The 115,343-nt window shown below is 54.7% G+C and carries 102 protein-coding genes and 2 pseudogenes (2 of these 104 only partly in view); 70 read left to right on the forward strand and 34 right to left on the reverse strand.

The genetic code is table 11. The annotated features are described in order from the left end of the window. Positions 1-9 carry the start of an OsmC family protein gene (locus tag M2418_RS17655; protein ID WP_259148175.1) on the reverse strand. The gene continues 423 nt to the left of window position 1, outside the view, so only the first 9 of its 432 coding nucleotides appear in the window; it begins with the start codon at positions 7-9; the stop codon falls past the left edge of the window. Positions 10-97: 88 nt separating this feature from the next. Next, positions 98-499: a DUF2177 family protein gene (locus tag M2418_RS17660; RefSeq protein WP_259148177.1), complete on the reverse strand. Its 402-nt coding sequence runs from the start codon at positions 497-499 to the stop codon at positions 98-100. Positions 500-554: 55 nt separating this feature from the next. On the opposite strand from M2418_RS17660, the gene M2418_RS17665 reads away from it, so the two are divergent. The 3 genes and pseudogenes from M2418_RS17665 to M2418_RS17670 all read left to right on the forward strand — a co-directional run bounded on the left by M2418_RS17665 (position 555) and on the right by M2418_RS17670 (position 1,294). Next, positions 555-749 carry a DUF3140 domain-containing protein gene (locus M2418_RS17665; protein ID WP_250983809.1) on the forward strand — a complete coding sequence of 65 codons (195 nt, stop codon included), beginning with the start codon at positions 555-557 and terminating at the stop codon, positions 747-749. Further along, positions 734-907, forward strand: a pseudogene (locus M2418_RS25815) (cupin domain-containing protein); the annotation flags it as partial. The gene M2418_RS17665 and the pseudogene M2418_RS25815, both read left to right, overlap by 16 nt. Next, positions 884-1,294, forward strand: a complete 411-nt coding sequence (locus tag M2418_RS17670; protein ID WP_405049450.1) for a helix-turn-helix transcriptional regulator — start codon at positions 884-886, stop codon at positions 1,292-1,294. The pseudogene M2418_RS25815 and the gene M2418_RS17670, both read left to right, overlap by 24 nt. Before the next feature lie 3 nt (positions 1,295-1,297). Here the strand turns inward: M2418_RS17670 and M2418_RS17675 are convergent, their stop codons facing one another. After that, the gene (locus M2418_RS17675; protein WP_250983811.1) at positions 1,298-2,197 is read right to left on the reverse strand and encodes a LysR family transcriptional regulator; all 900 of its coding nucleotides are present in this window, start codon (positions 2,195-2,197) and stop codon (positions 1,298-1,300) included. A gap of 131 nt (positions 2,198-2,328) precedes the next feature. Between M2418_RS17675 and M2418_RS17680 the strand changes: the two genes are divergently transcribed. The 4 genes from M2418_RS17680 to M2418_RS17695 all read left to right on the forward strand — a co-directional run bounded on the left by M2418_RS17680 (position 2,329) and on the right by M2418_RS17695 (position 5,173). Next, positions 2,329-2,808 (forward strand): carboxymuconolactone decarboxylase family protein, encoded by a 480-nt coding sequence (locus M2418_RS17680; RefSeq protein WP_250983812.1) that lies wholly within the window; start codon positions 2,329-2,331, stop codon positions 2,806-2,808. 65 nt (positions 2,809-2,873) lie between these two features. After that, positions 2,874-3,626, forward strand: a complete 753-nt coding sequence (locus M2418_RS17685) for an SDR family oxidoreductase (protein WP_259148182.1) — start codon at positions 2,874-2,876, stop codon at positions 3,624-3,626. Between the two features lie 33 nt (positions 3,627-3,659). Next, positions 3,660-4,082, forward strand: coding sequence for a cupin domain-containing protein (locus M2418_RS17690; protein ID WP_250983814.1), 423 nt, complete (start codon positions 3,660-3,662; stop codon positions 4,080-4,082). A gap of 74 nt (positions 4,083-4,156) precedes the next feature. Beyond that, complete coding sequence (locus M2418_RS17695) at positions 4,157-5,173, forward strand: mechanosensitive ion channel family protein (protein ID WP_259148185.1); 1,017 nt, start codon at positions 4,157-4,159, stop codon at positions 5,171-5,173. Here the strand turns inward: M2418_RS17695 and M2418_RS17700 are convergent. Then, on the reverse strand, positions 5,156-5,644 hold the full coding sequence (locus tag M2418_RS17700; RefSeq protein ID WP_250983816.1) for an Rrf2 family transcriptional regulator: 489 nt from the start codon (positions 5,642-5,644) through the stop codon (positions 5,156-5,158). The two genes, M2418_RS17695 and M2418_RS17700, sit on opposite strands and share 18 nt — an antisense overlap. A gap of 340 nt (positions 5,645-5,984) precedes the next feature. Between M2418_RS17700 and M2418_RS17705 the strand changes: the two are divergent. The 8 genes and pseudogenes from M2418_RS17705 (at position 5,985) to M2418_RS17740 (ending at position 15,079) form a co-directional block, all read left to right on the forward strand. Further along, a pseudogene (locus tag M2418_RS17705) lies at positions 5,985-6,250 on the forward strand (BrnA antitoxin family protein). Between the two features lie 171 nt (positions 6,251-6,421). Further along, entirely contained in the window at positions 6,422-6,940 is a 519-nt protein-coding gene (locus M2418_RS17710; RefSeq protein WP_259148188.1) for an RNA polymerase sigma factor, read from the forward strand. A gap of 100 nt (positions 6,941-7,040) precedes the next feature. Continuing rightward, positions 7,041-7,979 carry a FecR domain-containing protein gene (locus M2418_RS17715; protein ID WP_259148189.1) on the forward strand — a complete coding sequence of 313 codons (939 nt, stop codon included), beginning with the start codon at positions 7,041-7,043 and terminating at the stop codon, positions 7,977-7,979. 94 nt (positions 7,980-8,073) lie between these two features. After that, entirely contained in the window at positions 8,074-10,554 is a 2,481-nt protein-coding gene (locus M2418_RS17720) for a TonB-dependent siderophore receptor (protein ID WP_259148644.1), read from the forward strand. 41 nt (positions 10,555-10,595) lie between these two features. After that, complete coding sequence (locus tag M2418_RS17725; RefSeq protein ID WP_259148190.1) at positions 10,596-11,456, forward strand: ABC transporter substrate-binding protein; 861 nt, start codon at positions 10,596-10,598, stop codon at positions 11,454-11,456. After that, on the forward strand, positions 11,449-13,434 hold the full coding sequence (gene fhuB / locus M2418_RS17730; protein ID WP_259148192.1) for a Fe(3+)-hydroxamate ABC transporter permease FhuB: 1,986 nt from the start codon (positions 11,449-11,451) through the stop codon (positions 13,432-13,434). Before M2418_RS17725 ends, fhuB begins: the two co-directional genes overlap by 8 nt. Next, positions 13,431-14,150: a siderophore-iron reductase FhuF gene (fhuF, locus tag M2418_RS17735; protein ID WP_259148193.1), complete on the forward strand. Its 720-nt coding sequence runs from the start codon at positions 13,431-13,433 to the stop codon at positions 14,148-14,150. Before fhuB ends, fhuF begins: the two co-directional genes overlap by 4 nt. Before the next feature lie 74 nt (positions 14,151-14,224). Continuing rightward, the gene (locus M2418_RS17740; protein WP_259148195.1) at positions 14,225-15,079 is read left to right on the forward strand and encodes an ABC transporter ATP-binding protein; all 855 of its coding nucleotides are present in this window, start codon (positions 14,225-14,227) and stop codon (positions 15,077-15,079) included. 372 nt (positions 15,080-15,451) lie between these two features. Here M2418_RS17740 and M2418_RS17745 read toward each other — a convergent pair whose 3' ends face one another. Beyond that, positions 15,452-15,805 carry a transposase gene (locus tag M2418_RS17745; protein ID WP_259148197.1) on the reverse strand — a complete coding sequence of 118 codons (354 nt, stop codon included), beginning with the start codon at positions 15,803-15,805 and terminating at the stop codon, positions 15,452-15,454. A gap of 166 nt (positions 15,806-15,971) precedes the next feature. On the opposite strand from M2418_RS17745, the gene M2418_RS17750 reads away from it, so the two are divergent. The 10 genes from M2418_RS17750 (at position 15,972) to M2418_RS17795 (ending at position 25,511) form a co-directional block, all read left to right on the forward strand. Further along, a complete protein-coding gene (locus M2418_RS17750; RefSeq protein ID WP_259148199.1) occupies positions 15,972-16,847 on the forward strand; it encodes a sulfurtransferase in 876 nt (291 codons plus the stop codon). Positions 16,848-17,204: 357 nt separating this feature from the next. Then, positions 17,205-18,026, forward strand: a complete 822-nt coding sequence (locus M2418_RS17755; protein ID WP_259148201.1) for an ABC transporter ATP-binding protein — start codon at positions 17,205-17,207, stop codon at positions 18,024-18,026. Continuing rightward, the gene (locus tag M2418_RS17760; RefSeq protein ID WP_259148203.1) at positions 18,023-18,910 is read left to right on the forward strand and encodes an ABC transporter permease; all 888 of its coding nucleotides are present in this window, start codon (positions 18,023-18,025) and stop codon (positions 18,908-18,910) included. Before M2418_RS17755 ends, M2418_RS17760 begins: the two co-directional genes overlap by 4 nt. Before the next feature lie 13 nt (positions 18,911-18,923). Continuing rightward, positions 18,924-19,982, forward strand: coding sequence for an LLM class flavin-dependent oxidoreductase (locus M2418_RS17765; RefSeq protein ID WP_259148205.1), 1,059 nt, complete (start codon positions 18,924-18,926; stop codon positions 19,980-19,982). 32 nt (positions 19,983-20,014) lie between these two features. Beyond that, positions 20,015-21,022: an ABC transporter substrate-binding protein gene (locus M2418_RS17770; protein ID WP_259148206.1), complete on the forward strand. Its 1,008-nt coding sequence runs from the start codon at positions 20,015-20,017 to the stop codon at positions 21,020-21,022. A gap of 87 nt (positions 21,023-21,109) precedes the next feature. Next, positions 21,110-22,498: an NtaA/DmoA family FMN-dependent monooxygenase gene (locus M2418_RS17775; RefSeq protein ID WP_259148208.1), complete on the forward strand. Its 1,389-nt coding sequence runs from the start codon at positions 21,110-21,112 to the stop codon at positions 22,496-22,498. A 5-nt stretch (positions 22,499-22,503) separates the two neighbouring features. Then, a complete protein-coding gene (locus tag M2418_RS17780; protein WP_259148210.1) occupies positions 22,504-23,358 on the forward strand; it encodes a sulfurtransferase in 855 nt (284 codons plus the stop codon). Positions 23,359-23,380: 22 nt separating this feature from the next. Beyond that, on the forward strand, positions 23,381-23,998 hold the full coding sequence (locus tag M2418_RS17785; protein ID WP_259148212.1) for a permease: 618 nt from the start codon (positions 23,381-23,383) through the stop codon (positions 23,996-23,998). Positions 23,999-24,000: 2 nt separating this feature from the next. Further along, positions 24,001-24,501 (forward strand): hypothetical protein, encoded by a 501-nt coding sequence (locus M2418_RS17790; protein ID WP_259148214.1) that lies wholly within the window; start codon positions 24,001-24,003, stop codon positions 24,499-24,501. 20 nt (positions 24,502-24,521) lie between these two features. After that, positions 24,522-25,511, forward strand: coding sequence for an alpha/beta hydrolase (locus M2418_RS17795; protein WP_259148215.1), 990 nt, complete (start codon positions 24,522-24,524; stop codon positions 25,509-25,511). Positions 25,512-25,946: 435 nt separating this feature from the next. Here the strand turns inward: M2418_RS17795 and M2418_RS17800 are convergent, their stop codons facing one another. Further along, positions 25,947-26,924: an AraC family transcriptional regulator gene (locus tag M2418_RS17800; protein WP_259148217.1), complete on the reverse strand. Its 978-nt coding sequence runs from the start codon at positions 26,922-26,924 to the stop codon at positions 25,947-25,949. Between the two features lie 68 nt (positions 26,925-26,992). On the opposite strand from M2418_RS17800, the gene M2418_RS17805 reads away from it, so the two are divergent. Next, entirely contained in the window at positions 26,993-28,189 is a 1,197-nt protein-coding gene (locus M2418_RS17805) for an MFS transporter (protein WP_259148223.1), read from the forward strand. Positions 28,190-30,121: 1,932 nt separating this feature from the next. Here the strand turns inward: M2418_RS17805 and M2418_RS17810 are convergent. The 8 genes from M2418_RS17810 to M2418_RS17845 form a co-directional block, all read right to left on the reverse strand. Then, positions 30,122-30,805 carry a hypothetical protein gene (locus M2418_RS17810; RefSeq protein WP_259148225.1) on the reverse strand — a complete coding sequence of 228 codons (684 nt, stop codon included), beginning with the start codon at positions 30,803-30,805 and terminating at the stop codon, positions 30,122-30,124. Between the two features lie 615 nt (positions 30,806-31,420). Beyond that, positions 31,421-32,239: a bifunctional allantoicase/(S)-ureidoglycine aminohydrolase gene (locus M2418_RS17815; protein WP_259148227.1), complete on the reverse strand. Its 819-nt coding sequence runs from the start codon at positions 32,237-32,239 to the stop codon at positions 31,421-31,423. Then, complete coding sequence (locus M2418_RS17820) at positions 32,236-32,898, reverse strand: flavin reductase family protein (protein ID WP_173998444.1); 663 nt, start codon at positions 32,896-32,898, stop codon at positions 32,236-32,238. The genes M2418_RS17815 and M2418_RS17820 overlap by 4 nt, the downstream gene beginning before the upstream one ends. A 1-nt stretch (position 32,899) precedes the next feature. Beyond that, positions 32,900-34,324 (reverse strand): Xaa-Pro peptidase family protein, encoded by a 1,425-nt coding sequence (locus M2418_RS17825; protein WP_259148229.1) that lies wholly within the window; start codon positions 34,322-34,324, stop codon positions 32,900-32,902. Positions 34,325-34,355: 31 nt separating this feature from the next. After that, entirely contained in the window at positions 34,356-35,177 is an 822-nt protein-coding gene (locus tag M2418_RS17830) for an ABC transporter permease (RefSeq protein ID WP_259148231.1), read from the reverse strand. Continuing rightward, positions 35,170-35,997, reverse strand: a complete 828-nt coding sequence (locus M2418_RS17835; protein WP_259148233.1) for an ABC transporter permease — start codon at positions 35,995-35,997, stop codon at positions 35,170-35,172. The genes M2418_RS17830 and M2418_RS17835 overlap by 8 nt, the downstream gene beginning before the upstream one ends. Before the next feature lie 9 nt (positions 35,998-36,006). After that, entirely contained in the window at positions 36,007-37,047 is a 1,041-nt protein-coding gene (locus tag M2418_RS17840) for an extracellular solute-binding protein (RefSeq protein ID WP_132280820.1), read from the reverse strand. A 19-nt stretch (positions 37,048-37,066) separates the two neighbouring features. Beyond that, positions 37,067-38,284, reverse strand: coding sequence for an ABC transporter ATP-binding protein (locus tag M2418_RS17845; RefSeq protein WP_259148234.1), 1,218 nt, complete (start codon positions 38,282-38,284; stop codon positions 37,067-37,069). Between the two features lie 531 nt (positions 38,285-38,815). On the opposite strand from M2418_RS17845, the gene M2418_RS17850 reads away from it, so the two are divergent. The 4 genes from M2418_RS17850 (at position 38,816) to M2418_RS17865 (ending at position 42,748) form a co-directional block, all read left to right on the forward strand. Beyond that, complete coding sequence (locus M2418_RS17850; protein ID WP_173998436.1) at positions 38,816-39,751, forward strand: ABC transporter substrate-binding protein; 936 nt, start codon at positions 38,816-38,818, stop codon at positions 39,749-39,751. Between the two features lie 3 nt (positions 39,752-39,754). After that, positions 39,755-40,609: an amino acid ABC transporter permease gene (locus tag M2418_RS17855; protein WP_206828743.1), complete on the forward strand. Its 855-nt coding sequence runs from the start codon at positions 39,755-39,757 to the stop codon at positions 40,607-40,609. 101 nt (positions 40,610-40,710) lie between these two features. After that, complete coding sequence (locus tag M2418_RS17860) at positions 40,711-41,841, forward strand: sugar phosphate isomerase/epimerase family protein (protein ID WP_259148238.1); 1,131 nt, start codon at positions 40,711-40,713, stop codon at positions 41,839-41,841. 157 nt (positions 41,842-41,998) lie between these two features. Next, the gene (locus M2418_RS17865) at positions 41,999-42,748 is read left to right on the forward strand and encodes a GntR family transcriptional regulator (RefSeq protein ID WP_259148240.1); all 750 of its coding nucleotides are present in this window, start codon (positions 41,999-42,001) and stop codon (positions 42,746-42,748) included. A gap of 140 nt (positions 42,749-42,888) precedes the next feature. Here M2418_RS17865 and M2418_RS17870 read toward each other — a convergent pair whose 3' ends face one another. Together M2418_RS17870 and M2418_RS17875 are read right to left on the reverse strand one after the other, a co-directional pair. Further along, complete coding sequence (locus M2418_RS17870) at positions 42,889-43,203, reverse strand: hypothetical protein (RefSeq protein WP_259148242.1); 315 nt, start codon at positions 43,201-43,203, stop codon at positions 42,889-42,891. Positions 43,204-43,297: 94 nt separating this feature from the next. Beyond that, complete coding sequence (locus tag M2418_RS17875; protein ID WP_259148243.1) at positions 43,298-46,597, reverse strand: DEAD/DEAH box helicase; 3,300 nt, start codon at positions 46,595-46,597, stop codon at positions 43,298-43,300. Between the two features lie 274 nt (positions 46,598-46,871). Between M2418_RS17875 and M2418_RS17880 the strand changes: the two genes are divergently transcribed. The 3 genes from M2418_RS17880 to M2418_RS17890 all read left to right on the forward strand — a co-directional run bounded on the left by M2418_RS17880 (position 46,872) and on the right by M2418_RS17890 (position 50,057). Beyond that, entirely contained in the window at positions 46,872-48,503 is a 1,632-nt protein-coding gene (locus M2418_RS17880) for an AAA family ATPase (RefSeq protein ID WP_259148245.1), read from the forward strand. Beyond that, the gene (locus M2418_RS17885; protein ID WP_259148246.1) at positions 48,503-49,381 is read left to right on the forward strand and encodes a hypothetical protein; all 879 of its coding nucleotides are present in this window, start codon (positions 48,503-48,505) and stop codon (positions 49,379-49,381) included. The genes M2418_RS17880 and M2418_RS17885 overlap by 1 nt, the downstream gene beginning before the upstream one ends. Before the next feature lie 67 nt (positions 49,382-49,448). Continuing rightward, complete coding sequence (locus tag M2418_RS17890) at positions 49,449-50,057, forward strand: DUF2026 domain-containing protein (RefSeq protein WP_259148248.1); 609 nt, start codon at positions 49,449-49,451, stop codon at positions 50,055-50,057. A gap of 269 nt (positions 50,058-50,326) precedes the next feature. Here the strand turns inward: M2418_RS17890 and M2418_RS17895 are convergent, their stop codons facing one another. Continuing rightward, positions 50,327-51,508, reverse strand: coding sequence for a reverse transcriptase family protein (locus tag M2418_RS17895; RefSeq protein WP_259148249.1), 1,182 nt, complete (start codon positions 51,506-51,508; stop codon positions 50,327-50,329). 174 nt (positions 51,509-51,682) lie between these two features. Then, complete coding sequence (locus M2418_RS17900; RefSeq protein ID WP_259148251.1) at positions 51,683-53,098, reverse strand: hypothetical protein; 1,416 nt, start codon at positions 53,096-53,098, stop codon at positions 51,683-51,685. Positions 53,099-53,253: 155 nt separating this feature from the next. Between M2418_RS17900 and M2418_RS17905 the strand changes: the two genes are divergently transcribed. From M2418_RS17905 to M2418_RS17935, 7 genes are all read left to right on the forward strand, one after another. Beyond that, the gene (locus M2418_RS17905) at positions 53,254-55,248 is read left to right on the forward strand and encodes an ATP-dependent endonuclease (protein ID WP_259148253.1); all 1,995 of its coding nucleotides are present in this window, start codon (positions 53,254-53,256) and stop codon (positions 55,246-55,248) included. Beyond that, positions 55,249-57,201 (forward strand): UvrD-helicase domain-containing protein, encoded by a 1,953-nt coding sequence (locus M2418_RS17910; protein WP_259148255.1) that lies wholly within the window; start codon positions 55,249-55,251, stop codon positions 57,199-57,201. A gap of 75 nt (positions 57,202-57,276) precedes the next feature. Next, positions 57,277-58,338 carry a hypothetical protein gene (locus tag M2418_RS17915; protein WP_259148257.1) on the forward strand — a complete coding sequence of 354 codons (1,062 nt, stop codon included), beginning with the start codon at positions 57,277-57,279 and terminating at the stop codon, positions 58,336-58,338. Positions 58,339-58,588: 250 nt separating this feature from the next. Continuing rightward, positions 58,589-59,692 (forward strand): ABC-three component system protein, encoded by a 1,104-nt coding sequence (locus tag M2418_RS17920; RefSeq protein WP_259148259.1) that lies wholly within the window; start codon positions 58,589-58,591, stop codon positions 59,690-59,692. After that, positions 59,680-60,207, forward strand: coding sequence for an ABC-three component system middle component 2 (locus tag M2418_RS17925; protein ID WP_259148261.1), 528 nt, complete (start codon positions 59,680-59,682; stop codon positions 60,205-60,207). Before M2418_RS17920 ends, M2418_RS17925 begins: the two co-directional genes overlap by 13 nt. Then, positions 60,207-62,117, forward strand: a complete 1,911-nt coding sequence (locus M2418_RS17930) for a hypothetical protein (RefSeq protein WP_259148263.1) — start codon at positions 60,207-60,209, stop codon at positions 62,115-62,117. The genes M2418_RS17925 and M2418_RS17930 overlap by 1 nt, the downstream gene beginning before the upstream one ends. After that, a complete protein-coding gene (locus M2418_RS17935) occupies positions 62,114-63,184 on the forward strand; it encodes a DUF4238 domain-containing protein (RefSeq protein WP_259148265.1) in 1,071 nt (356 codons plus the stop codon). Before M2418_RS17930 ends, M2418_RS17935 begins: the two co-directional genes overlap by 4 nt. 281 nt (positions 63,185-63,465) lie before the next feature. On the opposite strand, the gene M2418_RS17940 is transcribed toward M2418_RS17935, so the two are convergent. Further along, on the reverse strand, positions 63,466-64,605 hold the full coding sequence (locus M2418_RS17940; protein ID WP_259148267.1) for an RHE_PE00001 family protein: 1,140 nt from the start codon (positions 64,603-64,605) through the stop codon (positions 63,466-63,468). Positions 64,606-65,958: 1,353 nt separating this feature from the next. Between M2418_RS17940 and M2418_RS17945 the strand changes: the two genes are divergently transcribed. Together M2418_RS17945 and M2418_RS17950 are read left to right on the forward strand one after the other, a co-directional pair. Then, the gene (locus M2418_RS17945) at positions 65,959-66,831 is read left to right on the forward strand and encodes a D-alanyl-D-alanine carboxypeptidase family protein (protein WP_259148268.1); all 873 of its coding nucleotides are present in this window, start codon (positions 65,959-65,961) and stop codon (positions 66,829-66,831) included. 452 nt (positions 66,832-67,283) lie between these two features. Beyond that, on the forward strand, positions 67,284-68,426 hold the full coding sequence (locus M2418_RS17950; RefSeq protein WP_259148270.1) for a site-specific integrase: 1,143 nt from the start codon (positions 67,284-67,286) through the stop codon (positions 68,424-68,426). A gap of 19 nt (positions 68,427-68,445) precedes the next feature. Here the strand turns inward: M2418_RS17950 and M2418_RS17955 are convergent, their stop codons facing one another. Next, entirely contained in the window at positions 68,446-68,865 is a 420-nt protein-coding gene (locus M2418_RS17955) for a hypothetical protein (RefSeq protein WP_259148278.1), read from the reverse strand. Between the two features lie 75 nt (positions 68,866-68,940). On the opposite strand from M2418_RS17955, the gene M2418_RS17960 reads away from it, so the two are divergent. Next, positions 68,941-69,492 carry an NADPH-dependent FMN reductase gene (locus tag M2418_RS17960; protein WP_259148280.1) on the forward strand — a complete coding sequence of 184 codons (552 nt, stop codon included), beginning with the start codon at positions 68,941-68,943 and terminating at the stop codon, positions 69,490-69,492. Positions 69,493-69,637: 145 nt separating this feature from the next. Here M2418_RS17960 and M2418_RS17965 read toward each other — a convergent pair whose 3' ends face one another. From M2418_RS17965 to repA, 4 genes are all read right to left on the reverse strand, one after another. After that, a complete protein-coding gene (locus tag M2418_RS17965) occupies positions 69,638-72,490 on the reverse strand; it encodes a M16 family metallopeptidase (RefSeq protein ID WP_405049447.1) in 2,853 nt (950 codons plus the stop codon). A gap of 1,136 nt (positions 72,491-73,626) precedes the next feature. Then, positions 73,627-74,895, reverse strand: coding sequence for a plasmid replication protein RepC (gene repC, locus M2418_RS17970; protein ID WP_259148282.1), 1,269 nt, complete (start codon positions 74,893-74,895; stop codon positions 73,627-73,629). Between the two features lie 232 nt (positions 74,896-75,127). After that, on the reverse strand, positions 75,128-76,174 hold the full coding sequence (gene repB / locus M2418_RS17975) for a plasmid partitioning protein RepB (RefSeq protein ID WP_250983854.1): 1,047 nt from the start codon (positions 76,172-76,174) through the stop codon (positions 75,128-75,130). Then, entirely contained in the window at positions 76,174-77,385 is a 1,212-nt protein-coding gene (gene repA, locus M2418_RS17980; RefSeq protein ID WP_192490684.1) for a plasmid partitioning protein RepA, read from the reverse strand. The genes repB and repA overlap by 1 nt, the downstream gene beginning before the upstream one ends. Before the next feature lie 502 nt (positions 77,386-77,887). On the opposite strand from repA, the gene M2418_RS17985 reads away from it, so the two are divergent. Next, on the forward strand, positions 77,888-78,139 hold the full coding sequence (locus tag M2418_RS17985; protein WP_259148646.1) for a WGR domain-containing protein: 252 nt from the start codon (positions 77,888-77,890) through the stop codon (positions 78,137-78,139). Between the two features lie 148 nt (positions 78,140-78,287). Here M2418_RS17985 and M2418_RS17990 read toward each other — a convergent pair whose 3' ends face one another. Next, entirely contained in the window at positions 78,288-79,310 is a 1,023-nt protein-coding gene (locus tag M2418_RS17990) for an LLM class flavin-dependent oxidoreductase (RefSeq protein ID WP_259148285.1), read from the reverse strand. A gap of 285 nt (positions 79,311-79,595) precedes the next feature. Between M2418_RS17990 and M2418_RS17995 the strand changes: the two genes are divergently transcribed. Continuing rightward, a complete protein-coding gene (locus M2418_RS17995; RefSeq protein ID WP_259148286.1) occupies positions 79,596-80,801 on the forward strand; it encodes a DUF3422 domain-containing protein in 1,206 nt (401 codons plus the stop codon). Positions 80,802-80,859: 58 nt separating this feature from the next. Here the strand turns inward: M2418_RS17995 and M2418_RS18000 are convergent, their stop codons facing one another. Then, entirely contained in the window at positions 80,860-81,225 is a 366-nt protein-coding gene (locus tag M2418_RS18000; RefSeq protein ID WP_192490687.1) for a hypothetical protein, read from the reverse strand. Positions 81,226-81,591: 366 nt separating this feature from the next. Between M2418_RS18000 and yghX the strand changes: the two genes are divergently transcribed. After that, a complete protein-coding gene (gene yghX / locus M2418_RS18005) occupies positions 81,592-82,491 on the forward strand; it encodes a YghX family hydrolase (RefSeq protein WP_259148287.1) in 900 nt (299 codons plus the stop codon). Positions 82,492-82,573: 82 nt separating this feature from the next. Here yghX and M2418_RS18010 read toward each other — a convergent pair whose 3' ends face one another. Further along, positions 82,574-83,257 (reverse strand): helix-turn-helix transcriptional regulator, encoded by a 684-nt coding sequence (locus M2418_RS18010; protein ID WP_259148288.1) that lies wholly within the window; start codon positions 83,255-83,257, stop codon positions 82,574-82,576. Positions 83,258-83,837: 580 nt separating this feature from the next. On the opposite strand from M2418_RS18010, the gene M2418_RS18015 reads away from it, so the two are divergent. From M2418_RS18015 to M2418_RS18040, 6 genes are all read left to right on the forward strand, one after another. Continuing rightward, entirely contained in the window at positions 83,838-84,227 is a 390-nt protein-coding gene (locus M2418_RS18015; protein WP_259148289.1) for a hypothetical protein, read from the forward strand. 44 nt (positions 84,228-84,271) lie between these two features. After that, complete coding sequence (locus M2418_RS18020; RefSeq protein ID WP_259148291.1) at positions 84,272-86,182, forward strand: hypothetical protein; 1,911 nt, start codon at positions 84,272-84,274, stop codon at positions 86,180-86,182. 79 nt (positions 86,183-86,261) lie between these two features. Continuing rightward, on the forward strand, positions 86,262-87,200 hold the full coding sequence (locus M2418_RS18025; protein ID WP_259148293.1) for a hypothetical protein: 939 nt from the start codon (positions 86,262-86,264) through the stop codon (positions 87,198-87,200). Positions 87,201-87,399: 199 nt separating this feature from the next. Beyond that, a complete protein-coding gene (locus tag M2418_RS18030; RefSeq protein WP_259148294.1) occupies positions 87,400-88,233 on the forward strand; it encodes a DUF4886 domain-containing protein in 834 nt (277 codons plus the stop codon). 120 nt (positions 88,234-88,353) lie between these two features. Beyond that, on the forward strand, positions 88,354-89,511 hold the full coding sequence (locus M2418_RS18035; RefSeq protein ID WP_259148296.1) for an acyltransferase family protein: 1,158 nt from the start codon (positions 88,354-88,356) through the stop codon (positions 89,509-89,511). A gap of 138 nt (positions 89,512-89,649) precedes the next feature. Beyond that, a complete protein-coding gene (locus tag M2418_RS18040; RefSeq protein WP_259148647.1) occupies positions 89,650-89,862 on the forward strand; it encodes a DUF2945 domain-containing protein in 213 nt (70 codons plus the stop codon). A gap of 51 nt (positions 89,863-89,913) precedes the next feature. Here the strand turns inward: M2418_RS18040 and M2418_RS18045 are convergent, their stop codons facing one another. After that, positions 89,914-90,411 (reverse strand): pyridoxamine 5'-phosphate oxidase family protein, encoded by a 498-nt coding sequence (locus M2418_RS18045; RefSeq protein ID WP_259148297.1) that lies wholly within the window; start codon positions 90,409-90,411, stop codon positions 89,914-89,916. A gap of 176 nt (positions 90,412-90,587) precedes the next feature. Between M2418_RS18045 and M2418_RS18050 the strand changes: the two genes are divergently transcribed. Together M2418_RS18050 and M2418_RS18055 are read left to right on the forward strand one after the other, a co-directional pair. Beyond that, positions 90,588-91,061, forward strand: a complete 474-nt coding sequence (locus tag M2418_RS18050) for a ribonuclease H (RefSeq protein WP_259148299.1) — start codon at positions 90,588-90,590, stop codon at positions 91,059-91,061. Between the two features lie 52 nt (positions 91,062-91,113). Then, the gene (locus M2418_RS18055; protein WP_259148300.1) at positions 91,114-91,374 is read left to right on the forward strand and encodes a hypothetical protein; all 261 of its coding nucleotides are present in this window, start codon (positions 91,114-91,116) and stop codon (positions 91,372-91,374) included. A 16-nt stretch (positions 91,375-91,390) separates the two neighbouring features. On the opposite strand, the gene M2418_RS18060 is transcribed toward M2418_RS18055, so the two are convergent. After that, positions 91,391-92,008: a ParB-like protein gene (locus tag M2418_RS18060; RefSeq protein WP_259148302.1), complete on the reverse strand. Its 618-nt coding sequence runs from the start codon at positions 92,006-92,008 to the stop codon at positions 91,391-91,393. Continuing rightward, positions 92,005-93,618 carry a SulP family inorganic anion transporter gene (locus M2418_RS18065; RefSeq protein WP_259148304.1) on the reverse strand — a complete coding sequence of 538 codons (1,614 nt, stop codon included), beginning with the start codon at positions 93,616-93,618 and terminating at the stop codon, positions 92,005-92,007. Before M2418_RS18065 ends, M2418_RS18060 begins: the two co-directional genes overlap by 4 nt. 362 nt (positions 93,619-93,980) lie before the next feature. Here M2418_RS18065 and M2418_RS18070 point away from each other — a divergent pair, with 362 nt between their 5' ends. The 6 genes from M2418_RS18070 (at position 93,981) to M2418_RS18095 (ending at position 101,144) form a co-directional block, all read left to right on the forward strand. Next, complete coding sequence (locus M2418_RS18070) at positions 93,981-95,411, forward strand: diguanylate cyclase domain-containing protein (RefSeq protein WP_259148312.1); 1,431 nt, start codon at positions 93,981-93,983, stop codon at positions 95,409-95,411. Positions 95,412-95,548: 137 nt separating this feature from the next. Then, positions 95,549-96,406 carry a MurR/RpiR family transcriptional regulator gene (locus M2418_RS18075; protein ID WP_259148313.1) on the forward strand — a complete coding sequence of 286 codons (858 nt, stop codon included), beginning with the start codon at positions 95,549-95,551 and terminating at the stop codon, positions 96,404-96,406. An 80-nt stretch (positions 96,407-96,486) separates the two neighbouring features. Further along, positions 96,487-97,599, forward strand: coding sequence for an ABC transporter substrate-binding protein (locus tag M2418_RS18080; protein ID WP_259148314.1), 1,113 nt, complete (start codon positions 96,487-96,489; stop codon positions 97,597-97,599). 171 nt (positions 97,600-97,770) lie between these two features. Then, entirely contained in the window at positions 97,771-99,498 is a 1,728-nt protein-coding gene (locus M2418_RS18085; RefSeq protein ID WP_259148316.1) for an iron ABC transporter permease, read from the forward strand. 9 nt (positions 99,499-99,507) lie between these two features. Beyond that, positions 99,508-100,548, forward strand: coding sequence for an ABC transporter ATP-binding protein (locus M2418_RS18090; protein WP_259148317.1), 1,041 nt, complete (start codon positions 99,508-99,510; stop codon positions 100,546-100,548). Next, positions 100,545-101,144, forward strand: a complete 600-nt coding sequence (locus tag M2418_RS18095; protein WP_259148318.1) for a histidine phosphatase family protein — start codon at positions 100,545-100,547, stop codon at positions 101,142-101,144. The genes M2418_RS18090 and M2418_RS18095 overlap by 4 nt, the downstream gene beginning before the upstream one ends. Before the next feature lie 2 nt (positions 101,145-101,146). Here M2418_RS18095 and M2418_RS18100 read toward each other — a convergent pair whose 3' ends face one another. After that, a complete protein-coding gene (locus tag M2418_RS18100; RefSeq protein WP_259148319.1) occupies positions 101,147-101,428 on the reverse strand; it encodes a PepSY domain-containing protein in 282 nt (93 codons plus the stop codon). A gap of 133 nt (positions 101,429-101,561) precedes the next feature. On the opposite strand from M2418_RS18100, the gene M2418_RS18105 reads away from it, so the two are divergent. Genes M2418_RS18105 through M2418_RS18115 form a run of 3 tightly spaced genes read left to right on the forward strand, consistent with a single transcriptional unit; the run spans position 101,562 to position 103,905 of the window. Continuing rightward, positions 101,562-101,873, forward strand: coding sequence for a PepSY domain-containing protein (locus M2418_RS18105; RefSeq protein WP_259148320.1), 312 nt, complete (start codon positions 101,562-101,564; stop codon positions 101,871-101,873). Positions 101,874-101,878: 5 nt separating this feature from the next. Further along, positions 101,879-102,538 (forward strand): response regulator transcription factor, encoded by a 660-nt coding sequence (locus tag M2418_RS18110; protein WP_259148321.1) that lies wholly within the window; start codon positions 101,879-101,881, stop codon positions 102,536-102,538. Continuing rightward, on the forward strand, positions 102,535-103,905 hold the full coding sequence (locus M2418_RS18115; protein ID WP_259148322.1) for a HAMP domain-containing sensor histidine kinase: 1,371 nt from the start codon (positions 102,535-102,537) through the stop codon (positions 103,903-103,905). Before M2418_RS18110 ends, M2418_RS18115 begins: the two co-directional genes overlap by 4 nt. 244 nt (positions 103,906-104,149) lie before the next feature. Here M2418_RS18115 and ftsZ read toward each other — a convergent pair whose 3' ends face one another. Continuing rightward, a complete protein-coding gene (gene ftsZ / locus M2418_RS18120; RefSeq protein WP_192490707.1) occupies positions 104,150-105,103 on the reverse strand; it encodes a cell division protein FtsZ in 954 nt (317 codons plus the stop codon). 637 nt (positions 105,104-105,740) lie between these two features. Between ftsZ and M2418_RS18125 the strand changes: the two genes are divergently transcribed. Further along, positions 105,741-106,343, forward strand: a complete 603-nt coding sequence (locus tag M2418_RS18125; protein WP_192490708.1) for a TetR/AcrR family transcriptional regulator — start codon at positions 105,741-105,743, stop codon at positions 106,341-106,343. Positions 106,344-106,447: 104 nt separating this feature from the next. On the opposite strand, the gene M2418_RS18130 is transcribed toward M2418_RS18125, so the two are convergent. After that, positions 106,448-107,002, reverse strand: coding sequence for a TetR/AcrR family transcriptional regulator (locus tag M2418_RS18130; RefSeq protein ID WP_259148323.1), 555 nt, complete (start codon positions 107,000-107,002; stop codon positions 106,448-106,450). A gap of 920 nt (positions 107,003-107,922) precedes the next feature. On the opposite strand from M2418_RS18130, the gene M2418_RS18135 reads away from it, so the two are divergent. Continuing rightward, complete coding sequence (locus M2418_RS18135; protein ID WP_259148325.1) at positions 107,923-108,957, forward strand: porin; 1,035 nt, start codon at positions 107,923-107,925, stop codon at positions 108,955-108,957. A 208-nt stretch (positions 108,958-109,165) separates the two neighbouring features. Here the strand turns inward: M2418_RS18135 and M2418_RS18140 are convergent, their stop codons facing one another. Beyond that, entirely contained in the window at positions 109,166-109,894 is a 729-nt protein-coding gene (locus M2418_RS18140) for a DeoR/GlpR family DNA-binding transcription regulator (RefSeq protein WP_250983881.1), read from the reverse strand. Between the two features lie 341 nt (positions 109,895-110,235). Between M2418_RS18140 and M2418_RS18145 the strand changes: the two genes are divergently transcribed. The 5 genes from M2418_RS18145 to M2418_RS18165 all read left to right on the forward strand — a co-directional run. Continuing rightward, complete coding sequence (locus M2418_RS18145; RefSeq protein WP_259148327.1) at positions 110,236-111,282, forward strand: autoinducer 2 ABC transporter substrate-binding protein; 1,047 nt, start codon at positions 110,236-110,238, stop codon at positions 111,280-111,282. Between the two features lie 73 nt (positions 111,283-111,355). Further along, positions 111,356-112,855 (forward strand): sugar ABC transporter ATP-binding protein, encoded by a 1,500-nt coding sequence (locus M2418_RS18150; RefSeq protein ID WP_259148329.1) that lies wholly within the window; start codon positions 111,356-111,358, stop codon positions 112,853-112,855. A gap of 13 nt (positions 112,856-112,868) precedes the next feature. Continuing rightward, the gene (locus M2418_RS18155; protein ID WP_192490714.1) at positions 112,869-113,846 is read left to right on the forward strand and encodes an ABC transporter permease; all 978 of its coding nucleotides are present in this window, start codon (positions 112,869-112,871) and stop codon (positions 113,844-113,846) included. A gap of 14 nt (positions 113,847-113,860) precedes the next feature. Beyond that, positions 113,861-114,859, forward strand: a complete 999-nt coding sequence (locus M2418_RS18160; protein ID WP_259148331.1) for an ABC transporter permease — start codon at positions 113,861-113,863, stop codon at positions 114,857-114,859. A gap of 4 nt (positions 114,860-114,863) precedes the next feature. Further along, positions 114,864-115,343: the start of an aldose 1-epimerase family protein gene (locus tag M2418_RS18165; protein WP_259148333.1), read on the forward strand. Its footprint extends 603 nt past the window's final position; the window shows 480 of its 1,083 coding nt (coding positions 1-480); it begins with the start codon at positions 114,864-114,866; its stop codon lies beyond the right edge, outside the window.

The following is a 115,343-nucleotide window of genomic DNA, read 5'->3' on the forward strand; positions in this document are numbered from 1 at the left end:
TATTGCCATAATAATGTTCTCCTCAGGCTTGATGAATTAGCTTACGCCGAGTGGCGGGCCGGTAGGTTTGTAATGCAGAAATTAAGACACGTCTCAGCTATCCAAAATGACGTGCAGCTAGGTAACCGCACGCACTGGCTACGCCAGTCAGCATTGTCCCCCAAATGAGGTCGACGACACTCATCAACACTGGCCAACCGCGGATGGTGGAGAGGTTCGTCATATCGTAAGTGCCATAGGCGGCCAATCCAAGCACCGCTCCGTAACAAATGGCGACCCAAAGTGAGCCAGCTTCAAGTCCGGGAAGAACTGCGAGAATGACGATTGCCACCGCGAAAAACGCGTAGAAAATAGCCGCAACTGCAAAGTTCAATTTGGAAAGCATCAAGTGGCCAAGTTGGTCCCGATAAAAGTTCTTCGCTACAAAACCTAGCCAAATGGCATCTATCAAAAGAAAGGAAATCAGAGTTCCAGCGTAAGCAAGGCCGATTAGCTTCATTCGTCGACATCCTGACAGGTTGTTTCAGCTACAAGAGAACACAGCAGCGTCGGACTTGTTCCGGCTTCGTGGCGTCAACTCGATCAGAGCGTTCGATCAGAGCAAAGAGAGCGGCTGGACTGAGAAGGACGGAAAGGAAACGATCGGACATCATTCCGATCGCCGCATTGTTGAGATCAAACGCAAAAACAAAGGTGAACTCACTGAAGTCGACTACGAAGTCTCGACACGGTCGACGGCTCCCTGTTGACCGATGCCCTTCCACCGGTCGTCGTAATCGAGCGCGAGGAGACTGGTCCCATCACTTTCCTGCTCGAACAGCTTGATCTCGAATGGAACGGTGCAGCGCTTGGCTCGCGCATAGCCTGCAACGATCTGCTGCGGTTGGTATTCATCCACGTTCTGCGCGCCTACCTGGCACGCCAGACCTCGCAGCATCCGGGTTGGCTTGCTGGACTTGCCGACGCACGCCTTGCGCCATCCATGCGGGCGATCCATTCGCAACCGGCGCGCAGATGGACAGTAGATGCACTGGCCGAACTTGCAGGACTGTCACGCTCGGCCTTCGCCGAGAGATTTCGCGCTACTGTTGGATCCTCACCGATAGATTATCTTACCAACTGGCGGATGCGGCTTGCGGCAGCAAGGCTGCGTCGTGGCAATGAGCCATTGTCACGGATCGCTCAATCCTTCGGTTACAACTCAGACAGTGCCTTTGCCGCCACATTCCGGCGCGTTGTTGGGCAGTCTCCTGCGCGCTACCGCAGCCTGCACCGAGACCAGGCGGACGCTTAGCCGTCACGGTCCCATCAGCGCATCGGAGCGCACCGCTTCAATGATAAAATCAAGCACTGTCCGTACACGAAGGGGAAGGTGCCTGCGCGACGCGTAGACGACATTAATCGGCAGGCGCGCCGGCGGAAAATCAGGCATGAGATTGACCAGCCTTCCGGCAGCGATATCTGGGCTGGAGAGAATATGTGAAAGCACAGCTAGTCCGCCACCAGAAAGTGTGGCGCGATGCGCCGCGGTCGCATTGTCGAAAATCATCCGCGGAGCCACTTTGACTTGCACCAAGTCAGCACCATTCAAAAATGTCCAAAGCCGTCCCTCTCCTCCGCGACTGTAACAGATGATGTTGTGCCCAAGGATTTCGTCGGGCGTCACGGGCGCAGCGTGTGCGGAAAGATATTCGGGCGTCGCAACCAGATAGGCAGTCGTCCAGCCGATCCTCCTACAGATCAAACGATTATCGGTAATTTCACCGAGCCGGACTTCTAGGTCGATCCCTTCTCCGATCAAATCGGACGCCTCTTCTCGGAAGGTCATTTCGATCGTCAAAGCCGGATATGCATCAAGGAAGGCTGGAAGTTGCTTACTGAGATAGAGGCCGAGTGGCGCCGGGAGACAGACCTTCACCTTGCCAGAAGGAAGGATTCCCTCGGGAGGCCCTGTTTCGCCAAGCGCTTCAACCGCCTCGATTGCCCTCAGCGCCATCGGCAACATCTGCTCCCCTTCGACTGTAAGCGATAGCGCATTGGTACTCCGATGTAACAAACGCATGCTGAAATGCGCTTCGAGCGCTGACACCTGACGCGAGACGGCTGGCTGCGTCAGCCCGAGGTCCAAAGCCGCGGCGGAAAAAGAACCTGTTTCCACGACCCGCACAAACGTTTTCAAAGCACAAATCACGTCCATCGCCCGTCCCCTCATACTTCTAAGCATAAGCGTTATGCGTTCAGCTTAAGCAGCTTTTGATTGCACGTCCAGTAATTACGGATATTTTATATCCATAAGGATATTATGAGTCCTTAATAACGGAGATAACTATGTCACAGCGCCTGAACTACGCCGCCCAGTCCCCGGAATTTTTCAAGAAGATCTCTGAGCTCAGCATGTCGTTGAAGGACAGTGCGATCGAGCAGCCAATCCGCAATCTCGTCAATATTCGTGCCTCGCAACTCAATGGCTGCGCTTTCTGCGTCGACATGCATATCAAAGAGGCCAAGATCAGTGGCGAGCGTGAACTGCGGTTACATCACGTCTCAATCTGGCGCGAATCCACCCTATTCGCTCCACGCGAGCGCGCAGCACTTGCCTGGACAGAAGCGCTTACAGAATTGCCCGCGGGCGGCATCCCGGATGAACTCTACGAGCGGGTTCGTGGTCAGCTTTCGGAGAAAGAAGTATCCGACCTGACCTTCTCGATCATGACGATCAATGCGTGGAACCGCATCAGCATTGCTTTCAAGTCGGTGCCAGGTTCTGCCGACAAGCTCTATGGTCTCGAGAAGTCCGGCCTGAACTGAGCGGCTGGCGAACGGCTACCCCAACAACGAACAAAACGTCAGCGCGTCTGACAAAGGAAAATATCATGAAAATCGTTATCATCGGCGGGACCGGACTGATTGGTTCGAAAACCACCGAACGCCTGAGAGCGAAGGGTCACGAGGTCATTGCCGCGTCCCCTAACACCGGTATCAATACGATCACTGGCGAAGGTTTGGCAGAGGCACTGATCGGCGCCGAAGTCGTGTTGGACCTCGCCAACTCACCATCGTTTGAAGACGGGGCCGTCCTTGAGTTCTTCGAAACGTCTGGCCGCAATCTGCTCGCAGCGGAAAGAACAGCGGGTGTCAAACATCATGTTGCCCTGTCGGTTGTCGGAACCGAACGCCTCCAGGAAAGCGGCTATTTCCGCGCCAAATTGGTTCAGGAAAAGCTGATCAAAGACGCTGGTATTCCCTATACGATTGTCCATTCAACCCAGTTCATGGAGTTTCTGGCGGGCATCGCACAATCAAGCATGGTGGGTGGAAAAGTTCATCTTTCACCCGCTTTCGTCCAGCCGATCGCTTCGGACGATGTCGCCGATGCCATGGCCGACGTCGCCTTGGCCGCTCCGGTCAATGGTGTGGTCGAAATCGCTGGGCCAGAGCGTTTTCATCTTCACGAGCTTGTCGCGCGCTATCTGCAAGCGACGGCTGATGGCCGCGAAGTCGTCTCAGACCCTGAGGCGCGGTATTTCGGCGCACGGTTGGACGACGGATCGCTGGTCAGCGACGCCAACCCACGCCTCGGTGCAATTGATTTCGACACGTGGTTCGCCACGGCACCACGCAAGTAACCACCGAGCGAATTCCTAGAAAGGATAAATCCAATGGTAAGACACGGCATCGCGGTTTTCGCCAGTGTGATCTTCTCGACCTGCACCGCTTCCGCCCACGACACCAAGACCGGGCCGGCATCGAATGTCACGGTGGTGTATGAGCACCAACTGCCCAACGTTCCCGGCAAGAGCATCAAGGGTGTGCTGGTCGAGTACGGCCCAGGCGGCTTTTCGGAGGCCCATACCCATCCGCAGTCGGCATTTATTTATGCCACCGTACTCGAGGGCTCGATCCTCAGCCAGGTTAACGATGGCCCGGTCAAGGAATACAAAGCTGGCGAAAACTTTTCGGAATTACCGGGTGACCGTCACGGGGTCAGCAAGAATGGCAGTGACTCCAAACCTGCAAAGCTGCTAGCGGTGTTTGTGGTCGATAGCGACCAAGAGGATCTGGTCTTCCCGATTAACAAATAAGTTCTCAAGGGCGAGATGTCGCTACATCTGGCCTTTTCTTCTGTTTTTTCTCCAGTTGATCGGAGCGTCACGCCATGTCCAGTCACTTTGGATTTTTCGCATTCGCGGTGGTGAATGCACTCGGCGTGATCGGCATCATTATCTGGCTCCTCCAAGGTCGGAGGAGACCTACTGCTCGGTTGATTGTCCAGATCCTTTTTTTTCTGTCGATGACCACCGTACTTGTTTGCGCCGGCATACTCCCATACCGGGTCACCCCAAGCGAACTCCCGGGTGCGCAAGCTTATCTCGCGACATCGGCACGGGTTTTCTGGTGGGTACATTTTGCTTGGGCAGCGATCGGCATTGTCCGGCTCTACATCGTCCTCGACCGTCGGCCACAAGAAGCGCGGCTGATTCAGGATCTGATTATCGCTGGCGTGTATGTCGGGGTAACCTTATCAGTTATCGGCTTCGTTTTCGGAGCACCGATCGGCACACTCGTTGCAACGTCCGGAGTAGTGGCGATCATAGTTGGGCTTGCATTGCAAAACACGCTAAGTGACGTATTTTCCGGTATCGCGCTGACACTGGGCAAGCCGTTTTCGATCGGAGACTGGATTAATCTTGCCGATGGCACGGAAGGACGCGTGGTCCAGAACGATTGGCGCTCCACGCAGATCCTGACACCTGCTCACAATATCGTCGTTTTGCCAAACAGCACACTTGCCAAAATCGGGCTTACCAATCTCACTCGCCCCGACCAAACACACCTGATTGTGTTGCCGATGAGGGTTTCTGCCGACCGCAAGCCTTCAGAAATCGAGGATGCTCTTATATCCGTTTTGCAGACATGCCTTTGCATCGTTCAGGATCCAAAGCCGGTCGTAGCGCTGAAGGGCATTGATGCCATGGCACTCGATATTGAGCTTCAGTTCCGTGTTACGAGCCCGGCCCAGCGAACACCGGCGCGCAATGAAGTCATCAATGCTGTTCACCAGCAACTAGCACGTTCAGGATTGTCATTTGCAATGCCTTCGCACAGTTTCCTCGTGTCTGCCGCGACGATATCGGGAAATACCGTCGCGCGATCTTCAGCCCGCGCGCTTTAGCACCCATTCAAACGTTCCTGCCCATATTGCCGGATCAACTTCCTTCTCCAGCGTTCTGCCGAGATCCGCAAACGTCGCCCTACGCAGCGCGGCACGCCAGGCTTCGTCCGCCTCCCACATGATACGGGCGATTGCGCACGGGCCACTCTCGCAGAAGTCCTTCGGACGGCAGGGATTGTTGGCGCGAATGTTTTGGCAGACAAAGGTGCGGCCACTGCCCTCCACTGCTTCGACAACGTCGAGAAACGTCAGTTCTGCGGCAGGCTTGGCAAGCCGATATCCACCTGATGGCCCCAGCGTCGTATGGACGAGACCTGCTTGAGACAGACTTTGCAGTGCTTTAGAGAGATACTCCTTTGGCAACCCATGGAGTTCAGCAAGCGCCTTTGTTGAGAGATATCTCCCCTCTGGCAAACCCGACAGGATGGCGCAGCAGTGTAGCGCCCACTCAACTTGGCTTTTGAGGATCATGAAAGCATTCCGGTAACGCCAAAGGGAGGCAATTAAGGACATATAATATCCCTATTGTGGCAAACTGTAAATGCCGTCCAACGCCATTTTAGCTTTAGCAGACGTCCGGCTCGGCGTTGATCCCGGCCCGCGTCCGAAAGGTCGAATTGATGAGTAGTCAATAATCTCGAAGTCCAGGTAATAATTATCGCGGCATTTCACATCCCAAGAGGGTTTACGGGTCGCAGGTGCTTTTCCAGTTCACGATTAGTGCGTGCAAATGTTGAGAAGGCATCGGGGGCAGATTGCTTGCTGCCAATCGGCTGAAGTGGAACGTGCAGAAACACAAAAGGAAATGACAATGGCGGCAACACCGCGACGACCTTCCAACCGGATAGATGCACCCGAGGCGCTGTTCAAGCCGGCTAAGAAGACTGTGATGCCCGTGTCTGAACGACCTGCTATTCCCAACACCATGGAGTTGGTGTCGCTACAGATCGATAGCGATATTCGGTACGTTTCCAGGCAGATGGCCCAGGCTGGCAGGAGCGTATCAATGACACCCTTCGAGCTGCGATAAATGAAGCCATTAATGCTCTCGAGAGGGATAGAACAGGCGCAAGATAGTCTCATTTTTGACGATGACCGGCCTTCCATCATCGGAAGAAATTCGTTTTTGCATAAGATGATAATGGCACTCCACTATTGCATCCTATCCTGCTCACGGCTATGCATGCCACCAACGAATTACGGGCGCTGATCGCCTTTTATTTTAGATCAAATCGGCCGGGGCGGCGAATGGCAAGCCACGAAGACAAAATGGCGGCAATCTTCATGCGCGAACGCGCAGGAATATCACGCTATCTGTCTGGTCGCACGGGTTCACCTGAAGATGGCGAGGATCTCGCGCAGGAAGCGTGGATACGCTTTTCCCGTAGTAAAGCCATTATGCTTGCCGCTCCCGTTCCTTACCTCCGTCGTCTTGTGAAAAACCTCGCCATCGACCACAGCCGCTCGGCGTCGCAACGGCGGCTCCATTCGCGCGAGGTCAACGAGCTTTTGAATGTTGCTGATAGCCAACCTGGTCCTGAAGACATTGCAATATCTCGAGATAGATTGTCGAACTTGGCCAAGATCATGGAGGAATTGCCTGCAAGGCGTCGCGCCATTCTCTATGCCGCGCGCATTGAGGGCCAGCCACATCAGCAAATAGCCTTGACCCATGGCGTGTCGAAACGAACGATCGAACTGGAAATTCGCGCCGCGATCGAATATTGTTCAGCACGCCTGCACGAAACCGACGATACTGAAGAATAATCTGCTGGAAGGTTTCGGTACGGTTGCTCTCAATCGTTCTATAACAATGACATGTCTCCAGTCAGTTGACAGACATCCTGATCGATTTTGACCTATGCCCTTGGACGAAGAATTTAAGCGCGGCTCACGCCTCACACAGGAGGCATCTGAATGGATTGCAATCCTGACGTCCGGCGATGCCACGACGGATGATGCAGCGCGTCTTCAAGCCTGGCGTCGCTTAAGTCCCAGCCATGAGCGAGCATTCATTGAAGCGGCCCGGCTCTGGAAAACGATGGGGCCGGCCCTTACTGGTAAACGTCGACAGAACGTGGGCCTTTCCCGCCGACTTTTTATAGGCGGGAGTGCTATCGCTGCGTCCGCTATCGGCGCGGCTTCTCTGGGGTCTTTTCTAGGGATAACTCCTTCCTATTCTGCCCTTGCTGCCGATTTTGCAACAGCGCGTGGAGAACAAAAAACCGTCGTACTCGCCGATGGCTCGACGGTTGAAATGGACGGCAGTTCAATGCTCTCGCAGAACTTCACCTCACACGCTCGAGCTGTGACCCTTAGCGATGGTGCCGCCGTATTTAACGTTGCGGCCGATCTCGATCGCCCGTTTCTCGTAACTGCTGAAACCGGCATCACGACCACCCATGCCGCCAGCTTTGCTGTCGGACACGGCGCTGATGAAGTGTCGGTCGATTGTCTTCAAGGACAGATCGAGGTCGAATGTCGCGGGAATATACGGCTGACGTCTGGTCAGACGGTCCGATATTTTGCCTCTGGTCTGAGCGCAATGGAACATGACGAGCCGGAGAACATGGCAACTTGGAGGCGCGGGTTGCTGGTGTTTCGGGACAAACAGCTGGCCAGTGTCGTGATGGACATCAATCGACACCGCCGCGGCAATGTGGTGATCGCGGGAAGCACGTTGGGACTGCGACGCGTCTCAGGTGTCTTTCACCTCTCCCGGCCCGACGAGGTTATTGATCAATTGCAGGCGACATTGGGTCTTTCGGTAACGCGGCTGCCCGCCGGCATTGTCATTCTGCGATAGCGCGAACAGCAAATTCCCGCCGGTCGTCAAATATTTCTCAGAAAATCTTCGAAAACGGTTTCGGTTTCGGCGCTGGGATTCGTTCTTGTCTGAAGTGGTGCAGGCAAACCTCACCATGGGTGGCATACTTCTGGGGACTATGATGAGCAAAAACACGGGCGCGGCGGCGAGAAATCAGCGGTTCCACATTCTAATGGCAACCACGGCTGCAGCATTGGTAGTCGCGGCGTCGCTGATGACCGCCAACCCAAGCTGGTCGCAGCAGCAAGCACAACAGATATCCGTTTCCGCAGGGCCACTCGACACGGCACTGTCGCGGTTCGGTGTCGCGAGCGGCGTTCAGGTTCTCTATGATGCCGACCTGACGCGGGGTCGCACATCTCCCGGAACCAGCGGCGCCCTCTCAACAGATGCGGCATTGGGGCAAATCCTGCGTGGAACCGGCCTCTCATATCGTTTCACAGGTCCGGCCTCCGTCACCATTGCCAGTGCCACTGTTACAACGCCCCCCTCTGTTTCGGCGGACGGCACGACTGTTTTGCAGCAGATTAACGTCCAAGGACAAAATGCGTTTGCCCCGGTCGACGGCTATCTTGCCCCAAGCAATTCATCGGCCAACAAAACAGACACGCCGCTCATCGAAACACCACAGTCCGTAACTGTGGTTACGGCAGACCAAATCAGCACTCAGAAGGCCACCTCGGTCGCCGAAACACTAAGCTATACACCCGGAGTTACCACTCAATCCGGCGCTTTCACTCGTATGGTCGATGATTTCATCATCCGAGGCTTCAATGTGGCAAACGGCAATACTGGTACCCTTCGCGATGGGATGAAGTTCCAGTCCAATGTCTATGACGGCGGACAGGAGCCTTACGGCCTCGAAAGGGTGGAGGTGTTGAGAGGTGCCTCATCAGTTCTTTATGGCCAGCTTGCACCAGGCGGCATCGTCAACGGGGTATCGAAACGTCCAACGGCCACCGAATTACGTGAACTCAACGTCGAATATGGCAGCAACAACCGCAAGCAGATTTCGGGCGACTTTGGTGGGCCTATAACCGATGACGGTGTGGTGACTTACCGTGTTACCGGTCTTTTGCGCGATGCCGACAACTGGGTCGCCGATACACCTGACAACAAGGCTTACATCGCGCCTGCCCTGACCTGGAAGCCCGATGAAGCGACATCACTGACAGTATTGTCCAGCTACCAGCATGTCCATACCCGGTTTGCCACGCCGCTCTTGTACTCGGATGTCAGTACGGGAAATATTCCAAGGGACGCGTTTCTCGGCATAGACAGTTTCGACAAATATAACATCGATATGTACTCGATCGGAACAATCTTCGAACACGAGTTCGACAATGGGCTGAAGTTTTCGAACAGTAACCGCTATTTCCGTTCCGACCTCGAATGGAATTACATGATGGGTAACATCAGGCAGTTGTCGGCCACCGGTGGCCTGCTGGCTCGTCTAGGTAGCGAACGTAATGAGTCATCCTACGGCGTCACCTCAGACAGTTCACTCGAATATTCCTTCGATGCGCTTGGTGCCGAACACACCATTCTTGGCGGATTTGATTACTATCGCCGGTCATACGATTCCCATCGTTTTCGTGGCACGGCTAATAGCCTGCTGAACCTTGATACTGGGAGCTACACCGGATCACCAGCCATCAACTACCGTGTGGATCGAGGTGCAGACGCAGTTGGTGACCAATACGGTATCTATCTGCAGGACCAGATCAAATTTGACGACCACTGGGTCTTGCTTCTGGGCGGTCGGCACGATTGGTCAGACAGCACCTCGAAAAGCTATCAAACAGGCATCGTGACGGAACAGAGGGATTCCGCGTTTACCGGGCGCGCAGGTCTTGTCTATTTGTTCGATAATGGATTTGCGCCTTATCTGAGCGCAAGCCAGTCTTTCCTGCCGCAAGCTGGCATTGATAATGTCACAAAAGCAGCACTGAAACCAAATGAGGGTATGCAGTTTGAGGCGGGTGTCCGCTACCAGCCACTTGGTAGCAACATGCTGTTCAGCGCCGCCATATATGATCTGACCCAAACCAACGTTGTCACCTATGATTCTGCCGGCCTGTCCTACCAGCAGGGCAAGGTGAAATCGCGTGGTCTCGAACTTGAAGCAAGGGGCGAAATAGGCAATCTCGGCCTTGTCGCAGCCTATGCCTATACGGACGCCAAAATCACTGAAAGCGCCAAGCCTTTTGAAATCGGTGAACAGGTTGCGCTAGTCCCTCGACACAATGTTTCTTTGTGGGCCGACTACTCTTTGGACGATGTCGGATTGGAAGGTGTCAAGTTAGGCGGTGGCGTCCGCTATATTGGGGAGACCAATCTTACAGATAGCACCAGCAATATTCCAGGCTACGTGCTGGTAGATGCGATGGCGAGTTTTGACTTGGGCAAACTTAACAAGGAACTCGAAGGCGCAACACTTAAACTCAACGCCCGCAACTTGTTCGACAAGCAATTCTACAGCTGCGTATCGTCGGATGGCTGCCGTTACGGCGAGCCGCGGACAGTCTCGGCAACGCTCTCCTATAAATGGTAGGATTGCCCTTCCTTGACCGGCGCAAATTCATTGGGGCGGCGTTGGCCGCCCCTGCCATATTTGCGTTGCCTGACATTGCAAATGCGGTGCCGGTGCCCTCGAAACGTATCGTCAGCATGGATCTGTTGCTGACAGAATTGTTGTTGACGCTAGGGATCCAACCGGTTGCCATTGCTAACGTTCCGCTCTACCGGCGGCTGGTGGCAGACCCTGTCTTGTCGGACAAGGTCGCCGATCTCGGACCTTTGAACGAACCGAGCCTCGAATATCTGCAAATCCTCGCGCCGGATCTATTGCTGATGGCGGACTGGCAAACTGCCGGCCTCGACAATTTAAGCCGGATTACCAAAATATTGCCGCTTGCGGTTTTTCCCAAAAACATTCCGGCCGTCACCTTTGTCCAATCCATGCTGCGCCAGCTTGCATCATTGCTGGACAGACAGAGAGAGGCCGAAGGAGCGATTGCCTCGTGTGAACACGCAATTGCCCATGCGCGTGGAACCTTAATTGGCTTGAAACGTCCCGTTTATGTGTGCCGGTTCACCCGCGACGGTCGCGGCGCCGCTGTGTTCGGGGGCAACGGCATGATCGGCGATACTCTGGTACGCCTGGGTGCGCGCAATGCTTTTACAGGTCGTGTCAACGGATCGGGAGTTACTTCCATATCCCTGAAACGTCTGGCAGATCTGCCCGATGCTATCATAATCCATTTCGATCGCGGAGCAGAGACCGACCGCGCCGTGGAACGGCTTGCGGATAGCCCACTGTGGAACGCCCTCCCCGCCGTGCGGGAAGGTCGAGTGGTGAAGATGCCGGTTATCTACCCCAATGGCGGCGTACGCTCGGTCGAGCGTCTGGCAATGCAGTTGGCCAGCGGTCTTGCCAAGGTGAAGCATGTCTAACTCCAGAAAACGTGACGCGACCAAGAACTGGAGCTTGCTGCTCGCAGTCTTGCTGATCACAGCGGGATTCGCGCTATTTATGTTCAATCTGCGATCCGCAAAACTGTCTGCGTCGCCATGGGAAATCTTATTCAATCCGGATCTAACAGATATCGATCAGGTTGCTGTACATTTCAGCCTGCTGCCACGGTTCGTTGTCGCGATAATCAGTGGGATGATGCTTGGCCTGAGTAGTACTATCCTTCAGCAGGTGATGCGCAATCCCCTGGCGGAACCCAGCACGCTTGGCATTTTCTCGGGTGCCCGTCTCGGCGTGGCAGTTGCAATGCTTTGGTTCCCTGCCTTGTTCTTATTCGGCTTCACGTTACCAGCCTTGTTGGGAGCTTCACTGACCACTGGACTGGTTTTGGCACTATCGGCACGCGGTCGCTTTTCTCCGTTAAATCTTGTCCTCAACGGTCTTGTACTATCTCTGTGCCTGGATGCGCTGACCACAATGCTGATCCTGGCTCACTTCGAGGACCTGGGCGAGCTAATCATCTGGCAGGCAGGATCTCTGACGCAGGACAATTGGCACATAGCCATCCTACTACTGACATGTCTGGCTGCCGCGTGGATATTGGCATTTTGGTTGTGTCGGCCTTTAACGATGCTTGGACTGGAGGAAGTCTCCGCTCGTGCACTGGGGATTTCTCCGGCCCGATTGAGAGCGCTCGCGCTACTCGTAGCGATCGTCCCGGCAGTGTTCGTTATTTCCCAGTTGGGCGTGATCGGCTTCATCGGTCTGGCTGGTGCAGGGCTTTCGCAAGTAGGTGGCGCGCGGCGGTTTAAGGATCGCCTGCTGGCAGCACCATTTGTTTCGGCAGGTCTGCTGCTGGTCACCGACCAGGCGCTTCAGGGGTTCGGCGCCGTTATTGAAATCCCGGCTGGTGCTGTGACCGCAGTACTCGGCGCACCCATGCTGATCTGGCTGCTCGGCCGACAGAAAAATGCACCTGTCGCATACCGGCAGTCCGACCTTCGAATGTACAGCCACAATCCTCGAACAAGTTTTCTGGTCGTGGCATTCGCGCTTTTGCTCGCCTCACTGGCCGCGGTCACCGTTGGAAAGTTTCCAGATGGCTGGCAACTGGCAACGGGAGCCCATTGGAATGATCTGTGGCAATGGCGACTTCCGCGTACGATTGCAGCCGCCAGCGCAGGCGCGATGCTCGCGATGGGGGGGTGTCTCATGCAAAGAATGACTGGTAATGCACTCGCCAGTCCAGAGCTTTTGGGCATCTCATCAGGGGCAGCATTGTTGATGATCCCTGTTGTTTTTATTCTACCGCCACTTGACCGAACCCAAACCATGTTTCTCGCGACGCTGGGCTGCCTGTTGTTCCTTGCCTTCACGATGCGGGTAGCGCGGCGCTCGGCCTTCATGCCGGAAAAAATCCTGCTGAATGGTGTGGCCATCACCGCGTTGGCGGGCTCCGTGATATCGGTGTCGGTTCTGTTTGGCGACGTCCGGGTCACCCGGATGCTGGGCTGGATGTCGGGATCCACCTATTCCGTACGAGCCGGAGATGCCACTGTTGCCCTTTTTGTGCTGCTGGTATTTCTAGCACTCCTGCCGTTTGTTCGTCGCTGGCTCGTCATTGTCCCGCTTGGAGCATCGGCTGCGACCTCGGTCGGCCTGCCTCTTGCAAAGGCACGTTGGACGATGTTGCTGATGACCGCAGGTCTGACGGGCACGGCAACAATGATCGTTGGCCCCTTGAGTTTTGCCGGGTTGATTGCACCGCAGCTCGCCCGCCTGATCGGCGTGCGAAAACCAGTTGCGCAACTGGTTGGAGCAGCCTTGTTAGGCGCAACACTTCTGATCCTTTCTGATTGGATCGGACGCACCATTGCATTTCCTTGGGAGGTGCCAGCAGGCTTGGTATCAATGATCATAGGAGCAGTCTTCTACGGACTGCTACTGGTGCGGCGATGATCGCAGAGCTTGCAGGACTGTTTCGCGGGGACCTCGCCCCAATGGGCGCCGCGCTCGTCGTCAACGACCATGCTTGCGGTTTCGAACTGGTCGCCGATCTGACGCAACATGATCGCCTCTCTGCGATCCTCCAAAGATTCTCTACTATTTATCAGCGCCCGGAACCTCGAGCGGTTGCGTCGCAATGGTCTAAAATCTACTTTTCAAAACTCATTGTGCCGACTGTCGCAGCCTCGCTTATTCTCAACTGGCGGCTGCCGCTTGATGTCTATGAGACAGGCATCGTATTAGACGAGCTTGGACGCCCGGAGACCTTTTACCTCACAGGGTCGGGGTCAGCGACTACCCCGCAGACCGCAGAAGAACGCCTCTCCTTCGTGACCCACACCCATATTGCTTCTGTCATCAATGCCATTTCCCACGTTTCGGGCCTGTCGCATAAAGTTCTTTGGAGCAATGCTGGAAATGTGGTTGAGAACGTTATTGCCTATTGTGAGAGGTTTGCCCCCACACTTAGTAGCGTTGAGCAAGCGCGGGTTTACCTCTCCACACGGCGGCTGGCTAACGGCGAGGCGAACCCGCTGTTTGAGCCTGTTCGTTATTTCAGGTCGAATGGAGCAAGGATCAGAAAACGGCGGGTTTGCTGCATTCGCTATCTGATGCCATGCCTAGAATACTGCAAGACGTGTCCGATCTTGAAGCGCGATGTTCGCTAGGCCAGCGCTGGCCGTTTCAATCGAAAATAAACAATTGTTATCCTTCAACCAGTTAGTGCAAACGAGTGAATTTTATGATCGACAGCAGATCGCAAGAACAAAGAAGTGATGTGGCGCTCGGTCAGCAGACGCACAAATCCCAACAAATCACGGAAGCTTTTTCGGTCAAACACGTCGGGCTCGCAATCGATAGCCGCGTGATCCTGTCAGATGTCACACTCGACTTCCCCGCTGGAGAAGTTGTGGCTCTTGTCGGCCACAATGGTTCCGGCAAATCCAGCCTTTTAAAAATTCTGGCGCGACAAACCCTACCAACGACGGGCTCAGTCTTCTACGACAATCAGGACGTGCAAAAGTTTGAAGACCGGGCCTTTGCCCGTTCGGTCGCATATCTGCCGCAGGACGTAAGCTCAGGATCGGACATGACAATCCGTGAGCTTGTAGCCTGTGGTCGTTATCCATGGCATGGTGCGTTGGGTAGATTTTCGAGAATAGACGAAGAGAAGGTAGAGAACGCTCTTCTGGCGACACAGATCGAAAGCTTCGCCGACCGCATTGTTGGAACCCTGTCAGGTGGGGAGCGGCAACGCGCCTGGATCGCCATGATGATCGCTCAGGACGCAAATTGTTTGCTTCTGGACGAACCTACAGCTGCACTCGATGTTGCTCATCAGATCGAAGTGCTCTCACTTGTTAGACGCCTAGCTCACGAAAACGGTCGGAGCGTGGTTATCGTACTGCACGATATCAATATGGCAGCGCGGTTCTGCGACCGTATCCACGCCCTCAAATCCGGGAGGGTCGTTGCCAGCGGACCTCCAACGGAAATTCTCGTACCTAAGGTGCTGCATGAAATCTATGGCATCAACATGGATGTTGTTTCCGCCGTCAATCTTGCCCACCCCCTTGCATATGTTTGCCCGGACTAAAGGCCGCGTGAACGTCATGTTTCGCGTTGTACCGCAAGGGTCGTATGTTGACTAGTTTATAACGTCGAGATGTCTCGCCTGCAATTAGCAACATCCCAGCATCGCTTTTGTCTGAACACAAACCTTTGCGATGTTGATCAAGAGTAAAGGACGATTGTGATGCAAGGGGAGCTGGTCTGTAACAACGCCATGTTTAGCCAACGCCCTGCAGGTCGCGTCACCTAATTCCAACCTATTCTTCGATAAGCAAAAGTCTCAATTGAAGGCTCCCTTCTTCACCATTAAGAATTTGGCATTACCTACACTTCGGCTCAGCGAAGATTTCACGCTGTGATGAGTTCGCGAGGCAAATTGTCCGAATATGCGGCTTGTCTACTTTTCCCATTCTGAAGAAAAAACGACGAAAGCTTTCTTCAGGACATCATTTTCAGCCTGGAGTTTCTCAATTTTCTTGCGAAGCGCTTTCACCTCGGCCTCTAACTGAGCCGGCGTTTTCGGTGTGTTGTCCGCAATCGGATCGCCCTCAGCGAATCGAGTTTCTGCAGCACTACGGCCATCGACATCGTGCTTCTTTACCCAAAGACGTAGGGATTGTTCGCCGATCCCATATTCGGCCGCCACTTCGCGGAAAATAGTACGATCACCAGGATTGCGCAGGCGGCGTTGCTCCACAGCAGCAACGGCTTCAGATCGAATATCAGTCGGATACCGACGCGCCGAAAACAAACTCAAGTCCTTCAATCTAACAAAATAGCTACGCCAGTTGCGACCTTTGTTTACTCGCAAGAATTTGCTGACTTGTCATGCGTCGCAAACCAATTAGAATTATTATTATAATTTTTCGGGCTAGTGTAAAGACTGCTCCCCATTTCATTTAAGGAGATGCTGCCCAATGACGGCGACGTTCCCAATAGTTTCCTCCAGTTGGCTTGTTACAAATGGCGCTAATCCTGCGGTGGTCATTCTCGAGTCCAGCGTCTTTATGGAGCGAGGGACTGCATCATCACCGGAACCGCGTTTTCGCAGTGGTGCGGAAGAATTTGAAAGTGAGGGACGCGTTCCTGGTGCCCGGTTTGCCGATTTGTTTGAGGATTTTTCGGATCCTGATGCGGCGTTACCATTCACCCGTCCGACCGTAACGCAGTTCAACACCGCTGCTGGGAGACTGGGAATTACGCCAGAGACGCACGTCGTAATATACGACAGATTGGCAGGTCAGTGGGCCTCCCGTCTTTGGTGGGTATTTAGAAGTTTTGGGCATGAAAATGTCAGTGTTCTCGACGGTGGTTTCAAGAAATATAGCCGAGAAGGATTGCCCATCGAAACGGGGTTTCCACTGCCGATCGAATCCAAGAAATATCAATCCAAAGACATCAATGAGTTTGTCGCTTTTCGTAGTGATGTTAGAGAGATAGTCGAAGGAAGGGTCCCAGCTTCACTGGTTTGCCTTCTGAAACCGGACGACTACTCCGGAAATGTCCCAGTTCGCAGCCGAGCTGGCCACATACCGGGAAGTGTCAACCTCCCCTTCACCGAATTACTTAATAGTGACGACAACACTTTGCGTGGCGGAGACGAACTGCGCGAGGCGTTTGCATCGGTCGTTCCATTGGACGGTCGTACGATTATAACCTACTGCGGTGGTGGCATCGCCTCGACGCTCGGTGCGCTAGCCCTGGCGGTGATCGGTTACGCAAACACAATGGAATATGACGGCTCTCTCGTCGACTGGATCAGTGATCCACAATCGCCTCTAGAAATCGGGTGATTTCACACAACAGAAATAGGCTACAGGATTTTATCGCCAGCGTAAGGTCGTGGGACTATTACCTGAAGCGGAGCTACGCCAGAGAACAGTGCTGCGGCTTGCGGCTTTAACATTTTGCGCTTTGGAAAAATTTGCTCCCCTTCGTTTGATAAACAGAAAAATCGCACTTTTATAATTATAATTATAATCTATAAAAAACGTAGATTTAGCATGTTTAGCGCGGGTGATTGTGGTGACGTATTTCCCTAATGGCTCTGGAAAGAACCTCGACGAAACCAGGGTCGATGCCACCATCCTTCGCGGTGAATATGGATTTATTTCGAACGGAGTAGATCAAGAAGGCATGGGTGGGGTGTGATGTTCGCTTCATCCCGTTCGAGCTTTCATCCTTCTAATGACGTGCCAGCCATCCGTATTGAACGGCTGGCAAAGGACTACGCCTCAAGCTCGGGTAAAGAGGTGCGTGCCCTCGAGCCTATCGATCTCGATATCAAGCATGGTTCTTTTGTCGCAATTGTCGGACGATCCGGTTGCGGCAAGTCGACTTTACTCAGAATGATTGCCGGATTGGAGCAGCCAAGTTCCGGCGCGCTTCATTGGGAACGCGACGCGGGCGTGGAAAGTGTGCGGTATGTTTTCCAAAGTTACGGTGAATCGCTGTTGCCTTGGCTTAGTGTGGGCGAGAACGTCGAATTCGGTCTGCGCCACGCTTTTCGTAGATCTCCACGACAATCTTCAAATAGGAGTTTGAGTGAAATCGAGTCTTACCTGTCTGAAGTAGGGTTGCCTGGCACGCAGGTACTTTATCCCTCTGAACTCTCAGGCGGCATGCAGCAACGATTGGCAATTGCGAGAGCATTGGCTTCGGGGCCCGAAATTCTCCTCCTCGACGAGCCATTCAGCGCCATTGATGCGTTGAGCCGCTCAAATATGCAGGACCTGTTGCTGCGTATCTGGCAAGAGCGAGCGATCACCATCCTGTTTGTAACGCACGATATTGATGAAGCTCTGTATCTGGCCGACCGGATCATCGTGATGGAGGAAGGCGGCAAGGGCATCGCTCGCGACATTGATGTATCGCTACCACGCCCGAGAGAACAGGTTTCGACACGCGAACTGCCGGACTTCTTGAGGCTGAGACGTGAAACCCTGCAACTGGTTTTGGCGGGGTCTCAATGACATTCATCCATGCACAAGAGGATCACAACGTTGGACGACTTGAACCTGCGTCCAATCGTGACGGTGGTGTCCAAACAAACGTTCAGGTCTCTCTCAAGAAAAAGGGTAAGAAGCGCCGCGCGTCATTCCTTACAAGTCGCGCTTTCGGCTGGACTGTGATCGGTGTTCTGCTGTTGCTTTGGCAGTGGTCGTCCTGGGTTCACTACAACCCAACAGTCTCGTCTCCCCTACTCATTGGCGAAACGCTAGTCGTTGAGCTTTGGGGCGGTGACCTACTGACTGCGCTACTCGATACACTTTATCTTTTGGCTATCGGCTTTGCTATCGCCACCCCAATTGGCATTGGCATTGGCTTTCTAATGGGTCGGGTACGTATCATCTGGGCTCTGTTGGAGCCGGTCGTGGAAATAGCGCGAGCCAAGCCCACAACGGCCATCATCCCCGTGCTGATACTGTTTTTCGGCGTAGGCGACCTAATGAAAATTCTGGTCTTCCTTTTGTCAGCGGTCTTTCCATTGTTGATGACATCCTATGCTGGGGCTCGAAGCTTGTCACGCACACTGCGTGAAACGGCTCAAACTTTCCGCCTTAGCTGGTGGGCTACCCAGTGGGAGGTCGCCTTGCCCGCCGCATTGCCCTTCATCCTGGTTGGTATGAGGCAGGCCCTTGGCACATCGCTGATGATGTCTGTCGTGGTCGGCATGGTCGCCGGTAATGACGGCATTGGCTACTACATTCTCGAAGCCCAACAAGCGTTCAACATTCGCAAACTTCTGGCAGCAACCGTTCTGGTCGCCGCTGTAGGCTACATCATCAACGCCATTTTCCTTGTTCTGGAACACCGCATCACGCGTCGTCGCGGTTCGGGTCCAGACACCAACTAGAGTAATCATTATCATGTTCGAAATCGGCATTTTCAGCTTCGGTGACACCTACCCCCATCCGGTAACTGGTATCCGTCAGTCGGTACATGACAGTCTGCGCGATCTGTTGGAGCGCATCGAACTAGCTGACAAACTGGGACTGGATTTCTACGGCGTAGGCGAACATCACCGCCCCGATTTTTCGGTCAGTGCGTGTTCGACCATACTTGCTGCTGCGGCCAGTCGCACAAAACAGATCAGGCTCGGTACGGCGACGATCGTCTTGACAACAGACGATCCGGTGCGACTGTATGAACAGTTTGCGACCATTGACCAGATTTCAGCGGGACGCGCAGAGATTGGATTGGGAAGTGGAGTTTTCCTGGAATCCTATGATTTGTTTGGCTTCGATTATGAAGATCGCAAATGGATCTATGACGACAAGATAGAACTGATCGCAGCAATTGATGCTGCAGGTGAAAAGGTTTCATTCAAAAGCAAAAGCCGCCCTGAATTAAACGATCTGTATGTTTGGCCGCGCGCTTACGGCGATCATCTAAGCATCTGGCAGACCACAGGTTTGAATGCAGAAAGCTTCGAGCGGGCAGCGAGATTAGGGCTTTCGGTTCAAACCGGAGCACCTACATCGGAGTTCGGTCGTCTGGCGGATTTGGTCTCGGCCTATCGGCAATCTGGTATCAATCACGGCTGGAGCAAAGATCGCCTGAAGGTCACATTGAGTGCTCATGCCTACATCGGCGAAAACCATCGCCAGGCTCTTGAGACGTTTTTCCCCCACTATCAGGCCTACGTTTCCAACATGCGCCTCCACCGCGGTAAACCTGCACCAACCCGCGACCAGTTCGAAGAAATCGCATCTGACCTCGACTCGAACATCATCGTCGGCGATGCCGAGCAAGTCGTGGCAAAGTTGAAACATCAACGCGCACGTGTCGGCCACGACCGCCACATCTTTCAGATCGACTGGCGGGCGGTACCTCAAGCCGATCAGGTTCGAGCAATCCATATCCTCGCGAACGATATTGCCCCTGCCCTTCGATCGGATTCGTCGATCGCAAATGCAGCGGCTTAACCCCAAATTTCCAAGTTTTGAAGAGAACGCTCATGCTGAAAACGACCAAACGTGGCATGCTTATGCTTGCCTCCACATCTATTCTTTCAGTCCTTGCCCTGACGTCCGCTTATGCTGAGAGCCTGAAAACAGTTCGGATTGCCTTGACACCGCAAACCTTCAACATCCCAATTGCTGAGCGCGAAGGTTTCCTAGCCAAGCATGGTCTCAAGGCAGAAATCATTCCACTGGCGACTGGGACAGAGACCATTGCCGCAGTGAAAGGTGGCAGCGCCGACTTCGCTTACGCAGACACATTTGCTGGTGTGAACGCAATTTACAATGGATTTGACATTGCGCTTGTTGCCGGTGCCAATCACACCAGCCCTGCGATCAGCTACCTAGTTCGCAACGATAGCGACATTAAGACACCAGAAGATTTGAAGGGACGCACAATAGGTATTGGCGGCGTGCCGTTTTTCCGCGTGTTTGCCTATAAATTTCTCGATGGAAATGGCTTGAAACCTAACGATGTGAAATTCAGCATCATCAAGCAGTTCAGCGCATTGCCAGAAGCACTTCAAAACGGCGCTGTCGATGCCATTCAGTCAACTGGTTTCCAGACATTCTATCGCAACGACGGCATTGGAGAAGGCTACAATTTCAGACTCGTTGGCAATCCCGACACCTCGAACTACCAAAACCCGAACGCCGTACAGGCAGCCTGGTGGACGACCACCAGTTGGGCCAAGGAAAACGAGGAAACCGCAAAGCGTTTCGCAGACGCATATCGGGAATTCGCCGTCTGGTACAATGGACTCGATGAAAAACGTCGAGTGGAATTGTCGAAGCAGTTTGACAAGCTGGATTTCGAAGACTTGGCTGCCGGTGACCCACAAAAGCTCAAAAATCTCGCCTTCCTGACAACAGCTAAATATGTCGATGGCCCGGTTAATGTAGCTGCCACGCAGGAATGGATCGATTCAGGCGTTGCTGCTGCTCCCGATCAGGTCGCAGCCGGTGTCTCAATCAGCGACCATCTATTGTCGACTGCGAAATAACGTCTCGAGAACAGCATACACAATGAGTTACGCGGCTGAAACTCTTCGGCCGCGCGACCTTCGACGACCCTACGAAAGATTTATCAAATGAGCAGTGACAAACGGCAACTGAAGATCGGCTATTCAATATGGCCTACAGGACATCACCGGACAGCCTGGCGCTTGCCGGAAGCCAGCAATACGGGAACCGTTGATCCGGCCTTTATGGCCGACACCATTCGGACCGCTGAACGTGGCCTGTTCGATTATTACTTCATCGGTAATGCCGTCAAAAGCGATCCGGAGGCAGCACGTGCCAACGGAAACGAAGTCTTCAAGATCGAAGGTTACGCGCTTGGTGGCTACGCGGCGGCTCTGACCAAGAAAATCGGTATCGTTGTCACCATCAACATCACCTATTCCGATCCATATAACACGGCGCGCGCGATCGTGTCGCTCGACCATCTCAGCGGCGGCCGGACAGGCCTCAATGTCGTGACAGGCGTGGCCGGAACAGATGCTTCCAAAAACTTCTCGCGCGCTGAGCATCCTCAGGCTGCAGAGAAATATGCCCACGCCGATGAATTCCTCCACGTCGTAAACTCTCTGACCAATAGTTGGGAGCCGGACTGGCTGGTTGATGATCGTGACCGAGGGATTTTCCTTGATCCAGCCAGAGGGCACCGCATCGACCACGAGGGCAACTACTTCTCTGTCCGGGGTCCCCTGAACATACCACCTCCGCCACAAGGGCGTATCCCGATCATTCACGCCGGAACCAGCGAACAGTCATTTGAACTCGGTGCCAAATACGCCGATATCAGGTTCAGCCCTTATCGTGGGCGCGACTGGAACAAGGCCTACTACAACAACATAAAAGGCCGTCTGCCGAAGTATGGTCGCTCCGAAAGTGACCAGCTTATCCTGCCCGGCTTTACATTTTTCGTTGAGGAAACAACGCGCGGTGCACGGGACAAATATCGTGAAGTGCAGAACTTCACGCTCAACGAATATGCGCCGAAGGCTGTCGCAGGTTTTCTCGGAGTTGATATCCCAACCCCCGCAGCCACTGAAAAAGTTCTCGATGTCATAGACTACGAGAAGCTCAAGAAGGACGTGGCTGAACAACCGCCACATCTTCATGGCCAGCCTGGTCAAGCGTCTGAGAAACTGTGGGCGCTTGAACTTGCCCTTGATGCCTACGGCGACTGGGAGCACGTAACATTCCGCGACCTTCACAATTACATTGCAAACTTCCCCGGAAATCAGGCTCCAGTGGTGGGCAGTGGTCGCGACGTTGCGGAATGGATTCACGAACGCTTTGAAAACCGTGAGTTTGATGGTGTGAAAGTTTTTCCTCCCTACTCACCACAACCTCTCGCAGCCTTCGTCGACCTTGTGATCCCCGAGCTTCAACGCAGGCGTATTTTCCGTACCGAGTACATCAGTTCGACCCTACTCGGACACCTTGGTCTCGATAAAAACCAGCAAGGCTGATAAAAATGACAGAACTCAGCTCCACCTTTTCGAACAACATTATCTCGGTAGAAGAGGCCCTGAACCGCGTTGCGTCAGGAAACCACGTCGTTTTTCTCGATGTCCGGTTCAGTCCGAAACAACAGGATCTCAGAAGCGACTATGATGCTGAGCACATAGAAGGCGCACATTACGTCGATCTGAAAACCCAACTGCAGGGCAAAGGTGGTGGATTGGCTGGCTCGCGCCCATTGCCGGAGCCATCGGAATTACAGAAAAACCTTGAACTCTGGGGTATTAGCCCAGACACAACTGTCGTGGTTTACACCAAAAGCACACCAGCAGCAGCCGCTCGAGCATGGTTCGTTCTGCGTTGGGCTGGCGTTTCCAATGTGCGCTTTCTGAATGGCGGCCTGTCTGCCTGGAAGGCAGCGGGTGGCAGGACTGGAACTGGTTCGCCTGCCACTGGCGGTGGCACATTAGTGATTGACGCTGTCGATCACCTTCCAACACTCAGTGCCGATGAGATCGCCGTCTACATATTGGCTGGTCGCAAAGTATTCGATGCGCGCGGCGCTGACGGATTTGCAGGCGATGGCTCCGCTCGCAGCGGGCACATTCCTGGTGCTCGCAACCTGCCAGCGACCAGGTTCATCGGCTCTGACGGGCTGCTTTTGAATGAGGTGGAGATCCATAAAACGTTGGCAGCATTCGGTGGCGATAGCTCCGAGGCCATCGGTGTCTACTGCGGTGGCGGAGTTGGGGGCGCGCTGGAAACTCTGGCACTACGCTCGGCCGGTATCGACGCTAAGCTTTTCGTCGGCTCTTTCTCCGCGTGGTCTGCTGATCCGTCCCGCAAGGTAGCGCAAGGCAACGAATAGTCCGGGAGATTTTCGAGTAACCGTGCGGGGCGACGACAGCCCCGTACATTTTCTTTTTCCGGAGTTTCAAATGTCCCTCAACGACAGCCCTGCCGTGCGCCCAAAAAAGGCAGTAGGCAAGGCGCAAAAGAACCTGCGCACGTTCATCATCTTTTTCACGATCACGACCATTGCCGCTATCACAGTTTACGGACTGCATGGAGAAGTGGCTGTAAAGGCCAGCGCCACAGATGCCTGGGAGCAACTGGTCGACCTCTTGATCGAACTGGTTCTAGGCCTTGTGATTGCATCGGCGGTTGGCGTGTTAGTTCCCAAGGACAAGGTAGCACGGTGGCTGGGAGCAGAATCCGGGTTCAGCGGGCTGCTTATTGCCAGCTCACTTGGTATGATCACCCCTGGTGGACCTTATGCATCATTTCCACTTGTTCTCAGTCTTTCAAAGGCTGGCGCTGATATCGGGGCTTTGATCGCGTTTCTGACTGCGTGGGCGGCGAGCAGCGTCAGCCGGCTCGTTATCTGGGAAATCCCGATGCTTGGCTTCGATTTTGCCATGCTCCGCTTTGTCGTCAGCGTGCCGTTACCGTTGTTGGCGGGATTTGCCGCGCGGGCAATTTCCAAGCGCTTTTCTTTGGGGATTTAATTGTGATTGTGGATACAAGTACTCTACTTCTTACCGGAGTTGCGGCCTCACTCGCTGGTGTCATTGCCATCCGTTACCCGCAAAAATTTCCATCTTTCATAGAAAGCATTCGCAGCCAGGCAGGCAATGTCTTCATCACCCTTCCATTTGGTCTGCTCATTGCAGCTTTTGTCAGCCGCCTTTTGCCTGCGAAACTGATCTCTGCAGCAATTGGTGCCGAAAGTGGTGTGAGCGGCATTGTTCTCGCCAGCCTTCTCGGTGGTTTCATTCCGGGTGGACCGATGGTCGCCTATCCGATCAGTTTTGCAATGTTTCAGATGGGAGCCGGTCAACCTCAAATGATTGCTCTTCTGACAAGTTGGTCGGTCTTTGCAGTACATCGGATACTCACCTACGAACTCCCACTCATGGGCCGTCGTTTCGTCGGCGTGCGGTTGGCGGCCGTTGCACCTTTGCCGTTGCTGGCAGCAGCTCTCTCATACATTTCCCTTTGGTCTGTTTGATTTTTAAACGGAGTTCGTAAATGTCATCTTTGCAATCAACTCTTCGTATTCTTTCCTTGTCGGCTGTTATAATTGGACAACTGCCAATCAGTTCGAACCCTGCTCAGGCACAAGACGCCGCAAACGCTAATTTCTTCCAAAGCCATCCAGTACAGTTTCCAAACGGAGTAGAAGCCCACACGGGCGTGACTTACTCGACGCAAATCGGCTATCGGCCCCTTCGGCTCGATATTTACGGAAATCCGAATTTTGAGACCCCACGCCCATTGATCCTGTTTGTGCATGGCGGCGCATGGGAAAGCGGCAATCGGCAGGCCTCTGGTGAATTCAAGAATTTTCCGTCAATCCTGTCCGGCATTGCGGCGCGTGGTTTTGTTGTTGCATCAGCCGAATATCGCCTTAACGGAGAGGCACCATTTCCCGCGCCGTATCACGATATACAAGCTGCGCTCCGTTTTCTTCGCACTAACGCCTCGACCTACGGTATCAATCCGGAAAAAATTGGCATTTGGGGGAGCTCTTCTGGTGGCCAACTTGCTGCTTTAGCAGCAGTCGCCTGCAGAACTGACGTGTTGGAGAAAGTTGCTGATACCGCCGACACCACTTCAACTTGTGTCAATGCTGCCGCGATCTGGAACGGCGTGTTTGATTTCAAGGCGATGGAACCATCGCCAAAATTGTCACAGGCAGCGCATCCACGCTCCCGTCTGTTAAGCTGCACACCCGGCTCCTGCACCAATGCTGCGCTCCAGACGGCAAGTCCCATAACTTATGTCGATCAAAAATCCCCGCCGTTTTTCCTCGCTCACAGCCGGGCGGACAATGTCGTGCCATTTGCACAGTCCGAAGAGTTTGAAAAGAAACTGCGAGACAACGGTGTGGAGGTAACAACCCACTATGTGGACGGCTTGAAGCACGGTTTCCGATCGGATGACCCAGAGGTCACAGCAAAGGCGGGTGACGAGCTTCTACAGCTGACCTTCAACTATTTTGAGGCCGAACTGAATTAGTTTTCCCTATCCGCGCGGAGGTTCAGCGGTCGACGCGAAACCTTAGATTGCCACTGCAGAAGTCACGCTGTGAGCGTTCGTAGCTAAACCGAAGTGGCGACAGCCCATCGCAAATGCTTACCTTTTTACTTTTGAAATCGTCTGGTTCAAGGAGGCAATATTTCATTTGCCGAGACAGAACTGTTTGCATGATGAGTAGTCAATAATTTGCAGCTATCATTCGCTGCAGTAAACAAACCTCCTTAGACTGAAGCACGCGGACCGCGTCTCAATGATGTAGTTTCGAAGCGATGTCCGTTTGCAGCCTTAGCGGTCCAGGTCGGGGATATCACCACCACATTGAGACCCTTGATCGCGGCTCCCTGCCTTTGCAAAAGTCGGGCATGAAATCGAAACTCAAATCGGGAATTATGCGACAGAGATCATCCGTGGGAGCTATCTGTTCGTGGTTGATAACCGCCTGCTGGCACCGGGAGGCTGGCCTGTTACGCGCTTGAATGCTCGGCTGAATGACGCTTGAGACGTATATCCTAGTCGCTCGGCAACTGTGTCAATGGCCAAGCGCTCCTGATTCAGCCATTGCCGTGCCAGATTCATCTTTACTTCGGCTGCATAGCGAAGCGGCGTCATCTTAATGGTGGTGTGAAACCGCTCGGCAAAGGCAGAGCGCGAGACGTTGCACTCCGCTGCCAACTCCGCGACAGACCAGTTCCGACCCGGATATCGGTGCAGGGCGAGAATAGCATTTGAAATACGGGGTTCACGGAGCGCTGAGATTAAACCAGAGGATTCATCACATCCACGCTCGACCCAACCCCGGATCATCATCGCTGCCGCGACATCGGCAAGCCGCGCAAGGATGCCCGCAAAGCCCACCCGACCTGCACAGATCTCAGCCTTCATGGCCTGAAGGATCAACGCGAGGTCGGGCGACCGCTCTCCAGCAACGTTGAAAAACATCGCATCAGGAAGAAGTGAATCCAGGCCATGCATTCCGCCCAGGTCCATCGTCATGCGCCCGTGGAACAGCACCGTGCCAGGCAGTGGATCGCTGGTGGGGCAGGTATCTACGTTTCGCACACCATCGCCCAGATTTGCGGTATCCAAACTTTCCATGTCGAGCACTAGCACATCAGGGGCAGACAACAGCGCGTGATCTGTTCCACGCGGAAGGAACACTGCGTCGCCTGCATTTAGACGGTGCATTGTCCCGTCGCCCATCCGTAAAGTGACGCCCCCGACTGCAACGAAATGGAAGAATACCTCCCTCGCCTTGGTGCGGAAGCCAAAACCGAAGATGGGACCCGTCTGTATGCGGTGATACTGCACACCGTTCAAGCGAAGCGAGGTCAAGAGTTCGCTGATCAGGTCTGTGGACATTTTGGACGATCTGCTAAAGGAAATGGATGCCATGTCATAGATCGTCCAGTCCTCTGAGTCTAGAGAGGTGCCGATGACACTTGCAATGGGACGCTTCTATCATGTCACTTCCACACAATGAGCCTCAATCACCCGCGTGGTTGGCAGTCTTTTCTTTGGCAATGGGCGTATTCGGGCTATTAACCGCCGAATACCTCCCTGCAAGCCTACTGACTCCGATGGCGTTAGACCTTGGGGTATCTGAAGCGCTTGCCGGTCAGGCTGTCACGGTGACTGCAGTCGTCGCGCTTTTCTCGGGTCTGCTCGTGCCCATTATGACACAAGGGTTAAACCGGCGAACGGTGCTTCTAACCTTCACCGCGCTCATGATCGCGTCGAACCTGCTGGTGGCGTTGTCCAGCAACCTCATTGTTCTGCTGATCATGCGCGTATTTTTGGGAATCGCGCTAGGTGGGTTTTGGAGCATGGCTGCAGCGGTTGCAATGCGGCTGGTCCCGACAAGCCTGCTTCCGCGCGCGCTGTCGATTATCTTCAGCGGCATCGCTGTGGGTACCGTTGTTGCGGTCCCACTTGGTAGCTATATGGGCGGCATTTTTGGCTGGCGGAGCGCTTTCTACACGGCAGCGGCCATCGGGACGGTCACGTTGCTGGTGCAGATCGCAACACTACCATCCATGGCACCAGGGCGTCCCGCGAGATTACGCACGGTTCTGGATGTGACGCTGCGCCCGGGTATTGCTATCGGAATGCTGGGCTGCATCCTGGCTCATACCGGCCATTTCGCGCTCTTCACCTATATTCGTCCCTTCATTGAAACGACTACAGGGATCGGTTCTGATGGACTTGCCCTCCTGCTGCTGGGATTCGGCGCAGCAAACTTTGCCGGAACGCTATTCGCGGGTCGGTTGATGGAGCGGAGCATGCGAATAACGCTCGCACTCCTGCCTGCTGTCGTGGGCGTCACAGCACTTGCACTGGTGTTTTTTCCCGCGTCAATCTTCGGTCATTCATTACTGGTGATGATGTGGGGGCTTGCTTTCGGCGGCGTGCCGGTCGCTTGGTCAGCATGGGTCGCCAACTCGGTTCCGGATCAGGCCGAAAGCGCGGGCGGGATGGTCGTCGCTTCGGTGCAAGGTTCCATCGCCTTGGGAGCCGCTGCTGGGGGCGTTGTATTCAGCTCGGTTGGGATAACGGGGGTCTTTGCAGCGGGCGGCATCGTCATGCTGGCCGCAGCCGCCCTAATCATGCTTAGGGTGCGGATGCCGAAGCAGATCGGTAGTGCTGCTGTCCATATTTAAGTAGCGTCTGCACAGTAGCACCTAAGCCATTGACCGCATAACGTTGTCGCAGAAATTCTAAGTTTCGAGAAAGCGGTCAAAGGCTTGGCCAAGTTGAGAGAGCCGTTGGTCGGTTCAGTAGTAAGTGGATGTTCGTGCAGCAATAGCAGGTAAAGGCCTCGCACTGGTGCGGGATGTCTATGCCGTAGACGAAATCACCTCCGGGCGTCTAGCGCCAGCCCTCGATCGGCCGTGACCATCCCATTTCGCGTACTATGCCGTGACGCGGCAGAGTGGGTCAAAACGGCAGCCAGTTCAGGCATTTATTGACTGGCTAAAAGAAGAAGCTGGCGCTGGACCATGAACTTCAACCATGCAAGCACGACAGGATTGTCAAAGGATCGCAAAAAAATCGACGACATTCGCTGTTGATTTCAGCGTTGTTTCGATTTGAACGCGCTTTACGAGAACCGCGTTTCCCAGCGTCCTTCACTCAATGGGTTGAGTATTTTGCCTTAAAGGGATCTGATCCTGCGCTCGCAAAGAACATTTGATTGCGAGATGCAACCAGCACTCCGTACGCTCAAGGTTGATCGCGTTCTGGAGTTGTAGTCAATAATGGCGAGACAGCGCGCGAAATCGTCCGCTGGGTCGATGGCGGCAATTCCGTTGTTGACCTGTCCTTACGAAAATCGGTTGTGAGCTACGCACGGCATCGGTGGAGCCTCACCGCAAGAGATATTTGAAGATATCTAATATGTCGATCGTGTTTTGCTGCGTGAATGCACAAGTCGAAGCGATGCAAAAACCACCATTTGGGGCTAGCATAACGCTGAGGCTTGGGACAGTGATCGATAATATGTTTTGGATCATAGCAGATTCATACTAGTAACGCTGGGTCTGTAACTCAACGCTTGGTAGGCGCTAGATATACTTGCAAGAAAGCTAATTGAAATAGCTTCAACTTTATTTATTTACTGGCCATTTCCAACTCCTCCACTAAGCAAGCTTTTCATTGCCGTATTTAAATTTGAGAATTCGTCAATCAGGTCGTAATCAATTCTGTGGTATTGCGTGTTTCCGGAGTACTTGAACTTATAGTACAAACATGGATTAGGACTCGAAACTGCAAAAACAGTAATACTATCATTCAGCTTTTTTGCACACTCTACTTTCTTCCCGAAGAGCATCACTCGATCAATTACGGTCATTTTGTGGTTTTCCATCATTATATCCATCAACATTGCTCACACGGGAGATGTAAAAACAATTTTACCGAACTGCATTTCTTCTATTTTTTGCAAGAAGAGTTTATAATGTCGCATAGCTCTGACATCTGCGACTTGGCGAAACCAACACCATTTCGTGAAATGGTCAAAGAGAAAAGATAATTCCCACCAACAAGGATACCCCCGCTTGCCTTTATTGACCTGTCAGATTGAATTAAGGCGGAAACCGGTAGTTACGTCCAATAACGTATCCCTCGCACAACATTTTTCGACCACTGTCGAATTGAAATCAACGACAGGAATGCTTTCACTCGCCTACCAGCAGGTAAATCCAGATCAACGGCGATAAGGCTGACACTGACTATCGGCGGACCATCCGTGAGCATGTATCCACTCGCCGCTGCCCAAGCTAATCCGATGACCTCTTCTTCGTATTCCACAACATGCCTATCATTCCGGCAGGCCGAGAAAGTATCAGTTGAAAATGCTGATCGAGCTTTCGTTCCGACAGTTGCTCACCACGAAACAGCGTCATGTTGTGATACTGCTTTATGAGTAAAGTGGCAGTAGGAATGTCCTCGGCCACGAAACGTCTGACGTTCAAACGCCCTTAAAAAAAAGTTGCGTCTTTTGAGGGGCCTCTGCTCCTGCAGGTTCGTCTCGCCTCAATGGGACTGGACTTCCACCATTCATGACTTCAACCTTTTCACCATACGGTTTGTCATCAGCGTTCTCTCGCTGCCAGTGAAGCTTTAAGGCGAGTGGATGCCCCCAGCAAACCGCCGAATAAGATGAGGAGCGCGATGTTTCTGCTATTGACGACATAGACCAAAATCCACTCACCAGCCTCCAGAGGCCTCGTGGCCTTATCGTCTTTTACCGACAGTTTCCTAGTGTAGGGATCCACTAGGATCTCGCGCCCGTTTGCGGCCGTCACTGATGGACCAGATTTGTCAAAATCGAACGGAATCTGCTCTCTGCCTACCTTCTGCTGGCCAACATATGCTCCATCATCGCGGAAAGTATCGATCGTGCGCGTTTTCGCATTGTAGATGCTTAGGGTTTCATCTGGATTGACGCCGATCTTGTACGAGCCGCCGGCATTATCCGGCTGAAAAGCAGCCTTGAATACGCCTTGGCAACTATAGAGCTGCACCCGGCTGCCAAATCCAAGTGGATCATTCACATTCATAAAGACATGACCAGCCGGCGTGACGATAACTTGGTCAAACAAACCGGTTACCGGCCATGCTCGCGCTCTAAAAACACCATGCTGAAACATAAGAGCTGTCGAATCGAGCACGAGCGTCACAACAACAACCACGCACCCGATTTTCCCAATCCTGCCTTGCCAGAAAGAGCGCGGCTTCCAAAGTCGAACAATTAGAAACGAGACCGCGACCGCCATGTAGCCTCACTTTTAGGTTGCGCTTCTACAGCGCTATAGATCTTCAGTACCAACTACGTCCTTACGCTGTGCTCCTGACCACACAGCGTGGAAGCAACTCTGTGTAGGCCAATACGCATAGCAGCACCAAAACGACCGTGACTTTTGACGCCCTGCCATAACCCCGGTTCGAGGAAAGTTGGCTTGGTGTTTCAAGGCTAGCCCCACGGACAATGCAGAAACCCATCTCTTCATCAGAAACGGTGAGATTCCTGGCTACATGACGTGCGAACCCGACGCCAATGGAGTCGATCTATGCAACATCAATTTTTCCCGGGCGTCATACCCATCCAAGGACAATAGCGAAGCTCTTATCGAACGGCTTTCAATTGGCGAGTTTAGCGCAAATCAGGTCGAAGAGTTCTTTGCACATTTTCCAAAGTTCGGCACGCAAGGTGATACCGTTATCGAGACGCAGTTTTTGAATACCTTATATTGGGCCCTCGATCTGTTTTCACATGGTGTGAAACGGATAGATTGATTGCCGAATTTATTGAGTACGAGCGAAGCTCTTGAGCGGATACGAACCTACGCCCCGCTCACTCTTCGCCACCACATCTATTATTTATCAAGAACTTACAGATCCGGGTGACGGTTGACGTCCTTGTAGAGCAGGTAGCGGAAACGGCCCGGGCCGCCGGCATAGCAAGCCTGCGGGCAGTAGGCGCGCAGCCACATGTAATCGCCGGCTTCGACCTCGACCCAGTCCTCGTTCAGCCGGTAGACGGCCTTGCCTTCCAGCACATAGAGCCCGTGCTCCATGATATGGGTTTCCATGAACGGAATGCTGGCGCCTGGCTCGAACGTCACGATATTCAGATGGAAATCATAACGAACATCGTTCGGATCGAGAAAGCGGGTCGTGCCCCAGCACTCGTTGGTATCTGGCATCCAGTCGAGCGTGCATTCGTCCTCATGGATGAAGACCGGCGGCGGCGCCTTAAGACCTTCGACGATCTTGAACACTTTGCGTACCCAGTGGAAACGAAGCGGCGCAGCACTGTCATTTTTCAGCATCCATTGACCGCCAGCCGGGATATAAGCAAAGGAGCCGGTGCGTAGCGGCCGGTCCTTGCCGTCGTAAGTAATCGTGCCTTCGCCCTCGACCACGAAGATCGCGGCCTGCGCGCGGGCATCCGGCTCCGGCTTCATGCTGCCGCCGCCTGGCGCCACTTCCACGATATATTGCGCGAAGGTCTCGGCAAAGCCGCTCAAGGGGCGCGAGATGATCCAGGCGCGCGTCTTTTCCCAATGCGGCAGGACACTGGTGACGATGTCGCTCATCACGGTCTTCGGGATTACCGCATAGGCGGTGGTGAACACGGCCTTGCTGGTAAGCGTCTGCGTCTGTGGCGGCAAGCCGCCGACCTGCGAGAAATACCGGCCATTTGTCATTCGGCAGCTGCCTTTGAACCGCCCTGACGGTTTTCCCATTCCTGTGGCGTCAACGTCTTTATGTCGAACTGATCGCGGGTGCGGGTATAGGTATGTCCGCCCATACGACCGACGGCATCCATGAGTTGCTGGTCGATATGCAGGTTCGACGCGTTGACGGCATCACTGCGAACGAACACGCCGACGACTTCACCAAGAATGATCTCGCGTGCCGGACCGACCTGAAGCGTTGTGTGGCGACGGCATTCCAGGGCGGCAGGCGCGGCCAGAATGCGCGGGCTTTTCACCATCTGGCCCGGTACGGTTGCAAGGCCTGCTTCTTCCATCTCGTCCACTTCAGGGCCGAACTTGATGGCGCAGACTTCCATCTGGTCGACCAGCGCATTGTCGCAGATGTGGACGGTGAACTCGCCGGTCTCGCGGATATTGCGGGCGGTGTCCTTGAAGCGCATGTCGGAATAATTCTCGACGCCGATCGCGACGATTGCCGGATCATGGGTCAGCACATTGAAGAAACTGAAGGGGCCGGCGTTCGGTTGCCCGTCCTTGCTGACGGTCGTCACCAGCGCGATCGGCCGTGGGATGACTGTGCCGATCAAGATCTTGTAGCGTTCGCGCTCGGTGAGCTTGGCGAAATCGAAATGGGTATGGTCGATCATTTCAGGCCTCAACAGCGATACGGTGGGTTTCAAGCGGGGTGTGGCGCGACAGGTTCTCGAACCCGTCTCTGGTGACGACATACATGTCCCCGACATTACAGCCGGCCGACAGCGGTTCCAGCCACTGCGTGTGCAGCACGAACACCATGCCCTCCTCCATACGGTCATAGTTGTGGGAAGAGATGTTGAAGCTGTTTTGCCCGCCGGCCATGCCGACGGAATGACCGAGATTGGGGTTATGCGGCCCATGGGTCGCCGGATAGACATGCATCAAGGTGCGGCCCTGGGCTTCCCAGTCGATGTTCTTCACATACTGACGCGGGATCAGGCGAGCGCTGCCATCGTCCATCGGAGCCCAGTTATAGGGCATGGTGCGCGCCTCAGGCGAAGACAGCATGCCGCGCTCGATCATCGGCTCGAAAGCGGCATTGTTGACGTCTCGCATCAACGCACCCGGCCGGATCAGCTTTTCGGCGCGCTTGACGCCCTCGGTGCAGGCAGCCAGCACCTCTTCCTGCCGCTTGGTGATCTCGCCGACGGCAATCATGCGGGCGGTTTGTGCGGTATAGCCGCGATAGGTGATGTTGGACACATAGAGATTGATCAGGTCTCCCGGTCGCACGACATGGCCGTATGGCTTGCCGCAATGGGTGCCGAATTCGTTGATACCGATCTGGTAACCGTCACCGGTCTCGCCGCCGAAGGAGAGTTGCGCCTGGGTGAAGGCAGCATAGATCTCGTGGTCAGTCACGCCCGGTTTTGCCACATGATAGGCCGCCTGTGTGGCGATGCTGATGAGCTGGGCGGCAGCGCGGAACATCTCGATCTCGCGCGGCGAGCGCACCTTCTGCATCCGGTCGAGAATGGCATTGTCGGCAACGAATTTCACCTTCGGCATCAACTCATCTAGCCCTGCCCAGAAGGTCAGTGAGGTCCGGTCGCCGATACGCCCGATCTGCGCCTTGGAAAGCCCCATTCCGGCCAGCAGTTCGGCGCATTTTTCCGCCGTCTTGATGACGCTGTCGCCCGGACGATCCGCATATTCCCGGCCGATTGGTCCGATCTGCCAGATGTCCTCCACCAAAACCGGTTCGCCGCCCGGCGGCAACAGCACGGACTGGGTGAAGAAGGACAGAAGGACCATCGGTTTGTCGACATCCGTCGGGATGATCAACACGCCCTCGCGCATCCAGTCGCAGATATAACGCAGATAATGGTTGGACGTGTGGAACCAGCCCACCCCACCGGTATGGACGATCAGCGCATCATGTCCGGCCTCGACCGCCTGACGGCGGATACGGCGCAGCCGATCCTCAAATTCCTCGACCGGCAGGGGGAGCGGGGCGGCAAAATCGAAATCCGGCTGGAAATCGGCAAGCAGCGATCCGACGCGGTAGGCTCCTGCCTTGGTGGCATTCATGTTCATTGGGGGTATTCCTTCCAGGATTATTTTTGCATCAGGCTTGTCGTGAGGGCGCCAGCACCCGCCTTGCCACCAGCATCACCACCAGGGTCAGGCCGATCAGCAGGCCGGACATGGCGGCGACGCGCACATCGAGAGATTCCTCGATCAGCGCGAACATCCGGAGTGGCAGGACTGTCGTCTGCGCATCGGCGAGGAAGAGCGAGACGGAGACGTTGTCGAGCGACTGAATGAAGACGAGGAATGCGCCGGCGAGAATGCCGGGGGTCAGCAAGGGCAGGATCACGCGCCTGAGCGTCGTTACCCAGGTCGCCCCCATCACCGTCGAGGCTTCCGCCAGCGAGGGATTGATGCCTTGCGCAACGACAGAGGCGGCGCGATACATCAGCGGCCCGAACACCACGACATGGCCAACGACGGTGAGCCAGAGCGACGGCTGAAAGCCGACGAAATTGGCGACGATCAGAGCTGCGAGACCATAAACGAGGCTCGGCAGCACCAGCGGGGCGAGAAGCAGCGGTTCGATCGTGTTGACTGAACGGCGACGCATCCGTGCCATGCCGATCGTGGCGGGCACAGCAAAGAGCAGCGAGCCGAGGACTGCGAGGCCCGCGATCTTCAGCGAATTGCCGGCCGCGATATGTTCCGTGCTGGAGCGGAGCGGGTCGAGCAGCGCCTCGTACCAGCGTAGCGAGAACCCTTCCGGTGGATATTTGAGCGTCTGTCCAGCTGTGAAGGACATGGTGATGGCGATCACGATCGGGGCCACCAGATAGATCAGGCTCAGGCCGCCGAAGCCGAAGACGAATGCCTTGTAGAGAAAAGCGGGGAGCGGGTTTTCGGATTGGTTACGCATGGCCGACGAGCCTCCGGTGACGAGAAATCATGGTCATGGCGACAAGCAGGATGCCGGTCGACAACAGGAGCACCACGGCGATCGCCGAGGCCATCGGCCAGTCGAACAGCGTACCTACCTCGCGGTAGATCAGTTGCGGTACATAGACATTGCGAGCACCGCCGATGACGGCCTGGGTGACGAAGGACGCGCTGGTGCTGGCGAAGACAAGGATCCATCCCGCCAAAAGGCCGGGCAGCATCATCGGCAACAGAACCGTGACGAGAATGCGCCAGGGGCCGGCACCCGAAACCTGCGCGGCCTCGGTATAGGTGACCGGGATGCGCGACAAGATGGCGACCAGCGGCAGGATGATCAGCGGCAGGTCGATCTGACACATGGCCATGACGAGGCCAAGTTCGGTGGACATCAGCGAGAACGGACGCTCGGCAAGTCCAAGCGCCACGAATGTCTCGCTGATCGGTCCCTGCCGCCCGAGGATGACGATCCAGGCAAAGGTGCGCACCACATTGCTGGTCAGCATCGGGATCAGCGTCAGGAAAATGATGATCTGGCGGGCGGTCTTGCCGCTATGCCAGTAGAGAAGCGCGATCGGCACGCCGAGCAGGGTCGTGCTGACGATGGTCTGCAGGCCAAGCTTGGCGGTGTTAATCAGGACACGGTAGTTGAACGCATCGCCGAGAAAGCGCGCATAGTTGTGCAGTGACAGGCCGTCGGGGCCGATAAAGCTGAACCCGACGAGAACGGCGAGCGGCGTCGCAAAGAACGCCACCGACAGCAGAAGCATCGGGATAACGTATGGGAAGCCGCTCGCTTTCATGGCGCTACCTCAACCGGCGACGAGGGCGTCGAACTGGCGGATCCATTCCGCACGGTTCTTGTTGATCGCGGCCCAGTCCGGATAGACGAGCGAGGCCAGCTGTTCGCGCTTTACATAGGCTTCGATGCCTGGCGTCAGTTCTACGTCCTTGTTGGTCGGGAACATTTCGCGTGGCGGCATCTTCAACTGGTCCTGCGCGGCCTTGGAGATCGCGGCATCCATATAGGCATAGGCTGCATCGACATTCTTGGCGCCCTTGGTCAGATGGATATTGACGGGCGCTGCCGGCGAGCCGGTTTCAGGCTGAACGAACTCCGCCTTGAGCCCAAGAGCCTTGAGCTTGGCGACATTGCCCGTCGAGCACATGAAGACGGCGATCTCGCCCTGCTGGAACAGTGTCATCTGGTGGTTGGTGCTGGCAACGACACCCTTGATGTGTTCCGGATGGTCTTTGAACAGCTTGAAGACGGCATCCATGTCGGTCGGGCCGGAGCCAAAAATCTTGGCGATCTCGGTATAGGCCATCACGCCGGTATTGGAGGCAAAGCCGGTCCACGAAACGAGGCCTTTGTAGGCCGGGTTTTCGAAGAGATCGCGATAACCTTTGGGTGCCGGAACGAGATCGGGGTTATAGGCAATGCCGTTGACTTCGACCGTCACGGTCGGGCCGTACTCGCCCTGGAATGCCGGATCGAGCATGCCCCAGTTCTTCAGCTTCGACGGGTCGATCTTCTGGATAAGGTCGTTCTCGACGGCGACGGCCATCTGGCCGGGCGACATCAGCAGCGTGTCGTAAGGCGGGTTGCCGGGGCTTGCCATGACCTTGGCAAGCTGATCCTGCGCCATGGCCGGGGCAACTGTCAGATCGAAACCGGCCGCCTTGACGAGCGGCGTCAGCACGCTGCGATAACCGTCTTCCCAATTACCCGGAAAGGTCGCGGCAACAGCAGTGCCACCGGCCGCGCGGGCAGCAAAAGGAACGGTCGCGGCTGCAGCCGCACCGGCGGCAAGCAGTCCGAAATGACGTCGTGTGATGTTGAAGTCTTGCATCTGTTCACCTCTGTTGTTGTTATTCACGGAATGCTTCCGGTTCGCTCGGAAAGGCGTGACACCTCATGGTGTCTATCTCGGCAAAGAGCTGTGCTCCCGGCTCGGGAATGAAGGTCGAAGGTCCGCGGACCTCCGAGGCACGAAGGTTGGTCCCGTCTTCGAGAAGGAGATCATGGACAAGGGTGGGTCCAAGCGGCACTGACACGGTCAGCCTCGCCGGCAGCGCCGATGCGCTCGGCGTCGCAGACAGGCGAACGTCCTCCGGACGGAAGGTAATCGTGACCGTGGAGCCCGTGGTAAAATTCAGGCGGCGCTGCAGAACGAGAGCCTTGCCATTGGTAAGCGCGATCGTGGTTGCCTCAGCCTCCAGGCGGTCCACTTTCCCATGCAGCACATTGGCCTGTCCGATGAACGTATTCACGAACAACGTTTTCGGCCGGTCATATACGGCCATCGGCGTGTCGATCTGTTCGACATTGCCTTTGTTCATCAGCACGAGACGGCCGGCGAGGCTCTGCGCCTCTTCCTGGTCATGGGTAACGATCAGCGTGGTAATGCCGAGCGTCTTCTGCAGATGAAGCAGTTCGACCTGCAGGTCGAAACGCAGCGCCCGGTCCAAGGCACCGAAGGGCTCGTCGAGAAGCAGAAGCGAAGGGCGGCCTGCGATCGCGCGGGCCACCGCCACGCGCTGCTGCTGGCCGCCGGAAAGCTCGCGCGGCAGTCGGTTGCCAAAACCCTTCAACTGCACAAGCGAGAGCATTTCTACCACCCGCTCACGACGCTCGGTGCGCGCCACCTTTTGGCAGGCGAGCGGATAGGCGACGTTCTCGGCCACCGTCAGGTGTGGGAACAGCGCGTAGTTCTGGAACACCATGCCGATACCACGCGCACGGGCCGAGACATTGGCAAGATCCTGGCCGCCAAGCTGGATCAACCCGCTTTTCGGCTGGATTAGGCCCGCAATGGCGCGCAGCACCGTCGACTTGCCGCACCCGCTCGGCCCCAGAAGCGCAACGATCTCGCCCGCCTTTATCTCGAACGAAATGTCGCTGACCGCATTCTGCCCGCCATAACTATGGGTCAGGCCACGAACGCTTAGCTCTCTGCCTTCTGCTGCATTCGAAGCCTGCGGCATGAATATCCCCTCGGGTTGCGCCTGACCTGACGAGAGCATCGCGCTCGCCGGCATCAGGCGGAGATGTGATCGATCGGCAAATTTGAGTTCGCTCTGGGTCATGGCAAAGGATTTGCAAGCAACGTGCCAACTCTACAATGAGCGCGGTCGAACATGGATCAACCAATTGATTAACATATTCAATTTTTGGTTTATCTAGTTTCGTATATCCATAATTACGGATCGGCGGCATAACGTAACAATCTATAAATTGTGCATCATTAGCGACTGAACGATGATTTGATGTGCACCGATTTCGGCTTGTCAGCGTAGAAATCGTGCCGTTTCACCGCTTTGCGCCACTTGCGCGGATGTGCCATCGATCTCGGGTATGCAAAGGATAAAGAGTAAAATCAGTAAATTAGCTAGCGCCAACCGAGTCCGGTCGGCCCTGCGGTAGCTTAAAGGTCATTTTTTCATCAAAGTATGTTCGCACGGATATGCGAAAATTTGTTCGAATTCCCTAGAATATTTTAGATGAAAAAATATCACATGAAAAACAACAGCATACAGATGCTATATCCAAGGTGGCATGGTGATTGCATCGAACTATCCTGAAAATTCACGACGTAGAAATGTGAAAAGGGGTTCCGCATGCATAGCTTCAAGAAAACTCTCACAGCCGGTCTTGCAGGCATCGCGTTCGCGCTCATCGCATCGACTGCACAGGCCGCGGAAGGCGCGCCCGTCAAGATGGTGCCGGATGCGGACGTGGCCAAGCTTCCGGGCATCGCCTTTAATCAGAAACTGGCCGACAGCCTGCCTGCCGCCATCAAGGGCAAGAAGGTCATCAAGGTTGCGACGGACCTGACGCCGCCGATCAGTTTTCAGGATGAAGCCGGCAAGCTCGTCGGCATCGATGCGGACCTTGCCGCGGCGCTGGGCGTCATTCTCGGCGTCGATATGCAGATGACCAATGTCGGCGCGGGCGCGGCAATCGTTCCGGCCGTGTTGTCCAAGCGTTTCGACATGACGCTCTCCGGCATCAATGACGACGTGGAGCTGGAAAAGCAGGTCGATGTGATTGACTACATGTATGATGCGACGACCATCATGACGACCAAGGGCAATCCCCTCGGAATCAAGAGCATGGAAGACCTCTGCGGCAAGAAGGTTGCCGTGCCGGTCGGCACTTTTCAGAACAGGCTGGTCGTCGCCGCATCGGCAAAATGCACGACGGCGCCGATCGAGATCATGTCCATCCCGAAAATGCCGGACGTCCTGCAGGCGGTGCGCACGGGTCGCGCCGATGCAACCGTCAACGGCTACGCAACCAGCGTCTACACGACCGAAAAGCAAACCGGCAAGGGTGTCGGCCTGCAGGCGCTACCGGATGTACGACTTGCCGTCGGTTATCTCGGCATGTTGGTCTCCAAAGACAATCCGGAACTGCGCGATACGGTGGTCGCCTCACTCCAACATATGGTCGATAGCGGCGCCTATCAGGCGATCATGGAAAAATGGAGCCTCGGCCCGCTCGCCGTGAAGACCGTCAAGTTCAACGACGCTGCCTCGATGCCGGTGGACTGAGCCATGTCTTTCGCCCAACAGTCTCTCAGCATGCCAATGGCTCCTCCGATCGGCAAGACAGTTCGGTTCGGGCAGCTCGTGACTGGTGCCGTCGCGATCATCGCGCTGGCTCTCATGCTTCTGGTCATTGGGCGGAATCAAAGCGTTCAATGGAGTGAAATCCCGCGCTACATGATCGACCCCGTCATTCTCGACGGCGTCGTCCTCACGCTCGAACTAACGGCCGGCGCCATGGCCGCCGGCATCGTTATCGGTTGCCTCGTCGCCATCATGGCGACCAGCCAGAACGTTGTCCTGAAGGCGATCGCCGTCGCCTTCGTCTGGTGGTTTCGCGGCGTACCGCTGATCGTCCAAATCTTCTTCTGGTTCAACATCGCGCTCTTCATTCCTGAGATCGGCTTCGGTTCTTGGTCCGTCTCGGTCAACGACATTGTGACACCCGCCCTTGCAGGCTTTCTGGCGCTCGGCCTGCACGAGGCGGCTAATATGAGCGAGATCATCCGTAGCGGTCTGACAGCCGTGGATCGGGGACAGCGCGAAGCCGCATCCTCTTTGGGCCTCAGACCACTCCAGACCTTGCGGACTGTCGTCCTCCCGCAGGCAATCCGTCTCATCGTCCCGCCGACCGGCAACCAGGCGATCGGCATGCTGAAGGCGAGTGCCATCGTGTCGGTTATCGGCATGCAGGATCTGCTGACACAGGCACAGGCCATCTATGCCCGCAACTTCCTGGTCATTGAACTCCTCTGCGTCGCATCACTCTGGTACCTCGGCATCACCACAATCGCCTCGGTGGGCCAGCATTATCTGGAACGGAAACTGGCACCGAAAGGCCGCTCGAACAGCAATGAGAAGTGACCATCCGCAGGCCTAAGCGCCGGCCGCAGCTTCAAGAAAATTAAATCAAGCAGGGATCGCCATCGCAGCGCATCCCGTCAGGAAACACTAAGGAGATCATCATGAGACTGGGTATCGATAGCCAAAAACTTCCCGAGTTCCTGAAGCGCGGGCCGCTGGCAAGCCTCGACCATGTCAAGGAGCTTGGTCTTGGTGGCCTGTTCTTCCCGACCGTTCTCGACATGAGCCCGACGCTCGACAAGGGTGCGCTTCGCGAAATCCGGGCGAAAGCCGACGAGCTTGGGCTTTACCTCGAAAGCGGTGTCGGCAAGATCAATCCCTATTGCAGCGCCGAGGCTCCGGAATTCCGGGCGATCGGCGACGGCGACATCATTCTGGGCTTCACCCGGATGATCGAGGCGAGCGCCGCGATCGGATGCCTCGAACTGTGGATCTCACCGGGCAATTTCAAATCGGAATACCGTGGCAGGTTGGCAAATGACCGCTTTCGCACCGATATCACCTGGGACGAGCAGTTGCTGGCCATCGAGAAGATCTTGTTGAAGCTTGCTCCCGTCGCGCGCGCCAATGGCGTCCACCTCAACATGGAAACCCATGATGAAATCACCTCTTTTGAAATCCTCCGGCTGATCGAGAAAGTTGGCGATGACTGTATCGGCGTCGTGTTCGACACGGCCAACGGCCTGCAGCGTGGGGAACATCCGGTGTTTGCGGCAAAGCGCCTCGCGCCTTACGTCCGCCAGACGCATATCAAAGACGCCTATGTCGGCCGAGCATTCGGAGGTCTCGATTTCCAGACCCGCCCGGTCGGCAAGGGTATCGTGGATTTTCCCACGATCCTTCCCATCCTTGCCAAGGCAAATCCGGATCTAAACCTTTCGCTGGAAGTCGCAGCCTCTGTCGAAGACAAGCCGCGCAAGGCGAATCCGCGCCAATGCATCCAGATCGATGACCCGATCTGGCGCGCCGCGCATCCGGACCTGAACGCCGAAGAACTGGAGGTCTACATGGCTACGGTGGACACCTTCGAAGCGCGCGTGAAATCCGGCGAGATCCCGGATTGGGAAGCGTATGAGGCGAGCCAGTACGGCTATCCGACCTACGAGCGCCAATCCTACGGCTATGGTGAGACAGTGACCTTCATCAAGAACTCGGCTCGTTACATCGAGAGGCTATGCGCGGAGAAGGGCATCGCGCTTTCCCCGTCGACTGCCAAGCGCCACGCTGCATAAACCGGCACTCACCCAGTCTGTGGCGGTACTAGCCGCCATAGACATCTGATAACGTCTTGACCGGGTGGATTTCTGGCAGACGACGATATACGCAACAATATTTCTATGAACATAATTAGATCGAGCGGCTTGGGCCGCCATGCATCTGGAGTACCACATGAAAAGGACGCGCCGTCAAACGACGAAGGCAGCGCCGAAGGCCAACGCCTCGGCTGATGCGGCTGAAAGCGCCAATGACGACGTCTCCGAGCGGATTCGCACAACGCTCGCCAACGCCATAGGCGAGGGCGCTCTGAAGCCGGGGACGAAAATCCTCGAAGATGCGATCGCCGACCACTTTGGCGTCAGCCGCACCGTCGTCCGCGGCGCGCTCGGTGTTCTCGAAAGCGACCATCTTCTGGAGCGCAAGCGCAACCGCGGTACTTTCGTCGCCGAACCAGGCATCGAAGAAGCCAAGGCCCTGTTCGAGTCACGCCGCAAGATCGAACACGCGATCCTAGATCTCGTCATGGCCCGCGCCACCACCGAGCAACTGGATGCACTCGAAAAGCTGACCGACGAAGAAGAGCATATCCACCATCACGGCGACGAAAAGTCGAAGACGGTTCTCTCCGGTAAGTTCCATATCGTGCTGGCGGAACTCGGTGGCAATGCCGTCATGACTGAGATGCTGTCCAAAATCGTCGCCCGCCTGTCTCTGGTCATGGCCCTTTATGAGGAAGAAAAACAGGACGATTGCGGCGCTGACCACCACCGCCAGATCGTGACTGCGCTGAAGGCAAAGGATCTCGCCAAAGCTCAGCAATTGATGGATCACCACCTTGCCGACATTGAGGGCCGCGTACGTCTGACCGAAGGCCAGGGGGATCGGCATACGTTCCTGGCGGTGCTAGAGAACTTTTCCTGACCATTTAGGTCTTGAAAGGATACGGACCTAAGACCCGTAGTTTCAGCATCATTGAAATGATGTATCCATCTGATTTTGTTGGATACAACCGGTCTTGCGCCTCTCACGGCCGGAATTGATGGAACTCGACTATCAACTTGCTATTTTCGCGTAGGCCGCGCCACTCCATCAACGACTTGCTTACCCTCAGCAACTCGTTCGCCCGCGTCTGTGATTGCGACGATCACATACTCTTCGACCTTGTCTGTGCGTACCAAGCCGGACCGCTCAAGAAAACTTATGACCCCCCGAATTTCTTCTGGGGTCCCGTACATGCCGCATTTGTCCAAGCAAACCCCCAAAATACTGTCATTAGAGCGACCACATGCTTCACGGAGCATTAGCACCAGCAAAATCTGTAGAGCTTGATATTCAGACTTGGCTTTGCGGAAAACGTCTTCTTCATTACCGGCCATGCAATTTTCCTATCGAAGCGGAAGCTGGACCGTCCCTATCTAGCACTCTCGAGGACTGACGCTTCCAATTTCCTGCAGGTTCAAAATCTCCAGTTCAAGGACTGCATTGGAACGTGAATGGTATGGCCCACGTGTCCATGAGCAGTGACTGTGTCGCGGCCAGAATTTCGAGCTGCCCCTTGTCTCGCTGCCGGATCGCCTCCGATTTCGAGTATCCAGGTTGGACAGCGGTCATCTCGAAACGATAGTCGAATTCGCTCCAGCGGTTGTGCCACTGAATCAGGTCGACAACGCTGCCCTTCTCCAGCCGCGATAGACCATATCTCTTCTGTGTCGCCGTCTCGCGCTTTCTAAGTCGGGCGAACAACAGGTCGGGCCGTTCCCTCCACCGGATCGCTTTCTGCGTCTGGCCACAGACCTCGTAGAGATCGCCGACCCTCGCTGACGGGGTGACATCGCTCGCGTACTTGCAGTGGAACATCGCCACCGTGATGACGTCGCCCTCCTTCTTGATGGCCACGACATCCGCGGATTCACCGGACCCGTCATCGTCGAAGACGACATCGAATCCACCGCTCTGCAGGAGTTCGTCGATTACGCGCCGCTGGATGCTGGTCGCGTCCTTGTCCCTCCCCTGCGACTCCTTCCTGATGTCGACGCCCGTCCAGTCGCGGACGACCAGGCGCTCGGGATCGAACGCCGGAGCGTGGTCATCCGGCAGCTTGAGCAGCTCGGAGGCCAGAAGCATGTTTCCGTCAGCGAAGTAGATATGGGGCGGATCGTCCTTGAACCAGAACACGAGATCCGTTGTCTTCTTGCCGATGCGGACACCGCTCGCGGCCGTCGGAGTATAGTGCGCACCGGAGCCATCTATAGTCATCGCCACATCGACAAATCTGTCATCTCCGCCGACCCTCATAACGATCTCGGTACCCGGAACCTGAGACAGGATGCGGATCTCGCAATCGTAGAACGGAACCGAGACGTCGCCGAAAACCAATTCTACCCGGTCGTCATCGACATGGAGGACCGCCTCTGGCCAATTGATGGCGACGACGTGCTTTTCAGGCATCGAGGTAAGCTTGGTGGGCTGAACTAGCCGTCGCAGAATACCGTCGGGCTGGATCGATGAGTCCTGCAACTTCGCACCGATGACCTTGCACCACTCCATCCAGCCTGCGAACCCATGAACGGACTCGTATGACCAGATCTTACCCTTCGTGGAACACCCGATCGTTGACTTGCCACTTGCCGTGTAACCCTGGCCAAAGATGTTCGTCTTCATCCGGCCGCGATTGGCGGGGTCGTCGGTAAGCTGGGGGGCTATGTCGCTGCCCATGAACTGGGAATACCTGATCGGCTTCCGGACGGCTTCCGAAAGTCCGAGATGGCTTAGGATCAAGCGCTTGTAGCCGTCGAGCACCCTGAAGACATCGTCGCCGCGAATTCGCTTCGCATCGGCCCCGGCAACTTTTTCGGCCAGCCGCGCGTGAAGGTCGCTCAGATTCGAACTGCTGACATAGAAAAGCTGACGTTCGTCGTCCCAATGGCACGCGTACAAATGATATGCGGTATTGACGGGCTGCCTCATAGACGTCCATTTAAGCTTCTCTTCGGTTTTCAAAACCCAGACCGCGAGCCGCTCGGCGTAGTTGATCGACGGACCTTCGATAATGGAACCGGGGCCATAGGCATCGACGATCCTGTTTGGATCCCATCGTTCGCAAGTGGTCTCGTAGACGACCGCGCCGAGGCGAGGTGTCACCTGATCCAACGGAAAATCCGTCGGCGGCTGATCGAAACCCTCGAACACTTCCTGCCGCCGCTCTTCGCGGGCGGTGTTGCGGGTTCCGAGGCCTTCGAGCAGATGGTTCCAGTCGGCGTCTTCGTTATAGAGGGCCTGAAGGCTGTCCCGCATGCCGGCGGCCACGACGTTGGCGATCACCGTCGCGTCGCCAAGGTCTTTCCTCGTTCTAGTGAACCGCCCGACAAACTGTACGGTGATGGCTTCGCTCTGATGTTTGTCATGCAGCGCCGCGATCTTGAGTTCGGGAAGGTCGAAGCCCTCGCCCAACATATCTACGCAGACCACGATCCTGCTCTCTCCGGACCTCAACTTCCGGAGAGCCTCCATCTTCGCCTTCGAGGAGAGGCTGCTGTAAACGATAACGGGATTGTACTCCGGCAGAAGCTGGCAATACAGACGATGCAGCTTGACGGCGGTATCGATTATCCGGCAGCGCGCCATCGCGAGATGAACATGGCCCTCTGCCTCGTCTTGGACCATCGCTGCCTTGACGGCCTGGATGATCCGCAGGTCGGCGTCGTCCCGGTCAAGCCCGTAAATCGGCTTGAAGTGGATTTTCTTGAAGTACCTTTCAGCAAATGCCTTTGCGAGCGGATAGTTGTAGATGAACTTGCCATCGACGCGTCGTCCGTCGGTCCGGTACGGCGTCGCAGTGAACTGCAGGACAATGCGGTTAGCGAACTGCGCCCTGAATTCCCGCCACGTCTTGGCGGCGATATGGTGCGCTTCGTCGACGAAAAGGTGGCTGACAAGCTCCACCATCCTCATCTGGACTTCCCCGCCTGCCTTGGCGACCGCGTCCATCGTCGTAACGACGACGTTGACCCGTCTGAAGATTTCGTCGACCTCCTCAACCGACTTGGGGATTTCTTCCAGGGTCGCAACGACGGGTAATTTCGCTTCAGGAGCGAGACAGCCGCTGTCCTTGAGAACCCCGAGGCTCAGGAACTTCTCCGAGATCTGCGTCCGCAAGGCATCGCTCGGCACGACGACAAGAAGCCGCTCGACCTCGGCGACGACCATCAGCGCTAGCATCGTCTCGGTCTTGCCAGTTCCGGTTGGCATGACGATGGTCGCTGGGGCGGAAGAAGCAGTCCAATGGCCGAGGGCAGCATGTATCGCCCCTATTTGGGGCTTCCTGAGACCGCGCTGGACAAGGATATCACCAACTATTCGCTCTTCGGCAAAGGTGAATGCCCCTCGCCAAGATGCGCGTATCTCCGCGCACCCAGCTTCGAGTTGCTCGAACGGGATGCTGCTGGCATCGGCGGCGGCGGGTCTGATCCAGACACCTGGGGTCGTGTCTCTTCGGAACTCCGCCAGGCTCAAAGCTGCCGGATGGCGAAGTATCTCGTCGCTGGGCAGATCTACATCGGTCTTGCGAGGGATCACTGCCACCTCGCGCCGTCCATCGGCAGTGCGGAGAAACAGTCCCCGAACTCGCTTTTCAGTGAACTCGTTCGCAGAGGCGATCAGCTTGCAGCCGGGATGGCCAAGTTTCCTGACAGAGGCACCATGGATTTTACCAGCCATCGAGAATTGCGGCGGAAGCGAAATTTCGAGATCTTCTTTGAAAAGCGTATCCACGTCGCCTCCAGGCAAAAGAAATGCGGACCCTTTGCTGCACCCTCAATAGTAGTGCAGCTCCTCAGCCGCTGCAACGCCGGGAAAGTGAGGCGAACTATTGCAAGCCGCCTGTTCCACAAGAGAGTTCGAACGGAACGATTGCATTACTCACCCCGAGCCCTGTGCACAAGGCTGCTACCATCGGGCGAGGCTCGTTTGCTTGCACGACCAAAATACGTATCATGCATGCCACGCGAGCAATCAGTAGATTCCGCGACAATGACATGGAAATCATATGATGGTCTCGCCTTCGGACACTCCGACAGAACAGTTCAAGCTCTTTTTCTCTTCGCAGACGCCCTCCGACGCCCGATCGATCGAAGATAATACTATTCTGATCACCCCGTCTGGAGACAGTTTCGACGATTTCCGCTTCAAGACGCGGATCAATGTTTTCGTTCGCCGGGACTCTGCTCGCCTGACAGCCGAATTTTCTGGCATGATCGGCTTTCTACAAAGCTCGAATGACGAGGTGAATGGCGCTGATCTCATCAAGAGTGCGGCTCCAGACAAGGCCGTGGTCCCCGGGGACGACTTTCCGAAATTCTTCACGCTACTGCCCGACCTCGATGCCTATCGCGGGCTCGTTGCCGATGCAGACGTCGCTGGTGCTCGCGAAATCCTGCTGAAAACCTGCGATCTCGTCGCGTTGGGTGAGTTTTCCGCAAACTCTCCGATTTTGCGCGACGCACCGAACACTGCGGTTTTCCAGTATTCCTTAACGCGTACCGCGGAAGCTTTTTTTGCCTACAAGAACGCAGGACCGATCCTGCGAGGTCTCGGCCATGAGGAAATCGGTCGAATGTCGCCGACGATCGCCGTGTCGTTCAAACTCACGGCTTTTGAAAACGAGCACGAGCTCAGATTCAACTTCGACCATACCGGCTTCTTGCCAAAGCGGATGGCGATCATCATCGGGAAAAATGGTGTTGGGAAAAGTCAAGCGCTCAGCACTATCGCGAAGCGGGCAATAAAAGGCGGCGGCCTGATTGATCCACAAACGGGGGAGCGGGCTCAGTTCAACCGAATGCTGGCGTTTGCCCCAACGAAAGAGGCCCTCTCTATCTTTCCGGGCACGGCGCGACGCCGGCAATATGTTCGCTATTCACGTTATGCCCTGGCGCGATCCACCCCGACTCGAAAAGCCGGCGGTCTGATCACAGCGATCGTCAGCGTCGCCCGGTCGAACCAGGCGATCAAGGATCGCAGCCGATGGCAGATTTTCCTCAATGCACTCGAAGCGCTGGGAGACCCGAAGTCCATCTGGGTCTGGACAAACGACGGCATCATTCCACTGAGCTCATTGAACCAGGGCGGCGAACAGGAAAAACTCCGACGGTTTGCATCGCTTAACACCCGGCGCGATCCGGTTCGTTTCGCCGATGGCAATGCGCTTCGCCTGAGTAGCGGCGAAATCTCTTTTCTCAAGTTTGCCGCCTATGTGAGCTTGGAAATCGACAATAGCTCTCTCCTACTCTTCGACGAGCCCGAGACCCATCTGCACCCGAACTTCATAGCGCGCTTCGTCTCAATCCTGGACAGCCTGCTGGCGCAGACCGGGTCCGCAGCCATCATCGCGACGCACTCTGCGTATTTTCTCCGAGAGGTTTTCAGGGAGCAGATCTCGATCCTAAGGGCTGACGCCGACAGACGCATCGAAGTCCAGAGACCGCGCCTTGCGACGTTCGGTGCAGACGTCGGAGAAATTTCCTACTTCGTTTTTGGAGAAGACGAACCTTCGTATCTCGCGAAGGAGCTGGAGAGAAACATCCAGTCATCGGGGATGACCTGGGATGAGCTCCTCGAAAACTACGGCAATGAGTTGTCGCTGGAATTCCTGAACGAACTTCGGGCAAAGATCGGCTGATGCGCAAAATCTCTTTTCCGATTTTCGATGACATCGCAGGCGTCGATGCTCTCGTCGACAACCACAGGCTTGGAAGTTATCCGGGCTTACAGGCATGCCGGCAAGCCCTGAAGAACGGCTACGTGCAGTATGACAGCGTCTCGGGGAACGCGCAGGCGGTCGTGCAGGTCCCGATCCCGGATCCATTGGATAAATGGCTGCGCAAACACTACAAAGATTTGCCCACCAGCCACCACCCCATCGATGACATCCGCGAGGACAATCTCGCATTACCATGTTCGATGTGTGGCTCCTTGCACGCACACACGCTGGATCACGTTCTACCAAAGGAAGATCACCCGGCATTTGCGATCTTCTCCAAGAATCTGGTCCCGGCATGTGATTGCAACCTGAAGCGTGGCCAGAACTATAGGGGCCATGCCGTGGGAGCGCGCATCCTCCATCCGTACTATGATGCATGCATGGACGAACGTCTGTACGCAGCGAAGTTTTCCGGCATGGATGCAACCGTGATCGTAGACCTCGAAATCCTGGTTGCCCTCACGCACCCGGACAGGCCCGCGATCGAATACCACCTGGACAATGTGATCAAGCGGACTGGCGTGCTGAACTGGCTGGGAAAACAGTGGGTCAAGTTCGTGCGCGCGCCGCGAAAGATCGTCGGGTCCCTGAATTTTATCCCCACCAACCAAGCTGAATTGATCGCAGCCATCTGCGAGCATCGAGATGCGCGGGACTATGCCCAGGATTCTCTCAACAATTGGGAGTCGATGTTCGCACAGGGCTTGCTCGATCCTGCGGTCATAGCCTGGCTGTTCCCGAGACTGTCAGCAGCCGGTCGCAGCGTCGATGACCCGGTGATTGCCGTGGCGACATAGACGAGCTGGAAACTCGCCACTGAAGACCTAACGGCTAGCCCAAACGAGCGCTGAAGGCACCCTTACCATGCTGATCAAACAAACGGACTATCATAGGATCTACCGGGTCATTAACAGCCTCGTTGTCAACGAAGGCGGCAATCCCGCATATGCCTGTATGTACTTCAGCACCTTCGGTGCGTTTATCCTTGAACATCATTACAAGATACAAGCGACGCCCAAAGGCGGTCTCGCCGCCTACAATCTTGATGGATCGATGCTCCTTTTTGCCGATCACCGCGACGACGGTTATGTCACCGGCGCCGGCGAAAACTTCCATTGCTGGACCGAGGCCGACGGATGGGCGATCGATTTCATGGCCCCTGCTTTTTCAGAGACGGCCAATCCGCTTGGCGTGCCGTCAAAAATGTTCCAGCGACACCTTTCGGCGATGGTGTCGTCGATCAATGATCTCAACCATTCGGGCTCGTTCTTTTACCAATCGGAGCCTGAAGCGACAGCCGCCCGATTCGCAGATTGGCAGAATCTGCCGATGATCGGTGACCTCGCCAGCATCGCGGTGAAGTGGTTTCGTCGATCTCCCAAGCAGATGCTTCCCTCGATTTCGGTGGGAGACCAAAAAGGGAACCTCAAACCAGTACCCTTGATTGGCAACCCTCTCGCTGGTTCGTGGTAAGTCTGTTGAACCGAATTAAACCGTCGACCCCGTCGTTCAGCACCTCATTTTGGCATCAAATTTTCCAATCCATGCAACAACTTACTTTTCGGAATGGCCGTCTGCTGACTTGTCTGGTTCTGGCAACAAGACTGGCAAATTGCCACCAACAGATCATGGTTGATAGCGTGGGCTATTCGCGGCACAACGGGAGAGGCTAACGCCATTCGCTGTTGACGTTCGTTTCTTCCTCAGTTTTTTGGCGAGGCGGCATTGACCGTCTTCGAACCCTAAGAAGAGCTGGTGCCGGTATCGTAAGCCTCAGATACGAGGCCTTCTATCGCATTGAGCTCTGGCACCGCCAACCGCAAGCGGTTAAGCATTTCAGCGCCCAATAGAGGTTCAACACGTTTGACATAGCGGATCTGTCCCGCGAGGCGGAGCAGGAAGGCGAGATGGTTTCCTTGTCCAATCCGGGTGCAGTGCTCGGCGAGCCCAAACTTCTCTATGTAGTACAGATGCTGGCGAAGCTTGTCTTTGTAGGATCGCGGGACGCGAAGTATGTCGCCTTCGATGGAGATGCCGGTGACGATTTTCCTTCCACCGGTTTTCGCGACAGTTGTTTTTTGATGGTTGGCACTGAACCCTACATTTCCGAGCGAATGAGCTATGTCGCTGATTGTGTTTTCTGCGTCCTTTCGGCCTGCGAATTCACCGCTCATGGTGATATCGTCAGCGTACCTTGTATAGACCAAATTGCGATCGTCAGCGATCTTGCTCAGTAAGCTGTCTAGGTTCCGGCAGACGAGATTTGCGAGCATTGGGCTTGTCGCCGCCCCTTGTGGCAGATGACCAACCCCTAATGGCCGGTCAGGAGAAACTGTTCGCTTTGCCCACCTACTCTTTTTTCTGGCACGAAAGTCCTTCGTCTCCAACACACGCGTGCAAAGCCTGGTCAACGCGAAGGCCACCAATGCTCGGTAACCCAGCCCGCGAAAAACGTGGTAGACTTGGCGCTCAGAGATGGATTCAAAGAAACGCGCCACGTCGACTTTGATAACCCATGGTGCGTTCTGGTGTTTCGACGCATTTGCGATATGGCTGCTTTCTGGAACATACGCAGTTGCAGCACTCGATATCGTTTGTAGAGCCGCGGACGCTGTCAGGATGTGCCGATGAATCCAGGATTGAACGATGGCTAACTTTGGATCGGCAACGACGATGTAGCGCTTCCCGCCGGACCGCTTGGTGATCGAGAAAACTCGATAAGGATCGACCGTGCGTCTCACTACTGCGTTCAGATAGCGGTAGTCGATGTTCGTAACGAAGGAAAGGTGACCCAGCGTTAGCAGCACGGGAAGACCGCGGGTGGCCAATGGTCGAGCGTTACGACGAACCGCTTCGATGTAATCACTCGGAGCGCCTTCGACGCGCAGGACCCTTAGATAGTCGTGAAGAGAAAAAGCCGTCAATTGCTATCACCACGCGCGCCGCGGTGGATGGTCGGTCGAGCAGTGAGATACGAGCAAAACATGTCTGGAGCGATCATCCATCTCGTACTCAAAGAAGCTATTTCCAGGACATCGGACTCCGAGTCCCATTGCACGGATCGAAACCCGCACGGTCCCACCAGTGTTACCTGGCAGTTATGCCAACCTCCGGAATTTCCCTTCACATTGGGAAGGATAATAGAGAGAAGGTTCCTTTGCAACCTTGCCTCGAGGGATGCGGCGACGAAATTTTCTTGCATAAGCAGTTACGCAATCACGCCCCAATTGCGTGACCTGTTGTGTGGCTGCATCATATAATTGATACTCGTCTGCCATTCGCAACAGGCTCTCACGCTCGTCCGCATTGAGGAGGATGCGCGACAGGATCTGGTCCTGCGCGCTCCCCCTCAAACGCATACCAAGGAAAATCATCACTCGCCTCTGGTCGTCCGTCATACCCTTCCCACTTTCAAGGCTGTTAATCAGTGAAAGCGCCAAACTGGGTTGATTCACATTCCAGAGCTGTTCGATTTCTCGGGCTTGGGATCCGCCATCAAAATACTCCCGCAGCGCTTCAGGCACCCATTGTCCAGGGAATAGAGGCCGCCAGTTTTTCACCTGTAACCAAAAAATTGGCGGCACATTGTTCGGGCACCCGTGCTCGAAAACAATCGGACAAAAGACATTCTTATACCCGAGCGGCCCAGCTACCCGCGTATTCCTTGGATATTCGTCACACAGGTCCACCATCTTCGGTGTCAATAACCTGTTGAAGTCCGACGGTGGGAGAGTACTGAGAAGGTTTTCCTCGATTGGGAAATGAGGGAGCGCGACTTGTATTGCATGTCGGGCCGCCGGTGTGATCGCGTAAAGCACGATCCAGAGATTGAGCTTTTTCAACGAAAGGAGGCTTTTGATGCTTTTCGGCATCTCATTCTTCCAATACTTCAAAATTCGTTCGCCACTTCCTGAAACGTCATCGACCAACACAACGTGTTTGATACCTTGGGTTTTAAGTTGCGTGATCGTGGGCTCGCATTCGATAAGGGAGCTACCTGAAGGCTGCTTCGTGGCAGCTTGCAGCTTTTGAAGTGTATGGCCCACACGATCTTCGCTACCATACTGCCTTCGCCGGTTCGCATCTCGCGACGCTGCGCTACTGTCGACCACCGAGCCATAGAACTGACGGTTTCCGATCACGCCCTTTGGCTGTGGAGTACGCACCGGGTAGACTGCTATCCTTTCCCCGAGCTTGGCTTGCAGTTTGGATAATTGTTTGGTGAGCTGTGTTTCAAACTCTCGGGCTGAAACAAGCTTCAACTGGTCGAGAAGCGATCTTGCCACCGCTTGATCGCCCGCATTGTCAAAATTGGTAAGCCAGTCGCCGACGAGCGGATGGAGTTCCATGCGTAAGGTAGTTTGCATAAAGATCCCTCCAGCGACGATCAACCATTGGCCCAATGTCTCGGGTTGGCCGAGCACCGGCTCAGCCGTGCGGGCGAGCGACAATTGCAGTTCAAAATGAGGAGTGTTAACCATTTTGTAAAGGGTGGATACTGAGGCGCGTGCCATGATACATAACTCGCGCGTGCTGTGGGCTACGATTAAATTTTTAGAGTAACAGAGCTGCTAGCCCACGCCGCCGCCGTGAACTTAAACATTTATCTGCTCGCTCAGGTTGACTCGCCGGCGCGACCTGTCAGCTTTAGGCTGTTGGGGTGAGTCGCATGTTCCTTTCAAAGCTTGAAATCTCTAATTTTCGCCATTTCGGAGTGGGAGCGAATGCGCTCGTTCTCGAATTGAACAACGGGATTACCGCGCTTGTCGGCGAAAACGATGCCGGCAAGACCGCAATTGTCGACGCAATTCGCATGGTGCTTGGCACGAGAGATCAGGAATACTTGCGGGTGCAGCCCTCTGACTTCCATTTCTCAATAGCAGATGGCACTCGAGCCGAACAAATCAGGATCTGCTGCACATTTTCCGATCTCACCCCCTCCGATCGCGGGGCTTTCGTTGAGCACTTATCCTATCCTTCAAACGGTGGCGCTCCCCTCTTTCAGGTCAACTGGATTGCCAAGCGCCAAGAAGCGCCCGGCGGATCTCGACGCTATAATGCTACTGAGTGGCGGTCGGGAATTGACGGCGAAGGCCCGGTGATCGATCCAGGCGCGCGGGCGTTGCTCACAGCGACCTATCTGCGCCCACTACGGGATGCTGAACGGGCGCTCTCAGCCGGCCGAGGGTCCCGACTAGCTCAGATCTTGCAGAACACGCGTGAAATCACGGCGGAAGGAGCACCCTTCGACAAAGATGCGTTGGAAGGGCTGGACCCGAGAACCCTGAGCCTTCTCGGTCTTGCCGATTACACGAACCATCATTTCCAAGAGAATGAGGGGATTAAGAAAACGAAAGCGCGGCTCGATGTCGACTTTTTGGAGCCGTTATCCTTCGTGACGGACAAGCTGACGGCCCACATTTCCGTCAACGGAAATGGCGAAGACAGTGCCCGCCTTAGACAGGTTCTGGAAAAGCTCGATATCATCGCGAACGCTCCAGGAGTTACGGATGGTTCGCTAGGCAGGGGGCTCGGTTCCAACAATATATTGTTCATGGCGTGCGAACTCCTGCTTCTCGCCGGCGAGCAGGATGGATTCCCGCTGCTGATCATCGAAGAACCAGAGGCTCACCTTCACCCGCAGCGGCAATTGCGATTGATGGATTTCCTGCAAAGCCAAGTCGAAAAGCTTCGACCGGATGGGCAGAGGATCCAGATCATTGTCACCACCCACAGCCCCAACCTCGCGTCAGAAATAAGCCTTCAGAACATTTCTCTCCTGAAAGATCGTAAGGCATTCCTTCTGGCAAAGGGGAAAACTCTTCTGACGGATTCCGACTATCCGTTCCTAGAGCGATATCTCGACGTCACAAAATCAAACCTCTTTTTTGCTCGCGGCGTCATCGTGGTCGAAGGGCCGGCAGAGAATATACTTGTTCCAACACTAGCGGATCTGTTGGGCCGGAACCTCGAGCGCTACGGGGTCTCCTTGATTGACGTGAAGGGTACGGGCTTGGGACGGTTCGCGCGAATCTTACAACGCTCGAATCCGGAGGTCGACGGAGAGATCGGCATCCCTGTGAGCTGTATAACGGACATGGATGTGATGCCTGACTGCGCACCGTGGCTGGTTGGTATCTTGAAGGAAGAAGACCCCTTCCCTCCGCTTCAAGGATCGAAGCGGAAGTGGAGAGCCAAGCGGGATTTTCCTGGAGAAGGGCTCGCGCAACGACGTCTCGCCATAGAAGCGCGGGCGAGCGGGCAGCGCGTTCGAACCTTTGTCGCCAATGAATGGACGCTGGAGTATGATTTAGCCTTCTCCGGTCTCAGCGAATATGTTTGGATCGCGGCACATCTGGCCGATAACGACGATGCGCTCCTCGCCGCCCCTCAGACTTTTGACGCCGAAGTCGCACAGGCAAAAAGCGACTTAAGCAATATAACCGGATCAGTCCCATCGAAAGAGCAGCTTTGCTCGAAAGTGTATGCGCGCTTCGCAAAAGATGGTGTTTCGAAAGCCATTGCGGCCCAGTATCTGGCAAGCATTCTCGCTGACGCCGTGGCAAAAGGCAATCTAACACCGGACGGACTGAGAGGGTTGCTCCCGTCCTATCTTTTGAACGCCGTGGAGCACGTAACGTCACCATTCGAGGGAGCAGCGTAAGTGTTCATCCCTCCGAATATCAGTGTCGATGATGTCGATTGGGTCTGTGGCGTTATGGGGCTGCCGAAACATGCGTTTACAGGTCTGGACGGGACGGATCCACGCATGGCTGTTCTTAGACGAACGGATAGTGTCGATGTAGAGGCCTGCCCTGGAAGCGGCAAAACCACTTTGCTGGTGGCAAAGCTGGCGATCATGGCGCGTCGATGGCGTTGGTCGCGCTCGGGAATGTGCGTGCTTTCCCATACGAATGCGGCTCGTGACGAGATCGCGAACCGGTTGAGCGCATGCCCCGAAGGAGCTGCTCTCCTTCAATATCCCCACTATATCGGGACGATACACGGGTTCGCAAACGAGTTTCTTGCGATCCCCTACCTTCGTTCAAAGAACAACCCGATCAAGATGATCGACACGGACATCGCTTTGAGCCGGCGTTGGGCCAAGGTCCCACGAGCAACGAAGAGCTTCTTGGACAGAAAAAATAATGGCGATGGCCGCTCTTTTCTTCGCTACAGCCGCGCCGATTTCGGCGGAGGTAAGATGTCAACGCTTGGGGAGCACACGCCGACCTACGCAGCGGTGCGCACCATCTGCGAAGAGAGCTCTCGCGAGGGCTATTTCTGCTATGACGAACTCTTTATCTGGGCGGGAATGCTTCTAGATGAGCAGCCGAGCGCGACAGTCTCTCTTCGTACCCGCTTTCCGATGCTCTTCATCGATGAGGTGCAAGATAACGACGAAAGCCAATCATCGCTGCTCCACCGGGTTTTCATGCAAGGCGGCGACCCATGCCGTCGCCAGCGGTTTGGCGATTCCAACCAGGCGATCTATCAGTCTGCCGCAATAACAACGGGCGCCGCCACCGACACCTTCCCTGGCGCCTTTCGAGCCGATTTGCCGAACAGTTTCCGGTTCGGTGGACGCATTGCAAATTTGGCGAACCCGTTTGGTTTGACACCACAAGGTCTGGTCGGTCTCGGACGCGGACCGCACCATCCGCCAACGATACTCCTCTTCGACGACGGTTCGGTGCGATCAGTGCTTCCAGAGTACGGTTCCCTTTTGAGGGAGACCTTTTCAGAACAGGAGCTTTCGGTCGGCGTGTTCACCGCCGTTGCGGGGGTGCACAAACGCGGCGAAGATGACCGGATACCGCGGTGGATGGGGCACTACGCTCCAGCCTATGACCCGGATATTTCAGGTCGAGAGGCTTATCCATCGACCTTCAGCCAGTTCCTTCTGTCCGGCTATAGAGAGGCGCAACGCACTCGGGTTTCCCAACCCGTTGCCCGTGCGGTCGCCCAAGGCATGCTGGAGCTCTTGCGCCGGGCCGATCATGATTTTTCAGAGATGAAGCCTCGGAATCCGCACGCGTTCCTTCTTACAGCCCTGAGCGGAGAGGCTCTTGTTCGCTACAGGCAAGTTCTCGATTTTCTAATCATGAATGTGGGCTCGATTAGTCCTCCGCTATGGAAGGACTTTGTTGGCGTGATACTGCGGGTCATTGCCGAGGAAACGGTGGGCAAAGCCCTAGGCGCGAGCGATTTTCTCGAGTTTTTGGAATGGAAGCAGCTCGACGACCTTCCTGTTGGCTCGCCCAATGTCGCCTCAAACATCTTTGCTTATCCAGCCGTAGATCCCAAAGTCAAAATCCGTCTTGGCTCCATCCACTCAGTTAAAGGGGAGACGCACACCGCGACTCTGGTTCTGGATTCCTTCTTTCATGACCATCACCTGAGTGCTCTCAAACCGTGGATATTAGGCGGAAAGGCGGGCAAAGGAGCTGAGGGCAGTCGGATCCAGGGGCGCCTGAAGCTTCACTACGTGGCGATGACACGGCCCGCACAGCTCCTTTGCCTCGCTATGCGGTCGGACGTTTTCTCGGCGAACGAACGGGGGCAGCTCGTCGCCAGAGGATGGACAGTTCGGGAGTGCCCTGCTCATGCGGTCTGATCGCCAGACGTTAGCGAGTTGTCGGGACATCCGTCGGGGCGGCACGAATTCTAGAAAAGCGAGGTCGATGTCGATATGAAATGGGGCGATAGCAAACGAGATTTTGATATGATCCTAGCCATCTGGCCTGCTTACGAACCGTACAGCGGCGCATGGTTTATGGAGGAACTCGCGGTCAATAGGAACGGCGTTCCTAGATGGCGTGAAAGAAGAATTCCGTCGCCGACGGGAGGCGTGCGAGTTGATCGCTATACGGATGGAAACATTGCGGCATCCGAGAGCGCGCGTGTAAACGCCGAGCTTGCGGTCGACCTCAAACAAAAACCGATGGAAGAGCATCTGCGGCGCTCATTTCAGCTGAAGGCTTCGAAAGCTCTTCAGGCGAAGGAGCGCCTGCGATCAGAGGAAGCACTCATGCTGGCTGAGGCCAGGCGCCGAAATGCGACTCTGCCAGCTCCCAGAGCGGACGAGCTGATATTGAAACCGAAAGCCGAGAAGTATCGGGCCGCACTTGCTGCGGCGCTGGCGGAATTCCCGTATGTCACAGGAATCCGGATCGGCGCTCCGAGCGCCCGGACTGCGATGATCAAGTCCTACAAAGGCGTCTGGGATGTAATCGACGGCGTCCTGTCCAAAAGGGGTGCTCTCCTTATTGAGCGGTCAAAGATCGCATCCGGGTTTGGCTTGAACCCGACCGATCATTGGGGCGAAGTCAAAGCAGAGATCCGTCGGATACTACTTCCCCGAGCAAACAAGCTGCTGCAGCTCGCCAGTGTTCGCAGACTACTGGACGAAGCACTTGCACGAGGCGAGAAGGTTCTCGTCTGCAATTGCGTGGTCTTCTGGTATGAGGAACAAGGGCAGCTTGGTTGGCAGGTAAAGACGACCGGTGGAAGTCAGACTGAAGACAAAAGTACCCTATGGGCTGAGGGGACCATCGTCTCGGCTAACCACGGGCGGCTTGTCATTCTTCCGTTCATCAAGGAAAATGGTGAGCATGTAAAAGGTCACACTCGTAATGCGCCAAAAGACGGCCCGGCCAAGCCGAGACACCCTAGCCAACACGTCGAAATTCCGTTCACAAGGCTGAACGACGATTTGATGATCGGCCTTTTCGGCGAACTGCCCTACGAGTAAGCCACTGCCATTGTCACCAAATCATAAAGCCACCGAAACCGAGCGCGGAATTCAGTCGGGCAAATTCCGAGCCGTTTTCCGGAAATGATGCCGATGCGCGTATGGACTGCCAAAGCCAAATGCCAATGCGATAACCTCCATACCGGCATGGTTCAATCCCGCGAAACCGCCGAGTAATACTTAGGCTCGCTTGCCGTTTCGACGGCACCATGCGAGAACACTGGAGGTTGAACTCCATCCAGAGTCGATTGTGGGCGAAGAATTCCAAGAACTTGATAAACCAACTAAGTGGGCGGGCGTCAACGCTCGACTGCTCGCGCCTGCCGTGGGGCAGCCGATCAAGCCAATAGATCGCCTGGCTCTCTTCAGCGCCGACGATTTCGAGCGCTTCGTACTCGAATGGGCGGACGATTATCTTGCCAAAAAAGTGCCAAGCGTGACGGAGGTCCAGCAAAGAGGTGGTTCCGGTGACAAAGGCCGTGACGTGGTTGTCTGGTTCGGAGAGTCGGGTTCTCCCGATCGTTACTGGCATCTGTACCAATGCAAGCGCTACAGCACGGCTCTGGGCGCGGGAAAGGCCGTAGCCGAATTGGGCAAGGTCCTATACTTCGCGTGGCGCGGTGATTTTTCACCCCCCAGGCAGTACTGGTTGGTGACACGCAAAGGCGTGACAAACGATCTCCAGGACCTGATCGATCACAACAAACTCGGCGCCTACCTCGTCAAGCACTGGAGCGAGTATTGCGCGGGCAACATCATCTCGAAGCAGACGATTGCGTTGGAAGGCAAGTTCTTAGAGTTCGTCCAGGCCATGGACTTTTCATTCGTCCGCGTGAAGCAGCCGCTAGAGATCCTCGGAGAGCATGCGCAGACTAAGTACCACAAGTTTGTCTTCGGCGGCCCGCTTATCGACAGGCCGAAGCCGGCGCCACCGCCTTCTGTAATCTCTCGGAGTGAACAAGGATATATCCGGCAGCTCTACGGCGTCATCGGAGAAATGGCTGGCATAGATGTTCAGAAGGAGGCGGACTTCGCAGGGCACGGTAAATCTTCGCTCCTCTTCATTCGATCCCGCGCATCCTTCTACAGCGCTGAGGGCCTTAAGGAACTGGCACGCGACCAAATGGACGACGTGGCCTATTTTGACGATCTGCTCGAACGTTTCGAAACGGGTCTGTACTTCACCTACTCCGAGCCTGCGCCTAGTGGCTACGAGCGGTTGAGCGCGACGGTAAAGGCCGCCCAGATCCAGCAGATTGACGGACACGTTCTCCGAGAGCACATGTCTCCGCTTGACCGCGAGGGTGTCTGCCATCATCTGGCCAACTCGGGAGCAATCACATGGTGCGACTGAGCGATAGTTCTCGAGAGGCGCCTGGGCGCGAGCGTCAACGTCTGTTCAATACCCCAATGGAATGCGGCTTCCGCCTTCTCTTCGTCCTATCGGCTAGCCGGCCGTCAAGCCACGACGTCCAGCGGCTGATTAGCTATGATTACCTTCTCGTACACTCCGGCGACGCTTCGCATGAATTCGACAGCCTTCATCCTGCGGTGCCCAACCGAGGCAACGAGTGGGTGGTCAAACGCGACGTCGTGCAGGCTGGCCTCCAGCTTATGTTCTCACGCGAGTTGGTCGATAAGCGGCTTAGCGACCAGGGCATCCTGTTCGCAGGAACGGAGCTAACTACCGCGTTCGTCGAGCTCCTCCAGACCCCATACGCCGAAGCTCTTCGCGAGCGATCGGCATGGCTCGCGGAGGAGTTCGGCAAGTTCTCAAACTTCGATCTCCAGCAGTTCATGACCGATCGCGTGGGCGTCTGGGGAGCGGAGTTCGAGACGATGTCGGCAATCAAGGACCTCGAACTCTGATGGCCAGGATTGTCGAAATCCGCCTGACCGGCGATGGCTTGGAAGATGCGCTCATCCGCTTCGAACCCGGGCCGAACGTCGTGACGGGCGACTCCGACACCGGGAAGAGCTATCTCCTTCGCCTGATCGACTACGTGTTGGGCGCCAAGGAGCTTACTAAAATAATTGATGAAGCTTCAGACTACGGAACGGCATGGCTGGAGTTCGCGGACGAGAGAGGTGCGCCGCTGACCCTTGAGCGTCATCTCACGGGCGGAAATGTCCGAGCTTATCCTAGGACGATCGAGGAAGTCCTGCTCGAGATAAGGAGTGCCAATCCGAATGATCAGGCATTGGTGCCAGGGGATGCGGAAAAACTCCTATGGAGCCGGCAGGGCAAGTCGGTTCAGCCCGATGTGACATCGAAGGTCTTCCCGTTGTTCGGCATGCCGGAGAACGTAATGGTGCGCGCCAATGCCGACGGCGAGACGCAGCGGCTATCGATCCGAACGCTGCTTCCCATCGTTCTGGTTGACGAAGAATCGATCATTACGGAAGGTTCTCCAATCCTTCGCAGCGGGTTCTCGCAGACACCCGAAAAGCGGATGTTCTCGTACGTTCTGACCGGGAAGGACGATCGGGGTATCGTGCAGCGCGAGTCGAGGGAGACCGTTTCCGCACGCATTCAGGCCCAGCGCGACTTGATCGACGAATTGCTTGCGCCGTTGAACGAGCGCCTTAAGGACCGCGTCGAGAGCGAGGAGGACCGCTCCATCGACCAGCTCGAAGATACGATCGGATCCTTGTCCGACGCCTTGGCTGCGAATACGGGTCAGCGATCTCGCCTCCGTCAGCGCCGGGCCGAGAACTACCAGCTTGTCCTGAAATCCGAGACGCAGATCGCTGCAGTCGACGGATTGCTGACACGATACCGACTTCTTGACGAGCGCTATGTATCCGATCTCCAGCGCCTCGACTTCATCGCCGAAAGCGCGCACTACTACGACGCCCTGCAGGAAAGCGTCTGCCCAATGTGCGACCAGGCTTTCGGCGGACAGGAGCACCATCATCCCGAAGGCGCCAAGTTCAAGGCGGAAGAAGTACATGCTTCAGCAAGCGCGGAGGCTGCAAAGATTCGTGGCCTGCAGGCTGACTTGAAGTCCACTATCCGCGACTTGGTCGAGCGCGACGAATATTGGAGGGTTCAGAAGGAAACCGCTTCTAAAGCGCTCGAAATCATCGATCACCAGCTCGACAGCGCTCTTGCACCGGCCCGCGCCACGGTACGGAACTCACTTAATGAATTGGTGCAGAAGCGCCTCGAGCTTGAGTCGGCTCGCGCTGCGCGACTGGAGGCCAGTCGGCTTGCCGAACTGAAGGCGAGGCTCGACCAGGAACTGTCCCAACCTGCCACGAAGTCGACTTGGGCAGGATTGGACCCAATGGCCCTCACGGACCTTTGCCGGGAGATCGAGGGCGTTCTCAAGGAGTGGTCCTGGAAAGACGACGTTCGTGTCGAATTCCAGGAAGACCGTTATGATATCAAGGTGAACGGAAAGCTACGTCGATCACACGGCAAAGGATTCCGGGCTGTCATGCACGCCGCCATGACCATCGCGATCCTTCGGTATTGCAAAAAGAATGGGACGCCCCATTCTGGGTTCGTTGTCTTGGATTCGCCATTGACGACGGTGAAACAGCGGAGTGGTCAGACAGCCGCCGAGGTCGCCGAAAAGGATCAAATCCTTCCAGCGATAGAACTCAGCTTTTGGGAGAGCCTGGCAAAAACTGATCCCTCCGTTCAGGTGATCGTGCTCGACAATAAGGAGCCGCCATTGGATCTTTTGAACGAGTTGAACGTCCAGTTGTTTGTTGGTCCTGACGGCGCCGGGTCTGGCCTGCGGGCAGGGTTCGTTCCGCCAAATAGATGATGCAGAAGCAAGAACCGTTACGGCACCACTTCCTCCCGGTATTTTTCCTGAAGAAGTGGGCGGGCACCGACGGGCGCCTCGTCGAGTTCAGCAAGCCTTACAAGAACATCGTCCGGCCGAGGAGAACGCACCCCAAAGGTACGGGCTTCATCGATCGACTCTATGCGATCGAGGGATTTGCTGGAGAGCTGTCTTACGAGGTCGAACGTAGCTTTCTGTCACCAGTCGATAGTAGAGCCTCCACCGCGCTTGAGGCTATGGTCGCTGGAAACCAACCCAGTCCGGCGGAACGAGACGCCTGGGCGCGCTTTATGATGTCTTTGCTGATGCGGATGCCGACCGAGATCAATCTTCTAAAGGGCGTAGTGCAGGATATCGACAGAAGGATCGCCGGTGGAATCGGGCAAATGCTTCTTCGTCACGTACCGGTTGATTATCACGGCGCAATAGAACAGGCGTTCGTCGAGTACAAACGGGAGGCCCAGGAAAGACTGACCCAGAACATCATGCGGGTATTGTCATCGGACGACATTGTACCGCTCATATCGGCTATGCACTGGGATTTGATCGACCTGGCCGCCTCCCCGAACGAATTGCTCGTTTCTGACCGGCCCGTAATCGTCCATAGGGACGCTCTTCCTGGGTCTGAGACTACTATCGCCCTACCGGTTGGTCCGCGAAACCTTTTTGTGGCGGCAACCAAGCCTGGTCTGCTGGCGGAGCTTCGAAGAGTGCCTCCCAAGAAGATTACATCATCGGTTAATGCCGACATCGTCGCGGGTGCGAGCCGCCTAATATACGGTAACAACGACCGGCAGCTAGCGTTCATCCAAAATCGGATGGGGACGAACAACGAGCCCTCTATCGTAGCAACAATCCTTTTTAACGCGGGTCTCGATGTCGCTCACTACACAGAGACGATCGCATCTTTCGAGGACGATGATTTAAGAAATCGAGTCGTTGCGGCAATCACGGAACACCAGCACCATGATGCGGTTCAGCCTCTCGACCTGAGGCTAGCCCCCGCATTGTCGACGCGATCGAGCAATAAATCTCTTGATGACTGACGCACCTGGTGTCCGGCTCGGATCGAGCGGGTCGATTGTCGTCTGCGCAGGCGTCGTGGCGCTCACCCTCCGAAACATGACAAAGACTTTTCCGTCGTGGGCGGAGCGTTTGACGCAGCGGTGCCTGATCGACCATGGCGTGACGTTTCCGAAGCCGCTTCTCGCAAGCCTAAGCCTACTTTCATAACCATTTCTGGCCATGACGACGTTGCTAATTAGTCAAGGTTGTGTCTTGGGCGGCGTTTGGCGCCATCCGCTCCTTCGCACGCACATGGGTTCCCCTAAAGGATTCCCCACGCCCTAAACCTCCCCCTCCCCGTCATCTCCCGCAGACCCAGCTCCAAAACAATCCGCCGCGCCGCCTGTGGAGTGACGTCCAGCGTCTTCGCCACCATCTTGGCTGACACCAGCGGCTTCGCCATCACCAGATCAACCAGCTCCGGCAATCTTGAGGAGGTTCGCCGTCCTTCAAGTTTTCGGTCCATCATCGTCTTCGCCAGCGTCAGCCTGTCATACTCCTTGAGCCCGATCTCCGCGGCCGCGATCAGTCCGTGGGCGATGGCCAGCAGCCGGGTTTCCCGATCGCGGTGCCGACGCCGGTCGACGGGAATGGTTTTCAGGCCGGTATTGATGGCGGCAAGATGGGCGCCGGTGGTAACGCCGGCCTGGCGCAAGATCGAGGCGGCCAGTAGCCGGCCAAGCCAGGGCGCGTGCTGAAGGACGGACAGCTCGTTCCAGGCATCCAGGACGACGATGGCCTGGAGCATCGCTGGCAAGTTTTCCGCCTGGCGCACCACGCCCCGCCATTCGTCGAGCCTGGAATCCTCGTCCCAGTCGAGATCATAGACCAACGGATCTTTTTCTCGCGCGCCGGCACGGCTTGGCCGAGTAGCACTTTCGATCGCCGCGTCCGATCGGGCGAGCAGCGCATCGATGGCGGCATAGTCGACGCCGGGTAAATTCTCCGCGTCATCACCATCGTCCCCCTCCCCTTCCGGATCGATGGCGACCGCTGGCCGAACGACGCCGGCCGGCTCCTCCACCTCCGCGCCGACCGGATTGATGTCCCACGTCTGTCGCAAAGTTCGGATACCCTCTGCCGATAACGCCCAGCCGGGGAGATGGGCGGCAATGCGCCGGCGGCTGCGCAGAACGTCGCGGGCGATTGTCAGCTCGTGGGTGGGTGTGCGAATATCGCGGGTGTCATCATGGAGGACGAGGTCTTCGAGATGGACGAGTTCGCCGTCGATCCACAGCGAGGCGCAGGCGTCGGTGAATTGGGATCGCTCGATCCAGCCACCGCCGACAGGCGAGCGGGCGATGCGCTCGTCCAGACGAGCCAGTTCGATCCCCGCCCGAAAAGCCGGCTCCAAAAGCGCTGTCATGCTGATTTTCGCAAGATCGTAAGCCATTGAAATCATGGTAAATGATTTGTTATAGGAACTCTATCGGAAAGTTAGTGTTCCTCACATGGTATGACTGTGGGTTGGGCGGTTAACCATCGATAAGTACTGCTTATCGATACTAGACGATCTGGAGTCGCAGATTGCTGATTTCGACCATCTTCCCCGTCGTAATGGCTCCTGTGTATTGCCAATTTCCGTCTCAAGATGAGAGACATGAGAGTTTTGGCAAAAGCTGGCGACGTCGATTACATCGCCGTGAGAACTAATAGGGATTATCTAGAAACCAACTCTGCCAGCCGCCTTGTCGGAAAATCTGTCGCACCACGTGACCGGCTGCATGTAAACAAATTATGCCGCCACTCGCCCGTTCGACTTATCGCGCTCCATAATCGACCACAGGTGCCCGAAGTGATCGAAGATCACGGCCAGCGTGTAGCGTTCATTATCTATTTACAGCCCATCACGTTCGGTGGCGCCGGCGGCTTTTGTGGCCGCAACCACCGACGCGGCATTTTTCACATCAAGCCCTGTGACCGAACTTACAATCCCGGCGCGTTCGGAAAGAAAGGGCCAGCGCGCCACGGCTGGGCTTCAGGTAGCAGATTTGAACCGACCGCACTTACGCCCAGACCATGCAACATGATATCGACCGCAATCAATTCACCCTGATGAGGGCTTTCTCAAAACTTTTGCGCGAAACGCAGTTTTGTAAAATAGAGCAGCCTCATGCTGACTGCCTTGGTGCACGAAGATAGTCGAGCTCACTGTCATCTTCTCTTCCAGCAGTGCTCTACAGGTATTCCAGTTCAGGAAACCGAGTTGCTGCGACATGATTTCCAGGCAGTTACCACGCGAAGGTCAATGTAGCGTCCGGCCAATGACTGGCCCAACGCCTTCGCCATGGCTTTCGAATTGGGCGCTAGATGCCTCTTTGGGCGCTCTCGATGTCACTCCTCGCATTGCTGACGACAGCCCCGTCGGGTCAATCCAGTTGGTTGGACATTCTCCATTCCGGTTTGAGCGAGCGGCAGGCTGCCGCAGGCCACATCCACGAAAGCAATGCAATCGAGGTGGGGAACCAATATGACCGCAGCAAGCCTCGCGGCCTAGTCATGCCGGGCACAGGTTTAAACTGGCTCATTCTGCCCGCTCAAGCGGCATTATTGCGGAGATTCACATAAACGAAATGACGCACCTAAACCCATGTGGACACCGAACGCATTCGCTACTGAGGGCCGGCGAGCGACACCAACGACACAATCCAACTCGCCGAGCAGACAGTCCCCCTAAATCGCGTTTAATGACATTTATGGTACTTCGTGTAGGCTCCCCAGCAGGCATTTTGATCGCAGCGCGTGGTTGGAAGAGATGGAAAGTTCCGAACGTCAGGACGTAGTCGACAATGTCAGTCCATCTGCCATCAGCGCAATCTGCATTCGTTTAGCAGGCGGCCTCGACAGTCCCTTGACCACGCTGTTCGAAAAAAACGCTGACAGACCTGTGTCACCAGCGTCGATCACCAAGCTGCTAACGGCAGTGACCGCGCTGACTGTATGTCACGCAAACGGTATATCCCTGGCAAAGGAGCTATCAGTCCTGCCAGAGGATCTTGTCGAGGGATCCGGAAACAATTTACGCGCAGATGATCGGTTAAGCGTTCGACATGCTTTGACTAATCTTCTTCTGGCGTCGTCAAACGTTTCGGCCAATCTCATAGCCCGTTCGCTTGGCTCAATCCTTCTCAGTGGCCAAAAAATCCGGCCTTCCGCGCTGGATGCCCAGAGCAGTTTCATTGATGAGATGAATTCAGTCGCAGCGCGCCTGCAGATGCAGTCATCGCGCTTTCTGAATGCTCACGGCTTGGCGGTCAAAGGGCAACGTTCCACCGCTCGGGATTTGTCGCTGCTCGTTCTGGAGTGCCTTCGGCACAGCATGATTTGTGGCGTCTGGGGTTTGGAGAAATACGGAATTCAAATAAATGGGCCAAACCCACGGCGGCTTATCGTGCGATCAGTCTTCATAGGCTCGAGCCGCAAAGCACTCCCAGATTTTTCCATCCCTCAGTTCATAGGTGGAAAGTCCGGATCCTTGTGGCCATCGGTGTTCAATCTTGCTGCTGTCTCGACACTCGAAAATGGCAATTCAATCATTTCCGTCACTCTGGGGTCCCCTACCCTTGCCGATCGTCATCAGGACTACCTCCTTATGCTGAAGGTCGGAAATGACGAGCCTTCACACTAGCAGACCGATTACCACCAGATATCCAGCAATCGTTGATCATTTCATGGGCTCCTATTCCAGTTAGTCCATGAAGACCACCTATACGCCCAACAAAGATCATCAGCCGCATGCAAAAAACGTCAAATTCGGCCGCACAGACGCAGAGACGGCCAGGATGAGGAATTGCCTGTCTAGAGCATAGAAACGCGCACAGGGTCATTCTCCGGCCGAAATTGAACGCCTTTAGCATGACCCTGAGATCACGAGATGTTCTCCACTGATGGTGAAATGTATGAAAAACACTCTGCGGCACGTGGTTGGTTGAGCTTATTCGAGCTTCGTCTGAATAATGAACCGGTGACAGACTTGGCGTCACATTCCGCAGGTGAGTTGATCTGTTATGACAAATCGTCGAAAATAACCCTCATCATGGGTCTCGAAAGTGCGAGCGTAACCCGGAGCAGGAGCCCTAAATGTCACGACCGGAAAAAACCGCTGTCCAGCTTCGAGCAGAAGAACTCGACACGATTGCAGCCGTTCTGCCGATCGAGCGTCGCGACGAACTCGCAGAGCTTCTGACGGATCAGGATGTCGAAACTTTGCGGCATCTCGTCAACCAGGGCATGGGAGACAATACGCTACGGGCGCTTACGTCTGATCTCGCTTATCTCGAAGCCTGGTCATTAGCTTCAACCGGCAGCCCCCTACCCTGGCCTACGCCAGAGGCATTGCTTCTCAAGTTTGTTGCTCACCATCTATGGGATCCGGAAAAGCGCATGGCCGATCCCGACCATGGCATGCCGGAACGGGTTTCCCAAAGTCTGCGCGACCAAGGGTTTCTGCGCGCAACGGGCCCACACGCACCGGACACTGTACGTCGGAGACTGGCGTCATGGTCGACATTAACAAAATGGCGCGGCAACAGCGGTGCCTTCACCTCCCCTGCGCTTAAGTCGGCCATACGGTTGGCCGTTCGCGCGACACCACAAATGCGTAAACGCAAAAGCGCCAAGGCTGTTACAGCTGATGTGCTATCAAAACTGCTGGAGACGTGTGGAGGTGAAAGTCTGCGGGATCTCCGTGACCGGGCTATCCTCATGCTTGCCTTTGCCTCAGGTGGTCGTCGCCGCAGCGAAGTTGCCACCCTGCGCTGCCAGCAATTGATCGCCGAGCCTCCTGTCACAGAGGAAGATGGCAGCTCCCTACCCTCTCTCGCCATCCATCTTGGCCGCACCAAAACCACCAGCGGCGAAAGCGATGACATCGTCTATCTCACGGGGCTGCCGGTGGAAGCATTAAATGCATGGCTGGCCGCTGCGAAAATTGAAAGTGGAAGTGTGTTCCGGTCGATTGGCAGGTGGGGAACGGTATCACGGCGTGCCCTTGATCCGCAGTCCATCAATGCCATCATCAAACAACGCGCTGTGATGGCCGGACTGGATCCTACAGAAATCTCAGCACATGGTTTGCGTTCCGGCTATCTGACCGAAGCTGCCAATAGAGGTATTCCTTTGCCCGAAGCCATGGAGCAGTCCAAACATCGGTCGGTCCAGCAAGCTTCAAGTTACTACAACAATGCCACACGACGAAACGGGCGTGCAGCGCGGATCCTGTAACGCATTTATATTTCTCGCGTCACACTCCCAGACCGGGCGCGTACTCAATCTTAAAGGAAAAACTCATCCTCGCAATCAGCGCTTTCTCAGCATCCATTACAGTTATGACAATCTGTTCCGGCGGTGGGAAATGGCTGCATGCGAACTGCGATAAAGCATTCAACGCGGCGTTCAGAGCCTCATGCGCATTGGGGACATCAATCGGCGTTTGAACTTCAAGTCCGTCTGATATTTTCAAGTAAAATGTTGGCATATGATCTCCCTGCTTATCGGGTTGGATCCGTTTTTTCTTGCTTCGTTCGGCGCTGGTTTTCCATCTCAGCCAGCCGCTTGGCAGCTTTTTTTCGGCAAAATTTTCGAAGCAAGATAGTGTCGGGTAATTAGGGCTGGAGTATACCGAACCCCCACCATGCCAAGAGGTTCCAAACTGAAGTGGCAAGCCAATCCCTAGTGCTACCGATCGGACAACTCCGAGCTATCAATTGCAACGGCCACTTCCCCACGCTTTGTGGCCATGAACATAGTCGCAATTTCCGGCGGCACCCGCCAAGAGTCCACGGACACGGTTCTGTTAATGGCAATAAAAGCCGCCTCCCCCAATGGCATTGCTATCGCTGTTTTTGACGGTATTGGGAGTTTGACGAAGTTCCCACCTGACCTTGAATGCCCCAGTCTGCCCGACAGAGTTCAAGTTTTCATACATTTGATCGCCCACAATGACGGTCTGCTGATCTCCAGCCCGGAATATATCCGAGACATTCCAGGTGGCTTGAAGAACGCGATTGATTGGTTGGTGTGTCGCGATCAGATCATCGGCAAGCCAATTGCTCTCGCCCACGCGTCGCATCGTGGTGACGACATGCTGGTCGCTCTGCACAAAGTGCTGTCCAACATTAGCAGCAATTTCAATGAAGAGCTGTTCTTCCGACTGCCAGTGATGAAGGAAACGCCAGAAGCGATCCAGGAAATTTTGAAAGTTGCGGAGAACAGGCAAAGAGTGGAAGCGTTTTTGAGGGACTTTATGTCCTTCTGGCAAAATCATCTGGGCTCGCAACCGCCACAATAGTCCTGTGAACTGCAGTCAGAAGCGTGTTCCGTCCCGAGAAATTTGTACCAAAGATCGGCGCACGCGTTCAGCCAAAACACCATTCCAGATGCTGCAGCCATAAAAAAAATGGCGGCCATTTCGACAATGACCGCCATTCTCAACATCACCTTACGCCGGCAGGCAAAACTTCCCACTTCCACAAGTGTCCCGTTTGGAAATATTTCTGAGCAAACTCACGAACCTGATCCGCCGTTACCTTGCCATAGCCGTCCATGGTGTGGCGGATAAGTTCCAACCGGCGTGGGTCGGTCTGCGCTTGCTGCAGATAAAATGCCCAGAAGTCATTGGTCTGCTGCTGGTGTTTGAGCGTCTCAACTGCGGGCTCCCGCGCCCTTGCCAGTTCGTCGTCAGATACGGGATTGGTGCGCAGATCGGCAGCAACCTTGTCCAGCAGCGTGTAAAAACTGCCAACCTTTTCGGGCGTCGTCTCAAGAGAAATATAACCGAAGCCATATCCCGGTAAATCTCGCGACAGTTCAGCACTGGCTTGCAAACCATAAGTCGCACCCTCGGCAATTCTGAACTGGTCAATCAACCGGTTTTGCAGAATTTGGGTTGAGATATCTGCGATGAAGGAACGTGGAACGTCCGAGAAAAGATCACCGATCGGGACGCCAACACTGATCGCGGCCGTGTCATCTCTCCCCGTATGGGTGGAAATCAGAGGCTTATCGTTGGCATCGGGAAACTTCACGACCGTCTGATCGCTCTGCGGTGAGGTTTCTGCCCGCTGCGGAAGCGCACCAAATGTACCGGCAGTCAGGCGAATAGCGTCATCAACCGTCACATCACCGACGATGGTGATTTCAATCGGTCCCTTGGAAACCAGCGGTTTGAACAGCGCCTCGACATCGCCAAGCGTCGCGGACGACAATTGTTCACGGCTCGGGAATGCCCAGCGCGGATCGTTGGAGTGCACCAAGCCGGCAAAATCCCGGCGCACAACGCTTCCAGCGGTGGCATCATATTGGTCCAGGCTGCTCAGATATGCCTGCTGCACTCGCTTGAAAACTTCGGGGCGGTAGGCTGGGCGAGATGTGTAGGCAGCCATCAATTGTAACTGGGTCTCCAGATCTTCCGTACGTGTCCGCCCATCGAACCGTACGGCACTATCGCCAACCGAGAAATCGACGCCAAAAATCTTTCCAGTCAACGCTTTCTGGATGTTTTCAAAATCCAGATCCTCCGTGCCAGACAGTATGACTGCCGGAGAAGCCCACAGGGGCGGGAAGGGGTCACGCGCGATTTGCGATCTGCCACCACTGATATGTTCGCGCACCAGAACTTCATTGGCCCGCAGCTTTGTCGGCTTAACGGTCAGGCGCACACCATTGGCAAAACGCACCATGGTCAGCCCGATATCTTCAACGGCCTCGCGCTCCACGACGGCCGACGATTCACCAAACGACGTGTAAGGCCAAACGACATCTTCTGCGCCAGCGAGTGCGGAAACGCTAATGGCGCGGGTTGTGCTATAGGCAGATCGTACGGCTTCTTCGCCACCTTCAGGGGCTTTTGCTGCCTGGAGCAAGACCTGCGGACCATTGCCGGTAAATGCAGTGCGCAGCGCAGCGTTGACTTCATCAACCGTAACGTCACTGGTTATAGTCTCAAAAAGCGAAAGGTCGTCCTTCGGTGATGTGAAGACCTGATCGGCATCAACACTACCAGCCAGCATGGAGGCGAGGGCAGTGGAATTTCGTGTCGCAGCACCTGCAGCGTCGGCTTGCAGGGCCGAGCGGAACTCAACAATCTCACGCTGCAGTTCAGCTTCTGTGACACCAAACTCCTGAATACGGCGTTGCTCCTGATCTATCGCAGAAAGCGCGGCCTGCCATTTGTCGGGTTCAGAACTGGCGGAAACCACCGCAAGTCGGGCAGATTTCAGCAGGCCTTGCGTACCGGCATTCGCGCTGATGAAGGGCGCATCAGCTCTACTCGCCATGACACTCAGACGACGTTGCAAAACCAGAAAGCCAAGATCTTCGATAAGATCATCGCGGCGCTTGGCCACAGAATCTTTCGTCGTGTCGAATGGACGTGTCCAGGCAATCTGCACGCGCGTCATATTTCCCGGAAGCGCAACGACATTGACCGTTTCACCTTTGCTTTTCAAAGTACCAAGATCAGGTGCCGGTTGTTCTGGCCCACTGGCTTTCCAGTCACTGAAACGCTCACGGATTTCGGCCTCCAGAGCTGCGGGATCAACATCGCCAACGACGATCAAGGTCGCGTTATCAGGACGATAATTGGCAGTATAATATTCTCGCAGCAGATCGACGGGCGCATTACGAATGATCTCGGTTTTGCCAATTGGCGAGCGCATCGTAACGCGCTGGCCTTCGAGCAAAGAATTGAGAACACTCACACCAGTACGGTACTGCGGCGTATCGCGCAGCCTTTCTTCAGAAAGAATAACGCCACGTTCCCGGTCAAAGGCAGCAGCATTCAGCTTCAACTCGCTCGCGGTTTCACGCATCAGTTTCAAACCGGTCGAAATCGTATCGGCGTCGACCTGCGGCAGATCGAGCGAATAGACCGTCTCGCTATAGGACGTGTGCGCATTGGTATCCGGCCCGAATGCCAGACCCTTGCGCTGGAGCATACGCACCATCTCGTCTTCGCCTACATTTGTTGAGCCTTTGAAGGCCATGTGCTCAAGAAAGTGGGCGAGACCCTGCTGATTATCATTCTCGTCAAGGGAGCCGGAACCAATACGAAAGCGGATCGCCGCTTGATTTGGTGGTGTAGTATTGCGCTTGATGGCAAATCGCATACCGTTTGCAAGCACGCCAAACTGGACATCGGGATCTGCTGCGAGATCACTCTGAGCCTGCGGCCAGGACGTGGCGACATTCTCGGCCCGAACCGGCATTGCCAAGCCAATGCCTATGGAAATTGTCGCAAGCGCAATAAGCGTCTGGCGGGCGGAGTTTGTTATACATTTGAAAAACATCAGTGTTCCGGCAGGTTGTCATTGATATGCGAGGGAATTTCTCGAAGCGAGTGTTCCGCTTCAAGCACATATTCTGAGATAGCGAAGTGTTGAATATGAGGCTTCGGCGACTTCAATCTCACCATCGTGTTTCCGCTGAGCGTAAACATGCTTGGATTTGGAAAGGAAACTCGGCGTCTAACATATGCCCGAGAGAGAGATAGAAGGAAATTTCCGTACTGAATTGCTGGCGCAGGCGAGGGCAGGGGAATAGGCATTTTCCAGCATCATGCCCTTATCAATGCGGTTCCAGCATAAGCAGCCAGGTCGTCTTGCCGTCTATCAAGCCGACGCGGAATATTGCCGGAATTGGTGAAGATCACCACGTGGTCCTTATTCCAGCCAACGGTCTCATTGTCACGTATTAAAGCATTCGCTAGACCGCAAGCAATGAGTGACGCTGGTACCAAAATTTCAAGGATCAAAAGCGACAAAGGGTTTATCGAGTGTGCTTTTTTCGACGGTCCTTTTAGCACTCTTCAGGTTTCCGTTGCGATGCTGCGGCATCGATGAGATCGCTAGCTCATTTGCTCATCAAGTATAACAAGGGAGAAGGAGACGCGAAAGCAGGGTAGGGCACTGCAGTCATTCACAATGGTCATACGAGAGTAATGCGCAGCGAGAGCCCAGGCAAAATCTTTCCGTTGTACTCGTTTCGAGTGGCGGTCGGGCAAGTGCCCTCCATTTCAAACATGAGCGCGGTGAGGTCTCGGGTAAGTCGCATCCGAAAGGCACGCATGGGAAAAGTAACAGCTGTAACTTTTCCTCCGCTCACTCGCTGCCGGGTGAGGCATCCAGGAGCTAGCGCAAAACCTTGACAGGGCACCACTTACCCTATGATCACCGCGACAAAGTTTTAAACGACCTCTTCCTTCAGCCCTCTGTAACTCACACACAGTTCAGCCGAGAATTATTTCATTTCTTGATTGCTCAAGATCCTCCCTTCAAGCATGCAATCGAGTTGAACGACATGTGACTCTTCTGCTGACCATCGATCCGGATGCTGCCCCAGTTCCTCCCGATATCAAGTTCAAACCTGAGCCGGGAAGGGGAGTGCAACATCGGTGTTTTTACACAGCCCTCAAAAGTTACAGCTGTTACTTCTGAGTTTTGCCGTATCGGTTATCGGCCAGGCCAAACAGACTGCGCTCCAGATTCAGTTTCCCTTCAAGGGCACGATCGATCATCGCTCGGAAATAACCACCGGGTTTGCTGATTTGTTCGGGATCACGAATGGATTTTTCGAGCACTGTGGCGAGAATTGCCGCGGCAGCATAGGAGCCAACCTTCTGTTTGCCGTCCGCCCAACCTGCTTCTGACAGTCCAATCATTCGCCGCAACACCTCACCCGAACGAGAAAGTGTCGCCCAGGAGTCGAATTGGGTACCTATCATCGCTTGCGCTTCGGGGCAGGCGGCTTGGAGCAGTCCCACAGATACGGAGCCAAGAATTTCACCTTGAACGGCATCAACATCCCGCTGGGCCACACCAAAAGTTTCTTGCTCAACTGCTGGATTTGCCGAAAGCTTTTTTTCAAAAGCTAAATCGGCCGCGTAGCGGTCGTTGTTTGAATTATGTTCGCGCTCGTTAGAGCGTGTCTTTTGTTTCTTACTTCCAGGTGGAGATTCTAGGGTTGTATTAATAATAGGAGTGACGCTGATGTCACCCTCGGATGTCATATTAAAAGGAATATGCTCGGATGGGAGGCTTTCCACTACCCTATCATGCAGCAATTGAGTCTCTTTTGCTCTTGCCACAATATCGACCTTTAGGAGGCTAATGGCCGCAAGCTCGGCACGAACATCGATTGTTTCGTCGGGAAATGCGACGCACATATCCTCAATGGCCCGCGAAAGCCTGGCGATGTCGCGCTTTGCCGCAAGTTCAATTGCCAGTCGCTGCTGGTAACGGGTGACGGCCTGCGTCAGCTCTTCAACTCTTACACGCGCCGGCGTGAAGTCGATGCCAAATCCAGCGACAACCTCGCCTTGATCGTTGCGATAAACAAAACGGCGGCCTGTTGAACTGTCGCGGTAAGCGGCTATGCCTGCTTCGACCAGCCGACGAATGCATCTGATAACCGTGCGTTCCGAACGCATGGTGTATTCCGCCAGCTTTGCATTGGATATGGCGACGATCGGCCGACCTGAACCCTTCCAGTCGTCAGCACGCGACAGGCCAAGCAGGATATCCATCACATGATAGGTTGTTCCATCAATGCCAAGCACCGGCGCTGCCTTTTTCAAAAGCAGGGCGATTTCGGATTTTGTGGTGTCTGGAACGTCATTTGCCATCGCCAATCGGGCGCTCGCAACGATCCCAGGAGTGACGCGTCTAAAGGACGCTACTGCAGAAGCTTCAGTCATAGCTTACCCGCTGCGATCGCAAGATCACATTCCCAATAGGTCGATTTTCAGGAAGCCATCGGAATTTAGACGCAAAAAAACGGTCTCTGACAGTTACAGAGACTTGATTAACGCGTTCGTCCGTCTTAGAATCAGATCGTTACAGCTAATGTTGACGGTGCTTCGTGTTCCGTTGGCCAATGGTTTAAGGGTCTATCGATTGCAGTCGATGGGCCCTTTTCCGTTCTGGCGACTAGCTCATCCCAGAATCCTTTCGTTGTTGGTCCTGAAATTCCGCAACAAGTTCGGGTAGCCGTTGCAGCAGCCAGTCCGAAAGCCCCGGAAGGCGATTGTCCGGAATTGAGATCCGTGTCGATGTATCTGTACGTTTCGCAGCGATGACGACGCCATTGGCCACCGTCACGTCGACGGCTACCGGTTCGCGCTTCGCTGATTGATCGAGAACATCAAGAATCAATGAAAAACGCTGATCGCTTCCAGTAGCAGCCCAGGATGGAGATGTGGTGAGTTCGGCAACCGCGGCGGCCTGCGCTCCATTCAACCGACGGTCCTTGATGAAAGACCCCAGCTTTTCCCACTTCGGGCGTCCAATCGACGAGGCTGGCCCGATCAACCGGATAATGTTTTCCGGGATCAACGATGCGGTGTTTGTCAGGATCGAAATATAGGCAAGGTTTCTGCCCTCTTTCCGACCCAGCGCATCAGAGATAACTTCTCTGGAATATTTACGATCGCGAAGAGTAAGGGCAAACAGCGCCTGTTCGATAAAAGACAGGTTCAGACGTTCTGAGTTTTCGATGCCCTGAGAAACGACAAGTTCCTCATCACTCATATCGCGAACGATCGCCTTGACCGGCCGTTTCAGAATCTGGCAGGCGCGAAGCCGCCTATGTCCGTACGCGGCTTGATAATGGCCTGGACGGTTTGCGAGCGGACGTACAAGAATAGGCAGCTTCTGCCCCGCATCCCGGATCCCCTCGACGAAGGCCTGAAACGTTGCATCGCCTTCAATATCCAGGCGATCATTCACAAACGATCCCACAATGTGGTCCGGATCAAGCTCGACAATCGACTCCGCGGACAACAACTGATCGTGCAGGCGCTTGTTCTCGTCCTCGATCGAAACGAAAGCACGGTCCATGGATTTGACGGCCGTTGAACCGACGCGTCGCTTTTCATGATCGACAACGGAAACTGGCGTATGCTTTGCAAGCGCCGCCGTGTCGACATTGGCGAACAGGCTCTTCATGCGCTGATTTCGTTCTTTGGGATTTGCCATTATCTGCCCCACACGTCTTTGATGTGAAGGAAAATTTCACGGTTCACGGAATCCACGGACTCGATCGCACGATTGAGCGTGTCGCGCCCGACACTGCCTCGTGACAGTTCGTAGAGGCTCTTTTTTTCCAGACCGGCACTCGCAATGGCCGTGGTTTCCACAACAGCCGGCGCCAACACATCTTCCTTGAAAAGAGAGCGCAGCAACGTGACGACATTCACCTGCGGCCCATCATTCGGGTTGTGACGGGTAATGACATAGCGAATGAAATCGTGACTAAGCGTACCGCCGCGATCTTCTATAACGCCCATCAGATCGCTCATCATCGCCAGAAACTGGTTCATACTCGCGACATCGATCATTGCCGGATGAATAGTGATCAACAGACCAGTTGCCGCGCACAATGCTCCAAGTGTCAGATAACCGAGCTGCGGCGGCGCATCGATCAGCACAACATCGTAATCTGCCTCAACTTCCGAAATGACGGATGACAAGCGACGGAAGAAAATCTCGTCGCCACGACCATAACCTTCGGCAATCGCCTGAGGTGTCTCGTGCTCATATTCCATGAGTTCAAGATTGGCCGGAATGAGGTCGATCCCGTCGAAATAGGTCCTTCGGATCACCTCACGAACGGGTCTGCGCTTCTCATCATAACGAATAGCGGCGTAAACAGTCTCGTTTTCATCGACGTCAAATTCCGGCTGGTAGCCGAACATCGCTGATAAAGACGCCTGCGGATCAAGGTCAATCGCAAGAACGCGCAGGCCCTGGATTGCCAGATAGTGCGCCAAGTGAAGGGTTGTCGTGGTTTTTGCCGAACCGCCCTTGAAGTTCGCAACAGCAATAACCTGCAGCTTTTCTCCTTCACGACGGCGGGGCAGAAACTCCAACGCCTCATTTGGACGCTTACGCGCAAGGTGTTCACGGATCTCATTGACCTGGGCTAGCGTATAAATTCGCCGGCCATTGTCCTGCCGGTCCGGGATTGCACCTTCGCCATCGAGCGACATTTGCCGCAAGGTCGATTCAGCGATGCCCAACAGGCTGGCAACTTCGCGAGAGGTAAATGTCTTGAGGCTCTTTTCAATCTCTGGCTCATACAGTCTTTCGCGGATAGACTGGAGCTGGGCAGACAACAGCTGAGCCTGTCGGCTAATTTTCATTGCCGAGGATTCTTTTGGTTGAATTCGCTGTTGGTTCGTTGTCATTTCGCCTCACGACGGTTTTTTCGTGATTGTCAGTAATTTACCGTCGACCGACAGTTAACCGATTCCGCATTTTCGTCAAATCCTACTTGGTTAATGAAATCCTATCAGCGACGTCAACTCCGTCAGATGTTTACACCTGTTAAGAGGTTTTCGCGTCTATTTATCAATATCTTAACAAATTGGCCGCCGCCCTATTGGCATCTTTTGCATGATGTGCGCACCACGAATGAAAGTTGTTTAAAAACGCAACCTTGGGGCCATCAGGCACCTTGATGACGAAGACGAGTCACGAATCAGTTTTGTAGAGCGTGAAATCGACCAACTGATTCTCAGCTACAGCCAATATCCGTCCCTGTTGCCCAGTTACCCTCAAAACGGCTCGGATATCTCGTCCAAACACACCTCACAGCTCCGGAAAATGATCAAAATCATGAATCAATGATGCCTGATCGATTCAGATTAGTCGTTGGACGATATCCGGGTCGGCAGCGACAATCCGGGCATGGAAAAACCCGACAGACATACCATTCATCTTCAACGGATCGACCGGGCGCAAAACATGCGGCGCTTCTACATGTTGAGCATTCAACCGACATTGTTCGGAGAAGTCTCGCTTATCCGAAATTGGGGTCGTATCGGTGCAGCAGGTCAGACGATGGTCGAGACATTTGACCGTCCGCTTGATGCAAAAGCAGCATTTCTGCGCATTGAACGCCAGAAAATACGCCGCGGTTACCGCGATCTGGTGGGCTAGAACCGGAACTCAAAGCGCCCCAGATTGCTTACATATCTGGCAGTTTCGGCACAGGCGACGTCATTAAAACAAAAGGCCGGTCTACGAGACCGGCCTTTCAACTCTACGACTCAATTCGCCCCACAGGCGTAGCAAAAGGTTGCGTCAATCAACGCCAGCCGAGTGCTGGAGCAATCTGCTTCAGGATCGTTTCAATCACATGTGTGTTGTAGGCGACACCCAGTTGATTTGGCACGGTCAGAAGCAGCGTATCAGCCTCGGAAATAGCCTCGTCAGCCTTCAGTTGTTCGATAAGGGCTTCCGGTTCAGCTGCATAACTTCTACCGAAGATTGCGCGTGTCTTATCGTCGATAAAACCGATCGTATCGCCTTCCTTGTTGCCGTAACCGAAATAGGCGCGATCCATATCATTGACGAGAGCAAAGATGCTGCGGCTGACCGAGACGCGTGGTTCACGGGCATGACCAGCTTCTTTCCAGGCAGCACGGAACGCGCGGATTTGTTCCGCCTGCTGAACATGAAACGGTTTGCCGGTTTCGTCGGTCTTCAGTGTCGAACTTTGCAGGTTCATGCCAAGTTTTGCGGCCCATTCCGCCGTCGCATTGGAGCTTGAGCCCCACCAGATGCGCTCGCGCAGACCATCCGAATGTGGTTCCAGCCGCAACAGACCGGGAGGGTTGGGGAACATCGGTCTTGGGTTGGGTTGCGCAAATCCGTCGCCCTCAAGGAGATCAAGGAAAACTTCGGTGTGCTGGCGCGCCATGTCTTCTTCTGTCTGGCCTTCTGCCGGGCGATAGCCAAAATACCGCCAACCGTCGATAACCTGTTCAGGCGAACCACGGCTGATGCCCAATTGCAGGCGTCCGCCGGAGATCAGATCGGCCGAACCAGCGTCCTCGATCATATAAAACGGGTTTTCGTAGCGCATGTCGATGACGCCAGTACCAATTTCAACCGTCTTGGTTCTGGCACCGACAGCGGCAAGCAGCGGGAACGGCGAGGCAAGCTGCCGCGCAAAGTGATGAACGCGGAAATAGGCGCCATCTGCTCCAAGTTCTTCGGCGGCTACAGCAAGGTCGATCGACTGCAAAAGAGTGTCGGCAGCCGAGCGTGTTTGCGACTGAGGGGAGGGCGTCCAGTGCCCGAACGACAAAAATCCGATCTTTTTCATATGGCCTTCAAAACGTTGGAGAAATACCGGTCACGCCGGCATCATTGTTGCCAGTCATATAGGCATCATTGCCCCTTATCCAATCCGGAAAACAAAGACAGCGTGTCGTCGAATTGTGAACGATCGCCCTGATTACACGCATTTGGCACGGCAACCGGCACACAACGCCGCATTAAAGCGGCTCACAGCGACATACTGTCACAACAGCAATCACTGGTCGCTATCGTTCTTAACGATTGTTAAAGCAGCATATACGTTTCCACTGGTAGCCCGGAGCAAAAGCGGATGCCCGCCGATTTCAATTCAGAATTACACGCTCGTCCGTCGATCTATTTTGAAGGCCCGGCTTTTGTGGAACATCTCGCATTTATGCCTGAAACGACTGGGGTACGGCCCAATGTCGACGACCACGTCTCAAGGATCACGGAGGATAGCTCCTTCAAGACCCAGATCGAGCATCATACGGAATTTGTTACCGTCACTCGAGTTCATCCCCTTGATAAAAGCAGTGAAAACTGGCCAACATCAGGTACCACAACAGGCGAATATGCTGAGGTTGCGGGCCTTACAGATGCCCGACTTATTTGCCGTGTCTGCATTCTGGTATCGGGCCCGGCGCCAGCCGAACTTGGCCCTGTCTTGAGAAAATTTGGCTTTGGCGACACCGCAGCATCGTCTATCGGCAACGGGGCTGCCCAGGTTTGCTCCGATTTCCGCGTCTATAACGACCAAAGCAGCCGCATCATCCTGTTCAACAATGATTTGAATGCCTATCGCCTAGGCCGAATGACCAGACGAATCTACGAAATCGAGACGTATCGCGGCATGGCGCTGCTTGGCCTTCCCGAAGCCAGACGCCTTTCGCCACAGCTGGTGGATTTCGATGCCAAGCTGGTGCATCTGACCAGCCGGAATTTGAGCACCTCGACATCGGAGCATAAGGCGCTGCTGGATGAAATCTCGCTACTGTCTGCTGAAATCATTTCCGCCACGGCTGAAACCCGTACGCGCTTCGGGGCAACAGCGGCCTATGCGAAGATCGTTGAAGAGCGGATTTCCGAACTGCGAGAGCAACACGTCGCCGGTTTCCAGCGTTTTGGGGTATTTGTCGCCCGTCGTTTCAATCCAGCCGTCCGCACGTGTCACGCCACAGCTGTGCGGTTAGAGCAGCTTTCACACGCAACAATGCACATGATCGACCTGTTGCAGACACGCATTCAGGTCGAAATCGAGTACCAGAACGCCGTGCAAATCCAGGCTATGGCCGACCGCGCGGCAACGCAGGTCAAGATCCAGCGCGCTGTTGAAGGTTTCTCGATCATCGCCATCAGCTACTATCTGCTCAGCCTGCTAAAGACGGTCTTTGAGACACTTGAACACTCAGGTTATCACCTGAGCCCTATGATCATGCTTGTGTCGATACCGGTCGTCATTGTTGCGGTTTGCATCACCATATTGCGTGTAAAACATGCTTTGAAACACGAGGCGTGACAGCACTGTCGAGCAGATGTGGGCGCACTATATGCACGCCAGCACATAGTTGCTCAACTCAATCGGCTCCGACTTCGGCGTCTTGAGCGTAATCGATGTAAATTGCACCGATGAGCTTTCCGGAATTATCGGTTACGGGATGCAATCCATCCTCAAAATCGCCCTTTTCCAGCCGATCAGCCAAAGCGCGTAAGGCGTTGGCACAGGCTTTATCAATGGCTTTTCCTGTCGGGCCACTCAACTTCAATTCAACGTCACAGTTCAGATGCTGTGAGAAATCCGCCTCATCCCGCACTGTAGGTACCCCTATTTGCATTTTTAAAGACCGATGACCGCGTTGAGAATAACAGAAAGGACCATGTCTGGCATAGCTGGTGACTAAAAAAAGACGTCGCATCAGTTTGATAGCCGCAGGCAGTGACATAATGAGAGGCTGCCAATCACCGGGGAAACGTCAGCACAGCGACAATCGTCAGAGCTTGACGCGCCCACTAAGTCTATCGACCATACGGATATCTCTCCCTCTGAGACGTCGACATCAAAAAACAGCAAACTATTGTAATCAGAGTGCGCATCGTGTCCCCCTAGTGCAATCTTAGCGGAACGATATCAGGGCGATTTGCGAAAAGTTGTCATCCCCACTTTGGGTGAGCAGTCGAACTGACTGCAGAAATAATGCGTTGCTGACTGCGTCCTTCCAACCGTCAGAGCGCCACTCGCCAAAAGTTGAATTCCCTATATCTGGCAGGGGAGTATGGTTCGCCATGTAAAACAGCTGGCTGGAGGTACCATGACGCGCCTGACCGCAAAAGATTTCCCGCAAGAACTGCTTGAACTTTACGACTTCTACGCTCACGGGCGGATTACAAAACGAGAATTCCTCGACCGGGCCGGCAAATTCGCCGTCGGCGGTATGACAGCCATCACCCTTCTGGGAGCACTCAGTCCCAATTATGCTTTGGCCCAACAGATCGCCTTCACTGATCCGGATATTGTGGCAGAGTACATCACCTACACGTCACCAAACGGTAATGGAGAAGTTCGGGGTTATCTTGTGCGCCCGGCCAAGGACGGCGTAGCGGTTACCGACCGCAAGGGCGGGATTGTGGTCGTGCACGAAAATCGGGGCTTGAACCCCTACATTGAAGATGTTGCCCGTCGCGTGGCCAAAGCCGGTTTTGTGGCACTTGCTCCCGATGGACTGACTTCGGTTGGCGGCTACCCGGGCAATGACGAAAAGGGACGTGAGTTGCAGCGGCAGGTCGATCCGACCAAGCTGATGAACGACTTCTTTGCCGCCATTGAATGGATGATGGCCAGCGACCTCACCACCGGTAAGGTCGGCATCACCGGCTTTTGTTATGGTGGTGGCGTATCCAATGCGGCGGCAGTCGCGTATCCTGAACTTGCTGCTTCCGTGCCGTTCTACGGACGTCAGGTTCCGGCGGCTGATGTTGCGAAGATAAAAGCACCGCTGCTGCTGCAATTTGCCCAGCATGACGATAACGTCAATGCTGGTTGGCCGGCCTATGAGGCGGCCTTGAAGGAAAATGGAAAAGTCTATGAGGCCTACATTTATCCGGACACCAATCACGGTTTCCATAATGACTCCACTCCTCGCTACGGTGAAGAGGCGGCAAAACTTGCCTGGGAGCGCACGATAGAGTGGTTCAAAAAATACGTTGCCTGACGCGGCGATGACAGTTGCAGCTGACAAGGGCAGGGGCGTCTCTGCCCTTGTCAGCCTTGCGGGTTCGGGAGGCTATTCATGATCAGCTTGCCGCTGCTTTTGCATCATGACTGTGACGATCAACCTGCGTGGCGACAATCTTTGCCACCAGGTGCGTCAGGTTTCGTGCTTCAAATCGATCCTTCAGTCTGTCCAGACGATGTTCGATCGTTCTAGGCGACAGATTAAGCAGTTCGGCGATTTCCTTGGTGGATTGCCCTTCAATCAACAGCTGAATAATATTGTCATCGGTGATGTCGGTCTTTGCCTCCAGCATACGCGAAATGAAGAAACGCCCCTCGATCAGGCTCAGACACCAGCCAGGCTTTCCCTCAACTTTCTGCGGCAGGATAAGGCGCTCGTAGCCAATCCGGACACCGAGAAGTTTTGTTCGCACGACATCAATGGCCGGACGTTTGGAACAGAGGGCCCGTGAATAGCTTGCGATGATCGCATCATCAATGAAGCGACGGTCGAGGTCGCGCAAGGCAGCATCGGGAAACTGCCTTTTCATTTCATTCAGCAGACCACTCTTGAAACCAAAATCCTTCACGCGACGGAAGCGCCAGTCGTAAGGATCATCTGCGCTTGTTGTGATGACCGAAAGCGCCATCTTAATAGTCAGCCGGCTGAGGATACCGGCATAGAGGTCATCGACACCAGTGGTTTCGTCAGACTGCAACCACGCATCGATAAGGTCCTGAGAGAGTGAATTGAATGAACCCATGTCTGCATGCGCCGAGTATGAATTATCGTGTTGTTTCAACGGCATTATGATTGACATTCGTTAGCAAACGATTGTAGCGCCGCACGAAAAATATCCAATAATCGGGAGACCTAAAATTGTCCGTGACACGCACGGATGAAGCAAGCACGGCTTCGCCGACACAAACTCGATCCATGCTTCTCCGTGAAGGCAACACAAAGCAAAAAATCAATGCTGCCATTAATGCTCTGTTGAGCATGGACAAAAGCGCCACCTTAAAAGCGAACCGACAGGGTAAAATTACCGTCCGTAATTATTCGGCCGTTTAAGAATTGGATGGAATTGTGGCGACCGAGGGCGACCAGAACCGTCGCAGCCTGCCTCTCCCTGGAGGTTGGCAACAAATGGGATCGGCCCGTCGGCCAAGCATTCTTTCGTCTCATGAGAGGCGTCCCCATTTCCCCGCATCCGATTTTAATCAACAAACGCGACGATCGTCATGACGATTGCAACCACAGAAGCGGCAGAGATCAAGGACAACGAGACAGTCATGCCGTAAGCAATCTCATGCTGACCTTTCATAGGTAAAACAGGACAAAAAATGCGACTGATGACCACCATCCCAGCGGGAAGAATTGTAATGCTGTGCGGCACCGCCTTGCTGCTCGCCTCATGCTCTGGGGAGCCGTCTGCGAGCGACATCAGCAAGGCGCTGAACGGCGCAATCGAGGCAGAACAGAACCAGATGAAGAACCTGACTGCGGGCTTGAGCGCAGGACTTCCCGGTGGTGCCAACCCGGTCAGTGAGATGATGTCGATCCAGATAACAGATCTCGAGAAAATCGGCTGCAAGGAAAGTGGTGAGAAGGCCTATGTCTGCGACGTCCGTTACACCGCAAAAGGCGGTCTGTTCGGTAAAGAAGGCCGCGACATCACAACTCCGATCAGAATGGTCAAAGCCAGTGACGGATGGGCCGCATCTGCTCGCTGATGCCTTTCCTCTTTTATCACCATTGCAATCCTGAAAGATACATCATGCGATATCTCCTAGCGGCGGCACTCACCGCCAGCGCGCTGATGGGCACGACCCCGGCCAGTGCCCAACAGGCGCAGAAGATTTATTATTCCGGCGCATTCAATTGCGGCCAGACCGACTACACTACCAACTGGAATATCCGCAAAGACCTGTCCGGTGACATTGCGGTTACCGTCTATTACCAGCAGCGCGGCTCCAGCCACGTGAACTGGCTCGACTTGACCGAGCGCAAGACCGCCAACGGCATGCAGCTTCACGATGCCAACGGCAACCCAAGACTTGATGTGGCAGCCGACGGCGATACGATCCGGGCAATCTGGATGAAGGGCGCTCCACAATCGGATTGCTCGACTTTTGCAGTTAGCCGTTCAGACAGTCCACGGGATCGCTTCGACCAGTTGTTTGCTCTGCTCGATACCAGCAAACCGGATGAAGAGATCGCGGCCAAGGTTGCGGATGCCACACGTTTCCCGCCTATCGTTTACGCCCTGCCGGAACTCGATCAGACGACCTATTCACAACGTTATAGCACGTCGATCTCCGAGTTCTGGACACGCTACAGAACAACACTATCAGACGAACTGACGGCGATGCCGATCTCCACGGACGCAGAGCGCAAGGCGTTGAGCGAACGTGTTGATGCTGCCCTGTCCAACACCCTGCGTTCCTCCGCTGACAACAACGGTTTTCGGGACATGGTGACGATGCTGCAAAAGACGGCCGATCGCCTGGCCGACAGCGGTGCCAGCCCGGCCACCGTTCTCGGTAACAGCGACGCGGGCCTGATGTGTCAGCGTTTTACCAACCTCAACTTTGCCTATAACTATTTCGAATTCGACAAGCTTCAGCTCGCAACCGCCGTTCCTTTCGATTACTGGACGCGCGACATGGCAGAGAAATTCCTGGAGGATGCGCCGGGTTGCAAAGCCATTCACAAGGACTATTCTCAGCGTCTGGCATCGCAGTGGGCTGAAATCCAGAAGAGCCAGCAATTCATTGAGACATTGCGCGCCGAACAGGCCCGTCTGCGTGCACTTCCTGCAACGGTCGAAACGCTGGTTGACACAAAAAATCTCCAGCCCGACCCGGAAAAAGTGCGTCTTGGTTATGGCCAATCCAACCTGTCGGACCGTTTCTTCGGTAGCCCTCTGGATGCCCGACGTCAGGAAATTCTGTCCATTGCCATGAAGGACATTGATGATCAGGTCGCGTCCTATTCGTTGGAAAAACCGGACGCTGCCAAACAGATCGGCGACCTTTGCGATCAGCTCGGATACCTTCGTAATCTCGGTGAAGACCAGCGCACGACAGTGCGTGAAAAATGTGAGGCTGTCCGCACAACACTCGACGAAAAGCAGACAACTGCAGCCCTCGAGAAGGTGACCACTGCGTTCGCCTCCGTGGAACCAGGTACTGAACAGGCCAAAGTGGCACGCGAACTATGCAGCGATCTACCTTCCAAGTTGAGCGGTAACGCGTTCTCTGCCGTCCATAGCGCTTGCCAGGTCGAGACGACAAAGCTGGCAAAAAAGGAAGATGAATTACGTTGCACCAACGCGCTGGCCGCTTCGGGTGCATCAGAAAACTTCCTTGAAACAACGGTTGCCGTGGCCGAAACCAGTGGAATATCAAAGGCTCCACTGAAGGACCTCGTCTGCAAGGGTGCTGTGCGCGAGATTAATGTCAGCTTCTCCAGCAGCGGCATGCTGATGTGGAAAACGCAGGCCATGACCGTCCGTTTTCCTAATTATGAAGAGCCATTGCAATTTGTCCTGAACGAAGATGAAAACGATGCGGACTGGGTACTCGCCGTCGAAGACAAGTCAACGATCGAGCGACTGGAAAAGCAGCGCATGCGCATCGAGATCGTCTCGGCCTGCTTCATGGGTTCTCCAGCCTGCCACCCCTGATCCTGGAAAATCGTTGAGTGTAAAGGGGCAGGCCAATATCTGCCCCTCTTTCTCTGCCCTCTGTTTTGCGAGCACATCCATGACTTTTTCGAGATTATCCGCACTTGGCCTTGTGGCTGGCATTTGCATCGCGTCGACATCACACGCCGCCGAATTCCGGTCGACCTATTCTGAAACCCTTGCCTGCCCGGTGACTGAAGAGGGGGATGATGCCTTTATTCGGGAATGCACCGGCCCCGGAAATGTTCGGGCCGTGCTGCAATATGTCGAAGGGCTGGTTGGCGTGTTCTACCTGCCTATGGGTGGTAAGACGCCGTTGGAACGTGACGACATGTTCGAGATCAGTCCCAAGGCACGCCAACCCTATGGTGCGAAGCTTGAATGGCGCCAGCGCGTCGGTGACGCCACGCCTTGCGCAGCCGTGATCCGTGTCTTTACAAACAAGGGGGAGGTGCTGGTGGTCAATGAACTAGCAACCGGCAACCGCATCGGCGTCGTAAAGGCCAACCAGCAGGCACGGGTTCTTGCTGATCGTACCTGTGGTGAAGCAAAGGCAGTGCCCACTATCGCAGAAGCAGAAAGCACACCGGTGGTCAAACCGGTCACGTTGCCGGCAGAAAACGGCAGCGTTTCAGCAGCTGCACGGTTGGGTAGGGAACGCTTCATGCAGATCTACATAGAGACTGGCATCGTCGGCGCAATCGAGGCAATCGAACAATGCTATAGTGATTTTGGGAAACAGCCGTCTGCAACAAAGCTTGCAGAATGTGGGGCAATTGACCTGACAGGCGCTGAAGCCGACGGTTCCGTATTGAGCGGGCGGCCGGACCTGCAACAGGCTTTCCTTGCAAAGGATAAACCGGCGGCACGGCTCATCGCGGGGATGAAAACACTTGGCCTCGATGACAAGGCGCGCCAGACTTTCACGCAAGAATTCGAAACAGCCACCGGCATGCGCATTGCTGCGCAAGCTCCAGCAAAACCGCAGAGCGGATCAGTCTTCAAATTTTCCGAATGATCGGGGCTGCGATACGTCAATACAAAAAGCCATCACGACCGGTGTCGTGATGGTGGCGATCCGCAAACATTATCCGCGATGTGCCATCATGGATGGTCTCAAACATGTCGGTTAAAGATTTTTTGGGTTGGTGACGCAACCTATCCTTTACGCTTTCACCGCAAATTGTCCCGCACTGGAAACTGACAAGGAGTGACGGGTGCCGAAGATCACAAGAAAAAGCGCATTGCTGGCAATTTTGCTTGTTTGCCTTCTCTTCCTTCCACCGTTCAACGGGTTCTTGCGTCAGGGAATGTTTTTGGTTGAAGACTACTTCGATGACAGGCCGGAACAATCGGCGCTCTTCATCGGAAACAGTCGGACATTTTACCACAATATGCCCGCGATGGTACGCACCATTGCCGACTCCGCTGGCTACACCAAAAAGCTTCATATCGAAATGGCTGCAAATCCCGGCGTCAGTCTGGGTTTTCACCTCAAGAATGAGCACACCCAAGAGTTGCTATCGCAAAAATGGGATCATGTCGTACTGCAGGTGCTCAGCAGTGATCAATACAGCGCAGAACAGTCCCCTCAGGCATGGCAAGATGCCACAAACCTGATCAGACAAGTCCAGGACCATGGATCCATTCCGGCCATGTTCGTCACCTGGCGTTACACCGACCGATGTGTAAAGAATGCTGGTATGCCGACGGCAGAGGCAAAGGCGTTTGCGCCATCAGGGTATGCCAATATGCATACCAACATTCAGGAACAGCACGCTCGCCTTGCGGCCTTGACTGGGGTAGATCTGGTGAATGTCGGTTTGGTCTGGGAAGCGCTGCAAAGCCAGCCTCTGCGCTTCAGCCTCTATGATGATTGCAACCATCCTTCAATCTACGGCAGCTACCTTTCAGCACTGATGTTCTACAGCTACTTCTCCGGCAACGACGTCAAAAACGTAACGTTCAAGCCAGACGAAATTTCATCCGAAGACGCAGAGATGTTGAAGCAAGCAGTCTCTCGCGACGGGCAGACAAACGCTTCAAAATGACGCTTGAAGCAATAAAAAACGGTTAGAACGATTTGATCGATCACTCCAATCGAGCCGACGGCATTAACACCCCATAAATCTTGCTATGGTTGTATACCGCTCGGCTGGGGAGCGAAATCTATGACAAGTGATTTAACGGGCGGGCGACGTCACGACATCGATGCGTTGCGCGTCTTCTGCTTCGGCACGATCATCATCTACCACACCAGCCTCATCTACGGGACAAAGGACTGGTGGCTCAACTCCGTCGAGAGCAGCCGACTGGTGGACCTTGTTGAAATCGCCTCTCACCCATGGCGCATGAGCTTGCTGTTTTTCATTTCAGGATTGGTCACAGCATCATTGCTGCGTAGACGGTCAGTCGCTGAAGTTCGCAGCACCCGCAGCAGACAATTATTGCCGCCATTCATTCTGGGGGTCCTGCTTGTTGTTCCGCCGCAGATTTTCCTTTCACCGCATAATCCGTTCCCTGATCTGTCGTACTGGGAATTCTGGGTACACTACATCCAATCGGGCGTGACGCTGGAACACATGTGGTTTCTCGCTTATCTCTGGATTTACATGTTTGCCTGGTCCGTACTGCAACCGAACATACAGCGACATTGGCCCGACATATCAGCATCTCTGGCCAACCGACTGCGAGGCAAGGGACTGTTCATTTTCCCGGTATTGCTTCTGATGGCTCTCAGAGTTTGCCTTTACCCGGTGTTTGGCGTGACACTGGTGATAACCACCGATTTTTACGCCCATGCCGTCTACTTTTCGATGTTCATGGCTGGCTCCCTGCTGGTCAACGAAAAAGGTTTTTGGCAGGAAATTGATCGTCAGCGCTGGACAAGTCTTGCTGTTGCAATCCTATCATTGTTGGCTCTCACAGGATTCTACACACTGAATTTCTGGCAAGACATGCAAGAGATTGTGCCGACAGCGATTAATATCACCTGGCCGATCTTCCAGTGGTGCGCAATGATGACCTTGTTGGCATTTGCCGGCAGAATTGCCAGCCGTCCGAACCGCGTTGTTACCTATCTCAACAAATCGACGATGACCTATTATATCGCGCACCAGACGGTGATCGTCATCGTTGGCTATTATGTTGCGCAAGCAGGTCTGCTCGATATCCGGTCGTTCATTCCGATTGTTGTCGCCACTGCAATCATCTGCGCCATCATTGCCGAGGCAAAAACACTCTTAACCGCCCGCCTTCTTCCATGGATATTCAATCTGGCATCGGTTAGAAAAAGCATGTCAAAACCGGTTTCATCGGATGTGAGCTGACTACCATCTCCATATGTGAATAAGCTTCGGATGACGATGACCGGAATTATTCAGGAACCCACCTGCCACACATGCCGTTTGCAATCCTGGGAGCGGTAGCAACTTCGTTGCCGGCTCATCACGTAAGGAAACGAGATGATGGTGAAGTCTTTGAGTAAGGGCGATAAGGTCGCCTGGAACACAAGTCAGGGTGAAACCAAGGGTAAGGTTGTCCGAAAACAGACATCAGCAACCAAGATAAAAGATTATCCGGTTAAGGCGACACCCGACGATCCGCAATATATCGTGGAAAGTGAGAAATCAGGAAAGCGGGCTGCCCACAAGCCCGATCAACTCCGCAAGTTGAGTTGAAGCGGCGACGGGTCGTACTTCCGCCTCCCGATCCACACCTGTCATTGCGTATCAGCTACCAACGAGATTGATCTTCCCGTTTTCCTCGCCGTCCCAATACTGGATCGCCTCGGCACTGACCTTCAAAAGTGTAAGTCCGGGCGTTTCGATACCGTCAGGAAACCAGTGATCGAGGCCAGTTGTCCAATGCTCTGCAAAGTAGCTGCGATCTCTGATAATTTCAGCGACGCCGTCAATGGAGATGAATATTCCCGGTTTGCCAAGCAGACTGGGCGGCTCGCTAAAGGTCAGCGTAACACTGCGGTCCCTGTTGATTTCGGAAATTTTTGACGTGTCGTCGTAGGTAAAAAACCACGAATCCCCGTCATACTCGACGTCACCATTATTGCTCATGGGCCGGGTAGCAATTCGCCCATCCTCACGGCGTGTGCACATCATGCAGAAGTCAATTTTGCGGATATATTTTGATAGATTTTCCATGTTCATCGTTGTCGTCATAATCGCTCCTCCCGCGATGGATGGCAAAGGCCATTCCGACGCGCCATTCATTCAGGACTTTTGAAAAAATCACTCATGACGGCGCAGACAGATGTAACCGTTCCACTCGTCATCCGTTCCATCGCCAAGAGGGCTAGATAATCGTGTTCAGCGGTTGCGGCGGTGGCGCCAAAGTGCAATCACACAAATTGCCTGTTGTTGCAGGCAGAAACTTGCGAAATGTCTTCATGTTCGACCCGCTGATAATATACGCTGATGGCTCTTATGATCCTGCAACCCAGACAGGTGGCTGGGCCTTTGTCGTGCATGAAGCAGGACAACTCATTCACTCGGCTCACGGCAACGACGCTGGCCTGACCAACAACACATTTGAAGTGCTGGCCGTCATGAAAGCAATAATGTGGGTGGATGGCCATGCGCAGGGCAGGCAAGTTGTTGTGCGAACCGACTCCGTGCATGTTGTCGAAGGATGCCGGCACTGGCGGGCGATCTGGCGCGGCAATGGCTGGAAACGTATCAACCCAAATCAGCGGGCACGAAAAAGGCAGATACCTGATGCAGAGCTTTGGAAAGACCTGGACGGGTTTCTCCTGCGTCATCCAACCATTGAGATAGAATGGTGTAAGGCACATTCCGGCATCGAGGGCAACGAGATGGTGGACAGAATGGCGCGGGCCTCCGGAAAAACGTCACCACCCTAATCCGCCGAAGTATCGATCGTCGCAAATCCCTGGAAGCTGGATCTCTATGAACATGACCCTGGCAGAACTCATACAAGGGTATCGCCCCCATATCGAAGACGCTTCCGTGGGTGTGCGGCGCAGTTGGGAAGAGACCTTCAAATATACGCTGAAACATTATCCGCCAGGAACTCGTCTAGAGGATTTCGATCTGGAAATATTGGCAGAAAAAATGTCCGTCGAAGGTATTCAACCGCGTTTTGTGGATGGCTACGTCAAACGTTGGCGTGACCTGCTGCAGCAACAAAGGGAAACCCGACTACCGGGTCGGTGATATCTAAACAAGCCGCTCATTGCTCAATGCCACACCACCCCGGAAGATGCCGTGCCTCACCCGATTTCGCCAGCTTCATGGCTGTCGCCAAGGCCTCATCAAAGGCGCGATTGACATAATCGAGGCCGATACGGCGTCGTAGAAAATCGGCCCAGACAAATTCCAAAAACGGAACTGCGACTTTGGCAAATCCTCCGGCCATCCGTAGATAACCGGCAAGAGATCTAAAAGGATCGTCCTTAAGATCCTCGACCTTTTTCGGAATGTCGTCAGTGTGCCGTCTCAGGCCAGCGACATCAAATGGATAGATCAGATTTTTATGGTCCATAACCGACCAGAATTCGTCTTTCTCCAGGTGCGCGAGATTGCTGACAACACTGGTCAGGACATGTTCGACGCCTTCCTCATGCAGCGCACGGACAAGATGATGATGATCAACAAGGAACAATCTGCCTTTGGGGCCAGCAACGACAGGAACGATATGATGGCCAAGAAAACCATCGCCCCGTGTCGGGGCTGTTTCCCGCCATTCTTTTCTTTTCAGCTCTACCTCGCGAAAGCCGACCGTGATCTGGGTCGGTCGCAATTTTGTAATCTCCGTACGGGTGAGGCGGGGTTCATAAATATGTGTCATGTCTGCTCCCTTGTTTTTTCCAAAGCAGTAACAGCATCGTCGACACTATAATTTGCACGGCGTAATAAATCCTCACCGCCACCACGTGCCAGCATGTCACGCACCGCGTCATGCATTCGGGCATAACGAATGGTGATATTGCGCTTGCGCAGGTTGGCATCGAACTCCAGCAACGCATCAAGTGCTGTCGTATCAAGCTCAAATGTTTCTTCCAGACTGACAATGGCAATCTTTGTGTCTGGATTTGCAAGAATCAATCGCGTGATGTCGGCAAAAATCGGTTCTGCATTGCCAAAAAATAGTGGCTGTGCCGGGCGCAAAACCATAATGCCCGCCGGAGCCTCGGCATCCGGGTGCCGTTTCAAGTCTACGAAATTATGGCTACTGCCTAGCCGACCCAGAACCATGACAAGGGGTGATGATAGTCGACGCAGGAATACGGCAAACGACAGCACGATGGCCGCTAACATGCCATCCAGAACACCAAAAAACAGCACGCCCGCCGTTGCACCAAGAGCAAGGATAAGGTCGTGTTTCAAGCGCCACAACCTGATCAGCGGAGAGGGATCAAGTGCATGGAGCAGGGCGACAATGATGATTGCGGAAAGTGCCGCTTGCGGAATGTAAGCAAACCATGTGGACGCTACCAGACAGAAGATTGCCAGTCCAACGGCAGCAACCGCGGAAGCAAACCGCGTCTGCGGGTTGGCTGCCTCACTGGCGGCCCCTGCGGAAAACCCGGCACCTACCGGCATTCCCTGCAAAGCGGCACTGGCAAGGTTTGCGATGCCAAGCGTTTTTAGCTCGCTGTTCGCATCGACAATCTCACCATGCCTGAGCGACAATCCTCGTATTGTACCCCAGGATTCCGCAAACAGGATCAGTACCAAAGGTGGTGCAAAGCGCGCCACGTGGGAAAGTTCATCAAACGAGATCGCCGTGAAGCTGCCCCATATCCCCGACAGATCGATTGATCCAACGATAGCAACGCCTTTTTCCTGCAGATTAAGCAGTATTGAAACGGGGATAATAAGTGCCAGTACGACGAGGCTTGCCGGCAATTGTGGAATCCGCCGCGTGGCCAATAGAAAGGCCAGAGCTGCGGCCGCAACCAAAATGCTACATGTATTCCACTGACCCGGGTTGGTCATGATGCGCCAGATCGCCTCAAAAGTGCCGGCCCCTGTGGTTGACACCCCTGAAATCACTGGGAACTGTTTCAAGGTAATCAGTATGGCGAGGCCAAAGGTGAACCCGCGCAGCACCGGCCTAGAAATCACGCTGGAGAGCGCACCGAGTTTCAGCAGGCCTGCTGCCAGAAACAACAGCCCGACAAAAAACACCACCACGGCAACCAGCAGCATTTTTTGTCCGGGCTCAGGGACCAGCGCGACCAGCATGGCAGCCAATATCGCTGCGGACGAAGAGGTCGGTGAGATGATCGCAAACCGACTGCGCCCGAGGACCGCATAAACCAGACAGCCTGCAACAGCAGCGTAGAGAGCGTGTTGAGGAGGGACCCCGGCGATGCCGGAATAGGCAATAGCCTCGGGAAGCATGAGGCCAGCGACAGAGAGCCCTGCGAGAATATCCCGCCCTTTGTTAGTCACGTAGCACCTTGATCATCAGCGAAGTCCTTACGCGAAGACAGACAATCCCCATGCACTTTAGGGATGAAGACTAACTTGAATTTCCGATGAAAATCCAGACCGCAAAACAGGCTGCATTCCAGCAGTTAAAGCAGGTCGCCACCTAGGATCAAATACTCTGAAAAATCAGAACATGCTTATATAGTTTTCAATTGTGTGAAGCTGACGAGCACAGGCGCACTTAAACTGCCGGTGATTACAGACGTCGGGAGACCCACGGTGAAATGCGTTAACCCAAACAGATAAAAACTGCCTAAAGTAACGGTTCAGAAAGCGCCCCGAGGCGAAGATATCGGCGTTCAAACGCCATCAGGATATCTACAGTGACCACGCGCTTCACCCAATTCAAATTGGTAGGCCCTGCGCTCATACTTATCGCCATTCTTATAATGGGTCTGGCGACCATTCCTTATTATGGAATGGAGCGCCTGGATGCAGACGTCCGGGACCGTCAGGAAACCCTGGTAAAGAGAAACATCTTCATCTGGATCGAAGACGTTGAGTTCGCCCTGACGGCGTGGACGATCTGGGACGAATCCATCGCCAAAATCGACAACGCATTTGATTTCGAGTGGACGGACCGCAACATTGGTCGCTCACTGATTGGCACGTCGAGAACACGTTTCGCCTCCATCCTAGATGCCGATGGCAAGATGATCTATTCAAGAACAGCAGAGGAAGTGCAGGAACGACCTTTCTTTGCACGCGGTGCAGAGGCAATAGGCAAGGACGCACAAAGCCTTGTTGAAAACATTCGCGCCCGGGAAAATTCTGTCACGACAGATGGAATTCCGGCACCGATTGCGCTCAGCAAGATTGAAGTCATCGGAACCGACGCGGTTCTGCTGACTGCCAGCCTTTTCCAACCTGATTTCAAGACGGCTATTCCGCGCGGCAAGACCGCCCCCATTCTGGTATCGGCAACGCCGATTGCTGGCAGCTTGCAGGAATTTGTCGGCACACGTTTTTTGCTTGATGATGCGGTGATCGGCCCTATGGATCTGGTCCCGTCAGGGCATGCGCGGGTCGAGATTGCCGTTGGCCTCAACGGTCAATCCGAAGTGCTTTCCTGGCATCCTCCAACGCCTGCGCGTGATCTGATGCGCCAGTCTCTGCCGCTTATATCGGCCGTCATCATCGTTCTGGTGGTCGGTGGTTTCTTTGTTGCAGGGCTCTCACAACGCGCCGCAGTGTCGTTGGTAACTGCAGAACAAAATATGCGCCACGCCGCAACCCACGACTTTCTAACCGGACTGCCCAATCGCGCGATGCTGGAAAGCGAATTCAAAAGGCTCGCTGTTCGGGGTGATCTGGTCGTGGCATGCGTTGATCTCGACGGCTTCAAGTGCGTCAATGATCGTCATGGCCATGCTGCCGGTGACGAACTGTTGAAACAGGTAGCTGAGCGCCTGCAGGCAAATGGCCGTGAAAACGACGTTGCGTTCCGCTTGGGCGGCGATGAGTTTGTCGTATTCATGCCTGCATCATCTCTGGAGGGCGCCGAATGGCGTTGCCGCAAATTATCCTCACATTTGTCCGAGCCATACATCATTCATGGTGCTGAGGTGGTTGTTGATGCATCTTTTGGCCTCAGCGACATTCACATCACCCTGGCCAATACGTGTGATCAGGCCCTTAAGCAGGCAGACACCGCACTTTACGCTGCTAAAGCCAGAGGTCGTGGAACGGTCGTCACCTACTCATCGCTGACGCAGAGTGAGACACCGCGCAACTTGCTTGCCGCTTACGCCTAAGGCATCACCTCGCGGAGATCGCCGTGATCAAAATCGATCTTTCGGCCACCGCTTAACGCATGGCACTTTGTCAGACAGTTGCTTTGGCGGCGCCGTTACGATAGCCCGAATGCAAGTGCAGATCGTTTGGGACACCCATGCCGAAGATTGACGCGACATTAGCGCTGGTGGAGCGCGTTCAGGCCGTTGCTGGTACCCTGACAGCCACCGAACAGAAATTGATCTCCGAACTTTTGAAAGCCCCGCGCGAGGTCGCTATCGGCACGTCGAGCGAATTTGCAGCGCGGCTGGGTGTGCATGAGGCAACAACATCCCGTCTGGCTCGCAAACTCGGGTTTGCCTCCTACGCCGAGTTTCGCGACGAATTGCGCCGCGAATTCCTCAAGGTTGCCGATCCCGCTGAACGCATTTCCGCGACACTGACCGACGCGCGCGCGCAAGGTTTTTTGCCGCTCCTTGTTGCAAGCGAAATTGCAGCCTTGTCCGGAATTGCTGATCATCTGAGCGACAGCCATGTTCTCGAAGCGGCCGAAAAACTTGATCGCCGCCGCATCTTCATCTACGGGCAGGGCAATGCCGAAGTATTGTCCGTGCTGATGGAGCGCCGACTGCGGCGACTTGGCATCGACAGTCACCCGCTGGCAGGCAGCCGGCGTGATCTTGCAGAACAGATGCTGACGCTGTCTCAGGATGACACTCTGCTGATCTTTGCCTTCCGCCGCCAACCACCGGATTACGAGCAACTGATGCAGGTTGCTGCCGACACCGGTGCTTCGACAGTCGTCATTTCCGGCACCATTGGCCCGTCCCTGACACCAAGTCCGGATGTGCTGCTTGCTGCACCGCGTGCTGGCATGCCCAACAGCTTCCAAACGTTAACGGTGCCAATGGCGGTCTGTAACTCGATCATATTGGCATTGGCGGAACGACGAGGGCCAGACGCACTCGCGGCTCTCGACCGTCTCGGCAGCCTGATTGCACAGTTTGAAGGCTAGTCTTGCAATATAACTTGCACGTCATAAATTTGTAGCAAGAAAACATTACAAACGGCGCAGACCCATCAAAGGAGTTTTTCATGCGCCGCTTCATTGCCACTGCCGTTTCATGCCTCATGGCAACCGCTACCTTCGCCGAAGACCTCGACGCCAAGACTGCTGCCGACCTGCTGCCGCAGGCCAAGCAGGAAGGAAAGGTTATAGTTTACGCCTTCACCAGCCGCATTGGTCGGGTTGAAAAAGCCTTCGAGGCTGCCTATCCCGGAATCGACATGGTGACGTTCGACATGTCCTCGACCGAGCAGATCGCCCGGATCAAGAGTGAAGCGCAGGCAGGTCTCCCGGGCGCCGATGTCATCTACATCTCCGATGCCCCTGTCGTTTTGACAGAATTGTTGGCCAACAATCTAGTGATTTCTTATGTGCCGCCACGTGTCGCAGGCACTGTTGCCGATCAATACAAATCACCACTGCTGGCGCAGCGCCTTTCCACCAAAGTGCTGATGTATAATGAAGAAGCCCATCCGGATGGTTCGCCCATCAAAAACCTCTGGGATTTGACAAAACCGGAATGGAAAGGTCGCGTCATTATGGTCGATCCGCTGCAACGCGGGGACTACCTCGACCTGATGACCGAAATCGTCCTGAAGTCGGACGAGATGGCAAAATCCTACGAAGCCGCATTCGGTAAAGCAATTGCGCTCACCGATGGTAACGAAAATGCAGGTGAGCAGTTCATCAGCGCTCTCTTTGCCAATGATCTCGTTCTTGTCGGCTCCACCGATGACCTCAACAAGGCCATCGGCGCAAAGGGGCAGGAAAAGCCACCAATCGGCTTCACCAGCTATTCTGACCGCCGCGACAATGAAGATGAAGGTTGGGCGTTGCAAGTCGCTAACGACGTCACACCGTCTAACGGCATTGTTTTTCCTGCATTTCTGGCGTTGAACTCCAAGCAGGCCAACCCGGCTGCAGCCCGACTTGCTGTCGACTTCCTTATGGGTGACGACAGCAAAAACGGCGGCGAGGGTTTCAAGCCCTTCTATGTAGCTGGTGATTGGGCGACACGTTCCGATATCACGCCACACAAGGATGCCATCCCACTCGCAGATTTCAAGGGATGGCAAATCGCACCCGCAGAAACCGCCAAAATCCGCGCCGATGTGGCGGACTTCATTCTCGCATTGCAGTGATAACTGTCAGGTGACGACAGACATTACACCTCACGAGACAAAAGCCCTCTCCCAGTCAACGGGGAGAGGGTTGTTTGCCAGGAGCTGCCGCGGTCTTTCAACGTTTGGTGATGCAGGCTGGCTCTTTGGACAAGGACTATCGGGCACACAGCAATGCCCTTGGAGTACCACATGAAATCCCTGAGCGGACCGATTGGTTCAGCACTCAATAAACGTGGCCTGACGCTTGTCATGGCACTTGTACTTGTCGGTCTGGTGGCAGCCCCACTGGTGACCATTCTGGCGCAAACCATTTACCCCTCGGCGTCCGCATGGGGCGATGTCCTGGCAAGCCGACTGTCGCAGAACCTGTTCTGGCGCCCGACATTCAACACCATGGTCATTGGCCTCGGTGTGGCTGGTGGCTGTGTTCTGCTGGGTGGCTTTCTCGCCTGGCTGGTTGTGATGACTGACATTCCCGGCCGGCCGGTCATCGCATTCATGGCCACACTGCCCTTCATGATCCCTAGTTTCGCAACAGCGCTCGCCTGGGGCACCGTATTTCGCAACGGTCGTGTTGGCGGTGGCGGCGGCTTGCTGGAAGGGTGGGGGTTCTCTGTCCCTGACTGGTTGTCATGGGGTATCACACCAACGATCCTCGTATTGATCGCCCATTACTATGCACTGGCTTTTACCATCATTGCAGCAGCGCTTGCCGCCGTTAACGGTGATCTTGTTGAAGCCGCACAAATGACCGGTGCATCACGCAAACGTATCCTGTTCGGTATTGTCCTGCCGGTCGTTACACCCGCCATTATTGCTGGCGGCTCTCTTGCCTTTGCCGGAGCAGTGTCCAATTTCGCAGCACCGGCACTGCTCGGATTGCCCGTTCGTATGCAAACACTATCGACGCGGCTGTTCGGCATGATCGAAATCGGCCAGACGGAGCGCGGTTACGTGCTCGCCATATTGCTGATCGGCATTTCTGCGATCTTCCTTGGACTTGGCAACCGCGTGCTGTCGGGTCGCCGCAACTTCGTGACGATTGGCGGCAAGGGTGCGGTGCCCCGCCGCACAACACTCGGCAGTGCACGCATACCGCTGACGCTCATTGCTTGGATCATCTGTGTCCTCACCACCATTTTACCGATCCTGCTTCTGGTGGCTGCAAGCCTTGCGCCGTCATCGCTCGCACTGTTTTCAGACTGGACGATGCATTATTGGATTGGCGAGGCCAATCCGGCATTTGCCCGTGGCCAGCCGGGTATCTTTCATAATCCGCAGCTTATCTCGGCAATGACCACAACGCTGATCCTGGGAGCATCTGTAGCACTTGCTGCCAACATTATTGGAACACTGATCGCCGTCGCCCTGACGCAACAGAAAGTGCGGGTTCTCAGCAATGTTGTTTCCCAACTCAGCTTCCTGCCGATGCTGCTTCCCGGTATTGCTTTTGCGGCTGCCTACATAGCACTCTACGGCGCGCCGATTGGTCCCTTGCCGGCACTTTACGGCACAAAACTACTGCTGGGCTTGGCCCTGACCGCCGCCATGTTGCCTTTTGCCGTGCAGACAGGGCGGGCAACCGTGGCGCAGATTTCCGGCGATATTGACGAGGCCGCCCGTATGACCGGTGCAGGTTTCTTCCGTCGACTGGGTGCAATCACCCTGCCGCTAGCGGCACGTGGTCTTGTCGCTGGCCTTTTGATCACCTTCGTCAACGTCATTGGCGATCTGGCAATCACCATTCTGCTTTACACACCGACATCACCACTGTTGGCCGTCCTGTCCTACTCCTATGCGTCGGATGGCTTCCACCAGTTCGCCAATGCTGTGACGCTGGTCATCCTGATCATTTCCATGCTGGCCACCGGCGCTGCAACCCTGCTGCGCGGCCGCCGCCGCCAATCCTTCAGCTGAGGCAAAATTTTGATTTCGCTCGACAATATCTCAAAATCCTTTGGCACATCCAATGCCGTGTCCAACGTCAGTTTCTCTGTGCCAGACGGTGCATTTCTTGTGCTTCTCGGCCCATCAGGTTGCGGCAAAAGCACGATGTTGCGGATGCTTGCCGGTCTCGATCAACCAACATCAGGCAAAATGCTATTTGGTGATACGCTTGTCGCAGATGGCGACACTGGCAACTCGTTACCGCCAGCAGAGCGCAATGCCGGTCTGGTGTTCCAATCCTACGCCCTCTGGCCGCATATGACCGTTGCCGGCAACATCGAATGGCCGCTCAAGATTGCCAAACTGGCTGGTGAGCAACGGCGCACCCGTGTGCTGGAAGCCATGGAAATGCTCGGAATTGAAAAACTCGCTAACCGGTATCCCGGCGAAATTTCCGGTGGGCAGCAACAGCGTGTCGCCCTTGCACGCATGATCGCTCCCCGGCCAAAAATCATGTTATTCGACGAGCCTCTCTCCAATCTCGACGCAACATTGCGGGTGGAGATGCGCTTCGAGCTTCTCAAAGTTCATGCGGCAACAGGCGCCACGGCCGTATACGTCACGCATGATCAGGTTGAAGCAATGACAATGGCAACCCATGTGGCTGTGATGAACCACGGTCGTATCGAGCAGTTCGATGCGCCAGAGCGGCTGCTTGCAGAACCGGCCTCCGCCTTCGTTGCCGGTTTCGTCGGCACGCCGCCTGCCAATCTCATTCCCATTGACGATGGAAAGTGGTTCGGCACCCTGCCGGACCCTTTGCTGCGCAGCTACAGTGGCCACGCCATGGTGCGGGCAGAACAGATAGAGCTTGCTGACGAGTCGGGCCCACGAACATTTGAAGCGGTGTTGGCAGAGGTCGTCCCGATGGCTGGACGATTTCTGATTACCGGTATCGTCAACAGCCACCGCATCACCGCCATCTCCGACCGCCTATCGCGGCAATCCGGTAAATTATACTTCCGCCTTCCAACCGCTCCAGCGGCAATTTTCGACACACAAGGAACACGCATTTCATGAAACGCATACTTCTGGTCCGCCACGGCGAAAGTGAATGGAACGCCGCTCGTCGCCTGCAAGGGCAGGCGGATATCGAGCTTTCCGCGTGCGGTGAACAACAGGCGCGTGCCTTGGCTCCCATGGTTGCCAGCTTCAACCCCGACATGGTGCTTACCTCTGACCTGAAACGCGCTGCAGATACCGCCGCCCTGCTCGGCCATGCCGACGCAATCAGGGAGCCATTGCTGCGGGAACAGAATGTCGGTGCATGGACGGGTGTGGACATTGCCCAACTGATGTCGGAAACGCCAGACGCCTATGCCGCTTGGCGCGCAGGTACCTTCGCACCTGAGAATGGTGAGATCTGGGCCCAATTTCGCATCCGCATTGGCCATGTGATTGAGCAGACCCTAAACACAGATGCCGAGACGGTTTTGATGGTTTGCCATGGAGGCGTAATCCGCGCTGCACTCGACAGCGCTTTGGATCTTGCCCCTAAGAGTATTATCCCGGTTGGACCAGCAAGTCTGACAATTCTTGCCTTTCCAAAGGGCGAGGCAAGGCTGGAGGTTTTCAACGCCACAACCTTTGCCCCCATCCTTGACGCACCGGACTGAGATCAATCTCCGTCGACGGAGACCTGCTCACCAGTCTCAGGATGAAAACGCACTTCGATACGGCGGCCGTCCTTGTTACGGCCTTCAATTTCGTAGCAGCCGTCATCGATGTCGACTTCACGCACCTCAATACCAAGAACGGTGGCACGTTCGCGGATCTGTGCTTCACTCATCCACTTGTCGATCTGGACATTGCCGCAGTGGCGATCGTGCCGATCATCGGCGTAGGCGGTAGAGACCAATGCAGTGGTGGCAAGCGCTGCGGCGATAACGAGAGTCTTCATGGTCGGTCATCCTTTCAGGGTTGGCGGGCAACCTCTGCCCGTTTGATGCCACAACCCTATGCGGCGTGCCCTGAGCGATAACTGACAGACTTTGTCAGCGAATTGTCAGTTTGAGAATGCTAATGTCGGCAGCATGTTGAACCGTATTTTCCATGTCTTGACCGTAGCATGCATGCTGGCGCTGACCCTGACACCCATCAATGCCACGGCAAAGGATCTTGATCGTTTGCGTGATGCGGTAAAACGCGGTGATGTGCTACCACTCTCCGTATTGCAGGAAAAGCTGCGCATATCCTATCCGGGCGACATCATAAAGGTGGAACTCGACGAAGATGATGGCCGCTTCATTTACGAGTTCAAAGTGTTGCAGGCCAATGGCCGGCTCTACGAGATTGAGATGGATGCTAAAGATGGCACTATTCTCGATGTTGATGACGACGATTGAAGCCAATGCGGATTCTGCTTGTTGAAGATGATTTGCGGATTGCCCGCGACGTAACCCTGCACCTTTCACGGGCGGGCTATCTCGTCGAGCATGAAAGCGATGGCGAGAGTGGCTGGTATCGTGGCGACAGCGAGGAATTTGCCGCTGTCGTGCTCGATCTTGGTCTGCCGAGCCTCGATGGCCTTTCCATCCTGAAACGCTGGCGAAGGGATGAGCGCGCTTTACCCGTACTCATTCTGACCGCACGCGGTAATTGGGAAGAGCGCGTCGAGGGAATTGACGCCGGTGCCGACGACTACCTCGTCAAACCCTTTCATATGGCAGAACTGTTGGCCCGCCTGCGGGCCATCATGCGTCGATCCCAACATACGGCAAGCCCAATCCTGACGGCGGGTCGGATCAGGGTTGATCCACGTAGCCGCACTGTTTCGCTAGATACCGAAACTGTCGATGTCACACCCCTTGAATATCGCTGCCTTCACTACCTGATGGCCAATGCGGAGCGACACGTCTCGCAACTGGAGTTGACCGAACAGTTATACGCGCAGGATTTTGAGCGTGACAGCAATTCGGTGGAAGTTCTGATCGGCCGACTGCGCAAGAAGTTTGGCAAGCAGGTCATCACCACCCGCCGTGGTTATGGCTACAGGATTGACAAGGCATGAAGCGGCCGCTTTCCATCCGTGCTCGATTTTTACTGGTATCGCTGATTGTCGTGCCCCTGGCACTGGCATTGGCAGCCTTGTTCATGACGTCGATATTCTCAAGCAATCTGGAAGGACGGCTGGAAGACGAACTGAAAGGGCATATCAACACCATTGCCGGCTCGATACGCGTGAGCGCCGACGGTGGAATAGAACATCCACTTGGCTTGATGGATCGACGTTTCTCGCAGGCATATAGCGGGCTTTACTGGCAGATCGGTGACGCTGCCCAGCCTGCGCTTTACCGCTCGGAATCCCTTTGGGACACCAGCCTTCCACGACCGGCGGATCTGCCGGATGACGGCGCCGTACATCGTTACGTTGCCAATGGGCCGGAGAACACCAGACTGATTGTGCTGGAACGTCAGATCATGGTCAGTGCGCCAAGTGGCCTGAAGCCGGTTCAGATTTCGTTGGCCGCAGACACGAAGGCACTGGATGATGCAAGCCGTGGATTTACGCTTGAAATCCTTCCTTACCTTGCCGGACTTGCGGTTTTCCTGATTGGCGCTTCGCTGGTGCAGGTAGTCTACGGTCTAAAACCACTGGCCGACCTGACCAAAGGACTGGACCGCATCAGGGAACGCCATAGTGGGCGTCTCATTGGTGCTTTGCCAGCTGAATTTGCACCGGTGGAGCAAGCAGTCAATCGCCTGTTGGAAACACAGGCGCAGTCACTCAGCAAGGCGCGTGCCCGTGCCGGTGATCTTGCACATGGCCTCAAGACGCCGCTCACCGTACTTTCCAATGACGCTTTGACCTTACATGAGCACGGCCATCAGGACCTCGCCGAGGAAATTGAACAGTTGGTGCAATTGATGCGCGGTCATGTCGAACATGAACTCGCACGCAGCCGCATCGTAACCAATGCCGACATGCGTCAGACCGATGCCAATGTCGAAACAATCATCGGGCAAATCGTCAAAACCTTGCAGCGAACACCAAAAGGCGAGGCACTCGAATGGCAGGTCGACATTAATGCGCCGCCGGATGTGCCCGTTGATGCGCAAGACCTGCGTGAACTAATTGGAAATTTGACGGAAAACGCCGTTAAATGGGCAGCCGGTCAGGTTTCCATTACCTGGAAAGACGACCGCTTAATCGTTGCTGATGATGGCCCGGGGGTTGACCCGGAAAAAATCCGTAGCATGACCGAGCGCGGTGTACGATTGGACAGTCAGACACCGGGGAGCGGTTTTGGCCTATCGATCGTACAGGAAATCTGTGAGGTTTATGGCCTGGTTCTGTCCATCGAAAACCGACAGGGCAGCGGCCTGATGACGACAGTGCTCTTTAAAGAGATCGCGACAAACTATCCCGGTAATTAGACGCAAACACAGTCACACCCGCCACTATGGTTCAGAAAGGTCGCCTGTTTCACCCGGACGGCCATCCGGTACGTCTGCCTTCTTCCAATTTGCTCGGATATTGGAAGACCTAAAGCACAAAGGCGGGCATCGTGCTTAGAAAAATGACCCGCCAATGGTCGGCATTGTCCATGCCGACCTGATCGAGATTTTTGCTGGCTTGGCTGCGTCTAAAAGACCGGTGCCTCGCAAAACCATCGCAATGTCAGTCTTCAAGACCTGTTGCGACAACCGAAATTTTAAAGGCTCCTTCAAGCGTCGGGTCAAAAGAAGCGCCCATAACCACGTCCGTTTCTTCGCTCACGGCTTCACGAACCAATGTCATGGCTTCATCAATCTCATAAAGAGTCAGGTCTCTACCGCCGGATATTGACACAAGCGCGCCGCGTGCGTGCTTCAGTGACGGCAAGCCCAACAGTGGATTGGAGATTGCTTCGGCCGCTGCGAGCGATGCACGGTTTTCCCCACGCGCTTCGGCGGTCCCGATCAGCGCACGGCCGCCGCCCTTCATGACGTAGACCACGTCTGCAAAGTCGAGATTGACCAAGCCGTCACGGAGAATGAGATCCGTTATCGACTTCACGCCCAAGGCCAAAACCTTGTCGGCGATTTTCAACGCACTGTCGAATGTCGTGCCGGGATTGGCGATTCTCAGCAGGTTCTGGTTCGGAATAACGATCACGATATCTGCTGCAGCGAGCAGACCATCGACACCCTGCTGTGCCGCCTTGAGGCGTTTGGTGCCTTCAAAGCTGAACGGCAGCGTGACGACGCCCACTGTCAGGATGCCTTTTTCTTTGCATGCCTGAGCAATGACCGGCGCTCCACCGGTACCGGTTCCACCGCCCATGCCAGCAGTGATAAAACACATATCGTATCCGGCAAGATGATCCATGATTTCGTCCATGGTATCGATCGTCGCCTGCCGTCCGATTGCAGGATCAGCGCCAGCACCAAGCCCACCCGTCAGTTCAGGACCAAGTTGAATAAAACGTTTGGCAGCGGTGTTTTTAAGCGCCTGCGCATCCGTGTTTGCTGCCATAAAATCAACACCATAGTCAGCCTCCGCAATCATGTTGTTGATTGCGTTGCCGCCGCCACCGCCAACACCGATGACGGCAATTTTGGGAGCGGTAGGGGAGGTGTTCATATGCTGCATTTTATTCCTCGTTAACTAACTTTTGCGGACATCACCTATCAGATTTGCATCTGATGCACTATGTCATTTGAACTGCATTTGTTTTCGGAGCCGTTGTCCTACGCCTCTCGTTCCAAGCACGATCATTTATTTACCATGAGGCGCACAGGGACCGTGAGGCTGAACCCCTTGCAATAGACGGGGAATTTCCAGTTTCTCAGCCACACGCCATTTACTGTTCCGGTTTACGGAAAGCATAAATATGGGGCTTTGAAACCCTGACCATCTGATCAAATCGCATCAGATTTACGCCGACATCATATATTCAATATCGCTTTGTATCGATGATCGGCCGCCAGAATTGCGTTTTGCAGCACTTGATTCGCTTGCGCACTTATTTGTCGAGCGGGGTGGAAAACATGTTTATCGATTCATATATCAGCGGCGTATTTACCGGCACGTTGCGTATTTCTCATTTTTTGTAGCAGGTTAAATTGGCCGGCGAAAATTCTAAAGACTTGAAATTTTGATTGTTGCGCCGTCAATTATTTTTGCTATTAGTGAATACGAACGTTCGTTCTTTTTAGCCAAATCCCTGACGTATGAGGGCACCACGTGCCGTCCCAAGAGCAGGTGACATCTGAAAACGAGAATCTTGATGACGGAACTTAAAAGTGAAGTTCGATCCCGGCGAAAAGGGGCAATAACCCGCCAGATCATTCTCTTTGAAGCAGAGCGATCATTCGCAAAAATGGGTTATCAGCAAACTTCGATCACGAGTATTGCTGAAACACTGAAAATGTCTGCAGCCAATATTCACAAGCATTTTCGCTCCAAGCTCGATCTTGCATACGCCGTTGTCGAACAGAGGTTGCGCCCTGTGCAGGTTATTGCTGGTGTTACGCCAAAAGAAAGGCTGCGCGCTTTACCACTGAACATTCTTGGTGATCTGTCACATATGTCGCAGGACGAACCCGAGCTGTTCTACATTTTGACAAATATTCTCTCGACCGAAAATGTATCTGATATCATGAGGAGCCGCATTCTGGACGCATGCCCGCAGGTGATTGAAGATATGGAACTGTCCGACGCTGAGAGATTTTCGGAAGCATTGGCGGATATCTTCTTGGCCGTATGCCACCCGGCCATTGTGGCGACGACGGAATATCGCGTGCTTGTCTCCAGGGTCGACAATATTCTCAACCTAATGAAACAGGTCATGGACATAGGCGCTTCTGCCCCCTTGGCAAAAGCGTGCTGAAAAAAATGCAACGGGTTCCCGATGTTATTTATCTTCGGTAACCAGGTTCATTCCCATCTGAATGACATAACGACATCGCGCGTGGCCATCGTTACCGACAGAGCCTACTCGTCGGGAAATGTCTCATAAATCTTTCTGATATCACTGAGCAGCGCCTCGCGGTCTTCGTCTGACCATTTGTGAAAACCGAACAACTCCATGCAGGAAAATCCCGAAAGCGCCATGTAGGCAACAAGAGCAGCGCGTGGCTTAGGTCCAGCTTTAATCGCGTTAAGATCATTTTGCTGCCATTGTCGCATAAGTTCTTGCAAACGGTCATCGCTTGAAAGCGAGGCGCTGACGGCCATGCAGACAGCACGTTCTGCCTCTTCCCAGCCGGTTGCAGCTGCTTTTATCCGACCAAAAAGTTCAGGGTGCTGTGTCTTAGAGCAAGACGCGACAGACTCTTTGACAAAATCGCCATCCCTTTGAAGTTGCCGAACCACCAAGGCTTCGAGAAGACCACTTTTTGTTTTATGATCGTAGACGACCTGAGATTTGCTAATGCCGGCTTCTTTAGCGACGGCATCGATCGAAAGCCCAGACGAGCCGGATTTTAGAACCACCCGTTCTGCTGCATCTAGCACATCATTGGGGCAAATGCGTCTGTTTCTACTCATTGATTTTTATTTGTTTCCCTGTCACCGTCATCCTGTTTCTTATCAAAAATTTGTGACCGGGTCATCCGCTTCATAAAGTCAGAATGTGTGTTTGTGACGTTAAACGCATAAAATCTGTTGGTTGCAAGAAGCACAATCCTACAGCTTGGCAGGATGTGCCTGATTTGGTGCAGACGCAGATCGGTCAGCGCGGCTTTTTTCACCTGTTTGACACATCGAAGATTGGATTCGTTTCCGTGGAAACAAATCATCAGCAACCGAATCGGTCTGCTGCCGGTCTCTGATCGCCCGAGCATTCTCGCAAGCAGGTTTCATTTCTGATTTGGTTTTCGTGACGCGTGACGTCGGTCAATCGAATGCTATCGCTGTGCGAAGGAACCGGAGATCGTCGGCGCTCTGATTCCATTTTTATTTTTCCAGCACTAAGTGACAGATGCTGTTAGTCAGTGAAATTTTTTTCTTTTTCATCCACAATTTTTTCGAATCCCTAGAGACAGCAAAATGAAAGTAATATACAACTCATGCTGGTTACTGCGTGGAGCTTTTCCAATCCACTGGCAACGCCCCCTCGAAAAGCGCATTGGCCTTTAGTCAAGGCTCCCCGATACTCCATCGGGGAGCAACATTAAGTGACTATTCAAATATTTCCTCACCAAATTTCCTTCGTTATCAATCGCATATGCGATTAGGTGACGCTTTCAACCATTTCATAACTTTTGTCTCTCTTTCGCCACAGATCATCAGGAACCAGTACGATAGATCAATTATCCGGTTAAACTTAATTGCAACTATAGGTGATTTAAGTATTTTCAGACTCAGGAAGAGGGGCAACTCACTTCTCAAATTTGCGGGTTTGGGTTCGGGAATATTTTTTCACAAATCGGGTCAAAACTCACCTTTTTCTTTGACTGGAGGTCAATATGAACATCAAGAGCCTTCTCATCGGCTCCGCTGCAGCTCTCGCAGCAGTTTCTGGCGCACAGGCCGCTGACGCTATCGTCGCTGCTGAGCCAGAGCCCCTGGAATACGTTCGCGTTTGCGACGCTTTCGGCGCTGGTTACTTCTACATCCCAGGCACTGAAACCTGCCTTCGCATCGGTGGTGAAGTTCGTTTCACCGTTGGTTTCGGTGAAGACGTTGGTGCAAACGAGACGAGCGACTGGTACTCCGCTACTCGTGGCCGTATCTTCTTCGATACGAAGACCGACTCTGAGCTCGGCACCATCGGCACCTACATTCGTCTGCAGGGCAACTACAGCTCTGAAGGTAGCGCTCCTTCCTCTAGCGCTTCGCTCGAGCAGGGCTACATCACCATCGGTGGCTTGAAGGCTGGTAAGGCTCTCACATGGTGGGATGACATCGGCATCAACGGCGAGCTGGACGACTGGGATAACGCAACGAACTTCAACACCGTTAGCTACCTGTACGACGCTGGCTCGTTCCGCATCGGTCTCGGCATCGACGACATTTCAAACGTTCACGGCGATACCGCTGGTAACGAATTCGGTATCCAGGCTTATGGCCAGGTTGACTTCGGTGCAGCAAACCTTGCTGTACGCGGCGCCTATGACGCTGAAAACGAAGAAGGCACTGTTTACGTAACTCTCGTTGCTCCAGTTGGCCCGGGCGAACTGAACATCGGCGCTGCTTGGTCTTCTGGTGCTAACGCTTACGTTAGCGGTCTGAGCGATGACCCATACGTCAAGGGCGATCTGGATGCATACGAGTGGACCGTTTCCGGTTCTTACGCTCTGAAAGCTACAGAGAAGCTGACGATCACCCCGTCTGCTGCTTACTGGAGCACACAGGGCAACGAAGACATCTGGGGCGTTGGCTTGCTGGCTGAATACCAGCTCGCAACTGGCCTCAAGGTTGGCGCAACGGTTGATTATACCGACGCTGACATTGAAGGTGACAACACTTCCGGTTGGGTTCGTCTGACCCGTTCGTTCTAATCTGACCTCAAGTCGATTAGTGAAAGCCCGGCAGCAATGCCGGGCTTTTATTTTTTTTGTAATTCAGAAGTGGGACGGACACTCGATGGTTGGACATCAGTCCCTGACTGATAACCTGATGCGTGCTTGCGAAGTTTGAGAATCCCGTCGCCGGTTATGCAACCGACCACTCTGTCTTGGCGGCATACATCTTATAGCCCGGGAGTTTTCAGGACCAAGGGGCAGGCTGGTCGGCGATCACCGAATTGAAATCACTGATCGAGGCGTAACGCGCCGCCCTGACTTTGCCGAACTTGCTGCTATCGACCACTAGGTGCTTTTGGACAGAGCGCTGCATGACCATCTGCTTGATCGGCACTTCATGGAAATGCGAGCAGGTCACCCCGTGTTGCTCATCGAGACCACCAGCAGACAAAAATGCCTTGTTGATATTGATGCGCCGCAGCACGTCGATGCCTTCGTCACCTGAGAACGAAGCCGCTTCCGCGTGGTAAACCCCGCCGAGCATAATCAGGCGTACATCATTGCGGCGTGCCAGTTCCTCGGCAACGTTGAGTGAGTAACAGATAACCGTTAGATGTGCATTGGCTGGAATCTGCCGCGCCAAATGTGGGGTTGTCGTACCGCAATCGATAAACACCGTATCGTAGGGTTCAATCAGCGCCGCTGCTGCGGTACAGGCTCGAGCTTTGGCGACAGCGTGGCTATCCTTTTCCTGATCGAGCACGTAATCGCTGCCGACGGCACCGTCTTGGAAAGGAAGGATGTAACCACCAAGGCAACTGAGCTGGTCGCTATCGGTGGCAATGTCACGGCGAATGGTTATTTCGGACACGCCAAGCCGGGACGCTGCGTCCCGAAGCCGTAACACACCAGTTTCCTGAACAAGAAGAGCCAGCGCATCCAGCCTGGCATTGCGTGCACTTACTCTGCTCACCGTATCTCCGTTGTGGTTTGTCCCAACTGCGCTTCATATTGTGATGTCACTTTCTTAGCAATTGCCCTTCCCTAAGCTTGACAAGAGAACATCAAACATGAAACGATCGAAACATAATGATCGGATTGTAACATTATAATTCGCATTATGGGAGAGGAAAACAACAGGTTTCTGGGTCAAACATTGATCCATCGGTATTTGGGGCATGGGAAGCCTCTCCGGGAGAGTGAGGAGGCGTCAGGCGCGCGACAAGCGATTGCCGACGTTAGAGATCGAACATTATCGGGTGATACTGCCGTAAAAGGCGTGACCCATTGTGGTTTCATAGGGAGGAGTTGTCAGTGAAAGAAATCTTCGCAACCATCGCGCTTGCTGCGTCGCTTTCAGCGTCGGCTGTTTTCGCGCAGAGCGCCGTTGATACATCGAAGGTCAACAAGGAGTTGATCACTTCGGCAAGCGGCAAGAAATACACCATCGCAACCGTCGTCAAAGTGGACGGTATCGCTTGGTTCGACCGCATGCGCGAAGGAGTCGAGCAGTTCAAGGGCGACACTGAAAATGACGTCTGGATGGTTGGTCCAAGCCAGGCCGACGCCGCTGCACAGGTTCAAATCATCGAAAACCTGATCGCACAGGGCGTTGACGCCATCGCTGTCGTGCCATTCTCGGTGGAAGCCGTTGAGCCAGTGCTGAAAAAGGCGCGTGATCGTGGCATTGTTGTAATCAGCCACGAAGCATCCAACATCAAGAATGTCGATTTCGATATCGAGGCTTTTGACAACAAGGCTTACGGCGCAAACCTGATGAAGGAACTCGGCAAGTCGATGGGCGGCAAGGGCAAATATGTTGCCACCGTCGGCGGTCTGACGTCAAAGTCGCAGATGGAATGGGTTGATGGTGCCATCGAGTACCAGAAGGCCAACTTCCCTGAGATGTCGCTGGTGACTGAGCGTCTGGAAACCTACGACGACGCCAACACCGACTACAACAAGCTCAAGGAAGCAATGACCACCTATCCGGATATCACCGGTATTCTCGGCGCGCCAATGCCAACCTCCGCAGGTGCTGGCCGTCTGATCGCCGAAGGTGGTCTGTCGGGCAAGGTGTTCTTTGCAGGTACGGGTCTGGTTTCCGTTGCTGGCGAATATCTCAAGAACGACAACATTCAGTACATCCAGTTCTGGGATCCGGCCGTTGCTGGTTATGCCATGAACATGCTGGCAGTTGCCGTACTCGAAAAGAAGAACGACCAGATCAAGGCCGGTCTGAACCTTGGTCTGCCAGGTTACGAAAGCCTGCTGGTTCCTGATGCCGCCAATCCACACCTGCTTTATGGCGCAGGCTGGGTCGGCGTGACCAAGGACAACATGGATCAGTACGACTTCTGATCTTAATCACGGAGGGAGGGGTAACCCTCTCTCCTTATACATCCGCGTTCCCTTAGCCTTTTACGAGGCCCTTATGACTGAAAATCTGATCGAACTGCGCCATATCGGCAAGCGGTTTGGCGGCGTGAAAGCGCTTGACGACGTGTCGCTAAGCATCCGCCCGGGCGAAATACACTGCCTTGCCGGCGAAAACGGCTCCGGTAAATCCACCGTCATCAAGATCATGTCGGGGGTTTACACACCCGAAGACGGCGAAATCCTGATCGATGGAAAGCCGGTCGGGAAACTTGATCCGGTCAAGTCCGTTCATCACGGTATCCAGGTGATCTACCAGGATTTCTCGCTGTTCGGGAACTTGACGGTCGCCGAGAACCTGTCGATCAACTCCCTCTTGATGGAGGGACGTAAAACGGTTGACTGGCGGCGTGTGCGTGAAATGGCACAACAAGCTCTCAAGCGCCTTGGCGTGACGATTGATCTTGATGCTGACGTGGAAAGCCTGCCGACATCTGGCAAACAGATCGTGGCAATTGCCCGCGCCCTTATGGCCGATGCCCGTTTGATCATCATGGACGAACCGACCACAGCGCTAACACGCCATGAAGTCGATGCCTTGTTCAAGATCGTCCGCGATATCCAGGCACAGGGGATTGCGGTGCTGTTCGTCAGCCACAAGATGCGCGAAATGCTTGAAATCAGCGAACGTCTGACCGTTTTCCGTAACGGCAAGAAGGTGGCTGAAGGCCCAATCACCGAGTTCGACGAGCCAGCCATTACCCGTGCGATGACCGGGCAGGACATTGCCGCCCACAGTTACCAGTGGGCACCGGTCGAGGGCGCTGATGCGTCGGCACTTGAAGTGCGAAATCTGACCGTTCCGGGATCAGTTGAAAATGCCGATCTGACACTGCGGCGCGGTGAAATCGTCGGCATCTCCGGCCTGATCGGCTCAGGTCGTACAGAGCTTGCACTGGCGCTGTTTGGCATGCGCCCTGACTTTACCGGGTCCATGCGTGTGGAGGGCCGCGATGTTCATCCAAAGACCGTGCAGGACGGCATTGCCTGTGGCATCGCCTATGTGCCGGAAGACCGCCTGACCGAAGGCCTGTTCCTCACACAGTCGATCGAGCGCAACATCATTGTGACGTCGATCGAGAAATTTGTTCGCGGGTTTTTCATCAACCGCAAGAAGGCCGACGACACGACCCGTGAAATGTTCTCGGCTATGCAAATCGTTGCACCTGGGCCCCATACGCCGGTCAACCATCTGTCCGGCGGTAACGCACAACGTGTGGTTCTCGCCCGTTGGCTGCTGACAGGTGCCAAGGTTCTGATCCTCAACGGGCCGACAGTCGGTGTCGATGTAGGCTCCAAGGCGCAGATCCATAACATCATCCGTAAGCTCGCCGAAAAGGAAGGTCTGGCCGTGCTGATGATTTCCGACGACGTGCCGGAACTGGTTCAGAACTGCAACCGCGTGCTGGTTATGCACCGGGGTCGTTTCGTCGGCGAATTGTCGGGAGACACCATGACCGAGGATGCCGTGAATGACCGGCTCAAGACGTTGAATTGAGGGGCCGAAGAGCATGAAATTCGTCAAAAGCACAGAATTCATTATCGCCTGCGTCCTGCTTGCAGCGATGATCATCATCGGCCTTATCAACCCGGCTTTCTGGTCACTCGATAACATCTTCGGCCTGTTACGGTCCAATGTCGTCATTGGCATCATGGCGCTTGGCGTATTGCTGGTGATGATTTCCGGCGGCATCGACGTCTCGTTTACCGCCTTTGCCATTGCCGCAATGTATTTGACCGTGCGTGCCATGGTTTACCTCGGTTACGACGGCGTTCTCATTCCCTTTATCGCTGCGACATTGATCGGTCTGGCGCTCGGTGCATTCAACGGTTTCATCATTCACCGCTTCAAGATGATCCCGCTGATCGTAACATTGGGCACCGGTTCGATTGTGCGTGGTCTGGTTCTCGGTCTCGTTGGCACCAGCATTGTGAATATCAACAAGATGCCGAAGGAACTGATCGGCTTTGGCAAGACCGACGTGATCTCGCTGACGTCTGCCACAGGTTCGACCTTTGGTCTGACAGCGATGTTCCTGGTCTATCTAGGCTTGGCTTTGGTCATTCACCTCATCCTCAACTACACGATGATGGGGCGCAGTGTGTATGCCTATGGCGGTTCGCCTGAGGCGGCAAAGCGTGTCGGTTTCAACACCGGTGCAACCATCTTCTTTGTCTACTGCGTTGCCGGCGCTCTGGCGGGTTTTTCCGGCCTGCTGCACTCCTCGATGATCTGGCTTGCAAACCCGCGTGACTTTGTTGGTCTCGAACTGGATGTGATTGCGGCCGTGGTTCTTGGTGGCGCATCGATCTTCGGTGGGCGCGGCACTGTGCTCGGTACCTTGATGGGCGTCTTCATGCTGGTGATGGTCAAGAACTCACTGATCATCATGAAGGTGGACACCACCTGGCAGAAGGTCGTCGTCGGCCTGATCATCATCGTCGCCACCGCCATCACCGCATGGCGTGATCGTAAAAGCATAGCGTGAGGGGAGAGCGCATCATGAAAAATTCGTTCGACATGCGCCGGCTTCTCGGCAACGACAACAACATCCTGCAGCTGCTTGTCATCACGGTCATCGTTTTTGCGCTGATGACCTGGATGAATCCCAGCAAGTTCCTGAACTACTACAACTTTGAATCCATCAGCTACATCATGCCGGAACTGGGGATCCTCTCCATCGCCATGATGATTGCCATGCTGACGGGCGGCATTGACCTGTCCGTGGTTGGCATTGCCAATCTCGCAGGCATCATTGCCGGTGTCTATTTCCACTCCACCATGGTTCAGGCGGGGCAATCTTCCACCTCGGGCATGATATTCTACACCGGCCTTGGCATTCTGATTGCCATGGCGGTTGGTCTGGTGGCCGGTCTGGTCAATGGCCTGCTGGTTGCCAAACTGCGTATCACCCCGATCCTGGCCACACTGGGCACCGGTCAGGTGTTGATGGGACTGGCATTGGTCATGACTGGCGGCCCGGCCATTGTCGGTTTTCCCGACGCATGGAACTGGATCGGCAATGGCAAGATCCTTGGTATCGCCACGCCCTTCATCCTGTTCATTGCGGTCTGCCTGATTGTCGCTGTGCTGCTGACGCGCTCGACGCTTGGTATCAATCTCATGCTGATCGGCACCAATCCGCGTGCGTCCGTATTTGCCGGCATCCGCAAAGACCGGATGATGCTCTATTCCTACATGCTAACAGGTGTGCTGGCATCGTTGGCGGGTATCATTCTGTCTGGGCGCACCAATGCTGCCAAATCTGATTACGGTGCATCCTATCTCCTACAGGCCGTGTTGATCGCCGTTCTTGGCGGCACCAATCCGGCTGGCGGCAAAGGTCGTGTTCTCGGCATCGCCATTGCGCTCGTTGCCCTCATGTTGCTCTCCTCAGGCTTCCAGATGATGCGGTTCTCCAACCACCTCATCGATTTCATCTGGGGCGGTTTCCTTATTCTCGTCATCGCCATCAATGCATGGCGCAACCCCGGCAGGTGATCCAATGCAGGAGACAGAATTTAATCTTCGCAGACAGGACTTCACCGAGGTTCCGCATCTTCTGGCCTCAGGCGATGGGCTCAAGGTCACGAAGTTCCGGTACGCCACCGGCATCGAGGCGTTGCAGATCGAGAACCGTCGCGGCCGCATCGTCATCCTGCCCTTCATGGGACAGATGATCTGGAGTGTCGAATTTGATGGCGTCGATCTGACAATGGGTAGCCGTTTTGCCATGCCGCGGCCAGCTGGTTCGATAGTTGAGACCTATGGTTGCTTTGCATTTCACAGCGGCATGTTGCGTAACGGGTGCCCATCACCAGAGGACAATCACGCTCTGCACGGAGAAATGCCCTGCGCATCCATGGACAAGGCCGGTTTCGTCATCGGTCACGATGAACGCGGCGCGTTCATCCGTGTCACCGGTGAGATCGAATATGTCATGGGCTTCGGGGCCAATTATCTGGCGCGGCCAAGTGTAAAACTG

The sequence above is a fragment of the Rhizobium sp. BIGb0125 genome, from assembly GCF_024810055.1.
GTDB lineage: Bacteria > Pseudomonadota > Alphaproteobacteria > Rhizobiales > Rhizobiaceae > Agrobacterium.

Bases quoted from the DNA above. Each gene is read 5' to 3' on its own strand.
- M2418_RS17855 (WP_206828743.1), top strand. From the start codon at position 39,755: ATGTCTTTCGCCCAACAGTCTCTCAGCATGCCAATGGCTCCTCCGATC.
- fhuB (WP_259148192.1), top strand. From the start codon at position 11,449: ATGTCTAACTCCAGAAAACGTGACGCGACCAAGAACTGGAGCTTGCTG.
- M2418_RS18035 (WP_259148296.1), top strand. From the start codon at position 88,354: ATGACAAGTGATTTAACGGGCGGGCGACGTCACGACATCGATGCGTTG.
- M2418_RS17805 (WP_259148223.1), top strand. From the start codon at position 26,993: ATGTCACTTCCACACAATGAGCCTCAATCACCCGCGTGGTTGGCAGTC.
- M2418_RS17825 (WP_259148229.1), bottom strand. From the start codon at position 34,324: ATGAACATGAATGCCACCAAGGCAGGAGCCTACCGCGTCGGATCGCTG.
- fhuF (WP_259148193.1), top strand. From the start codon at position 13,431: ATGATCGCAGAGCTTGCAGGACTGTTTCGCGGGGACCTCGCCCCAATG.
- M2418_RS17930 (WP_259148263.1), top strand. From the start codon at position 60,207: ATGGCCAGGATTGTCGAAATCCGCCTGACCGGCGATGGCTTGGAAGAT.
- M2418_RS17950 (WP_259148270.1), top strand. From the start codon at position 67,284: ATGTCACGACCGGAAAAAACCGCTGTCCAGCTTCGAGCAGAAGAACTC.
- M2418_RS17885 (WP_259148246.1), top strand. From the start codon at position 48,503: ATGCGCAAAATCTCTTTTCCGATTTTCGATGACATCGCAGGCGTCGAT.
- M2418_RS17680 (WP_250983812.1), top strand. From the start codon at position 2,329: ATGTCACAGCGCCTGAACTACGCCGCCCAGTCCCCGGAATTTTTCAAG.
- M2418_RS18055 (WP_259148300.1), top strand. From the start codon at position 91,114: ATGACCCTGGCAGAACTCATACAAGGGTATCGCCCCCATATCGAAGAC.
- M2418_RS18050 (WP_259148299.1), top strand. From the start codon at position 90,588: ATGTTCGACCCGCTGATAATATACGCTGATGGCTCTTATGATCCTGCA.
- M2418_RS17840 (WP_132280820.1), bottom strand. From the start codon at position 37,047: ATGCAAGACTTCAACATCACACGACGTCATTTCGGACTGCTTGCCGCC.
- M2418_RS17770 (WP_259148206.1), top strand. From the start codon at position 20,015: ATGCTGAAAACGACCAAACGTGGCATGCTTATGCTTGCCTCCACATCT.
- M2418_RS18075 (WP_259148313.1), top strand. From the start codon at position 95,549: ATGCCGAAGATTGACGCGACATTAGCGCTGGTGGAGCGCGTTCAGGCC.
- M2418_RS18095 (WP_259148318.1), top strand. From the start codon at position 100,545: ATGAAACGCATACTTCTGGTCCGCCACGGCGAAAGTGAATGGAACGCC.
- M2418_RS17755 (WP_259148201.1), top strand. From the start codon at position 17,205: ATGTTCGCTTCATCCCGTTCGAGCTTTCATCCTTCTAATGACGTGCCA.
- M2418_RS17675 (WP_250983811.1), bottom strand. From the start codon at position 2,197: ATGGACGTGATTTGTGCTTTGAAAACGTTTGTGCGGGTCGTGGAAACA.
- M2418_RS18025 (WP_259148293.1), top strand. From the start codon at position 86,262: ATGACTTTTTCGAGATTATCCGCACTTGGCCTTGTGGCTGGCATTTGC.
- M2418_RS18040 (WP_259148647.1), top strand. From the start codon at position 89,650: ATGGTGAAGTCTTTGAGTAAGGGCGATAAGGTCGCCTGGAACACAAGT.
- M2418_RS18155 (WP_192490714.1), top strand. From the start codon at position 112,869: ATGAAATTCGTCAAAAGCACAGAATTCATTATCGCCTGCGTCCTGCTT.
- M2418_RS17945 (WP_259148268.1), top strand. From the start codon at position 65,959: ATGGAAAGTTCCGAACGTCAGGACGTAGTCGACAATGTCAGTCCATCT.
- M2418_RS18130 (WP_259148323.1), bottom strand. From the start codon at position 107,002: ATGAGTAGAAACAGACGCATTTGCCCCAATGATGTGCTAGATGCAGCA.
- M2418_RS17780 (WP_259148210.1), top strand. From the start codon at position 22,504: ATGACAGAACTCAGCTCCACCTTTTCGAACAACATTATCTCGGTAGAA.
- M2418_RS17690 (WP_250983814.1), top strand. From the start codon at position 3,660: ATGGTAAGACACGGCATCGCGGTTTTCGCCAGTGTGATCTTCTCGACC.
- M2418_RS17900 (WP_259148251.1), bottom strand. From the start codon at position 53,098: ATGGCACGCGCCTCAGTATCCACCCTTTACAAAATGGTTAACACTCCT.
- M2418_RS17750 (WP_259148199.1), top strand. From the start codon at position 15,972: ATGACGGCGACGTTCCCAATAGTTTCCTCCAGTTGGCTTGTTACAAAT.
- repB (WP_250983854.1), bottom strand. From the start codon at position 76,174: ATGGCAAATCCCAAAGAACGAAATCAGCGCATGAAGAGCCTGTTCGCC.
- M2418_RS17795 (WP_259148215.1), top strand. From the start codon at position 24,522: ATGTCATCTTTGCAATCAACTCTTCGTATTCTTTCCTTGTCGGCTGTT.
- M2418_RS17760 (WP_259148203.1), top strand. From the start codon at position 18,023: ATGACATTCATCCATGCACAAGAGGATCACAACGTTGGACGACTTGAA.
- M2418_RS18115 (WP_259148322.1), top strand. From the start codon at position 102,535: ATGAAGCGGCCGCTTTCCATCCGTGCTCGATTTTTACTGGTATCGCTG.
- M2418_RS17800 (WP_259148217.1), bottom strand. From the start codon at position 26,924: ATGGCATCCATTTCCTTTAGCAGATCGTCCAAAATGTCCACAGACCTG.
- M2418_RS18100 (WP_259148319.1), bottom strand. From the start codon at position 101,428: ATGAAGACTCTCGTTATCGCCGCAGCGCTTGCCACCACTGCATTGGTC.
- M2418_RS17960 (WP_259148280.1), top strand. From the start codon at position 68,941: ATGAACATAGTCGCAATTTCCGGCGGCACCCGCCAAGAGTCCACGGAC.
- M2418_RS17845 (WP_259148234.1), bottom strand. From the start codon at position 38,284: ATGACCCAGAGCGAACTCAAATTTGCCGATCGATCACATCTCCGCCTG.
- M2418_RS17985 (WP_259148646.1), top strand. From the start codon at position 77,888: ATGGAAAAACCCGACAGACATACCATTCATCTTCAACGGATCGACCGG.
- repA (WP_192490684.1), bottom strand. From the start codon at position 77,385: ATGACAACGAACCAACAGCGAATTCAACCAAAAGAATCCTCGGCAATG.
- M2418_RS17810 (WP_259148225.1), bottom strand. From the start codon at position 30,805: ATGGCGGTCGCGGTCTCGTTTCTAATTGTTCGACTTTGGAAGCCGCGC.
- M2418_RS17685 (WP_259148182.1), top strand. From the start codon at position 2,874: ATGAAAATCGTTATCATCGGCGGGACCGGACTGATTGGTTCGAAAACC.
- M2418_RS18000 (WP_192490687.1), bottom strand. From the start codon at position 81,225: ATGTCACTGCCTGCGGCTATCAAACTGATGCGACGTCTTTTTTTAGTC.
- M2418_RS18125 (WP_192490708.1), top strand. From the start codon at position 105,741: ATGACGGAACTTAAAAGTGAAGTTCGATCCCGGCGAAAAGGGGCAATA.
- M2418_RS18135 (WP_259148325.1), top strand. From the start codon at position 107,923: ATGAACATCAAGAGCCTTCTCATCGGCTCCGCTGCAGCTCTCGCAGCA.
- M2418_RS17815 (WP_259148227.1), bottom strand. From the start codon at position 32,239: ATGACAAATGGCCGGTATTTCTCGCAGGTCGGCGGCTTGCCGCCACAG.
- M2418_RS17820 (WP_173998444.1), bottom strand. From the start codon at position 32,898: ATGATCGACCATACCCATTTCGATTTCGCCAAGCTCACCGAGCGCGAA.
- M2418_RS18010 (WP_259148288.1), bottom strand. From the start codon at position 83,257: ATGGGTTCATTCAATTCACTCTCTCAGGACCTTATCGATGCGTGGTTG.
- M2418_RS17925 (WP_259148261.1), top strand. From the start codon at position 59,680: ATGGTGCGACTGAGCGATAGTTCTCGAGAGGCGCCTGGGCGCGAGCGT.
- ftsZ (WP_192490707.1), bottom strand. From the start codon at position 105,103: ATGCAGCATATGAACACCTCCCCTACCGCTCCCAAAATTGCCGTCATC.
- M2418_RS18150 (WP_259148329.1), top strand. From the start codon at position 111,356: ATGACTGAAAATCTGATCGAACTGCGCCATATCGGCAAGCGGTTTGGC.
- M2418_RS18110 (WP_259148321.1), top strand. From the start codon at position 101,879: ATGCGGATTCTGCTTGTTGAAGATGATTTGCGGATTGCCCGCGACGTA.
- M2418_RS17765 (WP_259148205.1), top strand. From the start codon at position 18,924: ATGTTCGAAATCGGCATTTTCAGCTTCGGTGACACCTACCCCCATCCG.
- M2418_RS17660 (WP_259148177.1), bottom strand. From the start codon at position 499: ATGAAGCTAATCGGCCTTGCTTACGCTGGAACTCTGATTTCCTTTCTT.
- repC (WP_259148282.1), bottom strand. From the start codon at position 74,895: ATGACTGAAGCTTCTGCAGTAGCGTCCTTTAGACGCGTCACTCCTGGG.
- M2418_RS18020 (WP_259148291.1), top strand. From the start codon at position 84,272: ATGCGATATCTCCTAGCGGCGGCACTCACCGCCAGCGCGCTGATGGGC.
- M2418_RS18105 (WP_259148320.1), top strand. From the start codon at position 101,562: ATGTTGAACCGTATTTTCCATGTCTTGACCGTAGCATGCATGCTGGCG.
- yghX (WP_259148287.1), top strand. From the start codon at position 81,592: ATGACGCGCCTGACCGCAAAAGATTTCCCGCAAGAACTGCTTGAACTT.
- M2418_RS17880 (WP_259148245.1), top strand. From the start codon at position 46,872: ATGATGGTCTCGCCTTCGGACACTCCGACAGAACAGTTCAAGCTCTTT.
- M2418_RS17710 (WP_259148188.1), top strand. From the start codon at position 6,422: ATGGCAAGCCACGAAGACAAAATGGCGGCAATCTTCATGCGCGAACGC.
- M2418_RS17700 (WP_250983816.1), bottom strand. From the start codon at position 5,644: ATGATCCTCAAAAGCCAAGTTGAGTGGGCGCTACACTGCTGCGCCATC.
- M2418_RS17870 (WP_259148242.1), bottom strand. From the start codon at position 43,203: ATGGCCGGTAATGAAGAAGACGTTTTCCGCAAAGCCAAGTCTGAATAT.
- M2418_RS17850 (WP_173998436.1), top strand. From the start codon at position 38,816: ATGCATAGCTTCAAGAAAACTCTCACAGCCGGTCTTGCAGGCATCGCG.
- M2418_RS17775 (WP_259148208.1), top strand. From the start codon at position 21,110: ATGAGCAGTGACAAACGGCAACTGAAGATCGGCTATTCAATATGGCCT.
- M2418_RS17890 (WP_259148248.1), top strand. From the start codon at position 49,449: ATGCTGATCAAACAAACGGACTATCATAGGATCTACCGGGTCATTAAC.
- M2418_RS18015 (WP_259148289.1), top strand. From the start codon at position 83,838: ATGCGACTGATGACCACCATCCCAGCGGGAAGAATTGTAATGCTGTGC.
- M2418_RS17990 (WP_259148285.1), bottom strand. From the start codon at position 79,310: ATGAAAAAGATCGGATTTTTGTCGTTCGGGCACTGGACGCCCTCCCCT.
- M2418_RS18080 (WP_259148314.1), top strand. From the start codon at position 96,487: ATGCGCCGCTTCATTGCCACTGCCGTTTCATGCCTCATGGCAACCGCT.
- M2418_RS17935 (WP_259148265.1), top strand. From the start codon at position 62,114: ATGATGCAGAAGCAAGAACCGTTACGGCACCACTTCCTCCCGGTATTT.
- M2418_RS17965 (WP_405049447.1), bottom strand. From the start codon at position 72,490: ATGTTTTTCAAATGTATAACAAACTCCGCCCGCCAGACGCTTATTGCG.
- M2418_RS17865 (WP_259148240.1), top strand. From the start codon at position 41,999: ATGAAAAGGACGCGCCGTCAAACGACGAAGGCAGCGCCGAAGGCCAAC.
- M2418_RS17835 (WP_259148233.1), bottom strand. From the start codon at position 35,997: ATGAAAGCGAGCGGCTTCCCATACGTTATCCCGATGCTTCTGCTGTCG.
- M2418_RS17915 (WP_259148257.1), top strand. From the start codon at position 57,277: ATGAAATGGGGCGATAGCAAACGAGATTTTGATATGATCCTAGCCATC.
- M2418_RS17830 (WP_259148231.1), bottom strand. From the start codon at position 35,177: ATGCGTAACCAATCCGAAAACCCGCTCCCCGCTTTTCTCTACAAGGCA.
- M2418_RS18160 (WP_259148331.1), top strand. From the start codon at position 113,861: ATGAAAAATTCGTTCGACATGCGCCGGCTTCTCGGCAACGACAACAAC.
- M2418_RS18085 (WP_259148316.1), top strand. From the start codon at position 97,771: ATGAAATCCCTGAGCGGACCGATTGGTTCAGCACTCAATAAACGTGGC.
- M2418_RS17860 (WP_259148238.1), top strand. From the start codon at position 40,711: ATGAGACTGGGTATCGATAGCCAAAAACTTCCCGAGTTCCTGAAGCGC.
- M2418_RS18045 (WP_259148297.1), bottom strand. From the start codon at position 90,411: ATGAATGGCGCGTCGGAATGGCCTTTGCCATCCATCGCGGGAGGAGCG.
- M2418_RS17995 (WP_259148286.1), top strand. From the start codon at position 79,596: ATGCCCGCCGATTTCAATTCAGAATTACACGCTCGTCCGTCGATCTAT.
- M2418_RS17940 (WP_259148267.1), bottom strand. From the start codon at position 64,605: ATGATTTCAATGGCTTACGATCTTGCGAAAATCAGCATGACAGCGCTT.
- M2418_RS17740 (WP_259148195.1), top strand. From the start codon at position 14,225: ATGATCGACAGCAGATCGCAAGAACAAAGAAGTGATGTGGCGCTCGGT.
- M2418_RS18060 (WP_259148302.1), bottom strand. From the start codon at position 92,008: ATGACACATATTTATGAACCCCGCCTCACCCGTACGGAGATTACAAAA.
- M2418_RS17695 (WP_259148185.1), top strand. From the start codon at position 4,157: ATGTCCAGTCACTTTGGATTTTTCGCATTCGCGGTGGTGAATGCACTC.
- M2418_RS17905 (WP_259148253.1), top strand. From the start codon at position 53,254: ATGTTCCTTTCAAAGCTTGAAATCTCTAATTTTCGCCATTTCGGAGTG.